The sequence below is a fragment of the Nostoc sp. genome, assembly GCF_036917395.1.
In the GTDB taxonomy this organism is placed as follows: Bacteria; Cyanobacteriota; Cyanobacteriia; order Cyanobacteriales; family Nostocaceae; genus Nostoc.
This window is the reverse complement of the sequence record NZ_JBALDI010000048.1, coordinates 1-109,107: the sequence shown is the minus strand read 5'-3', so window position 1 is coordinate 109,107 and position 109,107 is coordinate 1. Positions and strand designations below refer to the sequence as shown.

Genomic DNA, 109,107 nt, shown 5'->3' with positions numbered 1-109,107 from the left:
AGACTATATCGACAGCATGGAAGGTGCTACTATTTCTGGACGGCGGGCAGCAAAAGTGATTTTGGAGACTTTGAAGAGATAACGTAGACACGCAGAGTCTCTCTACCGAGAAGCGCCAGGGATGGACGCCTACCGTCCCAACCAAAAAACACCGGTAGATAATTTCTTCCTTGCAGGGAGTTATACTCAGCAAGACTATATCGACAGCATGGAAGGTGCTACTATTTCTGGACGGCGGGCAGCAAAAGTGATTTTGGAGACTTTGAAGAGATAACGTAGACACGCAGTGGCTTGCCGCAGGCTACCGCAAAGGGGAGGCAGCGCGGTCTTGGGGGTCTCCCCCATGAGGGACTGCCGTCGCAAAGGACGCAAAGGAAGAAGAGAGTAATGTCAGATTGGTTAGAGCATACTGTACAGGTAGAAGTAGAGGCTCCCATAGATTTAGTCTGGAGCCTCTGGTCTGATTTGGAGCAAATGCCCCGGTGGATGAAGTGGATTGATTCGGTGAAAATTCCGCCAGATAATCCAGATATATCTCTTTGGAAATTAAAGACAGGCAGTCTAGAATTTAATTGGCAATCCCGAATTCTCAAAGTTATTCCTAACCAAATTATCCAATGGGAATCGGTTGATGGTTTGCCGAATCAGGGAGCGATTCGCTTTTACGATCGCCAGAATAGTAGCATTGTCAAAATGACCATTTCCTACGCCATCCCCGGTCTTATTGGCAAAATTATGGATAACTTGTTTTTGGGGCGGATAGTTGAATCAACAATTCAAGCTGATTTGGAAAGGTTTAAAGAATACGCGCTGAATGTTAAAGCTAATTGATAAAGATAGCAAAACAGGCAGTAGGAAATAAAGTGTAAAAGTTTCTTGCTGCCTGAAGGGAAAATATTAATTTTTTAATCGCGTGTCTTTATTACGAACAGGACTTAAGCAAACAATAGTCAAAACCCTAATTTTTAGGTAGGGGCAATTCATGAATTGCCCCTAAGTGCGTGTAGTTTTGTCTAAGTTCTAACGAAGTAGAAGTTAGAGAGTGCTTTATCTCTTCTATAGCTTGATTCAATCCTTTTATGTGAATCCAAACAAATTATTTAAAGACAAAATAACCGTGATAACACGTAAGAATACTATTTAAACCAAAATAACCCGCGATCGCGCAAATTGTTAAGCATTAGTTACAACCTAGTAAATTGCATTAACCCACTCTACTTACTGTTGGTTCTGGAAGTGGATCGCCTACAGCTTCATAAGCAATAATTAGAGACTCTAAAACTTCAATTCCATTTGCTACAGCTAACTCGTAAGTATCCCCATGAGTCCGCCAGCGTTGTCCTGGAAAATCAGGGAATCCTACTAAAAAGCAATCATCTTCTTCAGACCACGGAATAACCATTTCGTACTTAAGCTTACTCATCTTGTTTCTTCTCCTCTACTTCCTCGTCTGATATTCTGAACTTAGAGGGTTAAAAAACTACCAAGTTGGGTCGCTAAATAAATTAATCGTCAATTCCTCGCGTGGCGGTACTGCGGTGATACAAGCGCGGATGATCTCTCCATCCTCTAATTCGACGGTACAAGCGTGACAAGACCCCATGAGACAACCGGTGGGAATAAATACCCCAGCCCGGTCTGCTACATCCAAGAGGGCTTCTCCCACTTCGGCATCTACTGTGACATCATCTGGTAAAAAGCGGACACGAACAATCATCAATGTTACGCATTTAATTTAGTATTGACTTGTAAAGATTGTTCTTTGTCATTGGTCATTAATCTTTATGTAAAGACAAATGACAAATAACGAGCTTAACGAAAAAATGTGCGATTTTTATGCACTTTAGCTTAAGACAAAAATGGAGTTAAGTCTAAATGGCTTTCAACTTCAGTGGCTAAAGAATCCAAAATCTGCTCTCGTTGTTCCCGATAGTTAGCAACACCAGTGGGCAAAGATTTTAAACCCCGCTGTTGACGCAGCCGATTTAACCAAGCCCGTCGCCAAGGGCCATTGTCAAAAAGCCCGTGGAGGTAACTTCCCCACACTGATTGACAACTATCCACTAACCCTAAATTAATATCGTCAAATAGAGCATGGTAGGATTGAGGGTCTATTCCTTGCTGTTCGATGCGCGATCGCCCTTGGTGGATTTCAAAGCCATTGACTGGTAAGCCTTGTTGTGGATAATTCGAGCTAACTTGGCGCTGGCGGGCGATTTTTTGTCCTGTAATTACTGTTCTGATTGGTAAAAGATTTAACCCCTGATACCTGCCAGCTTGCCCCTCTATCCCTTCTGGATCAGCGATGATTTGACCAAGCATTTGATAGCCGCCGCAGATCCCTAAAACCGTTCCCCCAGAGGCGGCATAGTGTTGGATAGCCTCTGCCATACCGCTTTTTTGCAGCAGTAGCAAATCAGCAATTGTGGTCTTTGTACCTGGAAGAATTACGGCATCAGGATGTCCTAAATCTTGCTTAGGACTGAGGTATTTTACTGAAACTGTGCTTTCTGATTCCAGAGGGTCAAAGTCGGTGAAGTTGGCAATTCTTGGTAAGCGGATGACGGCAATGTTGAGGTCAGCTTGGGCTTTATGCGATTCACGTTCTAGCAAATCAAGAGAGTCTTCTGCTGGAAACACTTCTTGTAAGTAGGGTATAACACCGATAACAGGGATACCTGTACGTTCTTCTAACCATTTTATCCCCGGATCTAAAAGCGATCGCTGTCCTCGAAACTTGTTAATTACTACACCCTTAATTAAGGCGCGTTCATCCGGTTCCAATAACTCTAGGGTTCCTACTACATGGGCAAAAGCACCACCCCGATCAATATCAACTACTAACATGGTTGGCGCATTCAAATATTTTGCTACCCGCATATTAGTTAAGTCTCGGTGCTTAAGGTTAATCTCTGCTGGGCTACCGGCACCTTCACAAACCACCAAGTCAAATTCTGTTCCTAAATGCTGTAGCGATTCTTCAATTGTCCGCCACCCCAGGTCAAAATATTGCTCGTAGTAATCTGAGGCATTCACTTTACCCACAGACCTACCTTTGATAATTACTTGGGAAGTCATATCCCCTTGAGGTTTGAGTAAAATTGGGTTCATTTCTACCCAAGGCACAACTCCCGCCGCCCAAGCTTGTACTGCTTGGGCATAGCCAATTTCTCCACCACTAGCAGTGACATAAGCATTTAAAGCCATATTTTGACCTTTAAAAGGAGTCACCCGCCAGCCACGCCGCGACAAAATGCGACAAATAGCTGTAGTTAAAAGTGATTTCCCTGCATGGGATGTTGTCCCCACCACCATAATTGATTTCATAATTGCTATCACTTAGTTTTTAAAAATACAGGGCTAAATTTTAGGAGGGAAGAAGATACGGGGAAACGCGGACACGGAGAGAGAATTTGATAATTTCTTGGCGTCAGAGCGTCTCTTCCTCTCCCTGTCTCGCTTTTTTACTCCCTACCAGCCCGATCACAAATTTCAATTAGATGATTATGGTAAAGACTTCATGAATCGGTGTGATGTTTCCGTATATATTGTTCCCTTTGATTCCCTAATCCTAACTCTTTGGTTTTTTATTCTAAAAGGGTATCCGTAACCAACGAATTACAGCATCGGATAAACGATCGCTCCATGAAGGAGTCCGCCAATTTTTTCCCTGGTATTGTTCTACTAACTGACGTCCCAAGGGAGTCAGGCGAAAACTATCTGTAATCCCCTGACCATCGACTTCTCGCCGCAATACACCCACTTGGATCAGCCAGCCCAAGGCGTTGTCACATGCTAATTCTGACAAAGGGCGCTTAGTATAACCCTGCTTGAGTCCATTTTCCAGAGTGATCGCACTTACTGACACACTCTGGTGTACCATCACTTCAAATAAAGATAGATTAAAGGGTGAACACACTAGCGAGCGCTCGGCTCTTTCTACTGTGCTTCGAGGATAGACAAAAATATTTGGGTTTTGGGAATCAACAGCAGGCATTGTGTATGAGGAGAAATTTTTCTTCTAATAAAGATTAATTTCAGACTATATTTTTTCTTGTATCAGCTACCTGATTTAACCAAAATTAGTTACCTCAAGTATAGTTATGCTATTTTTCAGTAATTATATTTAATCATTATAAATTAATGTAAAATTTCAAGTGCATCAACAATCTGAAACAGGAAAAGTTAATTATGCCTCTAGCAGTTGGTACGGATGCACCTGCATTTACCGCCAAAGATACAACCGGCAACACAGTTTCGTTAGCTGATTTTGCCGGCAAGACGGTCGTTTTGTATTTTTACCCCAAAGATGACACGCCCGGCTGCACCAAACAAGCCTGTAGTTTTCGGGATGCCCAAGCTCAATATCAAGGTAAAGATGTTGTAATCTTGGGAGTCAGTGCTGATGATGAAGTTTCCCATCAGGCATTCACCCAAAAATATAATTTGAATTTTCCCCTACTGGCTGACACCGACAAATCCCTCATCAAAGCTTTTGATGTGGATGGTGGCGGTTATGCCAAGCGCGTCACTTACGTAATTGACCCTAGCGGCAAAATTACCCATGTTGACGCTAATGTAAATACCACCAACCATGCTAGCGATATTTTAGCTGCACTTGGGCTGTAGTTTTTTAGCTGATAACTAAGGATTTTTTAAATAGTTTCAGCCCCAAGCCTTAAAAGCTTGGGGTTCTTTGTTTGAATTCAGTTACCTGATGGTGGTGTAATTGATTGTGGTGTAATCACTGGTTGTGTAACCGCTGGCAAACCAGGGGTTGCTTGTTGTTGTTGACCTCGAATTAGTCTTTGTTGCCTTGCTTTAAAGGCTGCTGCTGCTGAGTTTAGTTGTTCGTTCTGTTGGTTAGAATCCCAATTGAGAGTCCCGAAATTTGCCCGATGAATCAGGTCAAACATGTTGAAATTGTCTGAGTTTGAACGGGAGAACGGATCGGTATTTTGGTCTGTTGTAGTAGTACTGGGAAAAGCATCCGTTGGGCTGCTGATTTGAGCCGAACTTGGTTGAGCCATCAGCAAGGAAGCAAAGCTAATTCCTGCCACAGTAGCCACAAAGAGTCTAGGAATTTGTAAAAATGGTTTTTTCATGGGGTTTTGACCCTAAAATTTCTCTATTTTATCTTAAGCAAGAGTCCGCCGCAGTTGGGGTTGAATACTCACTAAGGCGACTAGGGCAAAGCCAAACAATACTAGCAACGCTCCCCCAAAGGTAACATCGCCCCAAGGAGCCTGCATCACTATACTACCTAGTCCCCAACTACTGTGGAGATATAGATAGCGAATTGGTTCGATCGCATAACTGAGAGGATTCAGAGTAGCCACAACCTGCAACCACTGAGGCATGAAGGATAGAGGAGCCAAAGCAGTACTAGCAAACAATAATGGTAGGTTAGTGACAAAAATCACTGCAATAAGTTCAATGTGTCCCGGTAAGGCGAAAGCCAAGCCGAGGGAAATGGCTGTCACGCCCAAAGCTAAGAGCAAGACAATTAGAGCGATCGCACTTAAACCAGTTACATCTGGTAGTCCAGCGCCCAAAAACGCTGCTGCCGCTACAATCACCGCTGCTTGCAGCAAACTTTGGCTGATGATAAAGATTGCCGAAGCAAAAACAATGGAAAACCGCGATGCTAATGGTGCTACCAGTAAACGATTCAAAAAGCCGAACTCGCGGTCAAACATCACGGGTAAACCAGCATTCAGCGCCCCAGCAAAGGCTGTAAACACAATTATACCGGCAGCCAAAAATTGACCATAATTTGTTGTATTGCCATATATACCCTTGGGAGCATTTTGGAACAAAGCACCAAATAGCACTAACCACATTACTGGCTGAATAATTCCGGCAACCAATGTGGAGGGACGGCGTTGCAACTGAATAAACAAGCGACGAGTTAAAGCCAACGTCTCTTGTACCAATTCACCGAAAAAGTTAGGTGCAGCATTAACGTCAACTTGCGGCGATGCTAGCGGCTGCCAATTTATATCAGATTTAGGAGTAACACTCATAGCAATTTTGGATTTTGGATTTTGGATTTTGGATTTTAGGGGATGGGGAGTTTTGAGCGCCCAGTGCTGAGTGGGGAATCTCACTTTTTTACTCGGAACTCGGAACTGTTTTGTCCAATGCCCAATGCCCCACGCCCCATTCACCATGCCCCTATCTCATATTCTGCTTTTTCTCAGCCTTGGGATCGCGGGTGGCAACTGCTGCGAGTTCTGCATCCATCAGTGTACGTCCTGTAGCGGCGAGGTAAACGTCATCGAGGCTGGGGCGAGATTGGGCAATGCCAAAAATTGGCAAGCCAGCGGTATTCAGCGCTTGCTGTATGTTAATCAGAACATCATTCTGTGGTGTCACCACCAAGTTAAGAGAATTACCTTGAGCGCTGTTGATGATGACTTCTTGCACAAATGGCAAAGGTTGTAGGAGGTTTTTAGCAATTTCTGCTTCCTGAATGGGGGAAAACTCGCGGATTCGCAAGGTGATGCGATCGCCCCCTACTTGATCTTTTAATTGTGAAGGTGTACCAGCGGCGATCACAACGCCCCGATCTATAATTGCCACGCGATCGGCTAGGGCATCAATTTCTTCTAGATAATGGCTGGTAATTACTACCGTTGTCCCAGAGGCGCGTAATTTCCGCAGGAAATCCCATACCACAAAACGAGTCTCTATGTCAAGTCCTACAGTTGGCTCATCCAACACCAAAACATCGGGTGCATGGAGCAACCCAGCAGCCAAGTCTAGGCGCTTGCGTAAACCGCCAGAGTAGGTTCCTGTTTTTTTATTAGCGTATTCTTGCAAACCGAGTAAATCTAATACCGTCTCAATGCGCTGTTTGGCGATCGCGCTTGGAAGGTGATAAAGTGCTGCTTGCAATTGCAGGAGTTCTTTTCCAGTCAGCACCTTATCTATAGCAACTTCCTGAGCAACATAGCCTAGTCGTTGTCTTGCCACTCTCGGATTATTTAACACAGAGATGCCAGATACTTCGATTTTGCCAGCATCCGGTGTGGTGAGTGTACACAAGGCACGCAAGGTAGTAGTTTTACCAGCACCGTTGGGGCCAAGTAAACCAAAGATTTCTCCTGATTCTACCTGAAAGGAAACATCCTGAACGGCGACCACTGTACCGTAACGTTTTTGCAGATTTTGAATTAAAACGGCGGGAGCCATGACAGCTTTTCCCCAACTATACAAATCTCAATAAAGTCTATCTTTATTGTAGAAGGTAGGGAGCAAGGAAAGAGCGCATGAGCGAAAATCTCTAAACAAGTTCGCGCCATGCTGCCAAAAGTTTATGATTATTCTGGGCAAGTTGCTTGATTGCGTTTGTGGCGAAATAAACCAAATACTACAGCAATTAATCCTAAACCTGGAACATTTGCAGGCTCTGGAACCTGAGTCCGGATGACAGGTGGAGTGTAGTACTTAGTTGGGACATCCGGCAGATCGCCATTAAACAGATAGTTGTGAGACTCCCCATTTCCTGTCAAAGAAGCTACCACCACATTGCCGTTAGCTTGACCATTATTGAAATTGAAATTAGCCAAAGGAGCAAGAATACTACCTAGTATGCTAATCCCACTGGCAGTTATGTTTGTCGCTTCATAGAAGTTGTAGATCACCTTTTGTTTATCTGTACCAAGGATATTGAACCCAAAGTTTTGCAGCGATACATCCTTACCGCTGATATTGACTACAACAGTCGAATTTGCATCCCCACTGATTTCAAAAGAGTTTGCCTTGGAGACAGATGATCCTGCAAGATTAAAAACATTGAAGGCAGTACCACTACCTTTAAGATTAATACCACCCCAAGATTGAACTGTTGTTTTACCAGTAGGAGTTAAGGTTGCCAAATATTGAGATAGACCTCGCAATTGTTTCCCTGCTTCATTGAAGTCGATGGGTTTACCCTTCTTGAGAGTTCCCTGTGGAAATCCCACATTGCTGGACACATTGGCGGTACCTCCGTAGACAGCATTACCGTGGTAGACTTGACTGCTGCTCAGAGTTAAGTTTTGTCCAGCTACTACTACGTTGCTGCTATTGCCAGAAAGTTTGCTTCCGAGTCCGCCGACGAAATTCACGTTACCGCCAGCAGCAAGTTTTCCTTCAATATCTGTAGATTTTTGAGTGATATCTCCTAAGACAAATACATTGTAATCAGAGGCAGCACCTAACTCAACTGCATTCGCTTTTGCTGAGAAACCTAGCGCTAGTGTGACTAGAATTGGAGCTGCTACTACTCCCCAAACATAATAAGTTTTTAATTTCATGTTCTGATTTATGAATTATCAACAACATCCTATGGGTATAAATTAAAGATGGCATTAGTCTGGTAGCTATTTTCATTGAATTTTTATACTTGTTTAATTTAGTGTATAGTTTTACCTTAATTAACCCTTTAACCGCACATTTACTGTTGACTATATCAATTAACTTTTTATCAACAAAAACTCAGTAATTATGACGTTAGGACGTTATTTCAAAACTTTTAAAGTTTTGAGGCTAGTATCAGCAGAACCACTGATAAATCCCCCCTTTGCCTGGATTTGTTGTAGGTAATCAAGGACAGGTTTAGTGATTATTTCTCCCGGCATTAACACAGGAATTCCTGGGGGATAGGGACAGACGATTTCTGCACAGATGCGATCGCTTGTCTGTATCAAAGGTAGTATTTCAGTGACAGCAAAAAAAGCTTCACGGGGAGAGAAATGTAATGCCGGACTTAGTGTACTAACAAAATCTTGCCAAAGATGGCTTTTAATATTCAAGTTGGTTCGGCGATATTCTTTGGCAAAAGTGGTAAAATCTTGCACTAATTGCTCAATATCGGCTGGGGTGTTGCCCAAACTAATGATAAAAGTAAGGTGTTGCAGTGAGGCGAATTCAGCAGTGACAGCAAATTTTTCATCGAGAATTTCATCTGCTTCAAATCCGGTTAAGCCTAAACCAGAAACAGTGACAGTTAGTCGCGTTTTATCTAAAGCCACAAAGCCGGGAGATCCCCCCAGCCCTACGGACAGTCGCCTCAATGGCGGGAATCTCTGCACGGTACTGTCCTCCACTTTATAAGCAGGGCTAGGAATCTCTAAGATATATAATCCAGGAATTTGACTGATTTTTGTTCTAGCTTCATCAGCAAGTTGTAAAGTGCGAGACATCAGCATTTTTCCATAGAGTGCCATTTGCTGACGTGCTGCATCTAAAGAAGCTAAAAGTAAATAACTAGGACTGGTAGACTGGACGAGTTGCAAAGCTTTACTAATGCGATCGCAATCTATCCTATTACCTTGAACGTGCAGCATTGATGCTTGTGTGATCGCACCGAGTACTTTGTGGATGGATTGTACAGTTAAATCTGCACCTGCGGCTAAGGCTGGAGTGGGTAATTCTGGATGAAAGGCAAAGTGGGCGCCATGTGCCTCATCTACAAGTAGAGGGATATTGTATTGATGAGTAATATTGGCGATCGCATTCAAATCTCCGCAAACACCGTAATATGTTGGGTAAACCGTCAACACTGCTTTGGCGTCTGGATGTTGTTGGAGTGCAAATTGTACAGCATTAGGCGTGATGCTGTGGGCAATATCTAAAACTGGATCATATTCAGGATTGAGAAAAATTGGTATGGCACCGGAGAGAATTAAACCAGCGATCGCAGAAGAATGTACATTGCGAGGCAGAATGATTTTATCGCCAGTGCTACAGGTAGCGAGAATTGCCGCTTCAATCCCACAAGTAGAACCATTAACAAGAAACCATGTTTGCGAAGCGCCAAATGCCTCAGCTGCTAGTTGTTGTGCTTCTTGAATAACGCCTTGGGGTGCAAAGAGATTATCTAAATCTGCTAATTCGGTTAAATCAGCACGAAAGACAGCTTTGCCAAATAAATCAACCAGGGGTTGAGAAATTCCCTCACCTTGTTTATGTCCTGGCGTGTAAAAAGGCGCATGAGGTCTTGCTGCATTGGCTTTTAAGGCGTCTAATAAGGGCGTTTGGTTTTGATTAAGCATTTTTGAAAAAACGAACCGTCAATGATACAATTTGAAGTTTTTTAGGGCATATTCATAGACGATAAAATTACCCAAAACTAGATGTGGTTTAGCTTAGGAATAAAAGATTAAATAACATACAATTTATGTCCCTGACTTACCTCACCCTCAATCCCTCTCCTTATAAAGGAGAGGGAAGCAAGATAGAGGATGAAGTTTTGCATTTTATTTAATCCATGTTCCTTAATGCACATTGCAAGGCAGAATGATTTTATCGCCCATGCCACAGGTAGCGAGAATTAAATTTGGCAATACCTCACAATGCCAATGCGGCGGCTGCAATGTTAATGCGTCTCCTCACAATGTTAATGCGTCCCCTCACAATGTTAATGCGTCCCCTTACAATGTTAATGCGTCTCCTCACAATGCCAATGCGGCGGCTGCAATGTTAATGCGTCCCCTCACAATGTCAATGCGGCGGCTGCAATGTTAATGCGTCCCCTGACAATGCCAATGCGTTCCTCTGCATTAAAAACGCTACGTTTTTACGCAAAATACTTACTCCCCTTAAAAAGCGGGGAACTTGAAAGCCCCCTTTTTAAGGGGGTTGGGGGATCTCTTCTGCGTAAGTCTTAAGAATGCTATGCTTGCGTTAAAATCTGTAAGTCCTGCGTGGCTAACTAGATGAGGCCCTATTATCAAATCCCGATTTTTGAGTGTGGTGAACCGGTAATGGCGATTCCTTTAGAATTGTTTGCGGTGGAATCTCCCCATCCTTATGAAAAGTTAGGTGCGCCTTATGGTGAACATTCCCCTTATTATCTCCGTCAAAGCGTTATTGAAAATTTGCTTCAAGCGCAAAATTACCTTGATGTTCTGCATCCTAATTGGCGTATCCAAATCTTTGATGCCTATCGCCCGATCGCAGTCCAGCAGTTTATGGTAGATTACAGCTTCGCGCAAGCAGTTAGGGAGAGGGGACTGACTGAGGTGGAGTTATCGCCAAACCAACGCCAAGAGATTTGGGAAGCGGTTTATGAAATTTGGGCTGTACCGAGTTTGGATGAAAAAACCCCCCCTCCTCACAGTACTGGTGCGGTGGTGGATGTGACGCTAGTTGATGATGCAGGGCAAATAGTGAATATGGGTTCACCGATTGATGAAATGTCCGAGCGATCGCATCCAGATTATTATGCCAATAGTGACCACTCAGAAGCACAACAGTATCATGCTCACCGTCGGTTGTTGCAAGATGTAATGTTAAAAGCTGGCTTTCAACGCAATCCTAAAGAGTGGTGGCATTTTTCTGTTGGCGATCAAATGTGGGCTTGGCTGAATAATCAATCCAATCCGGTTAATCCTGTTACTGCACGTTATGGGCGGCTTGCATAGATGTGTGAATTGCTTCACGCATTCAAAATGAAACGAATGCAATCACAGCAGGCTAGTACCGCAAGGCAAAGTCAAAAGTCAAAAGTCAAAAGTACTATGGAATAAGCTCTTTAGGGCTTTTCAATGGTCTGCTTATTTACACCGTGCTGTACTAGTACAGCGGACGTGTAAATCCACCTACCATCTCAATTAACAAGACTTGGGGCTTAACTTGAGGCAAAATCCCCTTGTTAAAGTTAGGCAAACTTCCCCCACTACTATGCATCTTGAGGATTTTGCTCCTTTAACTCGTCGGTGGTGTAAGTACCAATGGGAGTCCATACTAGATAAGGAAGGAGTAATAACGCCGCTAGTCCAGAAATTGGCAAAACGCAGATTGCAAGGATAACGGCTGAAACTAAACCTATTAACCCAAGAATTTCCCCAATTTTGAGACTGCGAAACCTCAGCATTACAGGTATGTAGGCGACGGTGATAATTTCCACTAGGACGTACAAAGCCATTAGTAGCCAAATAATTAGGCTTCCTGGGCTTTTTTCCCAGACAATATAAGCTGAAGCTGCACCACAAACAAAAATCACAGTCCAGATAAACGGAATCAGCGGCTCAAAAACTAGCCAGCGAGGGCGACGTAACTGTGCAAACCATTTGACATCACGTGGCGTGATTAAGAAACTACCAAGGCCGATGAAGAAAGTTACAGCCCCAATTATTATCCAAGATGGAATCATAATGCACTCAAGTTTTGTGTATTTTGTCAAGTCATACACTGCAAGTTTGACAATTTAGGGCGTAGCTTGAATCATTCGCTGGTACGATTCTTAGGCATCTTGAGGATTGAGACTAACCATTTGCCAAGTGGTATAAGTACCAATGGGACTCCAGAGCAAATAAGGAACTAGTAACAGTGCTGCCCAACTAGAAATACTTAAGGCTGCAAGTATCAATAAAACACAAATGAGAAAACCTGTGCCGCCAAGAACTGTACCCACTTTCAGACTGCGAAGCTTAAACATTACAGGTGTATAGGCAATGGTCACAATTTCTAAAAGCAAGTATAAACCCATGATTAACCAGGTTGGGGTGCTTCTTGGGTCTTTTTCCCAGATAATATAAGCTGACCAAGCACCGCAAATAAATATTACAGTCCAAATAATTGGAATTGCACCCTCAAAAGTTAGCCATCTCGGTCGTTGTAAGCGCTTGAACCATTGGCGATCGCTAGGCGTAATCACGTTAGCTGCTAAGGCAACCAAGAAAGCCACACCCCCAATCACCATCCAAGATTTAATCATGACCGTTAGTCCTTATACAAGCGCTATCTATCGCTTAATATCACTCTTTATAGTGTGATTTTGTCAATTTAATTGCTAATTACTCATCATCCCTGAGTTTGATACCTTCAAATCGTTTGGCAGGATTTTAATTTATGGGTATTGCGAGTTGGGCATTGGGCATTGGTTATTAATTATTCTCGTCTGCCTCTGTGCCCATTTATTCCCCGGATGTTGAGGTGATTATGTCTAGCGGTGGGGATATGGGGCTAGCCCTTTCAAGGTGACTCGAAAAATCTCGTTTTTTCTCTCTGCGCTACGGGCAGTTTGCTCAAGTCGGGAAACCCGCCCACGCAACTGCCCTCCTCTGTGCCTCTGTGGTTTAAAAGTAATTTATCTAACTACAGAGCCGGAGAGAACACAGAGGTAAGAAGTTAAAAAGAGGTTTTTTGACTAACATTTTTACCCACCTTGAAAGGGCTAGGATATGGGGCGAACTGTGGAAATATTCTTGTAAATAGGAAAGATAAGGCAATTAGATTCAATGGTAGTTTATATGCAAACTGAATCAGAAGCGCGATCGCTAAGTAAATTTTAACGAGTGTTTAAACTCCGTGAATGAGTCTTTAATACTCGTGAATGAGTCTTTGAACTCCGTTAACGAGTCTTTGATACTCGTGAATGAGTCTTTGAACTCCGTTAACGAGTGTTTGAACTCCGTTAACGAGTCTTTGATACTCGTGAACGAGTCTTTGAACTTCGTTAACGAGTCTTTGATACTCGTGAATGAGTCTTTGAACTCCGTTAACGAGTCTTTGATACTCGTGAACGAGTGTTTTAACTCCGTTAATGAGTCTTTGATACTCGTGAACAATGATTCAGAATCTAAACAAGAGAGGCGAAACGACGGCATTTAAACTTTTACAGGCGGTTCCCAAGTATATAAAAGATTTCTTGATAAAACTAGGTTATACGATCGCTACCGCAATGGAGGCGATCACACCACGATTTCTGAACCCTACGGGATCTTGCTACAGCATGACATTTTACCAGTTCAGCTTTTATGAGCCGACAGTGACGGTGTAAGATAACACAAAGGGCTTGAAACTAGCTCCAGATTTTGGAGTACCGCTTAACTCCAATTCATAAGCTCCTACTTTGGGAAATACGATCTCGGCTCCGGGAATGTTTTTATATTGCTTGGTTGATACATTATGTAAACTGGGCTTTAGCAATGGGGTATCAGTTTCGCTGTGAGGTTGAGGGTAGACAGCCAACTGACAGTTACATTGTGTCAGGGGGATTACTCGCCCGCCTTTACGGGTGAGGACAATCCAAGCTTGAGCGGTTTTGCCAGCTTGAGGATTGTCATTGGGTTCAATATGCAGCATCCCGCCTACGTCTTGTGACACCTTTTCGGTGTGGGCATTAACTGGTGTAGCAATCAGAACCGAAATTAATAATAGCCATCCCAAATTCTTTTCTAGGGTAAAGTGGAACATAGAGTTTCAAAGAGTAAGCGAAGTAGACCAGGTTGACTGGGGAAAGGCAATTAAAGGAAAATTCAAAGATTTTTGATGTTATTTTTCCACCAGTATTTAGGAACGATAATTTTAAAAGAATAGTTGTGTCAAAAGACAACCTGTCAAACTTTGCCCGAAAATTCTTTACCAACTACTAAGGCTTAATCCCAACTAAAAACTTGTTGACTTCTGAACTTACTACCTAAATATCTAACTTAAAGGCTCATTAACTTATTACTTATGATAGTTACTAAAACTCATCTGCATGTGTAAAGGTAAATATATTTACTAACTGAGGTTTAAAGCATGGATTCGACAGGTAAAGTTCTAATTGTGAACTCGTCCTGGTATCTTCCAATGCCATTGAAAGAGTATACAATGAGCCGAGTGACTGCCTACTTTTATAACGATGGGTGGATTCCAATTAAATATTGTTTTTTGGAGAAGGCAATTGTGCTTCACCAGAAGGCAAAACTAGAAGGCAAGGAAATTTTATTATTTCCTGCTGATGTAAACCCGAATGAATTCTCAAACTCTTTTAACTAAAATGGATTGAGGTAGACTATTTTTCCAAAATATTGGCAACAAATGAATCGGCTAGAGAGGCGTACATATATATGTACGCCTCTACTTGTAAATGGGATTAAAAATTCGTGCGAACTTGAAAGCCAAAGGTGCGGCAGATGGGCGAGTTGATCAAATTTCTATAGCGCAGGTGTGAAAGCGCCTTGCAGCCGCAAGTGATATGGAACCAAGAATATTAAGAGTTTCTAAGAGTGCTTATCTAACAACTTCTCATACAAACTGTCAGAGACCCAGAAGGATGTAGATTGAAGGCTTTGAACAACAATAGGTAGATCAATGAGTTTCATAGTCGCAGCTTGATCCAGAATTCCGAGGATGCCTGTGATGATAAACCCTCTTTCTTTAGCGGTGCGACGCGCCTTCATTTCGTCTAGCAGGAGTAAATCTGCATTCAGTTCTTGGGCTAAAAGAATGGCTTCACGTTCTCCGGGATCGAGTAGCTCGACAATTTCATCTGAAGGTTGACTGACAACTTGAATTTTGAGCCAAGTGGGTGGAGTCGCAATCCAGGCTTGGACAGATGGTGGAGCGGATGCATTGGATAGTTCGCTATGGACTGCCAGGGGAATGATGATTTGCCCGAACAATTCGGCTAAAAGATTAATGTGCCCAATCAGGATCAAGTAGTTGATTGGAGAAGTATTGGAAACAATAATCATTGTGTGCCTAAAACGCTGCGGATGTTTTGAACATCTTGTTTCAGGTCGTCTTCAGTGTAAGGCAAGTAGGCTTTTTCACGCTTGAGAAATTCGTAGGTTTCCCAACGGGAACAAAAGTTGAGCATTCGGCGAACTTCAGCTGCTCCAATGTGACCTTGGCGATAGCTGTCAGCCGCAATAAGTTCCAAAATTCGACGAGAAATGTTGGCGGGTTCGAGTTGCAGTTGATTAACAATGTTGTCAGGGAGTTCTATTAAAATATGCATTGGTTATTCTTTTAAAGATGTTGAACATTTGCCATTGCAAAAGCACCTTGAAATATTTACACGAAGGGCAAGGAGGAAAGAGGAAGGGCGAAAGGTAAAAGTTCTAGTAATTAAACCAACCCAGAACGGAGTGCCACAACTGCTGCTTGCACGCGATCGTCTACTGCTAATTTATTCATTATCCCTCGGACATGAGTTTTGATGGTGTTAGGACTGAGATACAGTTTTGCGGCAATTTCTGGGTTACTCAAGCCGTCTACCATGAGTTTCAACACTTCTAACTCGCGCCCAGATAAGTTGGCGTTGTTGCTGGTGGGTGAGGGCGGTTTGAGATTATCAATTACTCGCCGCGCAATTTGAGGATCGAGATAGGCTGCACCATCAACTGCGGCTGCGATCGCACTTAACAATCGTTCCACACTTGCACCTTTGATGCAATATGCATCTGCACCGCTAGACAGTGCAGCAATAATTTCTGTCTCCGTTTGATGAGATGTCAGCATCACCACATGAGTTGCTGGCAGCGCCGCCTTAATTTGCTGTGTCGCTGCAATGCCGTCCAATCGCGGCAACCCAATATCCATAACCACCAAATCAGGTTTCAGTTGCAGTGCTGCTTGGACTCCCAAATAACCATCTTCTGCTTGTCCAACAATCTCCAACTGAGGATGAGCCATTAACGATTGCTCTAATCCTAGTTGCATCATCGGATCATCTTCGACAATTAACACGCGCAACGGCGGAGCATTGATTGGTAAATTTAAGGGATAGCGAGTATCTAAAGACATTTTTATTAGTTAGGAGTTAGGAGTCTTTTATCTGACTTTTCACGTCATCTGGAAACCTCACTTCCATTCCTCTCCCCTTCTAGGGGAGAGGCTTTGAATTCTTCCCCCTTCCCTACAAGGGAAGGGGGTAGGGGGTTAGGTTTCGCGTTGGTTTTTTCAGATAAGGTGAAAAGTCACTGTCTTTATATCAGTTGTTTCGTCTTTTTTACCTGCCAATGACCAATGACCAATGACTAATGACTAATGACCAATGACTAACTTTTCTATTCTTCCACGCGATAGCCTAACTCTGCTAAAGTGATCCGCGACTGTCGCCATTTCGGCTGGACTTTGACAAACAATTCTAAGTAAACTTTACCAGCGATTAACTTTTGGATTTGTTCACGAGCTTCACTACCAATCGCTTTGAGCATCGCTCCGCCTTTGCCAATGAGTATGCCTTTTTGGGAATCGCGCTCAACGTTGATGGTAGCAAGTACACGGGTGATGCTGGGAGTTTCTTCTACTAAGTCAATCGCGATCGCTACTGAATGGGGTACTTCTTCACGAGTCGATAATAAAATTTGTTCTCGGATCAATTCGCCCATAATAAAGCGCTCTGGCTGGTCAGTTACCAAGTCTGGAGGATAGTATAATGGCCCAATTTCTAAATGTTCAATTAATAATTCTTGAAGTTGCGGTAATCCTGCATTAGTCTTGGCAGAAAATTTCACGATTCTCCATTCATGGGACTTGGCCATCTGGGCGTAACTATCATCCAGAAACTGAGAATCCGCGGGTTGTTGGTCGATTTTGTTCGCACCCACAATTATCGGTGTTTTGCTGCGACTGAGCAAATCGGCAATATAGCGATCGCCTGCACCACATGCCACCGCTCCATCTACCACAAATAGCACTACATCTACCGATTCAATCGCAATTTTGGCATTTTGTACCAAAACTTCCCCCAATTGATGATGGGGCTTATGAATTCCTGGCGTATCTACAAATATTAACTGCGCCTCTGGTGTAGTTAATATACCGCGCAAACGGTTACGTGTTGTTTGTGCTACAGGGGAAGTTATGGCAATCTTTTGTCCTACCAATTGATTCATTAAAGTAGATTTACCGACATTAGGACGACCAACAATGCCGATAAAACCTGATTTAAATTCAGGAGGAGCCTGTGGGATTGTTACTTCTCCTGAAAAAGAGAAGTTGTAATTATCAATACTAGTCACCTTTGGCTCCACCCTCATATTTTACAGCTGGGATAACTTGATTTTTTCTTAGACACAAAACAAGCATAAAATCACCCTGGCATTTTTAGGGATTGTTTTTGCCGAGGTTTAATCTACTACTGGCTCTACACTTAATATTTTACAGCTGAGATAACTTTGTTTTGTTTTTAGATACAAAACAAACATAAAATTACTTTGGCATTTACAGAGAAGATTTTTGAAACGGTTTAATCTGCTGCTAACTTTGGCTTAAATTTCATCGACTACTCAATATATTTGGATCAAAATGTCAATAAAAGATATCGGAGAACGCAAACGCATAGGAATTCTTACCAGTGGAGGTGATTGTTCTGGCTTAAATGCTGTGATTAGGGCTGTAGTAAATTGTGCTGTGAATACCTACGGCTGGGAGGTTTTGGGAATTCGGCAAGCGACTCTAGGATTAATGGCGCGTCCGCCACAATTCACCAAGTTGGAAATTGATCAAGTTGACTCGCTATTAACTGCGGGTGGCACAATGTTGGGGACAACCAATAAAGGCGACCCTTTTGCTTTTCCAATGGCGGATGGAAGTTTATGCGATCGCTCCGAAGAAATTATTGCAGGTTATCATGAACTAGGTTTAGACGCTTTGATTGGGATTGGCGGCGATGGTAGTTTGGCAATTCTGCGTCGCCTCGCCCAACAAGGCGGCATTAATCTAGTTGGTATTCCTAAAACAATTGATAATGATATTGGCGTTACTGAACATGCCATCGGTTTTGATACAGCAGTCAATATTGCCACGGAAGCACTAGATCGGTTACATTTTACTGCTGCAAGTCATAGCCGAGTGATGATTTTGGAAGTAATGGGGCGTGATGCCGGACACATAGCAATAGCTGCGGGAATTGCGGGGGGAGCAAATGTAATTTTAATTCCAGAAATCCCTTACACAGTTGAGCATATTTGCCACAAAATCAAAGAACGCCAAGAGAAAGGCAAAAACTATTGTTTGATTATTGTTTCCGAAGCGGTTCGTACCCACGATGGGGAAAATGTGACGATAACAAATCGCTTAGGTCAATCTCGATACGGTGGAATTGGCGAGTATTTAGCAGATAAAATTATTGAACACATTGGTGTAGAAACGCGAGTTACAGTTTTAGGACACATTCAACGGGGTGGAACTGCTTCACCACTAGATAGATTAGTTGCAACTGCTTTTGGCGTTGCGGCGGTTAATCTAATTGCCGAAGATAAATACGATCGCATGGTGACTTGGCAAAATCGCCAAGTATTAAGTGTACCAATTACAGAAGCGATCGCTCAATATAGCGCCGTCGATCCGAATGGTACTTTAGTTAAAACCGCTCGTGGTATGGGTATTTATTTAGGTGACTGAAGTGAGTGAGGAGTTAAAAAACTCATAACTCCTGTACAGACGCGATTAATCGCGTCTCTACTCCCAACTCCTGTACAGACGCGATTAATCGCGTCTCTACCTCTTAACTAACAATTCCTAATACAAATTCGCCTTCATTCACAGCTTGATTGGTTGCGACATCATAAACCAATCCATCTTGTTGAGCGCAGACATCAATTACACTGGGTAACTTACCATCTTTATTAAAACTGAGAATTTGATACAGTTTTTCTCCAGCTTTTACTGAACTACCTAATTTTATTCTGGATTGAATCATGCCACCTGCGATCGCATAATATTTTTTCCTGTTGCTACTAGATACAAAAGTCATTTCATGGGTTTTTGTATCATCCAATAAATCAGGAATTTGCAGTACACCTTTTTGTGCTAAATAGTTTTTTACACCCCGTACACCTTTGGCGACTGAATCAGGGTTCATTTGCATTCCTGTTCCTAATTCCAGTGTCCAAGCTTCCACATCAAACTTGATTTCTCTACCCAACTGTTTAAAAGAAGCTTCCAGTGCTAACCAAGGTTTGATAAAAGCTTCATCAAAAGCATCACCATCGTATTTATCAAGTAAAATTCCGAAATCAAGCAGGAAGTATTTTGCACTGTCTTCTCGATTTCGGAAGTAATAAATGTAGTCTAACGCTTGATTTGTAGAACTATGTAAGTCAATTAAGTAGTCTGCATCTAAACTCAAATCTTGTAGTTTATAGCCAAAAAGCTCAGTGTATGGTAATGCACTAGGAGAATTAATTTTTTCTAATTTTTTCGCAAATTTTTGCTTAATTATAGTTAGATAATTCTGTCGAATGACCTCTAGATCGATATGAAGTTGAGATTTAGTAAAAGCTACTAAATTATCAGCTTCTTTCTCGTAGTCCCAAAATATGCGATTCCAGTCTTTGGCTTCGTAAATGCAATATCGTCCAGGGGAAAAATGATGAGCGCGTTCATTCGTCCCCATTGGATTACAAACGGGAACTAGCCAAATTTCTCCAGTTAAATCTGTATCATTTATTGTTGATAAAAACTCAATTAGCTGGTGAATAACGGCATTACCAGCAATTTCTGCACCGTGCAGGTTAGATTGAATGTAAACCTTCTTACCAGGTTGAGCGCCGATGAATTTGTATAGTTGTAAGGATAGGCGATCGCCCGAAGCCATTTGACGTAAAGCAATACTTTCAATAACTGGCAGCATAAGAGAATTCAGTGATAATTTGAGTAAATTATGGCTGTATCTGTACCGAATTAAAAGCCACGTAAACCCAAATCATACCAAGTATCTTTGTAGGGTGTGTTATGCCGTTCGCTTTTAGCGTTCCCGCACCCCTGTTCTTACAGCTATTTTCAGGCAATTGAACCACAGATTTTTGTAGGGGCACGGCATTGCCGTGCCCCTACCCCGTGGTTTATTTACTTGAAAAATGCTGTAAGCAAGCTACACGTAATCTCTCCCTCAAGAGAAGGCTAGGCTAATGCACCAAATTATCTATGCGGACAGTCTTTGATAGTAATGGTGGGTTACGACGAAGGTGTAATCCACCCTATATTTACAAATATCCCCACTGTACTAAACAAATATTGGAAATTAGCTATGCTCAATTTCTATTGTTAGTCAAACAAGAGAAATTGAGACATAAAGAGCGACAAGCTGAGGCAGAACCTCAGAAAGTTCGGATCAACTCAATTAAACACTCATGGGTTAAAACAGGAGATAGAGGAATTAACAAACTCATGCCCCGTTTGCCAAAGTGCTGTAGCAAAAAGAGCTATCTGCAAAGATAAATTTCTCAAAACCAGTCGTAGAGAAACTAATGGTGTTTCCATTGTTATTGAAACTAATGTTGGCACTTTCAAGGGTATTACCAGAAATAACACCAGATACAATCACTTGGGAGCGTTTGAAAGCGCCCAAATCCAAGGTATCAAAACCTTTACCACCATCAACACTCGCTTCCCCAAATCCTTTGAAATAGTCATTCCCAGTGCCCAGATCAATCTTGATCCCGCCACCGATAGAGACTTTTTGTTGAACTCCATCTAGGATACTGGTGGCGATAAGAGAGTCATTCCCATCGCCAGTCTTGATGATTCCTTGTCCATAAATGCCATAGGCAGTAGCACCAATTGTTGAAGATGCCTGTCCGGTAAGTTTGTCAGAACCCTCGCCCGTATCAATGACTCCATCGTTGAAGATGCCATAGCTGGTGGCGTTTTTTTCAGAACTGTTCCCATAACCAATAATCGTGTCGTTGCCCCACCCTGTAGTAATGGTGGCGTCTTTAGTGTTTTGGATGCCGATTCCAGCAGTAGTACCGCGATAGCCGATGCCGCCAGTACCAGTGCCAGTGATCGTGTCTTCTCCGTCTCCGGTATCCAGTTTCTTACTGTTAGTGATACCAGTTCCAGTACCGCCACCGCCGTTGCTGTAAAACCCACTGGCGCCGTTGCCGCCAGTACCTGTGCCAGTGATCGTGTCTTTTCCTGAGCCTGTATTAATACTGCCACTGTTAGCGATGCCGATTCCAGTAGCGCCGCTGCCGCCGCTGTCGCCGACGACGCCGCTGCCGCCAGTACCTGTGCCAGTGATCGTGTCATCTCCGTCTCCAGTATCCAGTTGCTTACTGTTAGTGATACCAGTTCCAGTACCGCCACCGCCCCCGTCTCTGCCGCCGTCGCTGCCCCTGCCTATGCCAGTGATCGTGTCGTTTCCATCTCCTGTATTAATACTGCTACTGTTAGCGATGCCTGTCCCAGTACCGCCGCTGCCACCCACGAAACCCCCACCACCTGTGCCGCCAGTAGCGGTGCCGGCGATCGCGTCGTTTCCATCTCCTGCATTAATACTGCCACTGTTAGTGATGCCGATTGCATTACCAGCATTGCCGGCGTAGAAACCCGAACCACCACTGCCGCCAGTAGCGGTGCCGGTGATCGTGTCGTTTCCCGAACCTGCATTAATACCGCCACTGTTAGCGATGCCTGTCCCAAAAGCACCATTGCCGCTGTCATTGGGACCGCCACTGCCACTGCCGCCGTTGCCTGTGCCAGCGATCGCGTCGTTTCCATCTCCTGCATCAATACTGCCACTGTTAGCGATGCCTGTCCCAGAAGCACCGTCGCTGCCTTCAAAGCCGTTATTGCCAGTAGCGATGCCAGTGATCGTGTCTATTCCTGAAAGTGTACGAATGGAGCCTCCAGTTAAAATATCAATACCAATTGCCGGTGATGCATTTAACTGTTCTCCGATTAAAGTATCCGCACCCCCGGTGCCGATGAAATTGGGTGGAACGTTTAGTCTAGGCATGAGCAAAATCCTCTTAATTAGGTTAGTACGGTAGCGAAAGCTGATTCAAATGACCAGTTTCTCAAACAAATTTCCAGAATCCTTTCTCCAAGAGCTATTCAATCATTGAATAGCTTTTGGAGAAGTCAGTTAAAGTAATGTTGTTCCAACAAAATAATCAGAATTTCAGGGCATTAAACCCATCCAACAATAGATGCGTAGGTCTAGCCCGCACTTCTCTACGTTCGCGCAGCGTGTCGCAGACAGACGCTGCGCGTAGCTTTCTTCCACGTTCGCGCTAGCGTCTCCGAAGGAGAAGTGGTACGACATACGGCGTTGCTGAATCATCTGATGATTTCGCCCAATTTGGAACGAATTATCAATGCTTTCAAGCACCGATTCATCCTGCATTTATGCAACGCCCGACATACTTCGACTACGCCCTTCTCTACGAGAGGCTTCGCCAACGGCTACACTCAGGACAAGCTCAGTACAAGAAGCTCAGTGACCACCGCAGACATCGCAGAAATATGAATTTTTCTGCGTTCAACTAGTACAGGTCGGCGTCAGTTTGCTTACCTTTAGCAAGAGGATTTTGCCCCAAGGCTTGTTATATTGAGGTAGTATCTGGATTTACGCCGTGCTGTACTTGTAGATCATCTAACAGGCTGATAGACATTTCCATAATCTGGAAATGACCTATGCACCTTACAAGGAAAGAAAATTTGATTACTTTCTCTAAGTATAATTACCACTAGTTCAGTACTTAATACAATCTATCTTTAGATATATAAAATATATATCTAAAGACTCAGCCGGAAATTTACAACTCAGTCTATAGAAGGCTTTTGACGGCGGACTATAATATGTCTTCAATTAACCTAGCAATAAGGGTTTGACATAGTTGATGAGAGTTTAGTGCGGGATGGGCTAGTACCGCAAGGCGGAAGTCACGCATTCACGCATTCAAAATGCTTTAATTTTAGGCTTTCTGGCTGTTTTAAAAGGTAGGTTTATTTTTGCCGATCTGTACTAAGTTGATTCAGATCCCTGATTTGTTCAAGAAGTTGAGGATCTCGCAGCCCTTCAAATAAGTTTTGTTTAAGCATTGGTAGTGATCGCACCGAGCGCAGTACCCTAAAGAGCGATCGCATAAGCTTTTGTCAAAAAGTTGTAATGTTAAGGCTTAATGTCGTAACGTTAAGCCTTAATTTTATGATCCTGGTGATTAATCTCGTAACCTTAAGGCTTAATGTCGTAACGTTAAGCCTTAATCTCGTAACCTTAAGGCTTAATCTTGTAATGTTGGTGACGACAAGACATTCACTTATAACTGCGATCGTTGATTCAAAGGTAATTTTTTAGGAGATATCGATTCTGGTAAATAGCATGAATCCCCAATTAACCTCTGTCGAAATTCAATAAATTCAGCAACTTCTTCAAGGCGATACTGCAACGCAACCAGTGCTGACTACTCTGCAACAATACAACGGTGATTTGGAAGCGAGTTTTGATGCACTTTGGCAAGAGAAGTTCGGCAAAACAGATTATGGCAAGAGTAAATCGCTATTACAGCTAACTTATCGATGAAATCCGCACTGAAATTTGCGGTGATGATGGTTGAAAGGGCAAAATCACGGAATATACCAAAAACCCTGGTAGTGCTTCTTTGTTTAATAGTGTTATTGGTTCACTGGTGATTGTTGCTGCTGCACATGGAATACCGATTGATGGTGCGTAGGCGTAGCCCGTCGTAGACATCGCCACAATTGTCATATTATATATTTTAAAAATTAGGATAAATGTTCTTTGCAAATATACTGAGCCAGATAGCGAGAAAGAGCAACGTAAAAATAATAATTCCTAACTCCTGTACAGACGCGATTAATCGCGTCTCTCCTAACCTCCTGTACAGACGCGATTAATCGCATCTTTCCTAACTCCTGTACAGACACGATTAATCGCGTCTCTCCCAACTCCCCTCATGTCCCCGGTAAATTTCGCAACCGCTTATCCAAATGAGTCCGGTCTGCCAAAGCCTTCAATAGCGGCCCATGTGAAGTAAATTCTACAATACTGACCGAGGCAACAGGGCATCCCAAACGAAAGCGGAAGCGTCCGACATTAATCCCCAATAAACTACACAGAATAATTCTGATAGTTGCCTTGTGGGAAACCACTAACACATTCCCACTGCTGTAAAGACTCTTGATTTCTTCAATTACCTGTATGGCGCGAGAAGCAATTGTAACTGCCATTTCTCCACCATTTGGCGCATACCAAGCTGGATCGGCTGACCAGCGAATATAATCATCGTGATATTCACGGCTAATTACTTCTGGCGTTTTTCCTTCCCACAAGCCATAATTAATTTCCTTCAAACCATCTCTAAGTTGTGGTTCCATCCCTATTGCTTCAGATAAGGGTTTTGCTGTCAATACAGTTCGCTGCATTGGACTACAAAATATTGCTGTCCAATCCATAGAACTATATGCCTCTGCAAAAGCCTTTGCCATCTCCAAGCCTTCTGGAGTAAGTTGTGAGTCTATGGAACCGCAAAAGGAATTATTGCGACTGCATTCTGTCTGTCCATGACGGAGGAAATAAATAGTTAGGCTCACGGTATATTCTCATGGATTGTGAATTTAAGAGCGCTAACAATCAGATGTAGCTGAAGATAGTTAATGCCTGTGGTATATTACTACATTTTTTTGAGATTTGGAGTGATTTTGAGATTGAGCAAAGTTGCCGCAGCTACGTTTGTTTTGTTTCCTTTTCGCCCTGGACGTTTTCTAACCATAATTTCAAATCCCGATTCATCAAGCTCTCATCAAGTTTTCATTGCAAATACAGCAATTAGCTATATTTAACTTGATTAGTCTGAGTGTAATATTCAGTAGTCAAAATCAATTTCTTATCAGACGCATAAATCAAAACCTTTAAGTCCTGATTGGGGAAGTTCTCATGAAAACCTTGAGCTAGCGATTTTGCTAATGGTCGCACTTCGTTAGGACGAACTTTAGGGGAAACAACACCTAGTTTATTGTTATCACGAACATAAGCGTCCTGAACTAATCCTTGAGATGTTTGCACAACCCAGTTACCAAAGGTTTGTCCTCCTGGGGTATTGCCTCGCTCTAACTCTGCATAAGTTACATCTCGGCCAATTGCTGAGGGGGTAGTTAGGCAGTCAATTTGTGACACCGTACCACCACCATAGGCGGTAGTTATCATCAATACTCCAATTAAGACGAAAGTCGCCAATATTTGGCGACTTTACTGAAGAAGAATCATTTTTTTACCTTATTAAAAAAACTTTAAACAATAGATAGAATAAGTTGTATATTTAAACTAATTGCTTGCTCTTATTATCTAGTTAGAATTTATAGAGGTTATTCCCCTATATTGATAAATTCATTTTTTAATGTAGAGACGTAATAAATTACGTCTCTACAAAAGTTATACCAATCAAGCGAACCCTTTATCTTTCAACGCTTGCTAAAAGTAGAAGAAAGATGTATGGCATTGAATTTTGAAAACTCCATCCTCTTTTGCAAAAAGGGAATCCATCCCATTGATATCCCTAGAGTTTCTGCAAAAAGATTCTGAATTATTAGTCAATATTTTTCTTGACGCCATCTTTTACGTCTTCAATCCCGTGACGGACTTCGCTTTCAGCTTGTTTTGCTTTACCTTTTGCTTGATCTTCTGGATCTCCAGTGACATTTCCTAATGCTTCTTGGGCTTTACCTTCAACATTTTTAGCAGCTGCTTTTGCGCGATCTTCGATGCTCATTTTTTACTCCTGATTTAATTAAAAAATTATTTCAAAGCTATAAACTGACTTTGAAATCTTTTTGTTATTACTTTTACATTATAGATTAAATTTTTTGCTAAAGCCTTCCACCTCAAGGTATATTTGAGAAATCATAATTCAGAAAGTTAGTTGTAGTAAGCGTTATGGCTGTTTATTGAATACAAAATAAAGCAATAACAGTTTAGTTACCTATGCTAAAAGACATAGAGAAAGTGCAAATATTGTCATCTCTGCTTTTGACTGTTTAACTAAAAAAACCCAGTTCAGTACAGAAGCTGGGTTAATAAAGTTATGGAGATATTTTTTTGTCTAATCTAGAAAACCCATCAGGCTTTCAGGATTGTCAATCTCATTTGATGCTATCGGACGGTTCCCGAATGTTGAATAGCTTTCATCAATTACCAATAAACTTGAGCCAATTGGACGAATCCCAGAGAGATTAATACTTTCAACCACTTGGAGTGTATTAGCACCAATTGGACGAATACCCATTGCATTATAGGTTTCAACGACTTCCAAGTGACTGGTGCTAACAGGACGTACCCCAGCAATTGAGAGGTGTTCAGCAACCTCTAAGTCGCTAGCGCCTATGGGACGAATTCCAGAAATGGCGAGTGTTCCAGAAGCTCCTGCCGGCAGTTCATTGACTTCCTCGACTTTATCTGCATTCAAGCTCTTGTCTTGTTGATTTTCAATTTCCTCTATAATTTCCTCTGGAGACTTGGCAGACTTTTGCCGAGAACTGGTTGCTTTGCCAGTGTTGCTAATAGCCATAAACGAACACCTCTAGTTTGTTAATTGAATTTTACAATAATTAAGGAAAGATGAAATTTTTTCCCATATACCTTAGAGTTTAACCTTAAAAAACCTCATATAAATATAAGTTTTTTTCAAACTGATACATAAGTAAATTTAAAGTATTAATTTTTGTAAAATAATATTACTATTTATTTGGTTTAATAAGCCAGCTACAATGGATACAGGGCGAAATCCTCACCATCAGATCGGGTATTTTCAGCAAAACTGTATGACAGAATTTTGTCTTCAAGCTCCCTTTAGTCCCACAGGCGATCAACCACAAGCGATCGCCCAACTGACCGCTAGTATCCAATCTGGTAATCATTACCAAACTTTACTAGGAGCCACTGGAACTGGCAAGACATTTTCGGTAGCAGCAGTGATTGAGAAAATTGGCAAGCCTACCTTAGTTCTGGCGCATAATAAAACTCTTGCTGCACAACTTTGTAACGAGTTGCGAGATTTCTTTCCCAACAATGCAGTCGAGTATTTCGTCAGCTACTACGATTACTATCAGCCAGAAGCGTATATTCCTGTTACCGATACTTATATTGAAAAAACAGCGGCGATTAATGATGAAATTGATATGTTACGGCATTCAGCGACGCGATCGCTTTTTGAACGTCGTGATGTCATCGTCGTTGCTTCCATCAGTTGCATCTATGGTTTGGGAATGCCAGCAGAATATCTGAAAGCTGCCATCCCCCTTCAGATAGGTATGGAAGTCAATCAACGCCAAATTTTACGGGATTTGGCAAATGTTCAATATAGCCGCAACGACATAGAAATGGGGCGAGGAAAATTTCGCGTCCGAGGTGATGTCTTAGAAATTGGCCCAGCATACGAAGACCGAATTATTCGTGTCGAATTTTTTGGTGATGAAATTGACGCGATTCGCTATATTGATCCGGTAACAGGTGAAATTATCAAGAGTTTAGAAGCGGTGAATGTCTACCCCGCACGTCACTTTGTCACCCCAGAAGAACGGTTAGAAGTAGCTTGTAATGACATCGCAGCCGAGTTAAAACAACAAAAATTAGACTTAGAACAAGCTGGGAAATTATTAGAAGCGCAACGCATAGATCAACGTACACGCTATGACCTAGAAATGCTGCGTGAAGTAGGTTACTGCAACGGCGTCGAAAACTATTCCCGTCACTTAGCAGGAAGACAAGCTGGAGAAGCACCAGAATGTTTAATTGATTATTTTCCCAAAGATTGGCTACTAGTTATCGATGAATCTCACGTTACTGTGCCACAAATTCGCGGCATGTATAACGGTGACCAAGCTAGAAAAAAAGTTTTAATTGAACATGGATTTCGTCTTCCTAGTGCTGCTGATAACCGTCCTTTAAAAGCCGAAGAATTTTGGCAAAAGGTGAATCAGTGTATTTTTGTTTCAGCAACTCCCGGAAATTGGGAATTAGAAGTTTCTGAAGATCATGTAGTTGAGCAAGTAATTCGACCAACTGGGGTAGTTGATCCAGAAATTTCTGTGCGTCCCACAGAAGGACAAATTGATGATTTGTTGGGAGAAATTAAAGATAGAGCCGATCGCCATGAACGAGTGTTAATTACCACATTAACCAAACGGATGGCGGAAGATTTAACCGAGTATTTGCAAGACCACAGTATTCGGGTACGGTATTTACATTCTGAGATTACTTCTATTGAGCGCATTGAAATTTTGCAGAACTTGCGCGAGGGGAAATTTGATGTATTAGTTGGCGTAAACTTGCTGCGGGAAGGCTTGGATTTACCCGAAGTTTCCTTAGTAGCAATTATGGATGCAGATAAAGAAGGTTTTTTACGAACCGAGCGTTCCTTAATTCAAACTATTGGTAGAGCCGCGCGTCACGTCCAGGGACAAGCGATTTTATATGCCGATAACCTGACAGGTAGCATGATTAAAGCTATTGATGAAACAGACAGGCGGCGTGGTATTCAAACAGCACATAATCGACTGCATGGGATTACACCACAACCAATTGTGAAAAAATCAAGTAATGCGATTTTGGCTTTTTTAGATGTATCTCGGCGGTTAAATGCAACTGACTTGAAAGTTGTAGATGAACATATAGATGAACTGCCATTAGAACAGATTCCAGGGTTGATTACTCTGTTAGAAACACAGATGAAAGAAGCGGCGAAAAAACTGGAATTTGAAGAAGCGGCAAAATTGCGCGATCGCATTAAACACCTGCGGGATAAAATGCTGGGACGTTAGTGCTAAGTTAGGATAGCAATAAAGAGAATGCCTTTTTTCGCTATCCTAGAAAAGTTAATCATTAAGAGATCGCGCCAATGGTTGCTTTACCCACTCACATTTTGATGAGTGCAGAGGAATATCTGGTTTGGGAACCCACGCAAGAGGAACGCTACGAGTATTGGGATGGCGAAGTTGTGGCGATGAGCGGTGGTAAACGCAACCATAATCGGGTTTCTCTTAATTTCTCGAAGCTCTTAGATGATGCCCTAGCCGATCGCACCTGTGAAGTATACATTGTAGATGTGAAGGTGCAGGTTGAACCAGGGCAAAAGTATTTTTATCCAGATGTGGTGGTGACTTGCGACGAGCGAGATATCGATCCACAATTGGTACAATTTCCCTGTTTAATTATCGAAGTGCTATCACCTTCAACCGAAGCAGCCGATAGGGGGAAAAAGTTTGCCAAATATCGCCAATCTCCAACCTTGCAAGAATATGTCTTAGTACAATTAGCTCAACCCGGTGTGGAAGTGTTTCGGCGCAACGAACAGGGAAAATGGGTACTGTCTGAGTATAATTCGGGCGAGATATTGCGACTAGAATCGGTGAATGTGGAAATAGCGATGTCTACGACGGGCTACGCCTACGCTGATTTGTACAGACAAGTGCAGTTTGAAACCGAAGCCACGGAAAATTGAATAGATGAACGATGAGGATGCGTAGACTCGCAGCGGCTTGTCGTTAGCGATCACCCACTCATGATAGATAGTCAATACCAGTCAGCGATCGCATTCAGCATTTGCGGGATAAAATTCTGGGACGCTAAACCTAATTAGCGCACTACTAACTTATTTTGTGAAGCAGCTTCTTGAATGACATAGTTGTTGCTTGTAAAGACCTGAATACCGGGAACAACACTATAATCAATGTCATCTGTGATAATTTTAATTTGTCCTGCTCCTGCTCTACTAATCGCTTCTAGGAGCAGTAGGTCATAGCCATCAACAGCTTGAGTTTTGAATCGGTTGATGGCTGCATCAGTTGTTGCATCATCTACTGTTAGATCAATAGGAATAGCGATCGCCTTAACCCGACGCCAAGTGAACTGAACTTCAGCAACAATATTTGCCCGTTCTCTTGGGCAATTATGCCGATATTCTTTGATTGGTAGCCAGTTATAAGATTGGATATAAATCTCATATTCGGTTTTCTCAATGATATGAGCAAGCTCTGCTAAAGTAAGCCCAGAGTAGGTTAGAGTAGCTCCGTTTGAAAGTGCTTGGTTAAGATAGTTGGGATAATTGTTGAGTTGGTAAGATTTAGCGCTAAACCCAGCATTTACATAAGCGTACCAAAACCAGACGTTTGTATCTACGAAGAAAATATCACCTTGTTGTGAAGTATCAGTTCTGATGTTGATGACATCAGCTTGGATGTTGAGGTTAATCGCCATACCTCAAGGAGTTACAGCTATATTTGTGATCACTGTATCCACAGCAGTACGATATTTTTCATCAGAGTAATATCGTTTGGCATTAGCCATTACATGTTCTAGAACATCATACCCATCAGCGTTGAGAGAAGTGAATTCAACTAGTTGGTTCAGTTTGTCTGCTGGAATGTCCTTCAACAATTGACCAAAGGCGAAATTCACGAATGGAGACGCAAAAACTTTCACGCGTGTAAAATCCAACTCTACAGATTCGCCAGCTAGCAAAAGTGGATGAATCTGGTCATATAGTTTCTGTCCGCCATCAGCAGTGATGGCGTATTCTCCAACAATATCGTAAATTTTGTATACCATTTCTCCATCTCCCGCTCTCTAGAATATTTGCTTCCTGAGTTGAGGAACTTCAGAAGCTAGACAGTAGTAGGACTCATCACATCGAAAGGCAATATTAACTAGCGTCCCCGAAAAACTAGTACATTTGTTTTCATATATAATTTCATTATCCCCTATAGTGACGTACCCGTCATTACTGAAAATCATCAAATTTCCATGATTTTTTTTGACAAATTCTTGTAGTAAATGTAAACCTTCACCCTGTCGAACACCATTCTGCTTTGTGCTATTTCCCGGCTGGAATGCCCACTCTAGAGCCTCAGTAGCAGTCATGGCTGAGTTTTCAGGTAAAGTGCGAACTCTATTAGGGATACCAATACCAAAGTCAATAACCGTTAACTGGAGAGTACCTGCTTCGGGATAGTTTTGACCGCAGCTAAACACGCCTATAGCAGACTGGCTATGCTCAAAGGCATTAAGATAGATTTCTACAACTTTTCCTGTAATTGCTTCCTGTAATCCAGGACTGATATTGACCCAACCTTTGCCTAGCCACTTGTATCGCAGGTAGTCAGCTATAGCTATAGGGTCATGCTGGCGATCGCTCCTAAAGGGGATAGAGTTACCATCCCAAGGTTCCCAATTATAGCCAAAATCGCATAAAAAACCACTCTGAGCCAAGTTAGTACGAATTTTTTTATCGGTAAGTGTATTCCAGTCGAAAGTCACATCACCACCATGAGCTTCAAGCAGGCGAACCATTCCCCCTAGAAACGCAACACCGATGTGTCCCAGAAATTTGCAATAGTTAAAATTAACTGTAACTTTTAAGTCGTCTTTAAAAAGTTGCGTAATGTCATACCAGTCTCTAAAAAGTCTATCAACATAACGAGGATGGTCGTAGATTGTGCGTACATATAGAATTGGGGGCTGAGTTTTAGCAAGTAACAGCAAGGCAACTCCAAATGCTTTCTATAATTGTGAGTAATTTGTATCAATAATACCCTCAATTCAAAAAGGCATCCTCTAGGACATTAATACTCAACTATATCCAGCTTCGCAATTTTTTGTGTACCTGCGCCAGGTTCCACATATAGTCATCAATTTTGTAATTATCAGCAGCTTTAACTATATATTCCTGAGCTAAATCAAGATTATTTTGAGCTTCATAATATAATCCCAAGTAAAGATGACTGTAAAAATTTCCCTTTATCCCTTTTAACTGACCAATAGTTAAAACATCATCTGGTGTACAATCTCCCGCATACAAATCATATACCCGTTGCATAACACGTCGAGGGTCATTTTTTACAGTTAGTAAAGAATTACGTGCTTCTTCAACACCTAACGAACGAGCTATGCAGAGATATCGCCATACTGTTTCTTCTACATCTTGAGCATTCACTATCAAATCTATTTCAAATTGTTGAGCGCCCTCAGCAAATCTTTCTGCATAATAGTACGATAATCCACGTTGCCAGAGGTAAGGTTTAACACGGGCATCCAATTGCTCTGCCATGTCAAAATCTTGAATAGATTCATCAATTTTGGCAAGCTGAAAGTTAACCATGCCTCGGCGAATGTAAGCATTATGATTTTTCGGCTGATTGTGGATGGTTTCGTTCCAGCGCTGGAGTTGATTTTCCAGAGAATTTGAGAAAAACATGAGTTGCCAAACCTATATGGAAGATTAACTAGCATATTTTCAGCTTTCAGGAGAGTACGTCAATCCCTTTTTCAATCTTCCAAATATTAGGTGTTGCTGATTTTCGGAAGCGTTAACTTTAAAAAACTGTTTCATGTCATACGCTTTCTTCTCTACGGGGAAATTTATTACATGACTACTGCTTCACAGATTTTCTGGATCAATTCCGCTAGCTTGCAATTTTGCCAACAAATCTTGATAGCGCTGTCATTATTGTTCTAACTCAAGAAGTGCAGTTTCCTTTGTGAAAGTGAGATCCATCCATGAGGTAGAAGAAACTACTTACAGAATTCAGTATTGTAGAGTTTGTGTCTTAAAATCAGGAAAAAACGCCCGTGGTTCCAATCAGAGATAATAATCCCACAAAAATCACACCTTATGTAACTTATGGACTGATTGCTGCCAATGTCCTCGCTTTTCTCTATGAAGCAAATCTTCCCCCGCAAGCATTAAATGGGTTTTTACACCTTGCGGCTGTAGTTCCACGAGAACTCAGTTTAAGCTTTGCTGGTACTTCTCTACATCAACCAGTGCCAGAGTGGGCAACTTTGATTACCTCACAATTTTTGCACGGTGGTTTCTTGCACTTAGGTGGCAATATGCTGTTTCTCTGGATTTTTGGGAATAATGTTGAAGATAAGTTAGGTCATGCCAAATATTTGCTGTTTTATTTATCTTGCGGTGTTTTGGCATCCTTAACCCAGTGGTTCTTCGCTCAAGATTCTAGCATTCCTTCTTTGGGTGCTAGTGGTGCGATCGCAGGCATTCTGGGAGCGTACATTCTCCGCTTTCCCAACGCCGAAGTTCTCGGCATAGTGCCTTTAGGGTTTTTCTTCCCAACTTTCCGTGTCCCGGCATATTTCTTTTTAGGATTCTGGTTTCTCGAACAAGCCTTCTATGGATTTGCTAGCCTCGAAACACCTACCAACATCGGTATGGAAAGCGGCGGTATTGCCTACTGGGCCCATGCAGGCGGGTTTATCTTTGGGGCAATTCTCGGCCCACTCTTGGGTTTATTTAACGATAAATCCCAGGAAGAATCTTGGTATAACTAATTATTCATAGTATCGTAGTAACCCTCAATTATCCTGATTGATTTAGTAGGTGAAATTGCTTAACCTTCGCAACTGCTAGCCTTACAAGCTATATTGCAGTTAGTTAATGATTTAGGAAAAACACCTGTGTTTCCCCTCTACGACGAAAATCCGACGCGAATCACCCCGTATTTCACCTACGGGTTAATTGGCATGAATATTTTAGTTTTTATTCACGAGGCGAGCCTATCACATGCACAATTGAATCAGTTTTTAAGTCAGTATGCAGTAATACCTCAAGAGTTAACCACCAATTTGAATGGAGAGTGGATAACGTTATTTACGTCGCAATTCTTACATGGCGGTTGGTGGCACTTGATCTCTAATATGTTGTTTCTCTGGATTTTTGGTAACAATATTGAAGATCGATTAGGTCATGCCAAATATCTGATTTTTTATTTGGCATGTGGTGCTTTAGCTGCCTTGTGCCAATGGTTCATTGGCATAAATTCTGAGATTCCTTCCTTGGGGGCAAGTGGTGCAATTTCTGGGGTTTTGGGTGCGTACATTATCCGCTTCCCCCAGGCTAAAGTCATGACCTTAATATTTTTGGGGATTTTCATCACCACAATCAGAGTTCCAGCAATAGTAATAATTGGACTGTTTATTGTCCAAAATGTGATATCCGGTCTTGCTACCCTGCAAACAGCCGCTAACATGACTGTGCAAACTGGTGGAGTTGCCTACTGGGCCCACATTGGTGGTTTTGTTTTTGGGATAATTCTTGCTCCTTTATTTGGGTTGTTTAGGCGCGACTAAGCAATTCAAAATTAAAATTTTCACTGTGCAACGCCGGAAAAACAATTACCAATTCGCCATCTACCTTTGCAATATTTGGGAAATTATTAGTTTTTCCTAGCACCCGCTGAAACTTCTTCTGATTCTTGTACCTCAGATGCAAATCTTGATGATTGTACGACTTCAGGTACAGAAACGATGATATCAGCACCATTGATAATTGCTCCCAATAACCCCAGTTCCGATTCAACCAATTGATCAATAGCTTCACCTAGCATGTTCTCTTGTGTATAGTGTGGTCGCGCCACAAGTACAATACCATCGCTGTAAGGTTGAATTAACAAAGGGTCATTGGATATGCTGAGAGAACTTGTATCTAAAATAACTAAGTCAAAGCGTTCGCGGACATCTTCCATCAGCCGCCGCATTTCGCTGGATTCAAGAATAGCAGCGGATTGCCGCACAGGGCCAGGGCTGGGAAGAATGTATAAATTTTGAACATCAGGAACTAAACGAATACATTCACTTAAGTTAGCGTAATAACGCAGGGGTTCAATACTAGCGTCGGGGTCAGGAATTACTTTTAGGGATGTACAACGGGAAGGCGATCGCAAATCTGTTTCGATAATCAAGGTTCTTTTGCCAGCACGGGCAGAAGCGATACCCAAGTTATAAGCACTTGCCGTTTTACCCTCTAGGCTACTGGTGCTAGTAATCAACACCACCTTTAAGGCTTTACCACCAATCCGGCGCAGATTACTGCGGAATTTCTCATAAAATTCTAAATAAGGAGAATCCGCAGAAAGTAATACAGGCACTGCTTCTTTTTCCAAATCATCAACTGGCATTAAAGGCAATTCTCCCAACAGTGCCACTTCCCGTTGCTTGAGGCTCTGGCGGATATCCTCCCTGGTTTTGAAAGTTCCTTCCAGCGCTCCCAGTAAAAATATTACCCCGCCACCAACCAACACACCTAAGAAACCACCCACAGCAAGGGTAATAGGTACACTCTTGGGTGGTTTGACATCGACAACGACTGTGGGGCGTCTGGCAATGCTAAGGCTGCTGGTAGTTTCTGCTTCTGCGGTTTTAGCATCAGTTAGCTTCGCCTGCATTTGGTCATAGATGGCTTTTTTGAGTCCAACCTCTTGTTCTAAACGCGATCGCTCTAATTGCTTATTGGGTATGAGAGAATACTCTCGCCGTAGTAGTGCTTCTTGTTGAATTTCTTGGGCTAGTTGTTGTTGAAGCGTCTCCCCCTGCGTTTGCAACGCCACCATCTGGTTTGCCAATTGCTGCCGGGCTGGATCTAAGCTACTTTGGGTGCGAATACCTGCAACGCTACCCTGAAGTGGAGCCGCCGTACCATCACCACCTAACACCTCAGCGGCACGTTGTTGCAGCAATTCCTCAGCAGCTTGTTTCTGACGCTGCAATTGAATCATCGTTGGGTGTTCCGGTCGCAAATCTTTTCTGAGTAGAGCGATTTGCGATTCACTTTGATAAATTTGCGATCGTAAATTACCAATAATTGGATCGGCACTCAAAGCAGAAGAAATATAAGCTTGTCCAACTGTTAAGCCTAACTTATTTTGTATACTGCGAACTTGACCATCTACCCCAGAAATAGTTAATTGAATTTGCCGTTGGAGATTTTGGCTAGCAGTAATGGCGCTTAACAAGCTGCCATTCTCTGCTGCCAATATTGCCGTTCGCTCTATGCGATCATACTGTTCCAACTTCTTTTCTGCAATTTGCAATTCCCGTTTAGTTTGTGGTGTGCGATCGTTAATCTTTTGAATAATTGCTTGTAATCGCCCAGTATTGATATCACTGCTCAACTTGATCATTGCTTGCATCAATTCCGCCAAGACTTGTATAGCTCGTTTGGCGTCAGTATCTACATATTTCAATTGCAAGATACTAGATTCCAATTCTCCAGTCTTGGGGTTTTTTTTAGGTATAGAAAGAACGACACTAGTACCGAGCTTATTCGGTTTGACATCGACTTTCTCTGCCACTGCTGCAATTATCTGGTTTGATAGTAAAACTTCCTCATTTAGTTCTTTTCCTTGCTGTTGGATTTGAGTACCAGTTGCCGAGAAAGAAACTGGTGGACCACTATAGGTAAGTGCAGCAGATGCTATGTAACTAGTAGGTGGCTCTGGCTGCATAGCCACCACAGTTGACCCTGCTACAATTAGAGCAAAACTAGCTAGTCCAATCCACTTGTACTTATCAAAAGCAATAAGATAGCGCTTAACAATTGGTGGGGTCATGGTCGCTTCGCTCCAATTTAAAATTCAAAATGACGTTCGCAGACTCGCTCTAAGCGTTGGCGCAGCCTCTTCTTCGAGTTGCCATGCCGCAGGCTTTACGCTGCGTTAACAAAATTCAAAATTAGGAAGCACCAAACTAAAGATAGTAGCTTTGATATAAAAACGCTATCAACTTCCTACTGTGTATATCGGTTGATATCTTTAATATTTTTCCATTAAGGAATTTAAAGAGAAGTTGGAGATATGGCTTCCTCCACTCCCAACTATTTATAGATTGTATCCTTCTTTTAGAGTCACTAATTTTATCGATTGCCACCGAAGTCGTCAAAAAACCGGAGAAAGGATTGAACATTGAAGAAAGGTTGGGTAATGGTAGTCAGGAAATTAGTAATTTTACCGATGAGGTTCCGACCAACAACAATAACATCATTATCTTGAAGCGCCACATTTTGAGACGCATCACCTCCTAGAGCTTTTTTAGCATCAAGTTTCTGGGTAACAGCTTTACCTCGTTCCGGATCAAAGCGAACCAGAGCGATATTTCGGAGGTTAGCAGTGTCGAGATTTACTCCTCCCAAAGCATCTACAAATGTACTGCCGTTAGGCAGTGCTTGAATAGAAAGACCTCCTGCTGCGTAGTTTAAAACCCGGACTTTAATCTGTGGTGTGGCCAAGGATGAACGTGCTACCAAATTGCGGTCATAACCGTCATCATTACCAACTTCACGACGGGGGATAAGTATCGCATCTCCGTCTTGTAAGCGTAAATCAGGAATTGAACCACCATTTTGCAGTGCTGCATATAAGTCAATAGTTTGTGAAATCACAGAACCATCGATTAACTTGCGGCGGACTTGTATTTGTCGCAGGTCTGCATTTAACGTTGAACCACCAGATATTAACAAGGCATCAGCAACGCGGGGTGTTGATGAATTAATCGGATAAATTCCTGGTCGAAATATTTCCCCGCTAATGGTAACTTGAACTGGTCGCGTTCCTGCCAAGGATACAACTACGATTGGATCTGGTACAATGCGACTTAAACCTAAGCGAATTTTTTCTTGAGCTTCTTCCAAGGTTAAACCTTGTAATGATACCGTTCCCACTTGCGGCACTACGATGTTACCTTCTGGACTAATTACAGCTTGAAAACTTAAGTCTTGACGCTGCGTTGCTAAGGCTAAAACTATTACTGGATCAACCACATAACGATTTAAACCCAAGCGAATTTTTTCTTGAGCTTCTTCCAAAGTTAAACCTTGTAAGGAAACTTTTCCCAGTAGCGGCACCACAATGTTACCTTCTGGATTAATTAAAGCTTGAAAGCTCAAATCTGGAAAGCGCTGAACCGAAACGCTAATTCCATCTCCTATTCCTAAGCGATATGGACCAGGAGGACGCTGAAGCACAACACTAATTGTATCTCCTGGTCCCAAGAGGTAGCGGCTGAGTTGGGGCGAAATTTCGTCATTTGCACCTGGAGGTACAACCTCAGTACCCGGCACAGGCGGGGGGGGTTGTCCTGGTGATTGTCCTTGAGATGGAAAAGGCTGGGCAATAACAAGTTGGATAGGTGTTGTTAAAAAAACTCCTACTTGAAGACTGACAAAACACAGGGCGCTGAATGCACGCATATAAGAACTAGGATCTATGAACATTAGTGCAGGAAATACTGAATATAGGAATTAGTCGCGCCGAGTGGTTATTTTACTCTATTAATGTTCTAAATGTCTTTCGTGTCTGCAAGAATTTACCAATCAATAAGAGGAAAATTTTGCATATTTTAATTTTTACTTCATATTTTAGCCGAGTTTCAGCCTGAAGGCAATTATAGAGATACTCATGACAATACCTTCGCCAAAAAAAGAGTATGAAGAGATAGGGCTGATGTAGTAGAGTTGTTGTCTTCCAAAACGACAACTCAAAAACCACAAACAGTCGATGTTTGACATCGTAATTTACATTTAATCTCCAAGTTGCGTTGTGATTCAGCATCATATCTGCTTTATCAAAACCCGGAACCGCAGCGTCGTCACCGCAAATATGGTGTAACATACTTTACAAAAAACCTGCCATCAATACAGCTTGCACTGTTTCTCCAATAGACTGGGCTAAAGACCAAGATGTTTCTACCTGCCCTAAAGGTTCCATTGGAATTATAATACTCACGCCCACCCAAGGAGTACGTTGCTTATGCCACTGTGCCAATTGATCTGCTAAGAACCAGTGTAAAGGTGATGGATTTCCGCCGTCTGGCATAGCGTACCATTGCAAGACAGCGAAGGTTTGCTGTGGTGTGGAGGCGCGAAAGAACCTAGCTTCTACTTGAGTTTCCACATTAGAAGCCAACTTTGTAGGCGGTTTGACAGTAAATTTCGCAGAACGAGATTGAGCTACATCCCACTTTCCCCAGCGTGACCTTCCCCAGCCGTTAACGTCTGTCCACTCTACCTCTGGTTGATCTGTAGGTCCATTTTGCGGCAGCAAAAGTAGGATTGCCTGAGATTGGGAACCTTCTTTTTTAATTACCTGCAAAGACCATTTATGTTCGCCAATTTGCTGTTGTGCTTGTTCAATAGTTTGCCAACCAGGAAGGGCTAACCCAGTCTTGCGGATCTGTTTTAACTCGTTGAGGGTACTAACAGGTGGCGGTTGTTTCCATTGCCAGTGTCCTGTCAGGTATCCGGGAACCCCTCCCATTGCCAACAGCAGTAGCAATAACAAAAGTGCTGCTACCTGACTCAATTGGTTTTCTTTGAAAAACTTGGAGAAGGAAATCATCAGTAAAATTTATAATACTTAGGCAAAATTTTACTTTATAAAATCACATCTGAGTTCAGTAATATTTATAAGTAGAGAAGAAGCAGGGGAGCAGAGGAAGAACTATTGATTATTAACCGATGCCCCATGCCCAATGCCCCATGCTTCTAACTTTCTCCTTCTTGCTGAGTTTCTAGAGATGTTGAAAAATAGCTATTAATCCAATTTAGTAAGGGCACTAATGACACCAGCATACAAGCAGAGTAGAGGTCACCACCCCAACCCTCATGTAGCCATTTAAAAGCCGCTTCTTGACCTGTGCCGTGAAAGAAAGTCAGTAAAGTATTACGAATGATATTGGCAGTAGTACTAACGATCGCAGCAATAGATAAAAACGATATACTTGTGCGGCGTGAAGACAAAGCGTCTGTCCAATAAAGCAGCATCAAGCCTACGTAGAGAGTAGTAAACAACATTTTCAGCCCTGCACAATACGGGGCAACCTCCACAATCCGTCCTCCCACGTAGAGATTTATCTCATCTACGGTTACTTGCATACCAAATTGATTCAGTATGAAGCCTGCTGTGCCAGCGATGAAGCTTTGGAGAGGCATGGTATAGGGAGCAATGAGATAGGGTACTGCTGTTGGAGTTGCCAAAAATACTAGTAGCAGGGGGAATCCTTGCGATCGCAAACCTGGTATTCCCTTAAACCACAAGCATAATCCTGCCAGTATAACGGGCAAGGAAAGGTTAACCCACTCTGTAACACCGCTCAGATAAAACACTGCTCCTAATAACAATAAAACAGCGCCCAAAGGATGGATGGTATCTGGTAAACGTGTCCACTTTTTCCGGTTCATCCAGCCCAGATAAGCAGCAAATGGTAAACCAATAATCCCGTGACTGAAATATTCGTGTTCTGTACTGATATTTTTGTGCAGCCAACCATCCAACCAGTGGAGCAATATAGGAGCATAAAGCAGCAGCAAAACGCCTAAAATAGCTAGATTTAACAAGCCTGACGCGTTTCTGTTTTTAACCTGTTGCTGGAGTGCCATGATTTTCAGTAATTCAAAAACTGTCAGTAATCAGTGGTCAGATTTTTTGCCATTGAATTAACTTTAGGCTACCACGCTGCCAAGGTCAGCAGGGGATGGATTATTTGCCTTAGAACTCGTTGAGACTGCATTGGCGATCGCTGCAACAACTTCTTTGACTTGGCTACTGCTCAAACCAGGATACATCGGTAATGATAATATTTGCTTTGACAGTTTTTCTGCTTGAGGAAAATCTCCAGGCTGATAGCCTAAGTTGGTGAATGCTGGCTGGAGATGACAGGGAATTGGGTAGTGAATGCCAGTTTGAATTCCTACTGCTGTTAGTTTTTCCTGGAGTAGCTGGCGTTCTATTGGGCAAGAATCATCAATTTTAATCACATAAAGATGATAAACGTGTCCTGTAGCACTTTGATTTTCCATAGGGATAATGCCAGCAGTTGCTAAGGATGCTAGTTCCTGATCATACTGCTGGGCAACAGTCAGGCGATCGCGATTCCACTGTGGCAAATATGGTAGTTTCTCGTGCAATACCGCTGCTTGTAAAGTATCCAGACGGCTATTTGTACCTGCTTCAGTATGAAAATACTTTTGCGATGCCCCATAATTTCGCAAGCGCCTCATCTTTTCGGCTACATCTGAATTTCGTGTCAGCAGCATTCCCCCATCCCCAAATGCTCCTAAATTTTTGCTGGGATAGAAACTAAAAGCTGCTGCTATTCCTACTGAACCAGCCTGATATCCGTCTCTTTCGGCGAGGTGTGCTTGTGCTGCATCTTCAAAAATTAGTAATTTATAGGTATCGGCAAAGTTTAATAGTTCGCGTGGTGATACCATCTGACCATAGAGATGCACAGGGATAATTGCTTTGGTACGAGGCGTAATTGCCTTTGCTGCTTTTCTTAAGTCAATTAAAGCTGTTTTGCGATCGCAATCTACCAGAATTGGCTTCGCACCAGCCCGTTGTACCCCAATCAAGGTTGCTATAAAAGTGTTTGCTGGTAAAATCACTTCATCGCCAGCACCAATATTACAGGCTTGCAATCCGAGAGCGATCGCATCTGTTCCTGATGCAACACCAACTCCATATTCAACCCCAGACACTGCCGCAAATGCTGCTTCAAAATCTGACAGGGCTTGCCCTAAAATAAAATCTCCCTGTTCCAATACAGATTGGATTGCATATTGCAATTGCGTTTGAATTGGTTCGTGTTGTAACTTCAGATTTACAAAAGGAACTCTAATAGTCATTTTCTTCATTACCAGTTGCCCTTAAAAAAATGTTCCTCACATGGAAAAAATAGAAAACCCTGCACAGTTTCCAGGATGAAATTGTAATAGGTTTAATCTATTGGATAGAGACTTATATTAACTATTTAGGATTGTCAGCCATCAGTGCTAGCTGTTATCAGTAAAAATGGCTATAAAAATTACATAAATACATTTTGTATAAGTAAATTTACTTTTAATATGCCAGGCAGAATTTTTCCTTCTGTACATAAAAAATGACAACACCTTTGTATTATATCCCTAGCATTAGGTTACCCTGGCTGAATCCAAATCTAACGCAGTCTGATTGCAAAATCTCAAGCAATAAAGACTACACCAGTGCTAAATAAAGAACATTCAGCATCAGTAGGTAGGAAGTTGTAGATACCACGTCACCGACTTAATGGAAGGGATAAAAAATTTTTGCCCCAAATTTGTTTGTCAGAGGCAAAATTAGGGAATGCTTAAAAATAGCAATTGATAACCCAGAAATAGGGCTTATATCAATTACAGTATCGAGAAATTATTAAGGTAGCAGTGGCAATGATAGAGCCTGAAAACAAATTATTTGCCCTAAAGGATGGTTGGGATTCTCATGAATCAAGAGAACAACAACGCCTCAAAGCTTTGTCAGATTTAGGTTTGCGACAACCAGAAACGATTCCGGTTTTTGAAGAAGCCACACAAACTGCTGCCCACTTTTTGGAAGCACCAATTTCCATATTGGGATTTGTAGATCAAGAACGTCACTGGTTCAAGTCGGCGGTGGGCTTATCTAGGCTGGGACTAATGAACCATTTGGCACAAAGCCGCCAACTGTCACGTCAGGAATCCTTTTGCACTCAGGTAGTAGAGAGTTTGCAAATATTTGTAACCAATGATACACACAACCTTATAGATCCAGCACTTGCTAGCAGTAAGTTGGTGCAGGATTATGGTATTCGTGCTTACTTAGGAGTGCCACTGATTGATGCTGAGGGACATTGTTTGGGTGCATTAGAGGTGATGGATTTAGTGCCGCGCAATTTTACAAACCGAGACATTGAGTTTTTACAAATCATAGCTCGTTGGAGCATGAGTGAATTTGAACGTAACCGACTCCTGCAAGGGAAACTCGAATCAAGCACTCCCAAGAGCGCTCCGATATTTTCACTCAATGACGAACGTAACGCTGAGATTAAAATCACCCCACGCACTAAAGATAGCGACTCTATTTCTACCAAGCAGCTGAAACTGGAACTTTTGGCTCAACTAACTCACGAGTTACGCACACCCTTAACATCTGTACTTGGTATGGCTAGTGTTTTAGGACGTGAGATTTATGGGCCTTTAATGCCTAAACAGAGAGAATATTTAGAAATTATCCAACACAGTGGTCGCTACTTACTTTCCCTAGTAAACGAAATTACCGAACTAGGAGCTATGGATGAAAACTCAACTGTGCTGAATCTGGCTCCTGTGGATATCGAAATGCTGTGTCAACAAGCTATCAATACCCTAGAAGAAGCGGCTAATCGCCGTGAGCAAGATATTCGCCTCTCTATAGAACCGGGACGCAATCGCATTTTGCCTTTAGATAAAGACAAGGTGCGGCAAATCCTCTACCACCTGGTTTTCAGTGTGATTCAACTTTCGGCTACAGGTAGCATTGTTCGCATTCATGTCTCTTACAAGGAAGATACGCTCAACATTACTATTTGGGTTTCCCATCCCTGGCTAGGGGACGGGATCACTGAGGTTGATCCCTACTTCCGTCTCAATTCTTTGTCGTTGCTGGAGTTGACAGGTGAAGTAGCAACTTACAATACTCGAAGAGAAAGCCAGGAGCAACCAGATATTTCATCAGTAGCAGTGGACAATTCAAAAAATTTGAGTGATTCCCACGCAAATTTATTTGCTGCTAGTTCGGGTATAAATTTAGCTAAATCACATGGAAGTCTTTCTCGTGAAAGCTTGGGTCTATTGCTAAGTTGTCAATTGGCAGAATTGCATAGTGGACATATTTTAATTCAAGGTTCACCAGAATCAGGATATCGTTATGTGCTTTGTTTGCCATTGCAACTGGCGACTTCCTCACAAGCAATTAGCGATGTCTGATTACAGCCAGTAGGGAATATCTTACAGGTGATAGGGGATAGGAAAAGATAAATTCATACTTTAGTTGTGTACTATGTACGTGAAGGGTTAATCAACAGTAGTTAAAAAGCTAACAATTACTGACATTTATTCACTTTCGCATTAGAGAAAAGCAGGGAGCTTAAAATTATAGGTGGTAGCTGATACCCATGAGTAAGAGCATCATCACTAAATTGCAATCTAGATTATTACCTTTTTATAGCCATACGCATTATGATCAATTCCAAGTTCTGCGTCGGCAGGCTAATTGATCGCAATGTTTTTTATGAATTTAGTCTGGCAACGATTTACTTTATCATCTTTACCGCTCAAAGAATATCTTGCTAGCAGTTACGTACACCGTTCTCTGGTGGGACTGTTAAGTTCTTGGCGGCAAACCAGCGTCTTGATTCAGTGGGGAGATGCGATCGCAGCGGCTTTACTGAGTTTAGTATATGCGCTTGCACCTTTTGCTTCGAGTACATTGGTAGGCTTGTTGCTGGTAGCTTGTGTGGTATTTTGGCTGTTGTTGACTTTATCTGATGAAGCAACACCAACAAATGTCTCGTCAGTTACTCCCATTCACCTGCTGGTATTGTTCTACTGGGGAATTGCCGCAGTCGCAACAGCATTATCACCAGTGAAAAAGGCGGCACTTAACGACTTAGCAACGTTGACCTTGTATTTGCTACTATTTGCCCTTTGTGCCAGGGTACTGAGGTCACCTCGCCTCCGGTCTTGGATTATCATCCTTTACCTACACGTATCGTTAATTGTCAGTGTATATGGATTGCGGCAATGGTTTTTTGGAGCCACAGCACTGGCAACTTGGGTTGATCCAGAATCTCCTCTGTCTAAGACTACCAGAGTCTACAGTTATTTAGGCAATCCCAACTTATTGGCTGGATACCTCCTACCAGCAGTAATTTTTAGCTTAGTAGCAATTTTTGCATGGCAAAGCTGGCTCAAAAAAGCATTGGCATTAACAATGTTAATTGTCAATACTGCCTGCCTGATCCTCACTTTTAGTCGTGGCGGTTGGATTGGACTAGTGGTGGCAGTTTTGGCTGTGATGGCATTGCTAGTTTATTGGAAAAGCGTAGAAATGCCTCGTTTTTGGCGTACTTGGTCACTACCGATTGTCTTAGGAAGTTTAATCGGCGTATTAATACTAGCAGTGATATTTGTAGAGCCAGTCCGCCTGCGAGTATTCAGTATTTTTGCCGACCGTCAAGATAGCAGTAATAATTTTCGCCGAAATGTGTGGGATGCTGTCTTTGAGATGATTCGCGATCGCCCGATTTTCGGCATTGGCCCTGGTCACAACTCTTTTAATCAAGTTTATCCCCTCTACCAACGCCCTCGTTACACTGCTTTAAGTGCCTATTCGATTTTGTTTGAAGTGACTGTAGAAACTGGCTTTGTTGGTTTAGCTTGCTTTCTCTGGCTAATAATTGTCACATTTAATACGGCATTACTACAAGTGCGACGATTGCGACGATTGAGAAGTGGAGAGGGATTTTGGTTAATTGGGGCGATCGCTATTTTGTTGGGTATGCTAGCTCACGGCACCGTAGATACTGTTTGGTATCGTCCTGAAGTCAATACTCTCTGGTGGCTCATCGTTGCCTTAATTGCCAGCTATTGGACACCTTTAGCTCAAAACAAGATAAGTTCAACTAACTCAGAACCAGCAATAAACTAACATCAATAAGTTGTCAGTTGTTGTCTTACTGAACAACTGACAACTTTTAAATTTTGAATTGTCTAATTGTCTAATCTCTGTAGGTAGTGGCACTTGGGGCATTAGGGTCGCGATAAGCAGTCGGTTGAGGATCGCGCTTTTTGCCAGCCAACCCAGCTAGACCAAATAAACCAATCAATCCTAGCCAACCCCAATTAGAATCGTTGCGCTCATTAGTGGTCGTTGTTGGAGCAGTAGTGGCCCCGGAGTCATTAGTTGTCTGAGCTTGTGCAGATAGAGTTAAGGGTAAAATTCCCATACTCAAGCTGAGAACGCCAGCTCCAACAAATGTAATGAAATTACTTTTCATAAATCTGAAAATTCCTGATGCCATCCGAAGTTACTCACCACTGTATCGAGTCTCAACCTTAACAAAATCAATCTGCGGCTATAAACTAGGCATTTTCAGAACTCACGCTGTAGACATACAACATAATTTTCACAGCAATCAGTTTCTCACTCTTACTGTGGTAATTAAGCAAACCGATCCTCAATAGCTTTTCATAGCCCGTTGAATGTCACGCTGGTCTTGGCGTCGTTTCAGGTCTTCTCGCTTATCGTGGAGCTTTTTACCTTTGCCAAGGGCTATACTCACTTTTACCCAGCCTCGTTTGAGATACATTTTCAAAGGGATTAAAGTTAAACCCTGCTGTTCGACTTTGCCAATTAGCTTGCGGAGTTCTTGGCGATGCAGCAGCAGCTTGCGTGTACGGCGTGGTTCATGATTAAAATATTGTCCACTAGCGTTGTAAGGTGAGATATGCACATTGATCAACCATGCTTCGCCATTGCGAAGTAAAGCATAGCCATCTTGGAGATTGACTTTACCCGCACGAATCGACTTCACCTCTGTTCCTGTCAACTCAATTCCAACTTCGTAAGTTTCCAGAATTTCATACAAATAACGGGCTTGGCGGTTGTCGCAAATAACTTTGTAACCTTCGTTGTTGTCGCTCATTGATAATTTTGTGTGCTTTAAATGTACGTGAACTACCTACACTTCTTTTAACGATTCACTAGAATATTCAATATAAGCCAAGTCCTCCTTGATAACAGGAAGCTGTTTTTTCTGAGAGGAGAAATTGGGATTATTCCTCAGTTCTGGTAAGAGCAAACAAGGCGACAAGCATTGACACTCTTGCAGTTATTTCCCCACCAATCAAATTTTTCACCTAGTTTCTTGTTGTACCAGTATCGTCAAACTTACAACTAACTATTCAGTTCTAGTTTTTGATTGGTATTCTAGTAAGCGCCATACTGGTAATTCAGTAACATCCTAGCTTTTGTTTTTAGGCAGTGTTGGCATTTTAGACAGAGGGTAATTATAGCAGAGTTACCAAAAATATTATAAAAAAATATTTGGATTGGCTTGTAAAATATAGGGTATATCTTATAACTGCTATAAATGCTGAAACTGTATATAACTAATTTAACTTTTCTAACTTCGTAATTAAAAGTTTTCTGGCAACTTTAAGTTACCTGGAGCCAATAATCATTAGTGATTAGCTAAAAACTAATCACAAAGGATAAAGGATAAAAGATATTTATACTTACTTCGCTTTGATAAAATTATTAATTATGTCAATATTAATTTACACTATAGTGAGTATTTGCTCTGCCTTATTGATGAATTGTTACAAATTACAAACCTTTCTGTGCCTACCCAGCACAGTAAGTCAAAGGTGAGTTATAATTTGTAACCTTATTCCTAAAGATTTAAGATTTCCTTTATAAATCAACTCTAAAGGCATTCATTAGCTGGTAATACTGTCATAGTATGAAACATAAGAACACTATTCTTGCCTGTGTTCACTGATGGAGTACGTAGAAGAAAATAAATTTATAAGTAAAAAAATGCTAGGGGTGTATTGTCCATGCCCTTGACGATCCTTGTAGTGGATGATGATTTGGGCACTCGTCTGTATATTAGCGACTATCTTGAACTGTCTGGCTACTCGGTGATTACAGCTAATAACGGTCAAGAGGCTTTGGCTATGGTGGATGAGTATCATCCGGATTTGATTGTCACGGATATCGCCATGCCACAGATGAATGGCTACGAACTAGTGCGCCGGGTGCGTCAACAACCAGTATTTCGGTTATTGCCTGTAATTTTATTAACAGCCCGAACTAAGACCCAGGAAAGAATTATGGGCTACCAGTCAGGCTGCGATTTATACTTACCCAAACCTTTTGAACTGGAAGAGTTAGCAGCAGCAATCCGTAATCTTTTAGAGCGATCGCAAATCATTCAATCAGAGTACCGCTTTTCTCATAAAGATAGTTTGGGCCTTTCCACCTCGACCAAAGCGGTGGACGCCCATAATTCTTTGTCCACTCAAATTCAGAAATCCCACTTGCACTCATCTCTAACTCATAGAGAACAGCAAGTCCTAGAGTTATTGACTCATGGTCTTTCTAATGCCGAGATGGGTCATCAGCTATATCTGAGTCCTCGAACAGTGGAAAAGTATGTCAGCAGTTTATTGAGAAAAACTTCAACTAGCAACCGAGCAGAATTAGTACGTTTTGCGATTAAGCATGGTCTGGTGGAATAAAAAAGTGAGGAGTTAGAAGTGAGGAGTGAGGAATTAAAACTCCTAACTCCTAACTCCTAATTCCTAACTCATAACTCATAACTCGTAACTTTTGTAAGCAGACCTTCACAAGCATCGATCAGTAAATCAATAACTTGATTAAATCCCTGTTGACCACCGTAATAGGGATCTGGAACTTCCTTTAGAGTGTGTCGAGAGCAAAACTCGCACATCAAACGCACTTTATACTGATATTGTTTAGTTTGATCAAGAGTGAGAATGTTCTCATAATTTTCTTGATCCATCGCCAAAATCAAATCAAAGTCTTGAAAGTCTGACTCTTGAAACTGGCGGGATCGACCACGCAGTTTAATTCCCAACTTTGTAGCAGCCGCAGCACTCATGCGTCTGTCAGGTGGGCTACCAATGTGATAACTAGACGTACCAGCAGAGTCACAAAGGATGCGGACACCTTTGGGATCGGCACAGCCATCGCTCAAGCCAGCCTGCTCAATTAGATGATTCATAATGTTTTCTGCCGATGGCGATCGGCAGATGTTACCTAAGCAGACAAATAGCAACTTGTAAGCCATAGATATTTTTTGCCCTTTGTCAAAAGTCAAAAGTCATTAGACCAATGACCAATGACTTTTGACTAAAATCCAGGAAGTTCCAGTCCACTGGTCAATTCTTCCATACGTTCCCGCATTGTTGCAGTGGACTTGGTGTAGGCTTCTTTCATTGCCACTGTCACCAGATCAGAAAGTACTTCTGCACCTTCGGTTAAAGCATCTGGAGAAATTTCCACCCGCTTGGGTTCTTGATTACCACTGACAATCACCTTCACCAGACCACCGCCAGATTCTCCTTGAATCTCCATTTGCTCCAATTCTTCTTGAAGTCGCTTTGCGCCTTCTTGAACTTGCTGTGCTTTCTTAAAAGCTTCGGCCAGTTCCTTCATTTTTCCTAAGCCAAAGCCGAATCCCTGTCCTTTTCCTGTCATAATTAGTTGTACGCTTATACGTTGAATAACAAATCAAATTCAATTATAGATGCGGTAAGTAATTTACCTCTTTTTTTACCAATAATTAATGCATCCTAGCATTGGGCATTGGGCATTGGTTACACCTCATCTCCCTCATCTTTCCAGTTTCAAATCCCCAACGCTCCATTTCCGAGATTGAAAGTTTCAACAAGCAGCTTGAAACTCTCCGAGCATTTTGACTTCTGGCTCTAACCGAATAGACCAACGTTCTTGTACCTGATGTTGGATGTGACTAATGAGACAGAAAATGTCACTAGCTTTTGCCCCACCACGGTTAACGATAAAATTAGCATGGAGTAGTGCTACTTGTGCTCCACCAATTTGGTAGCCTTTGAGACCAGTTTGTTCAATTAACCAGCCTGCTGTGTAAGGTTTGGGATTGCGGAATACACTGCCACAACTGGGGAAGTTGTATGGTTGGGTGCTCAACCGATGCTTTTTGTGTTGTTTGGTGATTGCCACAACTTTTGCTGGCTCGGCACCTGGCGCGAGTTGTAAGGTGGCTTGGGTAACTATGCGATCGCCACCTTGCAATAATGAAGTCCGGTAACTATAACTTAACTCTTCCGGGGTAATAGTTTCCAGCGTCCCATCGGGTGAAAGTACCTGGGCACTAACTAACATATCTGCGATACAGCTATTATGTGCCCCGGCATTCATCACCACGGCACCTCCTGCTGTTCCAGGGATACCAACAGCCCATTCCAATCCTTCCCACCCTAATTCTGCTGCCGCCAATGCCAAGCTGGGAATTGATTCTCCAGCAGCAACGGTTAATTGACCTGTCTGGGGGTCAAAGTTGCTGAAGCGGAGATGACGAGTAGCAATGACTAAACCTGATATACCGCGATCGCTCACTAGCAAGTTAGAACCTGCTCCCAGTGTTGTCACCTTTAAATCACGTTCTTTTGCGTATTTAAGACTTGCTTGCAGTGCTTCTAAGTTTCGGGGGGCAACGTACAAATCGGCAGCTCCCCCAACCCTATAGGAAGTAAACGCTGACAAGGAAGCCTGGGACTTAATCACACAATCAGTACTGGGTAAGTAAATTACTTCACTCTCCACCGAATTAGTTGTTTGGTGTTTCTTTGTATTCAAAGCAGAAACTGTGCAGACGTTTCCAGCTGCCTGGGAAATGGTCATCTTTACTTTGTTTTGGTAAAATTTTTACATTTATTTACCGCAAAGATACGGTAATAGAGTTAACCTATGAAACCGTTGCTAGAGGGGCGCTTTGCTCAGAAATAAAACTTCGCAAAGTTTCCACTTAAGATGTGGCTTTAGCAGGCTCGCAAAGTGTTGTAATTACTTCAGGAATCACCTGGTTCAAGTTCCCAGCCCCCAAAAACAGCGCTAAGTCTCCTCGGCGTAGTGTTTGCAGCAAGTACTCACACACTGTGGGTAAAGTTGGTTGATAAACAACAGGAGAATGCTGTTTAGCAATTTCCGCCGCTAGATGTTCACCACTAATTTGCCCTAAATTTGGTTCGCCTGCACTGTAAATATCAGTCAGTACAACCAAATCAGCATGGGTAAAGGACTCGGCAAATTCTTTTAAAAAGGTCAGTGTCCGGCTATAGCGATGGGGTTGGAAGATGGCAACCACTCTTTGCCCTGGTCTTGCCTGTAAGCGTGCTGCGGCCAGAGTAGCACGAATCTCGCTGGGGTGATGAGCATAGTCATCAATGAAGGTAATACCATCAACTTCACCTCGGAACTCAAAGCGTCGTCTTGCTCCTTCAAAGGTGGCGATGCCTTTGGCAATTGCTCCAAATTCTAAGCCCAACGCCCGACCAACAGCCACTGCTGCTAGAGCATTACTGAGATTGTGCCGACTGAGCAGCCGCAACTTCAATACGCCCAAAGCTTTGCCTCTTTCCCAAACTAAAGCCGTGGTGCCATCAGCACGATAATCAATATTAGTCACGGTGTAGTCAGCATCGGTATCTGAGTATAAGCTGTAGCTGATTGTGGGTTGCAAGCGATCGCGCACTGTAGTACAGTCAATGCTACCTATTAATGTTTTACAACCCTTAGCAAATGTCTGGAAGATGTCAATGACTTCTTCTAATGTATCGTAATGGTCAGGATGATCGAGTTCAATATTGGTGATGATGCCAATTTCTGGAGCGTGTTTTACCAAAGAACCATCAGATTCATCTGCTTCGGCCACCAAATATTGGCTTTGTCCCAATCGAGCATTACCGGACCATGCATTGACTTCGCCACCCACTAAAATTGTTGGATCTAGACCAGCTTCCAGAAGCATATAACCAATCATGCTACTAGTTGTAGTTTTGCCGTGTGTTCCTGCCACTGCAATACTGTAGTAATCGGAAATTAAGGCGGCTAGTACATCTGAACGATGTAAAATTGGACAACCTAATTCCAGCGCTGCTTTGTATTCTAAATTATTCGTGTTAATTGCTGTTGAACAAATGACTTGAGGTAGTTTTGACTTAGTAGCAGTAGGTAATTGTTCTTGTGAATTTAGTACTACTGCATTAGCCAATACTTGAGGGCGAAAGAATTCGAGATTGCTTGCCTCTTGTCTACCAAAAATATGAGCACCAATAGATTCCAATTTGTGCGTAATGTGGTTGGGACGAAGATCCGAACCTGATACTGGAAATTGACGCTTAGTGAGAACGTATGCCAGAGCAGACATACCTATGCCACCGATGCCAATGAAATGAAATGGTCTACCACTAAAATCTACAGAATTAGTCATTTATTGCTCCTCTTACACCACACCACACCATAATCACAAATGACACGCGTATCATAACAGTAATTTGATTTTTACCGTAACTGCTCCTATCTCATGTTCATGTTTAATGCCCAGATGATGTTTCTGCTCTGGTTTTGCTGGTTCAGAATGATTTTACCTTGGTTGGAGGTTTTTGCTATTTTTGAACTGTTCTTAAGATTATTCTCAAAATTTTGGCTACATCGGGAAAGAAATTCTTGTAATGTCAAATACATATTTTTGGCTACCTTACTGGAATTGGCTACATAATACATTGTTTAGTGAAACTTATTTAAAATTGCATCAAGTCTAGGCGTGAATTGAGTACAATAGTACATTGGTAATGAAACTATTTTTCAATTGCACAAAACCCAGGCATAACTGGATGCAGCAACTAGCAATTTTTGGTGGCACATTTGATCCAATTCATTGGGGACACCTGCTCGTAGCTGAGACAGCAATGCAAGAAGTATCCCTTGAAAAGGTAATTTGGGTGCCATCCCTAAATCCTCCTCACAAAGAAGCAGCTTTGTTTGAGCATCGTGTGGAAATGCTGCAATTAGCCATAAAAGATAACCCAGCGTTTACTGTCTCACTAGTGGAAACAAATCGCTCTGGGGCTTCCTATGCCATTAACACCCTGATCGACTTATCTGCTTCTTACCTAAATACTCACTGGTACTGGATTGTAGGCTTGGATACTTTCCAAACCTTACCCCGTTGGTACCGTGGACACGAACTAGCACAAATGTGTGATTGGTTAATCGCACCCCGACTGCTAGGTGGTGAGACTATAACTCAAAGCAAACTAATCTGCAAGCAAGTGGAGCAACAACTGAGGGAGCAGTCGTACACTATTCACTGGCAATTCTTGAATATACCTTTAGTAGGAGTTTCGTCAAGTCTAATTCGCAAATTTTGCGGTGATCGCCAGTCAATTCGTTATTTAGTCCCGGAATCAGTCAGATCATATATCAGTAACAACAATCTTTACTCGAATAAATCTGAATAAATTATGTGTTTTTTTATTGATCTAACAGTTTATGGTTATTATTGCTCCCCCCCTTTGCGATATGATTGGGGTCAACGATATCAACATATAAGCATAAATACAGAGGGTAAGACACTGTGATTAGAGTTGCAATCAACGGTTTCGGGCGGATTGGACGTAACTTTGCGCGCTGCTGGGTGGGTAGAGAGAATAGTAAAATCGACCTTGTGGCTATTAATGACACGTCAGACCCTAGAACCAATGCTCATCTGCTGAAGTATGACTCGATGCTAGGGAAGATTAAAGGTGCTGAGATTAGTGCCGATGATAACTCTATCATCGTTAACGGTAAGACCATTAAGTGCGTATCCGATCGCAACCCAGAAAAGTTGCCCTGGAGAGATTGGGGAATTGACCTAGTTATCGAAGCAACGGGGGTGTTTACTAGCAAAGAAGGAGCGCTGAAGCATGTGAATGCTGGAGCTAAGAAAGTTCTGATTACCGCTCCTGGTAAAAACGAGGATGGCACTTTTGTGATTGGTGTGAATCATCACGACTATGATCACAACATACACAACATTATCAGTAATGCTAGCTGTACTACCAACTGCTTGGCGCCAATCGCCAAGGTGTTGAACGATAAGTTCGGCATCATCAAAGGTACGATGACCACCACCCATAGCTATACAGGTGACCAGCGCTTGCTAGACGCTTCTCACCGGGACTTGCGACGGGCGAGGGCAGCAGCGATCAATATTGTACCCACCTCCACTGGTGCAGCAAAAGCAGTGGCGCTGGTTATCCCAGACCTCAAAGGCAAGCTAAATGGTGTTGCCTTGCGTGTACCTACCCCGAACGTCTCAATGGTAGATTTCGTAGTTCAGGTTGAGAAGCGTACTATTACTGAAGAAGTTAACCAAGCTTTCAAAGATGCTGCCGAAGGTTCATTCAAAGGTATTTTGGACTATAGCGATCTAGAACTGGTATCTTCCGATTATCAAGGTAGTGATGCTTCTTCGATTGTTGATGCCAGCTTGACTTTGGTTATGGGCAATGACTTAGTAAAAGTTATGGCGTGGTATGACAACGAGTGGGGTTACAGCCAACGAGTCTTGGATTTGGCAGAATTGGTAGCCCAGAAGTGGGTTTAATTAAAGAGTTAGGAGTGAGGAGTGAAGAGTTAAAACTTATAACTCATAACTTTTGAAGTGTTGAAATCCCTGGCTAAGACTTAGAACTTGGTCAGGGGATTTTTTTTGTTCGTCGTGAAATAGTACTGTTGATCCAGGTGTAATCTTGCCCACGATCGCAGCCCTCTCACCAAGATGTTGCACCAAGGCTAATGCTGGCTTTTGTGGCAAACACAGCACTAATTCAAAGTCTTCGCCACCGTATAAAGTATATTTTAGCGCTTGCTCTGGTGTCAGCCAATGGTCAAAAGCTGCTGGGAAGGAAATTTGTCTGCGTTCTAGCACAGCGCCAACGCCACTGGCACGGCAAATTTGGATAATCGCATCCGCCAAACCATCGCTGCTATCCATACCAGCAATGGGCATAGGGCATGGGGATGCTAAGATTTTCCAGAGGATTGGTAAGACATCTAACCGTGGCTGTGGGCGTTGGTGTGCGCGGATTAGAGCCGTCTTTTCTTCGTTGTTTAGGTTTTGTCCCAATTCGGGATGTAAGAGTAATTCTAAGCCAGCTCTTGAGGCTCCATGAACACCTGTAACGACGATCGCATCCCCGACAACAGCAGCAGAACGGCGGATAATTTGACTTGGGTTAACTTGACCAAAAGCGGTAATTGCCAGAGTAATTACAGGCGATCGCACAATATCACCCCCAACAATTGAGGTATTGTATTTTTGCAGGCATTCTGTCATTCCCTGGTATAGTCGCTCAACCCAACTCACCCTAACTTCACCGGGGAGTCCCAACCCGACGGTGATTCCTAATGGCGAAGCACCCATTGCTGCTAAATCTGATAAATTGGCAGCAGCAGCTCGCCAACCAGCATCTTCTGGGGAAGTGGTGACATTGCTGAAATGTACGCCATCAACCAGCACATCTGTAGTCACCACCAAAGATTGCTCTGGTGCAGTCACAAGCACTGCTGCATCATCTCCAATAATTTCTGGAGGACAGAAGCGCTGCAATCTTTCTAAAAGACCTTGTTCTCCAATATCTTGTACTTTTAGGGAAGATAACTCACTGTTCACAATCGGTTTTCCGTGTCGCAAAATTATTAAGAAAACTGATGATTTGCTTTACTGTTTAATATAAAAGTATCGTCTAGGAGTCAGTTGGGATGGTAACAACACCAGTAACCAGCATCACATTTGAGGAATACTTAACCTATGATCATGGCAACGATTTTCATTATGAACTGGTGGATGGCAAGCTGGAGCTAATGAACCCACCAACTATTCAACATTTCCTGATTGTCGATTTTTTGGATACTGCCCTGAAAGTAGAAATCAAACGTTGTAACTCTACTTGGCTGTGTTTTCGGGAAAGCGGGGTGAGAACGGGTAGAAATAAATCTAGGTTAACTGATTTGTGTGTAGTGACACTGGAGCAAGCTAGAGAATTGTTGAATGCCTCAGCAGTATTTGAGTCACCTCCGTTACTAATTGTCGAGGTGGTCAGTCCAGAATCGCTGAAACGGGATTATCGTCATAAACGTTCCGAATATGCAGCTTTAGAGGTTCCTGAATATTGGATTGTAGACCCTTTAAAAGCAAAAATTTAAGTGTTACTACTGGAATATGGATTTTATAAAGAAACAATTTTTACTGCCATTGAGCAAATTGGATCACGGACTTTTCCAGAATTAGCGATACCTACGGCACACTTCGTGAACGCAGTTGATCAGGTGTTTACCGCTGGGAATCTGAGTCAGGGGAGTTAGGAGTAGAGACGCGATTAATCGCGTCTGTACAGGAGTTAGTAATTATTCTCCCCCTGCTCTCCTCCTATGCTACTTGCGGCTCAACCAGATTTTCTATTCCCTGAACCACAGTTGCCGATTCAATTTTGTCACCCGCTTTCAGTTTATCCAAAATTTCTCTGCCTTCAGTGAGATAGCCAAAAACGGCATAACGACCATCCAATAGGTTGCGTCCAGCGGGGGTAAGTTCTGGTTCAAACAAAAAGAAGAAAAATTGTGATGAACCACCATTTACTTCACTTTCGGGACGAGCCATCACCACTGCACCAAAAGCAGAGAAAGGCAGAACTGGCATATCGATATAACGACCAGCTTCTTCTAATGTAATGCCATAGGTAGGTGCTTTATCACCCTGAACTAAGACTTCTAAGGGAATGGCGCGATATTTGCCCGTCTTTGGATCAATGAAACCCACGTCTTTGCCGGCTGGATCTCCAGTTTGCAGAAAGTAAGATTCTTCAGAACGGGTAAACTCTAAACCATTATAAAAACCCCTCTGCACCAAATCTACAAAATTACCAGCAGTGACAGGGGCGCTATAACCGTCCACTACGAGGGTCAAATCGCCTTTATTGGTTTTGAATTCTACAGTGGCACGACCTTTAAGTTGTGGTAGGTTACTGTACTGGGCAGGTACTTCAAAGGGGAATTCTTTCACCATTGACTCTTGTAACTGAGTTATGAGATTCAGAAGTTTGCCTCTGTCTTGCAGAATTTGTTCTTTATCTTTGCTGTCTGCCAATTGTTGCAATTTACCCACCCCAGATTTTAACTCGGTAATCCAAGCTTCAGCTTGGGGTTGGCGTTCTTCGGGAACGCTTGTTAAGATTTGAGAGGGTTTATCGAGAATACGGGATGCTTGGCTGATGTCTTTGGAAATAGCACCCCACCGCCGATTTGCCCGCAGTTGGGCAGAGATGTCCTCTAAACTGGCTTGTAGTTGCCGTACAGGTTTGTTATCTATCGGGAGTGCATACCGCAACAGAGCCTTGCCATCGGTAATTGCGTTGCCGGCTGGCAGCGCGGCGCTACTGGAGGGAGTCCACCCAGCTGTAGTTATGCCTAAAAATATTGTCACCAGCAATATTGCCATTAGGCTGTTCTTCAGCCAGGATTTTAATAGGTTAGACATGGGATAACTCAAATGCAGCATTAAATTGTTGACTGGACGTAACCCATCAATCATCTTCCCACAGTAGGAGTGCTGTTAGCGATAGTAGGGCGTCTAGCCTGTGCTGGGTGCTGAGTCAAAATTAAATGCAAAGAGCCAGATTAGCAGATAGGAAGCTAAGAAAGAGTGGGGAGTAGGGAGTAGCGGGACAAGGGGGATAAAAAGAATAACCCACGCCCAATGTCCAATGACTAAATAATAACTAATTACCCCGCTTGAAGGGTACAATAAATGCCGATTGTCTTCCAAAATTTGAAAGTTTCATGATCTCCAGTAACGATTTTCGACCTGGTGTTTCAATTGTATTAGACGGGTCTGTATGGCGAGTGCTCGAATTCCTCCACGTTAAGCCAGGCAAAGGTTCTGCCTTTGTACGTACCAAACTGAGAAATGTTCAGAGTGGGAACGTGATGGAAAAAACGTTCCGAGCAGGCGAAACGTTGCCGCAAGCTACTCTGGAAAAAAGCACAATGCAGCATACCTATAAAGAGGGCGATGAGTTTGTCTTTATGGATATGGAAACATACGAAGAAGGCAGATTGAGCGTAACGCAGATTGGCGATCGCATAAAATACCTCAAAGAAGGTATGGAAGTCAGCGTCATCCGTTGGGGCGAGCAAGTGCTTGAAGTGGAACTGCCCAATTCTGTGGTTCTAGAAATAGTGCAAACAGACCCAGGCGTTAAAGGTGACACGGCTACAGGTGGTACAAAACCAGCAATTGTGGAAACTGGGGCAACTGTGATGGTTCCCTTGTTTATCACCCAAGGAGAACGCATCAAGATTGATACGCGTGAGGATAAATACTTAGGCAGGGAATAACTTTCATCTCCACAGAGATGCTTGCTGCTGATTTAAATCCCTACATAGGGATTAAATCCCTGCCACACTTAAGATGCTCATTTATGGATAGGTCGAGGTAATAAAAACTGTGCCATTGGACTTTAATGAAATCCGCCAACTACTGGCAACTATCGCACAAACAGATATTGTAGAAGTTACGCTCAAAAGCGATGACTTTGAACTAACAGTCCGTAAGGCTGTGAGTGTCAGCAATCAGGTGTTGTCGGCAGGTCAAGCGACCTTAGGCGGTGTGGTAGGTTCGGGATTGACATCGGGTTCATCTGGGGCAAATCAGGTCACCACGAGTCAGGTAACAGAGGTGGCCACAGGTCGCGTATTTGAGAATACTGGAACTGGGACACAATTACAGTTGTCAGTAAATCCTCCCTCAATCATTGATCAGAGATTAGTAGAAGTGCCTTCCCCAATGGTGGGAACGTTTTATCGCGCTCCTGCACCAGGGGAAGCGGCATTTGTGGAAGTGGGCGATCGCATCCGCAAGGGTCAAACAGTCTGTATCATTGAGGCGATGAAGCTGATGAATGAAATCGAAGCCGAAGTCTCTGGACAGGTGATGGAAATTCTCCTCCAAAATGGTGACGCTGTAGAATATGGTCAACCTTTGATGCGAATTAACCCTGATTAAGTATTAATCTATATATGAAATGAGTCATCTCAAATGAGTCATCGTTAAAACTTTCAGTCCTTGCGGGTTAATCCTGATGAAACAAACGTTGCCTTTACCGCCAGAAGTGGTGCAACAAGTAGCTGAATACTTCAGCCTATTAAGTGAGCCGATGCGCCTGCGGCTGCTCCACTTATTACGGGATGAAGAAAAATGCGTGCAAGAATTGGTAGAGGCAACACAAACTTCTCAGGCAAATGTGTCAAAACACCTGAAGGTAATGTGGCAAGCAGGTATCCTTAGCCGCCGCAGTGAAGGAACTTGCGCCTATTACCGGGTGGAAGATCAAATGATTTTCGATTTGTGTAATCGGGTTTGCGATCGGCTCGCCACAAGGTTAGAACAGCAAGCCCGTAATTTTCGTGTGTTAAATGGTAATCGGTAAGCTTAATAAGAGTTATGAGTTATGAGTTAAAACTCCTAACTCCTGCACAAACGCGATTAATCGCGTCTCTACTCCTAACTTTTTCAAAGCGGATAATTTTTCTGAAAGCTTTCACGAGTTAGTGGCTGTTCTAACTCTAGACCCTCACCACCTAAAACATCCAACGGTTTGCCGTTCACGTCAATGTACACCTTGGCTTTGGGATTTAAAGTTGTCGCAGTATAAACAACTTGTCCCACGCGACCGATCATTGAGGTGCTACCACCACCGCTAGTAAAATCTTCAGATAAATTAACGTGAACCTCGTTATTTTCTGACTTCAACCCCAAAAGTTTGGTTGTTTTGGGGATAGTTGTTGAATCTGTCCCTCCTGTTGGTGGGCCTGCTAACAAACTTTGAAAAGCTGCTTCTAAAGGCTGGTTGGGTAGTACAGAAGCCACTTTAACAGGCTGGGGAACCAAAGCAATATTTTTGTCCTTTGGTCTTAGCCAATAAACGTTAGGCGTTTGCTCATTAACTGGCTGCCTAGTTGATGGCTGTACTGGTTGAGCGATCTGTTGAGAGGGGTTTGATGGTGTGGAAGTATTACTGGAGTGGGAAGTAAACCAAGCTACACTGCCACCCACCGCTACAACCACTGCTGACACGGCTGCAATTGCGCCTGAAGAAATACGATTAGATCCTTGTTGGTCTTTCATGTTCAAAACCTTCCTGACTGAGGGCTGATATGGGAGTTATGTGAGGAGCAGCCTGGTTAAAGACGATACTTATAAGTGGAGATCCCACAACTTGGAGCTTGATGCATCAAAATACAATTATTTTTAATTCTGCAAGTCCCTTACTCAATTCTAGAATTTTTACTTCTAATCCGTCACCTCCAAATTATGTAAATCTCATTCTTTCTGGAGATGATTGATAATTTTATTTACAAAGCAAAGGAACACTGAGGAAAACACAGAGGAACGTAAATTGAAGTATTTATTCCTCTGCGTAAACCTTTGCACCCTTAGCCTGCGCGAAGGCGAAGCGCCTATGCGTTTAATTTTTACCCTCTATCGCTGCGGTAATCCACTTATGAAGTGTAGTTGTAACTTCATCAATGACAATTTCTTGAGATTTACGGGTGGCTCTTTCTACAACTTCAACTTTGCCATTAGCGATCGCTCGCCCGGTTACAATCCGATAAGGGATGCCAATCAAATCAGCATCTTTAAATTTCACTCCCGCTCGTTCATCGCGGTCATCTAGTAGGGTTTCAATTCCCGCTTGATTGAGTTCTGTGTAAAGTTTTTGAGCGATTTCAACTTGTTGAGCATCCTTAATGTTAGGAATTGTGACGATTGCATGATAGGGTGCGATCGCTACTGGCCAAATAATTCCATCTTTATCGTAAGATTGCTCTACGGCGGCTTGCGCTAGTCGTGACACACCTACGCCAAAACAACCCATAACTAGCGGCTTTTCTTCACCCTGTTCATTGGTATAAGTTGCTCCCATCACTTCGGAATATTTAGTACCTAATTGGAAGATGTGACCTGCTTCAATTCCACGGGCGCTTTGTAAGGTTTGTTCTGGGTTATGGATGGCGCGATCGCCTGGTCTTGCCTTCCGCACATCTACTGCTTTTTCTGGTAACTTAAATTGCTCACCCCAATTAGCACCAACTACGTGATAGCCAGCAACATTTGCACCTGTAACAAAGTTTTTTAAATCAACGACTGTTTGATCCACCAAACGCAAAAACTTGGGATGAATCTGTTTATTGGCGGTAATATACTCATCTGCAATGTCTGGCGCAATGTAACCTAAAGGTAAAGATTTAGCTGTCCATGTTTGCTGGGCTTCTACATTTGGTACATTCAAACTAATAATAGTTTTAGCACCATACTCAGGAGCTAATTTGGTCAATTCATTTTGCAACTTGACCTCATTAACTTCTTGATCGCCTCGGATGTTCACCAGAACTAACACCGTTATCCCATTATCATAAAGTGTCTGATAAAGGACGTTTTTCACTAATTGAGTGGAAGAACAGTTAAGGAGTTGACAAACCTTTTCAATCGTTTCTGTTCCAGGTGTATCGCGTTTCTCATAGGTTGTAAACCGTGAGGTTTCGGCGTCAATTGGTAAAGAAACAGCCTTTTCTACGTTAGCGGCGTATTTGCCATCCTCAGTGTAGAGAACTTCGTCTTCACCAGCTTCCGCCAAAATCATAAATTCTGTGGAACCAGAACCACCAATTGCCCCAGAATCAGCTTCCACTGCCCGAAAAGCTAAACCAGAACGCCGCAGGATATTGCTGTAGGCTTTATACATACAAGAGTAAGTTTCTTTAAGACTGGCTTCATCGGCATGGAAAGAATAGCCGTCCTTCATAATAAATTCCCGTCCACGCATCAAACCAAAGCGGGGACGAATTTCATCGCGGAACTTGGTTTGAATTTGGTAGAGGTGCAGTGGTAGTTGGCGATAAGAGCGAATCATATCACGAGCGATCGCTGTGATTACTTCCTCATGAGTTGGGCCTAATCCTAATTGTTGTTCACGGCGATCGATTAGGGAAAACATGATCCCCTCAGCTTTGGTGTAAGTGTCCCAGCGTTCCGATTCTTTCCATAAATCAGCGGGTTGTAATTGCGGTAAAAGACATTCTTGTGCGCCTGTAGCGTTCATTTCTTCCCGCACAATCTGGGAAACTTTTTGCAGTACCCGCCACATCAGTGGGAGATAAGCATAGATACCGCTTCCGATGCGACGAATGTAACCTGCACGGAGTAATAATTTATGGCTAGGAATCTCAGCATCAGCTGGATCATCCCGGAGTGTAACGAATAACATTTGTGACAGTCGCATCGTTTATAGCCTTTCTTTGCTCACTAATTTCTATGTCAACTAAAGTATGAAGTATTAAGGATGAAGTACAAAGTATACAGTGTTATTTCTTTTTCATTTTTATTTATAGCTTTCCGCCTTTTTTGATCACAACTTCAGGAGAGAACTACCTTGGCAGATGTAATTTATCAAGCACAAGCACCCTTAGAATTTATTCCGCCGGCGTTTAACCCCTTATTACTACGAGTTGTCCATCTGTTGCTACCCAGTTGGATAAACTGGCAAACAGCTATTACCCAAATTGAAGCAGACAATGTAGAGGCTCTGGTAGATGTCTATCGCCAGTTTCAGGAGGGTAAGATCCGTTTTATGCTGGCATTTCGCCATCCTAAAACAGATGATCCACTTTGTTTGGGCTACTTGCTGTCTCAACTGGTGCCAAAGGTAGCACGATCGCAAGGCACAGCGCTAGAATTTCCGATTCACGCTCATTTTATCTACGATCGCGGCATTCCTCTATGGGCAGGTGCCCACGTTGGCTGGATCATGTCTCATTTAGGTGGTACTCCGATTCAGCGGGGTAAGGCTGACTGGACGGGGTTACGTTCGGCGCGTGACTTGTTTGCCAATGGGAAATTCCCGATGGCTGCTGCGCCAGAAGGTGCTACCAATGGTTTATCAGAGAATATTAGCCCCCTGGAACCCGGTATCGCCCAATTAGGCTTTTGGTGTGCTGAAGATTTGCACAAAGCTGGACGCGACCAACAGGTTTTAATTGTACCAGTTGGGATTAAATATAGTTACGTTGATGCTCCTTGGGATGCGATCGCAAATCTTTTAAGTGAATTGGAAGCGGCTAGTGGTTTACCTGTGAATCTATCAGAACATGCTTCTGTAGAGTCGCTTTATCCCCGGTTATTGACTTTGGCAGAACATTTACTTTTGCTGATGGAACAATTTTACACACGGTTTTATCATCTCAAGCTGCCGGATGCCAAAACAGTAGTAGGAGAAATTGAAGATAGAAATGAAGTGCTAGCAGTTCGTTTACAAGCTTTGTTAAATGCAGCGTTACTAATATCAGAACAGTATTTTGATTTGCAGTCAAAAGGTACTTTGAGTGACCGCTGTCGGCGGGTAGAACAAGCAGGTTGGAATTATATATTTAGAGAAGATTTTAAGGATGTAAAAGGAGTATCCGCTGTAGAGAAAGCTTTAGGCGATCGCGTTGCGGAAGAAGCGAATGCGCGGATGTGGCATATGCGTTTAGTAGAAAGTTTTGTGGCAGTTTCTGGTAATTATATTCGTGAAAATCCAACGGTAGAAAGGTTTGCTGAGACAACTTTAATTTTATGGCAGATGATTGCCAAAATCAAAGGCGATAAAGCTGTACAGCGTCCGCAATTGGGTAAGCAAAAAGTCAAAATTACTGTGGGTGAACCGATATCTGTTTCTGAGCGCTACCCAGCGTATAAAGAAAATCGTTTGGGTGCTAGGCAAGCCGTTGCTGAAGTGACGAATGATTTACAACACGCGTTGGAAGGATTGATTTGATTAAGAGGGTTGCATCTTTAGCTAGGAAGCAGAATAAAGGTGTCAGTCGTCAGGAGGCTTATTGATTTCGACTCCTTGGCTCCTGACTCCCTTAACTAGCAAGAGTGCAATGTAAATGCCCAAGTGTTCTTCCGTTGCGGATACTACTTTCTAAAGTAGATCAATGCAGACAACAAATTTCTAGCGATCGCGGGTTTAGATACCCTGTACGGAGATGCTGGCACGATATGGTTTATTAAGCTTACACAAACCCCAAAATTTTTCAAAACTATCTAAGTAAAAGGGTGCTAAAAACCTTAGGCTACTAGGTCTACTTGGCTTTACTCCTATTTCACATTGAAGACAATTAGGTAAAATCAAAGTAATTTCAACTAAATATGTAATTGGTTATTTGAGTTTTATAAAATTACCGTTAAGTTATCCAAAGTATATTTTCAGAAGAATTACGCTTTTTTGTTTTTATAATTCCACTTACAAATAGAGAAGTCCAGGAAATTGTGATTCCCTAAATCAATCAGGTTATAAATAATGAAAACTCACAGCTTACTCAATTTACTGAAGATTGGCATTACCACTTTTGGAATCTTCTTTGTGGCTGGTCAAGGAGCATATGCCTCCGACTTAAAGGGAACAGCATTTAGCATATCTTTGGAGTGTCTCAACGACACTACTGGTCTTTTTATGGGTCAAAACCCTACTGATGCTAACGGCTGGCAATATGCATTTGATTCAAACACAGATGGAATGAACGGGAACTACTGGGTTGGTGCCGCACCAGGGACAGTAAATCCCTACGATATCTCTGGTATGGCTATCAAAGAAACTGCTACCAGCGTCATTGTGGCAATCAATGGCAATATGAAGTTGACAGGAGAGGCTGAAGCGGGTGCTAGCGGTGGTCAGATTGGATATGGTGATTTGTTCTTCAACATGGCGGGTAAGACCTTTGATAATGCAATGAGCAGCGGGGATTTGTTTGGTATTCATTTCTCCTCAGTGAATGCTTCAGGGGTACAACAACTAGGTGTTTATAGTGGTGTTCAGGCAAAGACAGTTACTAATATCAAAGAGGGCTACACTGTTGCTACATATGGTGGTTTGGCAGGAGGAGGGAATTCTTACGAAAGTCAGGTAAAAACAGGTGGTGGTGTTGCCAGTTATGGTGATTTGACCAGTAGTTACTTTACTAATAACGGCAATGACAATACATTTAATCTCAATGTCATTGACTCTGGAAAATATCTTAATGGAATCTCGTTTCTAGCACAGGGTGATGTAACGCAGCAGTTGCTAACCACTGGCTATAATGCCAACAAATTCAACGGCACACAAACCATTGCATTTGAATTCAAGAAATCTGGTATTGTCCAATCGACTCCTGAGCCTGCTAGTCTCACTGGTTTAGGAATCGTCGGTCTGGCTTTAGCTGGCAGCAAACGGCGCAAGAGGTCTATTGTAGCAATTGGGTAGGGACTATTCGCAATAGGGCTTGATTTCTCTTCAGTGATTATGGACACGAGAAAAGACTACATTTTTATCCAAAAAAATGATAGCTGGAGTAATGGAATTTTGGATAAAGCTTAAGCGAAAAGTATCCTAAGCTCCATAGATTTCCCCACTAAACATTAAATAAGTAAATTTCAATGCTCTTACTAGAAAGTAAGGGCATTTTTTCTCTAAGATAGTTATCAATTACAAAAACTACTCAGGTAATTCTCCGAACAATCTCGGTAACGCTCATAACATTTGTCAAACGCAAGCAGACAAGACGCTAGTTATTCTGCAAGCTCTAGATACAGCTGTGTCAGACTATAGACAATATGCGAAAAAGAATGTAGAGACATAGTAAAAGGTTGTAAAACTTAATTGACTACCATTGGCTCCTATCAGGTAAAAGTCCAAATCCAATCTACGGCTGAGGAAATAGCTTGTCTTTCCCCAGCTAGAGAAAATGATATGCCAAACGATTGGTCTTGTAACTGGTTAAATTTCTGGAAAAATACCAGTTTTGATTGTCAAAACATAGTTAAACTCGTTTATGGTACCAAAGTTTGGGGATTAGTGCAATATGGTCTTTATCCCCATCCTGGATATCCCAGTTTTCTAGAAATAGAACATATAGAAGCTCATCCTACAAGTCGAGGAGATGTAGCTGAACGGTTAATTGAACCAATCGGCAAATGGTTAATCTGGTATGCAACCAAGGTGAGTCTAGAATTTTGTCAAACACAAGCAGACGAGCCGCTAGTTATTCTAGAAGCTGTAGATACATCTGTGTCATACTATAGAGATAAAGTGCATATGGAGTATCTTGGGTTCGCACGTAGCACTCCTAAAGAAGATTTATATGGCTTCAGATTTTCACGAACAGCAGCAGCAGAATTCTGTCACCTACACGAAAGTCAATGGGGAGAAGCAAAGCTATATGAGCAGTGATGAAATAAGAGTAGGATCAAGTGAGATGATGACTCACGCCCAAAGGCAAGCTTTTCTAAAAACATCTCCTTTGGGAGAACTATTTGGAGTTGCACATTTACTCCCAGAAGTAGCAGAAGCGACAGAAGAAACCGTGACAGAGTTGCCACGTTTGAAACGAGTGCGCGGAATATTTAAGCGTGGGAAATCAGGAAACGAACAGTATTCTTCTGATGCTGAAGTTGCTAAACCTGGAAATTAGAGATTAGAGCAACACAAAATGATTAGACGGGTTTTAGTAGATATTGACATTCTTTTAGATATTCTCCTAGACCGAGAACCATTTGTGGAAGATTCTGTAAAACTCTGGGAGTTAATTGAGTCTGAACAAATAGAAGGTTATGTCACTCCAACAACGATCAACAAAATTTTTGATATCGGCAGAGAAAGTGTGGAAGTTGAGATTGCTTGGCAGGCAGTATCTGATATTAGAGCAATAATGAAAATCTGCCCTATTGATGACACAATTTTAGAAAAAGCTAGCAAGTACAAGTTAAGTGATTTTGAATTTTCAATACAGTTAGCTTGTGCAAATATTCTGAAAATTGATTATATTTTAACTAGAAAAGTAGCTAATTTTAAATTATTTTTCCATCCAGATTTTAAATACATTTCTGAATACATATTTTCTTTATTATCAGTAAAACGTTTTTTAGAATATTTGTTGTCGGAGAAGCAATTTCAGTACTGGGTTCGATATTTTCATGAAGAAGAAAAATGTTTAAAAATTGTTCAACGTATTACAAATAATGCATCAAACATAGTAGCTAATTCTGTTAGAGCCTTATGTGTAGAAGAACCTCAATTGATTTCTCAAAATGCTAGTGCATATATTGATAGCCAAATAGTAGTTTTTCAACGAGATATGGAAAATATCCTACGCTACATCATGTATGCGATGCTAGCTCGTGACACCAGCGTTTTAGAGAAGCTTAAACTTATGCCTAACAGTTTATGTGAAAGTTTACAATCTCAGGGCATACCTTATAAATCTGTAATATTTGCTATTCATAATATGAAGGAAGATGTGATCAAAATTGTTAAAGAATCAACTGGCAATACTCCTATTGATTACATTAATTTAATTGATGAATTAACCAGCTATTTTGATCAAGTCATAGCCTTACTTGTTGCCTAGATATTTTTGGCATCCATACTAGTTCACCAAGCTGGCTATTGGCCTATAATATAATGCAATATTTTTATAGCATATAGATATTTAGCGATCGCTCTTACACCTCAACCTAGAAACACCTTAGATAAATCTACAACTAAATCAGGGAAACAGCGCAGATTAACTGATTCATTTGGCAGATAAATAAACTTGCGACGATAACCAAATTTACCTTGCAAAGCTTGATAAGGTTCGCTATAGCATTCTAGATAATAATCTACTAAATTGAATATCCAATAATTACAAATACCTGCTTCGGCATAAATAGGCAGCTTTTCGTCTTGGTCATATTTGAAGGATGAATCACCAATCTCAATCAAGAGTAAAATATCATATGGGCTAGGATGATTCGCTAGATAGTCATCATCTCTATTTTTTGCAATTACTCTATCTGGTTCAGGCTCACTGTTGTTAGACAAAGTAATTGGTTGTTGTTTTCGCAGGGTTGCACGATCGCCTACTAGTTTATAGAACTCTCGCTCTAGGCGTGTTTCACAAACAGAATGCGGTGTACCTTTTGCTGCCATCTGGATTATTTCACCCTTAATTAGCTCAACTTGCTCATCCTCCTCAAAGAAGCCGAGTTCAGCTAGACGGTGATATTCAGCTATAGTAAAGCGTTTAGCAGTGGCAAGGCTCATAACAACTACGAGAATGCAGAGTTATTTTTATCTTAATTGACAAGGGTGCTACACAGACGATACCAACAACAAATAGGGGTAAAGATTTTACCCCTACAAAGTTGTGTATTATTTTAAGAATAGCTAGAGAAGGTTATTACTCTGTTAAGTGACTTTCTAGCAAAGATGCGATCGCTTCAGGTTGAATATTCTTGTATTTCTTTTTACCAAGTTCTAAAACACAGTTGGGGGCGCTGCTACAGCATTTTTGGCAACCAGTATGTTCAATGGTAACTTTGTCTAGCAAACCGTGATCGCTCAAAGTTTTTTCTAATTCTGATAAAAACCCTTTACCACCACGTTTGATGCAACCTGACTTTTGACATACCATAATCCTCGCTTTGGTTTCAGGCGGTAAATCTTGATTTGGACATGCATCAATTGGTGTCACCCGATAGGCTTTGATTTTTATTTTACTTGTGCGTGAGTCTAGCTTACTATGACCACAAACGCGAACTTGCTGGCCAGGAACTAAAGATGAACTTAGAGAACGGCGCAACTCTTTAGGCAGTTTAATTTCCACATTTCCAGATGGAACTGCCAATTGCAAGTATTTATATTTTCCTGGATCACCACCAACAAAACCTAGTAACTGTCCCTCAAGATTCAATTCTGATAACGTCAGATACTTGTTACCCATGATTGATAAAAATTTAGGAGTATAGACGCGATTAATCGCGTCTGTGCAGGAGTTTGCAGTAGAGACGCGATTAATCGCGTCTGTACAAAAGTTAGGAGTTAATAATCATAAATTATCATTTATAACTCATCACTCCTAATTTTTTTACGAGAGGCGTTTAGCTTCTACAGTTTGGGGTAAATTTGCTGCGTCTGGCAAATCACGAAATTCCAATTCCCAACCATTTGCTAGGGTGAGAATCTTGCCATCATTTCCATCGGTTTGTTTGACTACTTCTTCCTCAAGGTCTTTTTTAGCAACGTATACTACTAAGGTACCGGCGTCATTCATGCGTAGCATTACTTTCATGAGATTCCTCAACAGATTCTAGTTCTTTTTTCATACAGCCGACGACGAACCCTGTTTCTAAGAAATGCACAGCATAGATATATGAACTCTGCAAATATGTGCCTATACTTGCTATGTAACCGATATCTCCTTTGTTCACTAAAACTTGCCCGACTTCTTTACCAGGAAAAGTACCATCGTTCTTGAGCAGTTTGCGAACTCTGACTTTTTCACCAATTTCAAAAGCCGGTGGCAAGTTTAGTTCTAATTCATCGCGTTGCATGAGAATACCTCTGTTCTCTGACCAAATTTAATAGTTCTTCTGTAGTCAGGCTGCGTTTTTTCTGTACCGATTGATGGCGCACTGCGTCTAAAACAGACTGGGTTTCTTGAGAGTTCAAGAAAATTCCATGCTGCTCTAGCAAGTTTGAAACCAAATGCCGTCCAGAATGTTTTCCTAATACTAAACGCCGTTCCCAACCCACCTCTTCGGGAGCAAATGGTTCGTAGGTGATAGGGTTTTGTAGTACTCCATGAGCATGAATGCCAGATTCGTGAGCAAAGGTATTTTCGCCAACGATCGCTTTCCAGGGTGGTACATCTGCACCTGATGCAGCTGCAACTAGTTGAGACAGTTCCAGCAAACTGGGAGTGTTGATGCCCAAATCAACGCCGTAGATGCGTTTGATCGCCATGACAACTTCTTCTAAAGCTGCATTTCCCGCCCTTTCGCCCAAACCGTTGACTGTGGTATTCACTGATAAAGCTCCGGCTTTGATACCCGCAAGTGCGTTGGCAGTTGCCAGACCAAAATCATTGTGGGTATGGATTTCTAGAGGAATCATCAAAGCTGAAACCAGCCGTTTAACCTTTGTGTAGGTCGTGAAAGGGTCGAGAACTCCTACGGTATCGCAGAAGCGGAACCGAGATGCACCCCATTCTTGAGCATAAAGTGCTACATCTAAGAGAAAGTTTTCATCAGCCCTAGAAGAATCTTCTCCGCCGACTGCTACCCAAAGACCTTGATCGACGGCGAAGCTGATACAGTCTTTGAGTTTTTGCAAACTTACCCGCCATTGACCGTGAAATTTGGCGGCGATTTGGATACCAGAGACGGGAATGGCGATATGCACCCGGTTCAGACCGCAGGCGATAGAAGCCTTAATATCTGAGATGACAGCGCGGTTCCAGCCCAGGAGTTTTGCTTGTAAACCTAACTTAGAAATTGCTGCGATCGCTCGTATTTCTTCGTCACCCATTGCTGGTATACCAACTTCTAATTCGGGAATACCAATGGCATCGAGAAATTTAGCGATCGCTACTTTTTCTTTTAGGTTAAAAGCAACACCTGCTGCTTGTTCGCCATCACGCAATGTAGTGTCATTAATTATGATTTGATTCATTGCAAATATCCCTCTCTTGGAAGTATTCTTAATATCTTTTCTCTCTACAATCCCCAGCGATGGTAAATGCTAAAAATATCACAATTCATAATGTAGGATACATGATCCTTAATTATTGACCGATTATCAGCATTACATCTGTATGACAGGGAACTAAAACCATGTATATTTTACTAATCGTTTTTACCGATGTCAGTTGAAGTTTGTTCGAGTAGCAATGAACTAATATAGCTATTAGCAAATCCGGAACAAAGTAAGACACAGAATCCAGCAATTAAGGATGTAATCATCTTAGTAACCTCAGATTTTCTAGAGTATTGGGGTGTAATTTAGGCAGGTAATGGTACTCAAAGGTAATGAGTACAAATTAGCTAACTGTGTTCTGCTAGCCAGTCAAAAATCTTTTCTAGCTGCTCCAAGTCAACTAAACCATACTGCCAGAGGAGCATCGCTAACGGGCCATTTTCTGACTCCCGGTGTCGCAAAGCTACATCAATATCCGCATTTGAAAGTTCAAGTTCCTTGTGCAAAAAATTGAGGAGTTTTATATCTCTGTTCCGAGTAGGCATAATTGATTGAACTTTCAATTTATTAATTTGGGAAAGAATTAAAAATCAGAAATTTTCAGTCTTGTTTGGTAATTTCGCCCTTGTAATTGTCGCTAGATGTCAGGGAAATTTTAGATTTAGTAGACTAAACAAAATCTCAAACTCGGTTAATCCCTCTCAGTCTGCAACAAAATCTGCTAGCGGACAGTAGCTTCAACTTCTAAATATCGAATAGGTTTGTGCATCTATGAACAAAAAGTATGAAGTGCAGTGCTTGCGTCATGAATTCAAGATTAATAGTGTCTGAATTAGGTTTAACAAAAACACTTCATTTTTCATCACTGTAATGCCAGCAACGCTCTAGCCACTCCAATAATTCCTGACGAGAAGCAAGAAATTGCATAACTGTACTGCGAATTAGAATTACTTCTAGCAAATTGTTCACTTGCACTCGTAAAGAACCATCGGGGGGACAAGAACTATTAATTTTTAACTCTTGCAAACGGTGATAGATTCGCCAGCGATCGCTCAAAGGAATTTGCAAAACTTGCTCGCCTAAAGGCTCAGAACTAAGTGGTGAGGCATTTAATTCTCTCATATTGGCAAAATGGGGAAGATGACGGGGATGAAGGAGAATAATTACTTACTACTAACTCCTGTCTGCTGTTTCCTGATTTCTAAAGTTTGCAGTTGTTTTTCGAGTTGTTCAATACGTGAGAGCAAAGAATAAATCACGGTTGCTTCCACATCGGGTAGCTTTCCATGTTCTAAAGGAGAAAGGCTGGCGTTTTCATTTCGGGAAATAATTCGGCCCGGAACTCCCACGACTGTGCAATCGCTGGGGATATTCCGTAAGACAATCGAACCTGCACCAATACGGACGCGATCGCCAATTTCAAGATTACCTAAAACTTTCGCACCCGCCCCGATCACTGCATTTTTACCCACTGTGGGATGACGCTTACCGCTTTGTTTACCAGTCCCGCCAAGGGTGACGTCCTGGTAAATCAGTGTATAGTCGCCGACGATCGCAGTTTCGCCAATCACAACACCCATTCCGTGGTCGATAAACACACCCTGACCAATCTCTGCACCTGGGTGAATTTCAATTCCTGTCAAAAATCGTCCTAAATGAGAAATAAACCGGGGAATAAAACCCACTCCTCGACCATGTAACCAGTGAGCAAGACGATGCAAACAGAGGGCGTGCAATCCGGGATAGCAAAACACCACCTCTAGCCAATTACATGCTGCTGGATCGCGCTCAAAGATAATGCGAAAATCACTCAATAATGGCTCAAAAAAAACGCCAGAGAAGAGATTTTTCAGCAGGGATGTATGTGCAGAATCCTGCGTTTTGATAGTTTGGGGATTCTTGATATTGTCTAAAGACTGTTGCATCGGTACTGTCTATCTGGTTGAAAGAGCCATGTGCTATTTTTATGCTTATATCAGGCGACTTCCAACTCGATAGCAAACCCAATGCTGATTGGATTTATTGGATTGATTAAGGTTGTACTCAAACGCCGAAACTCCGACTTAAGATAAACTTAAAATATGTCTTGGGGTAGGGGCGCTAGTATTTAACGATGGAGGTACTAGTATTTTTAGGGCAGGGTTTAAGAATTTCTGTACTCGCTACAAGAAACTTTACCTGTAAGAGTTTGCTAAGATTTAGTCACGAGATTTTGCAATATATTAAGTTGTACTCAGATGCACTCATATTTGAGTTTGATGAGATTAAAAATCAATTTTTTGTATATCCTATTACTATTAGTATCTTATTATTTGGTTAGGCGAACAGCAGGTTTCTTTATTTTTTTTTAGGATTTGCTGTCTGTATGTATGTATACGTTTCAAAATATAGTTATAGCTCATAGTGAATATCTTATTATATAGATGTGTTGAAGGAAAGCATTTCAAGAAGTGCAAATTTACCTGCTTGCCGAGTTGCTTCCAACTATCAGCAATGCTGTCTCAAAGGTTTTTGAATTAGTTTGGCAACGTATTGAGTCATAGAATAAAACTTTGAGTAAAACAACAGGGTTTTTCTTTGTGCAGCAAATTATATAATGCAGAAATATACTTACCAAATTGGCGAAGTGTGCCAAATTCTTGCTGAGGGCAATCCGAAACTAAGGGGTAAAAACTAACTTTTACTACTTTTATTATTTTTTCAATTGTTCTAAATAAACAGCAATCTTTATCATAATGCTGTTAGATTCTTGTTAAGAATAGTTACAGTTTATTAACACAAGGAAATATTTTTATGGCAGTTGCGCTTAATAATAATGCACCACATCAGGTTGTTATCGTTGGTGGTGGTTTTGGTGGATTGTATGCAGCAAAGGGTCTAAATGCAGCGAATGTAAATGTTACTCTCATTGATAAACGTAACTTCCACCTATTTCAGCCGCTTTTATATCAAGTTGCCACCGGTACGCTATCACCTTCTGATATTTCTGCACCATTGCGATCTGTATTTAAGAAAAGCAAGAATACAAAGGTGTTGTTGGGAGAAGTAAATAATATTGATCCAAAAGCGCAACAAGTTTTTTTGGGTGATGAAGTAGTACCTTATGATACATTAATTGTCGCCACAGGTGCTAACCATTCCTATTTTGGTAAGGAGAACTGGGAAAAATTTGCTCCTGGTTTGAAAAGTGTGGAAGATGGGATAGAAATGCGTCGCCGGATATTTGGCGCATTTGAAGCAGCAGAAAAAGAAACTAATCCAGAAATTCGCCGTGCTTTCTTGACTTTTGTAATTGTGGGGGGTGGCCCGACTGGTGTAGAATTAGCAGGTGCGATCGCCGAGTTGGCACACAAAACTCTCAAAGAAGATTTCCGCAGCATCAACACTTCAGAAACAAAAATTTTACTGTTACAAGGAGGCCCTCGCATCCTCCCACACATTGCGCCAGAGTTATCGAAATCAGGAGCAGTAGCTTTGCAAAAGTTGGGTGTCGAACTCCACACTCACACCAGGGTAACAAATATTGAAGATGATATCGTTACTTTCAAGCAAGGCAATGAATTTACAGAAATTACCTCAAAAACTATATTGTGGGCAGCAGGTGTCCAAGGTTCCCCAATGGGGAAAGTCTTAGCAGAAAGTACAGGTGTAGAGTGCGATTACTCTGGGCGTGTAATTGTAGAACCTGACTTGTCTATCGAGGGTTATGACAACATTTTCGTAATTGGAGATTTAGCTAACTTCTCCCACCAAGATAGTAAAGTCTTACCTGGTGTTGCACCTGTAGCTAAACAACAAGGAGAGTATGTAGGTAAACTAATTCGACGACGGCTTCAAGGTAAGACTTTGCCACAATTTCATTACAACGATGTGGGTAGTTTGGCGATGATTGGGCAAAATTTAGCTGTTGTAGATTTAGGCTTAATCAAACTCACAGGTTTCATTGCTTGGGCATTTTGGCTACTAGTTCACATCTACTTCTTAATCGAGTTTGACACTAAATTCCTAGTAGTATTTCAGTGGGCGTGGAATTACATCACTCGTAATCGTCGCTCTAGATTGATTACAGGTCGAGAACCTATTGTAGAAGCAAAAACTGTTAACAATAGCGTGCAACACCCTTCTGTGACACCTCTGTAACTTCAGGTATCCACAGCATTAGTCAAGCGATGGTACAAGGGGCTATTAGAGTAATGAGTGCCGTGTGGTAGCAAATCTTGGGCGAAGATTAGCTGTTCTAGGAAAAGAATATGGGGATGAGATACCGCCCTCAGCAATTTTGGCAATTTGGCATTTCATGACTTTGAGTTGCAGTTTAAATGGAGATATCAACACAACGGGACAGTGAAGAAGTTGTACGAGGGATAGGGCAAAACTTCCCGCTTCTGGTGTCCCAGCTATGCCAGTTGTCAAATAAGTGCTGTAGAATAGCTCTACATAATTGATACAGCGCTCAACAGAGTTCAGTTCCCGCTCTGCAACTGGCTAGAAATCAACAAAACCGAATATAGCCGAGATAGCAAAACGCTTGCTGGTGCGTGAATGACCTTCGCCAAGGCTGAACATTTCGATTTTCGAGACTCATTTAGGACTTACGCAAAAAACCTGTCAACCCCTCATTACTCCGTGTCCTCTGTGTACTCTGTGGTTCGTTTTTCCGTTATCTGTGCGTAAGTCCTGTCATTAATGGAGTTCAAAGACTCGTTAACGGAGTTCAAAGGTGGATTCATCCAGTTCAAAGACTCGTTAACGGAGATAAAAGGTGGATTCATCCAGTTCAAACACTCGTTAACAAAGATAAAAGGTGGATTCATCCAGTTCAAACACTCGTTAACGGAGATAAAAGGTGGATTCATCCAGTTCAAATACTCGACGACGGAGATAAAAGGTGGATAAACAGAATAGGGGCGTACAAATGTACGCCCCTACAGTTTGCCTACGAGTGTTAATTTATCAAGAGACAGAAATTTTTACAGATTTCCCTTTACCAATAGCTTTAAAGCGTTCACCCAACTGTTCAGCGACACTTTTTAAGCCTGGAGTCTTTTTTGATGCTGTCTTGACGTAATCATAAACAGTCAAACTGCTAGTCATAGCTTCACTACCGACTGCCATTAGGGTATCATCTACCTGTTCAGTGAGTTGCTGGATTGAGATTAAAAGTTCAGTCAGCACAGCAGCTAATTGATAATCCCGAACAAGTTCCTCAACGTCAAAAGTGGCTGGAAGGATTTCGGGGTTAGACTGAGCAGCGGTGACACTATTATTCACAAAGGCTAGGCTTTTGTCGCCCATTTTTACCAATTTCCGCCGTTCTTCCGTGCTGAGAGTAATCAGGAAGGGGAGCTTTTGTTGGACTTTCTGTAGCGCGGCTTTAACTTCTTGGATATCTTGTGGCGAAAGCGAGGCTGTAATATTTTGATAGGCCATCGTATATCTACCTTGGTAGTTCTAATAGTGAAGTAGCAAGTTTTGCTAAATATAGAATTCCCATTGGTGGATGCGATCGCACATTTTCGTATAATTTTACTGTAAGCACCTACCAGTAAATAAATTTTTATAGGCTATTAAGTAATTAATACTGGGAATTTTTGGTGATTTGTAATGCTATTTAACCACCATTAGCCAGATATTGGAAATAATTCATCGTGTATTACGATGTTGGAAATCATTCATCGCGTATTACAGAATGAAGTTCGTAAGATGGGGTCTAGAAAAGCCAATCAAACGATAAATGCTGATTTTTTGTTGATTTTGAACTTTTTTATGATCAAGAGTAATTTCGATACGTTTTCCCTGATATGATTATTTTGTGCCAAAACATCAGGCAGTTAACAGCCTAGTATAACTTACGACCCTCACTTGCCCACTACTCGTGGAACAAGTAAGATATCAAAGTATTTGGCATGACTTAAATTGCTAACAATCAAAGGAGAATTAAATGATCGAAAGTACATTGTTTACCCCATTAAGCACCAATGGAGAAGCCAATTTGTCTGGTAGTGGTAAAAAATCAGGTGGTGATAAGACTGGTGATTATTATTGGTGAAGTTGGTGGTAATACCGATAATTCAAATACTGCAATTGGTAGTGGTAATGCAAACTACTATGACTACAGCAATAAACCCAAGAAACATCACTAAGTTAGGGGAATATGCAGACATATGAAGTTTAGTAGATGGAAATTATTAAATGTAAAGACACGACAGCGAATCGTGTCTCTACAGGGGTCAAGTGTGGCATTTTAAGTAATTTATCCTGTTTTTTGGACAAGTTAAGTTACTTTAGCGCCAGTCTTAACTACTAATGGACTTAATTACATCAGCCATTAGTTGTTTCTTACTCCCACTTATCCTACAAACGTTTATTAATAACCACTTACTTTTCTTCAAGAAACTTAAAAAAGTCTATTGACCGTTGCCCACTAGCAACCGTTAATAGATTTTCTTATAGAATTACCATTGGTGGATGCGATGTCTACGATGGTTAGTGAGCGGCTGGTGAGCGCACTTGTACTAAGTTGAGCCTGAGCTTGTCCAGACATTTTGATTACTTACTCCGCGCTGATGTACTGACGAGCTTTTGCTTTTGCTAGTAGCATCATATGATCTAGCGTGAGGAAATAATCTAACTCTCGCTGATCATTTCCTGTAAAACCTTCAGTTTTTGCGCGGTAAACGAGATCCTCTAAACGGTCTTTGGCTGCATCCGAGAATTTGAAATCGATAACACTTTGGGGAGTGGTTCCAGCAGCAATAAACTCTATAATTTCATCGTAGACTTTGGCTGTATTTACAGATGTAGTCATAAGATTACCTATTTTTATTTAATTTTACTGATTTACAACGCCACTTTTAATGACTTTACTAGTGTTTTTGGCTCTGGTAGAGTTTCACCCTCAGCCAAAGATGATTCAATCAGTATTTCTAAAACTTCCTGAGCATTTTTCAAAGCGTCTTCGTAAGTCTTTCCGTGAGTGCAAGGCTGCATTATATGCGTAAACTCAGGTAAGAAAACCACATAACATTGGTCTTCTTCTGACCATTGAATCACAATTGTATATTTATTCATAAGCTTCTCGTCAATGAGCAATAGTAGTTACCATAACTTGATTTGTTCCATCATCAACTTGATAGATTACTCGATAGTCACCAATGCGATCGCGATAGTAACCTGCCTAATCACCTTTGAGAAAACCAAGCCTTTAGCGTTGCGTTTGTCAAGAAGAAATTTAGCTTTTTTACCAGGAAGTAATGCTGTGAAAACGCTCTGCACAACGGTTTAATGGCTAGGTTGTGGTAATATAAACACCGTTCGATTTGAGGACTTTTTGGTTTGTGAAAGCGATCGCTCTGCCTTTGTTTGTAACCCTCAGTTCACCCATTTTTTGATGAATTAAGAAAAAATCCGATTACAAAAGTATGTCTAACGAAGTATTGTAAAAAATGTTCTCTTATGGGTTAAGCTAGCTCTAACTCTTGACCAGCAAATAGTCAGGTGTAATATAAATCACTACCACAGTAGAAGGAAGTTCAAAGTTGTTTGATCTAAATCCAACACATATACTCGGACGCATACTATCCGGATCGTTAGTTAGTTTGATCGCCTCACTTACTAGTCTGATATCCTTAGAGGTTCTTCCCACCCCAGCATTCGGTGCCCCGCCAGCTGCATCTGTTCAAACCAAGCTGAAAGTGCCTAGTGCAATGAGTTCTGCGCCCTTCAATGTTAACCGTTACTTGAAATTGCCACCCAACTTCTCCATCTCTGTTTATGCTCGCATTAACAAGGCTCGCTTTATAGCAGTTGCTCCCAATGGGGATCTTCTAGTGTCACAGCCCAGTACCGGTAAAGTGTTAATTGTCCGGTCAAATGGCAGCAACAACCCAATTATTTCTGACTTCGTAACGGGTCTACGCCAGCCACACGACATTGTGTTTCATAAGATTGACAACACCACATACATTTATATCTCTGAGACTCATCAAATTAACCGCTTCATCTACAACTCTGGAGACCGAATTGCAAAAAATCGGCAAATCGTTATAACTGGTTTACCAGATAACAGCACATTGGAACTCAAAGGCGCTTATGGTCACGAATTGAAAAATATCGCACTTGATGGCAATCACAAACTGTATGTGTCGATCGCCTCTACGTGCAATGCCTGCACGGCAGATACTGTCAGCAACCCAAAGCGCGGCGCGATTTACCAGTACAACGCTGATGGAAGCAATCAGCGGCTTTTTGCCCAAGGTTTACGCAATGCCGAAGGATTAGCATTCTTACCTAACACAAATGACCTTTGGGTAGCCGTAAATAATCGAGACAACATCGCCTATCCCTACAACGATGGTAGTGGCAAATATGGTAAGGTTATCCAGTCTTATGTGGACAACCACCCGCCGGAGGAGTTGACGAAAGTCCGAGATGGCGGTAACTACGGTTGGCCATTTTGCAACCCCAATCCTGACACGGCAAATGGCTTCAACAATATGCCCTTTGATCGCGACTATCAGTTCAATCCTGATGGACATATTTATTGCAATGCATTGGATAGGATTAGCAAGGGTATCCCAGCTCATTCGGCTCCCTTGGGACTAACCTTCTTACAAAATACCAAATTTCCCAGCTTGTACTCAAATGGGGTAGTGGTGGGGCTGCATGGTTCATGGAATCGGGACAAGAAAACGGGCTACAAAATAGCTTACTTTCCCTGGAATAGTACGACAAAGACTCTAGGAGACGAGATAGATTTAGTCAGCGATTGGCTAGTTCCAGCAACGCAAGAAGTCTGGGGGCGACCGGTGGATATGGCAGTCGATCAGCAAGGTAATTTGTTAATTTCGGATGACTACAGCGGTACTATCTACAAGCTCTCCTACACACCGTGAGTACAGGTTAAGTAACACCAAATTTTATTTGCAAATTTGGGATGCTCCTCTGCCCCAGCTAAACCAACCACTCACCTTACTGTCCTCCAATCAACTGGAAACCGCGATGTCTACGACGGGCTGCGCCAACGCAGTTTTCCCAACTGCACGCTCACTTTCGCTATAACTATGAGCAGTGGCTAGTTCTTCTAAAGGATATGTGCAATCAATCACCACACGAATTTTACCCGCTTCCATCAATTCTTTAAGATAAACCAAATCTTGAGTGCTGGGTTTCTCAAAGAAAAATTTAGCTTTTTGACCAGGAAGGAACGCTGTTAAGACGCTCTCTAAGAAGACTTCAGGGCTAGGTACTGTGGTGATATAAATTCCGTTGGGTTGGAGGACTTTTTTGGCTTGTGAGAGCGATATATTCGTAGCGAACGTCTTGCTGAGGTTCCCATTCGAGATATTCCTCAACGGTCATTTTTGACGGCTGTTGGAGGATGGCTATCATAACTAAGATTTTTTACGCTTGGTTTGATTGTAGCTAAGTAGTATCAGCAACAAAGAGCGATGCCCTACGATCGGCAACTCTACTAGAGGCTACGCCAACGCCTTTGCCTTTGCGCTAAAGCCATTTAAAGTCCCAGATTTGTCACAGTATCTGGAAAACCCCACTTCTATTTCTTTCTCCTAAAAGGAGGAGCTACTGCGCCCTTGCGCTCTGCCGACTTGTTCGCGCAGCGTCTCCCTTAGGAGAAGCATGTGGCGTCAGAGACTTTAAATTTTCGCCCTTAGAGCATGGGGAAGGGGGTTAGGTTTTTCGCCAAGGTTTGTAGTGAGCAATCAAGAAAATTCATAGCGATCGCTCAATCATGTTAGATTATAGTTTGTTGTTTCTTTCAAACACAAAATCTGAGAGTTCCCTACCCATCTCCTAATTGTGGGAATAAAAAAAAGAACTGAAAAGTTAAACCTTTTGAAAAATATGTGCAGCAATACATCTATTTCCACAAGCCTGTATAGCTTGCCAGATAAGGATTTATAACCACAATTGAATATCATTACCAAAGCAAAAATTAAAAAAATATAAAGTGCATTTTTACCTTCAAAAAAATGATATGTTAGATACAGAATTGAATTTCGCTTTTTTTCTGGAGTAGAACGATATAGATTACTCCAGTTTTTCACCCTCAAACCCTTGGCATTTATTGCTTTTGACGGAATTTGAGGGCAATCTGAGTACACATTAAAATAACCAAAACCTAGTTGCAAGTAGATTAAATTCCTTGCTGGAATTGGATTTTGGCTGAGTACAAATAAATCCTGAACCCCTGTCCATAAACACTAGAACCCCAACCAAAAAATACTAGAACCCCCACCCGAAAAAAAGTTTTTTAATTCTTGTAATGCTTGAAGAATTAGGGTTTTTATTATTTGAGTACAAGCGTAATAAATCCAATAAATTCTATCCCAGATAGACGCACCGTCTGGCTAGGAGACGGCTGATATAACTCTTATATCGCCAATCACTTAACGCTCCAACACAAAACGAAGCGAAGAGTGAGTGGAGGGATGACATAGCACCATGCCTGAAGTGAAGAGAAGTCGCGCCTCAGGGCACCAATTCTACCCAAGAACCGAACGTTGACACACACCAGCCGAACATCTAAAGATTCATCGCCTGCCTTACTTGATAACAAGTCGCCCAAACCCAAGGATTTGCAGGCAGTGTGGAAGACGCGACTTCAATTCCTGGGCATGAAAGAGTAGCAACAGCATCTCCCACAGTGGCAGCCAAGTCCACCGACCTTTTGCAAAACTCAATGACATCATCGTCTAAACGACTCCTCAACTCTACCGCCACGGAATCGCCAACCCAAGCAAAATCAGGTGGTTGCGGCTGCGACAGCACCAGCAGCGCCACCGTGGAAAGGGATGAAACGCTCGAAGAACGCATTGCTAAACATCCCTGCTACAGCGAAGACGCTCATCACCACTACGCGCGGATGCACGTTGCAGTTGCTCCAGCCTGCAACATTCAATGTAATTATTGCAACCGCAAATATGACTGCGCTAACGAAAGCCGTCCTGGAGTAGTTAGCGAATTGCTAACACCAGAACAAGCAGCACACAAAGCTTTGGTCATTGGCGGCAAGATACCCCAAATGACAGTTGTGGGAATTGCCGGCCCTGGCGACCCACTGGCGAACCCAGATAAGACTTTCCGCACATTTGAGTTGATTGCAGAGCAAGCACCAGATATCAAACTGTGTTTATCAACCAATGGTTTAATGCTGCCTGACTACGTCGATCGCATTAAAGAATTAAATATAGATCACGTTACGATCACCATTAACATGGTAGATCCAGAGATCGGTGCTCAGATTTATCCTTGGGTTCACTATAAGCGCAAGCGTTACAGAGGTCTTGAAGGCGCGACAATTCTCCACGAAAGACAGATGGAAGGATTGCAAGCCCTCAAAGATGCTGACATCTTGTGCAAAGTCAACTCCGTGATGATTCCCGGAATTAATGACCAGCACTTAGTCGAAGTGAATCGAGTCATTCGTGAAAAAGGTGCATTCTTGCACAACATCATGCCATTGATTTCTGCACCAGAACATGGCACACACTTCGGTTTAACCGGTCAACGTGGCCCCACACCCAAAGAACTCAAAGAAGTTCAAGACAATTGCTCTGGTAACATGAAAATGATGCGTCACTGTCGCCAGTGCCGTGCCGATGCAGTCGGATTATTGGGAGAAGACCGCAGCCAAGAATTTTCCAAAGAGAAATTCTTGGAAATGGCTCCAGAATATGACATGGAGAAACGCCAAGAAGTTCACGACGGTATTGAGAAGTTTAAAGAAGAACTGAAAGTAGCCAAAGACAAGGCGCTAGTCGGCAAGAAATTTGCCAACAATCCCAAAGTCCTTGTTGCAGTAGCAACCAAAGGCGGCGGATTGGTTAACCAGCACTTTGGTCATGCCAAAGAATTCCAAATTTACGAAGTGGATGGAAAGGAAGTTCTCTTTGTCGGTCATCGCAAAATTGACCAATACTGCCAAAGTGGATACGGCGAGGAAGCTTCTTTTGAGCATATTATGAAAGCGATCGCAGATTGCAAAGCAGTTTTAGCCTCCAAGATTGGTAACAGTCCTCAAGAAAAATTGCAAAAAGCTGGAATACAGAGTGTTGAAGCTTACGACGTGATTGAGAAGGTTGCTTTGGAGTTTTACGAGCAATATGTTAAGGAATTAGGGAATAAGGAATAGGGCATGGGGCATGGGGCATGGGGAATAGAACAAGAATTATCCCCAATGCCGCCAATCGCCTCCCGCCTACGACACTGCCTCCCCAATGCCCAATACCCCTTGCCCAAAAAAGGAGAATAATAATGGCTTACAAAATTATTACTAGCCAGTGTATTTCCTGCAATCTCTGTCTATCGGGATGTCCCACAAATGCAGTTAAAGTGGTTGACGGACAGCACTGGATTGACCCTGAACTTTGTACAAATTGTATTGGTAGCATTCATACCGTACCTCAGTGTAAAGCTGGTTGTCCTACATGCGACGGTTGCGTTAAGCAGCCTAGCGATTATTGGGAAGGCTGGTTTGCCGATTACAACCGTGTAGTTGCTAAATTAACAAATAAACAAGATTACTGGGAACGTTGGTTTAACTGCTATTCCCAGAAATACTCCGAACAGTTGCAAAAGCGTCAACCCCAATCAGTGGGAGCAGAAGTTTAACAAATAATTTGTAGTGAGGCTCGTTCCGACGCTTCGCTATCACTAACGCTAACGCTTCGCTAACACTGCACTAACGTAATTCGTAATTTTTAATTGAAGACAACAATGCAAAATAACTGCATCTATCTCGATAATAATGCCACCACTAAGGTAGACTCAGAAGTTATAGAGGTAATGCTACCTTACCTGACAGATTATTACGGCAATCCCTCCAGTATGCATACCTTTGGTGGGCAAGTTGGTAAAGCAGTGAGAACAGCAAGAGAACAACTTGCAGCCATTCTGGGAGCTGATGAGTCAGAAATTGTCTATACAAGTTCTGGAACTGAGGGAGATAACGCGGCGATTCGAGCCGCACTGTTAACGCAACCAGAAAAGCGACATATTATCACCACCCAAGTTGAACATCCAGCAGTACTTAATGTCTGCAAACAATTAGAAACCCAAGGTTACAGTGTTACCTATCTATCAGTAAATCATCAAGGGCAGTTGGATCTAGATGAACTAGAAGCCTCCTTGACGGGTAACACCGCCCTGGTGACAATTATGTATGCTAATAATGAAACCGGCACGGTTTTCCCGATTGAGCAAATTGGGTTGCGCGTAAAAGAATATGGTGCTATCTTCCATGTAGATGCGGTGCAAGCAGTGGGAAAAATCCCCTTAAATATGAAGACTAGCACCGTGGATATGTTAACCCTGTCTGGTCACAAGTTGCACGGCCCTAAAGGAATTGGTGCTTTATATATCCGGCGCGGAGTTCGGTTCCGTCCCTTCATTCTTGGGGGACACCAAGAACGCGGACGGAGAGCGGGAACAGAGAATGTTCCAGCAATTATCGCCTTGGGCAAAGCTGCCCAACTAGAACTGTTACACTTAGAAGAAGCGACTACAAAACAAAGAAGGCTGCGCGATCGCCTCGAACAAACTTTACTCGCTAAAATTCCCGATTGTGTAGTCAATGGTGACGTTACGCAGAGATTGCCAAACACCACAAATATCGGCTTTAAGTACATCGAAGGTGAAGCAATTCTACTGTTATTGAACAAATACGGTATCTGTGCATCATCCGGTTCTGCTTGCACCTCCGGTTCTCTGGAACCCTCCCACGTCCTGCGGGCAATGGGCTTACCCTACACAACTTTGCACGGTTCCATCCGCTTCAGTCTTTGTCGCTACACCACAGAAGCTGAAATCGATCAAGTGACAGAGGTAATGCCCACTATTGTAGAACGTTTACGCGCCCTCTCACCCTTCAAAAATGATAATGCAGGTTGGCTGCAAGGACAAGAACAAGCACTGGCGCATCGCTAGGGACTAGGGACTGGAGATTAGGGACTAGGGATTAGGGAAGAATTTTCTCAATACCCAGTACCCAATCCCCAGTACCCAATCCCCCAATCTAAAATCCAAAATCTAAAATCTAAAATTCATTATGTGGGACTACACCGATAAAGTATTAGAACTGTTTTACGATCCCAAAAATCAGGGAGAAATTGAAGAAACGAGCGAAGCTGGAGTTAAGGTTGCAACAGGAGAAATCGGTAGCATTGCTTGCGGCGATGCTCTGAGATTGCACCTGAAAGTAGAAGTAGAATCTGATAAGATTCTAGATGCTCGCTTTCAAACCTTTGGCTGTACTAGTGCGATCGCATCTTCTAGTGCATTAACCGAAATGGTCAAAGGTTTAACCTTAGATGAAGCCCTAAAAGTGTCCAACAAAGACATTGCAGATTACCTGGGTGGTTTACCAGAAGCAAAGATGCATTGCTCTGTCATGGGACAAGAAGCGCTAGAAGCCGCTATCTACAATTATCGTGGCATACCTCTAGCTACCCATGATGATGACGATGAAGGTGCGTTAGTTTGCAGTTGCTTTGGCATCAGCGAGGCCAAAATTCGCCGCGTCGTTCTAGAAAATAATCTCACTGGTGCCGAAGAGGTAACAAATTATGTAAAAGCTGGTGGTGGATGCGGTTCCTGTTTGGCGAACATTGATGATATAATTAAATCAGTTCAACAGGAATACGCCTCACCTGCTCTCAACAATTATGGCGTACAAGTTGCCACAGAAATTGTTACGTCTAAAGAGCGATCGCTAACTAACGTGCAAAAGATTGCTCTAATTCAAAAGGTTCTCGATGAAGAAGTTAGACCCGTACTCATCGCTGACGGGGGAGATGTAGAACTTTATGATGTCGAAGGCGATCGCGTTAAAGTTGTACTGCAAGGTGCTTGCGGTTCCTGTTCAAGTAGTACAGCAACCCTGAAAATTGCGATCGAAGCCAGATTACAAGAGCGTGTCAGCAAGAGCCTTGTAGTCGAAGCAGTTTAGGAATTGCTGTAGGACTTAACGTACTCTACAAATACGCCCTAATATGCATTCAGCCAGAAACAGAAAGTAGGATTTGAACCGAATCATTGTCTCCACTCAATGCTTCATACCAATTCGCCAAAAGAAAGTAACACATTCAAATCTAACTTTCTTAATTACGAATGACGTAGACACCTGAAGGATTGCTTCCCCCAAGGGATTACGAATTACGAATTGGTATCAGTCCTACCACTATTACTGCTAACAGCATATAGGCAAAGAGATTAAGTGCCTAAAAAGCAAATTTCATCATCTAACTCGCTTCAAAGGAACAGGATATGAGTACATTGTACGACAAACTTGGCGGACAACCAGCTATTGAACAAATAGTAGATGAACTCCACAAACGCATTGCAACAGACAGCCTCCTCAATCCCATTTTTGCTGGTACAGATATGGTCAAGCAACGTAATCATCTAGTTGCTTTCTTGTCTCAGATTTTTGAGGGGCCAAAGCAATACGCAGGTCGTCCAATGGACAAAACACACGCCGGAATGAATTTACAGCAACAACACTTCGATGAGATCGCCAAGCTTTTAAGTGAATCAATGGCTGTGCGTGGAGAGTCGCCAGAAGATACCCAAGCTGCACTAGAGCGCGTCTCAAATTTCAAGGGCGCTATTTTGAACAAGTAATAGGACTGATGCATTGATTGTTGACAAATAACAAAGTCAAGTCCTATTTGGTCTTTCCAGTTGAAACACATTATGACGTATTTGTAAATTGCGTAAGCTCTTAGTCATTAGTTATTTGACTAATGACTAAGGACAAAAAGAAAAGAAATTTAACCAGAAAATATATGTACTTGCTTTCAATAATTCTAGCTGTGGAGCGATCGCCCCCAGCAGGCATTTATGCCAACGCTACCAACGATGCTCTACACGCGCTCACTACTGTCGCTCAACTGGCGTGAACGCAACTGACAAACGCGCATACCCACCAACCAACCAATTGCAGGGAAATACAAACCATGACAGACGAAAAGATTAGACAGATAGCTTTCTACGGTAAGGGCGGTATCGGTAAATCTACCACTTCCCAAAACACCTTGGCAGCTATGGCAGAAATGGGTCAACGCATCCTCATCGTCGGTTGCGACCCTAAAGCTGACTCCACCCGTTTGATGCTGCACAGCAAAGCTCAAACCACCGTTCTTCACCTCGCCGCAGAACGTGGTGCAGTAGAAGATATAGAACTCGAAGAAGTGATGCTCAAGGGTTTCCGTGACGTTCTTTGCGTAGAGTCTGGTGGTCCAGAACCCGGTGTAGGTTGTGCAGGTCGTGGTATCATCACCGCCATCAACTTCTTAGAAGAAAACGGTGCTTACCAAAACCTAGACTTCGTATCTTACGACGTATTAGGTGACGTTGTGTGCGGTGGTTTCGCAATGCCTATCCGTGAAGGCAAGGCACAAGAAATCTACATCGTGACATCAGGTGAAATGATGGCGATGTATGCTGCTAACAACATCGCTCGTGGTGTTCTTAAGTATGCTCACACAGGTGGCGTGCGTTTGGGTGGTTTGATTTGTAACAGCCGTAACACTGACCGGGAAATCGACTTGATCGAAACCTTGGCAAAACGGTTGAACACCCAAATGATTCACTACGTACCCCGTGACAACATCGTTCAACACGCAGAATTGCGCCGGATGACTGTTAACGAGTACGCACCTGAAAGCAACCAAGCTAACGAATATCGGACATTGGCTACAAAGATCATTGACAACAAGAATCTAGCTATTCCTACACCCATCGAAATGGAAGAACTAGAAGAATTGTTGATTGAATTCGGTATCCTCGAAAGCGACGAAAATACCGCAATGCTAGTTGGTAAGAGTGCTGCTGAAGCTCCTGTAGTATAAATCGCTGCTAAGAAATAACGCTTTAGCACAAGGAAAAAGGAAGAATCTCATATTTGACCTTTGACCTTTCCCTCTAATCTCCCCCCTAATCTTACAGGGGACTCCTAGTCCCCCTATGCCCCGATCCTTATGAATAGGCTAAGTATGACACCTCCAGAAAATCAAAACATCATCCAAGAAAGAAAAGAACTAATTAAAGAAGTTCTCAGTGCTTATCCTGAAAAAGCCGCTAAAAAGCGGGAAAAACACTTAAACGTATACGAAGAAGGTAAGTCCGATTGCGGCGTTAAGTCTAACGTTAAATCCCTTCCTGGTGTCATGACCGCTCGTGGTTGTGCTTACGCCGGTTCTAAAGGTGTGGTTTGGGGTCCTATTAAGGACATGATCCACATCAGCCACGGGCCTGTTGGTTGCGGTTATTATTCTTGGTCTGGTCGTCGTAATTACTATATCGGTACTACAGGTATTGACTCCTTTGGTACCATGAACTTCACCTCCGACTTCCAAGAACGAGATATCGTCTTTGGTGGAGACAAGAAACTTGTCAAGCTGATCGAAGAACTTGATGTACTTTTCCCACTCAACCGTGGTGTTTCCATTCAATCTGAATGTCCCATCGGTCTAATTGGGGATGACATCGAAGCTGTTGCTCGGAAGACATCGAAAGAAATTGGCAAGCCAGTTGTACCTGTGCGTTGCGAAGGCTTCCGGGGTGTTTCCCAATCTTTGGGTCACCACATTGCTAACGACATGGTTCGTGACTGGGTGTTCACCAAATCCGACCAAGCCAAGAAAGACGGTACACTCAAGTTTGAAGGTACCCCTTATGACGTAGCCGTTATCGGTGACTACAACATCGGTGGAGATGCTTGGGCTAGCCGCATCCTGTTAGAAGAAATCGGCTTGCGCGTAGTCGCTCAGTGGTCAGGTGATGGCACCCTCAACGAAATGTTGATGACCCCCAATGTGAAGATGAACCTCATCCACTGCTACCGGTCGATGAACTACATCAGCCGTCACATGGAAGAAGCTTACGGTATACCCTGGTTGGAATACAACTTCTTCGGCCCCACCAAGATTGCTGAATCTTTACGGGAAATCGCTTCCAAGTTTGACGAGACAATCCAAGCAAATGCTGAGAAGGTCATCGCCAAGTATCAGCCCACAATGGATACGATTCTTGGAAAGTATCGCCCACGCTTGGAAGGTAAGACTGTCGCCATCATGGTTGGTGGTCTGCGTCCTCGCCACGTTGTCCCAGCTTTCCAAGACTTGGGCATGAAGATGATTGGTACAGGTTATGAGTTCGCTCATAACGATGACTACAAACGTACAACTGGCTACATCGAAAACGGCACCATCGTTTATGACGACGTTACCGCTTACGAATTCGAGGAATTTATCAAAGCCCTCAAGCCCGACCTTGTAGCCTCTGGTGTGAAAGAGAAGTACGTCTTCCAAAAGATGGGTCTACCTTTCCGTCAAATGCACTCTTGGGATTACTCCGAACCTAGCGATCGCTCTTACAATTGATATAATGCAAGGTTTTTTCGCGGCGGGAGAAAAACAAGTCTATTTCTAGCCTAAATGCAAGTTGTAGGGTTATGTAGGAACAATCTGTTTTTATGCTTCAGACAATATAACTCTTATGCAGTCTGGTTTTTAGATTTTGCTTGCATTTTGCTCAAAGGAAAACTGTAAAATAAAAGACTATTTTTAATGGCGATTTTTTAGATTAAATAGTGCGATCATTTTTACTCTAAAATAAGCTACTAGGTAGTATAGTAATTGTATAAGATGCGATTCCTTCAACTTTCGTCTGACGTTAAATTGAATCACGGCAAATAATATTTAGAACTGCACTAGAATTTGTTAATTGCCCGCTTTAATATATTGTCATGTTGCTTACTTCTCACCGAGAGAACAGAACTAGGCTCACATAGCCCAACGCTTGTTATTAATAAAGGTTACCTTATTATAAACAGATTCTAATGTTCGGTAAACTCCGTTATTCTCTGCAAATCTTTTCAATAAGCGATTGCAACCTAAATCCCAGCTTACTACCTCGATTTGCCAGCCATGTTTGTGTGCCCGTTCCAACTGTTTAATAAAGCCTTGATCGTTATTGTAACCACTACCATCACCTGTTAGAAGTACTATGACACCTGGTGGGTTTACATCAAGTACCTGATTAGCCATCTGAAGTTGGATGATTTCATCTACAGCAACTTCACCACCACTACTTTGCCCTCGCTCTTGCGTTTTAACATTAATTCCTAAATTTTCAAATCTTTGCCACAGCAGATCACTATGAGGTGGAATAGAACCGCCAACAAAGGCATAATCCACTTTCCGATTATCTACAACAAAATCGAACAGATTGGAAAAGTGAATACGGAAGCTATTTTCATCGCTAGGTTCCTTTTGTTGGCAAACATTTCGACCAACTAACCAAATATTTGAGTTGTCCCAAAAAATATGAATTGACATATATACTAGCTAGCAAGAAATAAAACGAATATAGGTAAACTGACAAGCTATTCTAACTACCTACTTTAGCCGAGTTTTTAGATTCATTCTTACCACTATAATTGGCTAATAAATTCAACTTAATTAAATCATTTTATTAGACTAAATTATAGCGATTCCCTTAACTCGACAATAAGCCACTATAAAACTGGCAAAGTCATAATTTTTGCATAGTATTAGTTGTAGGGTGCGCTGCGCCTTTGCGACAAAGCACCCTACAACTCGGTACAATCGTACTGCTTACTTTATGCTGCAATATCTCCAGCATCTTCAGCCTTCCTTGGTATAATCAAACCAGGCAGTTGTTGATTTTGAATAAGAGTAAGAATATCGCTCCATCCTTCCATTTTAAAAAGGTGAATTGATTTTACATATTTACAGAAAGTCGGAGCATTGCGTTGTAATTCCTGTTGCAGCATAACAATCGGAGCTAGACTATCTTCTTCATTCAATTTTTCTGTATGATATACAGAACCTTCGGGATGCTGCGTGAAGCCACATTTCTTAAGCGCTGTCTTAACCTCTTTACCATAAATATCATTGTTAATCTGGGAATCTGTGTAACCGTCAGTGGTTAATGCTTTACGATCAAGATCAAAGCTAATTGCGTATCTTGGCATTTTTTTATTATCTTTGTAAGTTTTATGATAAGTAATTTACGGTTTTATGCGCTTAAAACTCGCCAATAATAACGAATTTTACTTACCCGCAATACGGTAATTATACTGAATTTTGCCTGCCATCCTTCTGTGGATCACTGACCCTATGACAAAAGTAATATAGGACTCATATTTGATTTTTAAAATATACGTAGGATGCATTAGTAGTAGAATTTTTTTAATCAAATTCTTAAATCTATAGTTCATCTCTTCAATTAGACAAACTCAGCCTGCGATCGTCCCAACTCGACAACATTTAGAGATTGTGTGAAATGCATAATAAGTAGACTGTTGTAGCGATCGCCTCAACTCGACAACACGCCATTGTATATTCATACTAGGTGAAGTTAAGCGATCGCCTCTAACTCAGGAATGTGTTCAGTTTCGTAGTTTTCAATTAAAACACCGATAACTTCCATTAGAGACGCGAGTGGATGCGTCTCGTCTTCACCAACTTGATCAATGAGACAATCGAGGATTTCAACCAAGCGTTCATATTCCTCTTCTGTGTGAGGAACAGAAACGTTTTCGGCAATAGTTGACCAAGCAGTGATGGTTTGATCGAGGTTGAAGCTTTGCATTATTCTTTCCACTTTCCTTGATCGTATTCTAAATGCGTTAACACAGCCCGAATGTAGACTTGTTGGCGGTTGTAATGAGTAGATTCATCCACTTGTGAAAACAAAGTGTTACACAAATTAACTACTGAATTTCTGAACAATTGTCTGTACAATTGCCAAAATGGCTCCTACATTATCCAAGTAATATCTTTGCTTATCAAGCAAAGCCACTTTTTGCGAAAGTTGAAGAAACTGCCATACTTCTCCTGTTGTCACACATCCATACACAGGTATTTCTGTTTGTCCAGATGAACGATTGAATAAATCCGCCGCTACCATTTGCGCGATGCACTGTCCTAACCCAGCTTCAACATCATTTTTCTTCGCTTCCACAACAGTGAGTATTGGGCTACGCAACGGTGGTAAAGGTGGAGCTATTGCTAAAATAAAATCACATTCTCCAATCAAGCCCTGTGCAGGATCAACGTCAAGTCTTTGTCCAGAAAAAATAGCCAAACTATCTTGGCTGAGATCCCGACAGGTTAGTAAAATCGGTACAATAATAAATTCGCTCCGAGCCTTTTCACTAATCAAGGCTAATTGGGTGCGCTTTCCTAAAGTTTCATTTAACCACGAAGGAATAGAAAGAGGTACAAGCTTGGGAAACAGATCGGCTTCTTGGGTGGTGATTCCCAAAATAGCCGCAGCTTTTTCTAGAGTAAAGTCGCTGTACGCCATAGTTTCGCAATGCTTTGAGTATATGACGTTTTTAATAAAAGGGAATTGTTTCTATTTTACCCCTGTTGCAGAGTTGTCTAGGGATTCTGTGTGAAATGCTCCCGAAGTAGTCCGTCGTAGCGATGTCTACAACGGGTTATTCGGCTTGCCCTAACTCGACAACAGACCACTGTATATTTAAAGATGGTGTGTGATATCAAGTTCGGTTAAACACTTATAATATCTGTAGTATACTGTTGTCGCGATGTCTGTTCGGTGACGCGCTAACTCGTTAACACGCCACTGCATATTTAGAGATTGGATGTGAGATGCAACGCCGAAGTAACCTGTCGTAGACATCTCACCACTCACCGAAAACCTCGAAACTGCGATGTCTCAACCGACAAATTTCTGGGCGATCGCAACATTCATAAATAAGGTTTACACAAACTTTTGGGCTTCTGGCTATATTCAATTATTAGCGAGAAGCTGCAACACAACGTCTGATGTTGCTTAATACACTTGAGGGACAAAGAACTGCTCATTGCGGGGGGCGCGAACATAATTCTGTGCCACAGGTCTAGACGGAAGCTCTAAGGGAGGAGGTGTCATATCTTCGTAAGGAACTTTGCTCAACAAATGATGAATGCAGTTGAGCCGCGCCCGTTTTTTATCATCCGCTTCAATCGTAAACCAGGGGGCTTCTGGAATATTCGTGTACGCAAACATGGTATCTTTTGCTTTGGAGAATTCTACCCAGCGATTACGTGATTCCAAATCCATCGGGCTGAGTTTCCAACGCCTTGCTGGATCGTGACTGCGAGAGAGAAAGCGTTGCTCTTGTTCATCATCGCTGACGGAGAACCAATACTTGATTAAAACAATGCCTGAACGTACCAGCATTCGTTCAAATTCCGGGCAAGATTGCATGAATTCTTGATATTCTGCTTCAGTACAAAAATCCATCACCCGTTCAACTCCAGCTCGGTTGTACCAACTGCGATCGAACAGGACAATTTCGCCTGCTGTAGGAAGATGTTGCACGTAGCGCTGAAAATACCACTGAGTTTTCTCACGATCAGAGGGGGTTCCCAAGGCAATTACACGACAGCCACGAGGATTGAGTGGCTCGGAAATGCGTTTAATTACTCCTCCTTTGCCGGCAGCATCGCGCCCTTCAAATATTACGACAACCCGATAGCCAACGTGCTTAATCCAGTATTGCATTTTGACTAACTCAATCTGGAGTTGCTCTAGTTCAGTTTCAAAAGTCTTTTTGGGAATTTTTTTGGCAATAGCTTCAGTGCTAACTTCAAAAATTCCTTTTGATTTTTTAGATTTTTTCTTGTCTTTTGCCTTTGCTAGGTTTTCTATTAAATCTGTAGTGGGTTGAGCTAGACCATTATTTTGCTGGTTTTTAATTTCATCAATTGACATCGCAGTTACTCCATGCCATTGAATTGGCATAATCGCTTATCTGTCAAGTATATATTTTATTGAGTGTAAATATACATCTTCGCAAGTATTACTAGACTAAAAATGTAAAAACTTTATCCATTACCGTTATAGTCAATTTCAATTTTTAATTTAATAGCACAACGAGTATTCAGCTATTAATGTATTACCAGACCATTTATTATCGATGTTCGGTCAATGGGCTTTGTCTGACTTGTTAACCAATAACCATCTCCTGCGATCGCACCAATAGCAACATTCGGATAGATTGTAATTCCGCCTAACTTTGGCTCAGGAGTATTGCTGAGAACCGACTCATTAGGAATTTGAAAGGAAAATGGTATTAGCTGTCACGCTCACATGACCAAGATTTTGCCCGATTAGCTGAACCACAAAGTAACATAAAGCTTTCAGACTCTAGCTCTGGCTCTCCGTCAACTTCAAAAGGAACGCGGTGATCGATTTGCAATTCCCGCTTATCAACTTTCTCCAAGTAGATGAAGCACTTACAGCCATATCTCTTGATCAATTCATCTTTCAACTGTGTGGATAAGCCCGTTCTACCAGATAGCCTAGAAAATCTAGCCTTACTGATATCTCCAAATTTATAAGCAGCTATTCTCCTTCCATCAGTTCCTGTAACGCGGAATGTCTCCAGAGGAATTCCATGTTCCCGAACATCTCTAGCTGGTCTGGGAGGATGATTGTAACCGTACCTTTGTTTCAACTCTTCTGTTGTTACAAAACCATATTGCAAGATATGATCGATAACAGCGTTTGGCCTTTTAGCGGTTACTGACTGACAAAGTTGGATGAAATCATCGGGTAAGTGAGGGTGCTGTTGAGAACTGTCCATGCCGTTCTAGAAGAATAATCTGTTTATGTGCTTCGCTAATATAGCTCTCCAAATCTAAATTGCGATCGCCCGATAAATTTGACGATAAATACAAAGACTCTACTGTAATTTCTTGTCTACCTAATAATGTTGCTTGAGATGAGCGTCCAACTTCAATTTCAATTTTTTTAAGTCCTAATTCTTCAGGGAATTCCTTCCCAAAGGTTTTATTTCCTCGTTTGCCATCATAACTTATTGCAAACATTATTTCCTTTCGATTCAGTTCTTTGATAGCTACAACAAAATCATCGAAATTAATCCCAGAATAATATCTTGAATCTCTATTACCGCATACACCCTGATATGGGGGGTCTATATAGACAAAATCACTATTTCTAACTTCAGCTAGAACATCTTTGTAGTCCAAGTATGTAAATATACACTTTCCCTTAAGAAGCCTAGAAACTCCTTCTATGTTTTTCCTCATCTTCTCAGGTTGGGTTCCCTTTCTCCTTTTATCAGGGCTTTGATTAAAGAACCCTTCAGAGTTATACCGTACAGCACCTTTTACACATCGAGCCAACAAGTATAGAAAAAGCTTTGGATTGTTAGTTTTATTGAATCTTTCTCTGGCTTGATAAAAGTGTTCTACAGAATTATCATGCTGCTCATTCCATATATCAGTATAAGCATTTGCTATTTCATCTGGTTCCTCTACAATAAACTCCAATAGCTCAACCAGAGGTTTATTTAGATCATTAATCCAAAATTTTTGTGAAATTTCTTTATTAGAGACAGCGATACTAATTGCAGCAGTTCCTGAAAATGGCTCTACCAGCCTCTTTACTCTGTTGGGTAGAAATCTGAGAATGTCTGAAGCTAGATTTCTCTTACTACCTTGATATTGAATTGGATGTGGAAGATTAGTCATCTCAAATACAGAACAAATGATCTAGATAACTCTATCACAAGAATTAAGACGGCTAACGGCTCAACAGATTATGTGTGAGATACTAACTTCACAAAAGCAATTACATAAAATCTGTAGGGTGTGTTGTCGCGTAGCGCAACGCACCTCAATAACCGTCATTGCGAGTGAAACGAAGCAATCCCAAAAACCCTGTAATTGCGTCATTTAAAATGACATATTATCGGTAAGCAACCGGACATGATATAATATATCACTGCCGATTAATACTAATCAAGTCTGTCAAAATACTATCCAAGCTGCCGTTAACTTGAATGCGATCAATCTTCTCTGCAATCCGCTCTAACACTTCGAGTTCCTTCAAACGCAATGCGACGGGATTATCCTCCATCACTTTGGCAGTGTTTAGCATACTGCGGGTAGCAGCAGTTTCTTCTCTACGTCTGACTACGTTTGCTTGAGCGGCTTTTTCTGCCTCGACTACTTTGCTCAAGATAGTCTTAATCTCACCAGGTAAAATAATATCTTTCACACCTACAGAATCTACTTCAATTCCATAGTCTGCGGTTTTCTGGCGAATGTATTCAGATATACTTCTATCAATTGCACCTTTATCCTCTAATAAGGTATCTAAGTTGCGTTCGCCGACTGCACCACGCAAAGCAAATTGTAATTCTTTGTATAAGAACCCGGAAATATCTGACAGCCCGTTTTTTGCCCTTAATGGGTCTTGAATGCGGAAGCCAGCCGTCAAATTTAACCGCAGAGGTACTTTATCTTTTGAGAGGATGTCTTGACCGGATACTTCCATATTTTGCAGTCGCAGGTCAATCGTTTCGGTTTGAAAAGAGCGACCAAATAACCACCAAGCATGTACCCCTGGCGATCGCTGCCCTTGAAACTCTTGATTAATGTATACTAGCCCAACGTGCTGGGCAGGAACTTGGCAAATATGCAAACAGTTACGACTGAGCAATTTCACTTCTGTTGAACCCTCAACCAACTCAGCCACTAAGGCAGACTGTAACTGAGCATCAGCGCTGATGTCGATAATTTCTACTTTAACACCCTGCCAAAACAGCTTGCGACTTGTAGGCGACAAAATAGAAATCACTTTACCTCGATACCGCACAATTGCAACTTGCGAAGCCAGTAATTGCACTGCTTCACAGTAGGCAGCAATAAAGTCGGGATGTTTTTCAATGAGTACATCTTCGAGGGGAAAGTCTGGGTTAGGCACAATCCGGCTGAGAGTCTTGACTGTAACATCTCTATCTACCGACCAAAAAGCATACTCTCCTGGTTCTAGAGGTCGCACAAAATTATTTTGCAGATATAGTAAACCAATCTCAGACTCTGAGATTTGGAACTTCTTCAATCCATTCAACGTAACTGAGCGCAATTGCTGCACAAAGGAACCAGGCAATTCCCAGCTTTCTTCCAAGTTGAAGAGATGAGATTCTACCTCAATAAAACCACGCCAAAAAGCTATCAATTTATTTGGTGCAATGCTTACCCAATTCTGACCGTAGCGGACTAACGCAACTTGGTTGAATCCGGTTCTGATAATCAATAAATGTTGTTGCAGTTCAGTCTGATGATTTCGCAACAACAGTTCTAGGTTTTCAATCTGAGCTTGTGGCTGGTTGAGATCGTAGGTTTTGACTTGCCAATGCCAACCAAAATAAGTATGTGTACCGGGCTGCAAAATTTTCTTAAAGTCACTGCGGTGATATAAGATGCCGATTTCGTTAGGTTTGATATAAAATGTTTCCCACATAGTAATTTGCATAAATAATTTGGGCGATACCTTAGGTAAGCTAGGCGATCGCAACCAGCTAAAAAGATTTGATCAAGACATTTATAACCTCGTTTGAACTCAAATACCACCTGCGATGCAAATAGCTGTCTCACAGCTTAAGTATTGGAGTAGACAGAATTTCTCTTGAGATTCTTGGAGTTTAAAACCCTGTAGACACAGACTAAAGGATTGGTTTTATCTGTTTATAATACTATATACTACAAAATATTTTTTTACTCTGCAAGTGCAGGTATTTACAGTTTAAGTGCGGGCAAAAGCTTCTCCAAAGCTGGATTAAGATTGCTGTTAGTTTTACCAGACTGCTCAATGGCAATCTAGAAAAAGATAACTGCGCTCAAATATGCCGTTCGGTTGCCAATCCAGAATCCCTGAAGGAAAACTAGATGTAGGAAACGAAGGGACATACTCAAGTTAGGGAGAAATGCAGTTGCGCTTGCTCCTTGACTGTGACTACCGAACATCACCCTTACAAGTAATGACCGACAGCAGAACACTTGCACCGCAGAGTTGGGAAAATGACGGACTCGAACCGTTTTGGGATTTCTCCCGTACCATATTGGCTACCGTGACGGGGTAGTGTCTTTTGACCCGGACAGGGTTGGTGGAAAGTATAGGAATCGAACCTACAACACATCGATTATGAGTCGATTGCTCTACCAGTGAGCTAACTTCCTGGGGTTTGATACAGGACTCGAACCTGTGACGCATCGATTATGAGTCGATTGCTCTACCAACTGAGCTAATCAAACGATGGTACAGTTTCAAGCACTCGGCGGTATACGCTCATACTAGAGATTGGCGCACCAGTTAGGCATATAGAACCTAAACTATAGCTTTGTAACTTTGTTACTATCCCAGTTCAAATCTAGCACAGGAAAAACTTTGAGCAGCCTTAATATCGGGCTTTGGTGCAGAAATAATTCTTTCTCCACCTGTCTTTTTTGAAATTTTGAAGCGGAGGTGATGTGTAATTGGAGATGTATAACGGCTAGTTGTCAAAAAGCGCAGTTTTCCCAAGCTTATTCCCATTGCAAAGACTATTTCTTCGGCAGTATTATATTCAGCTAAACTATGCAATGATAACTTTGAGTAAAGTCTCATAAAAATGGAAACGAATAGTGGAATAACCAAGCATTTGATAGTATTTGTTAGTCCTTTTAACAAATCGCGCCCAGGATTTCCCATCAACAGCTTAAGCTTGTTGGAGAATCCTGGGCGATCGCACCTGCAACCAAAACATTTGTTAATGATACCAATTTCATAAGTAACTCTCAAATCTTGAGTAAAAAGCTTTTATTTGCCTCCCATTTGACACTCTCCCTACTTTTAGTAGGGAGATGATAAGAAGATTTCGCTTCTTATATCCCAATTGCTTGGGGGGTTTTAAGTGTTTTTATTTGTATACATAATGAGCCGCAACCCACTTGCGACCATGATTTGTTTTTTCCCAATGTCCAGGAACCAAAACTTTCTTTTTCACTGGTGGTGCATAACGCCTAACTTGTGATGGTTTTTTTGCTATTATTTGAGCAGGTCTATTAAGACTGTGGGGATTAACAATAACCTGTAATGCTGATGCTTGCGAAGGAATAGAAGTAACAGCAAATGGTAAAAGAAGGGCTGCACCAGCAAAAATTTGTTTGATATTCATCACTAAATCTCCTTTTGTAAACTGCATGATTAAAGTTCAGTAAACCTTAATCTGGTTAATGTCTCATGTTTATAAGCATAGGAGTTAAAACAGCTATATACTAGTGACTTTTGTCACTAGTGTAATCATGACTTAAGTAATCTCTAATGTCAGGTTTTAAGGTTTGAATCACGAATGAACCTTTTCCTGTCAATGCTATATACTGCTGAAGGGTAGATAAAAATGGCTATGATGCTTATATAATAAGCCTCATAGCTAAATGGCACTAATAAAAGCAAAAACGCTGACACTTATTTATACTGGTTCTTAACTAAATATTGTCTGACTTAAATCGCAACATATTGCGTATAAAAATCACCAGTCTTGGATAGATATGAATTATCCCTACTTCCTTGTAGTTCAGTCTGGGAAAGCCAAACCAGTCATTGGATCACGGATATACAACCCTAATGTGAGACTACGCATCACTTCATCCCAAATGGGTATTAGCGGCTCTGCTTGATCTACCCAATAATCGAATGTAATCAAGCACTGAACATTCGACCCCAAACCAATGCAAGTCCGGGAAAAAGCTTCCCGTGGTTCTTCCTGAGTGTCAATAAACTTCATCTCTGTCCAAACAATCCTAGCGGTTTGGCGCTTGATGGTAAAAATTTCTCCCTTGGCAATGACGTTGCGACTGTCGTCTTCCATGATTTTCTTCAATGTGGATTTTAGCGGAAACTGGCTCCAGTCGTTGGGTGGCAGACGATTAAAAGATACTTCCAGACAGCAATCATCGTTGGGCGGTTTTTGATCGAGGAACTTGAATGATTTTTCTTGTGGCTCAAAAACCCAATTCTGGGGAACATTGAAGCGAACAGCGCCTCGATCTGCGACAAAAATTTTGTAGCCTGATGGAGATTCCCAGCGATGGTCAGGTTTTAGTTCAAGCGTTTCTTTAATCCACTGGAGATTGCTTTTCTTACGCTTTGCCATAGTGTTTTTGCTTTCTCTGTTGAAGAGGGCGTAGGCGTTAGCCCGTCGTAGACATCGCTTAGATTTGGGTCGTAGGCGATGTCTACGACCGGCTGTTCGGCATCGCTCACTTTGTTAATATTATCAAATTGCTTGAGATTATGGTGCATTGCGCCTTTGCAATATATATACCTAATAAATAGGAAAATCTATGGCAAGACGATAGCTAAGAAATTGTCACAAAGCAGCATAAAAATCAGTAATTGCGGAAGGATTGAGAAAGCTTTTGATTTCAACGGCTATTTTTTCATCTGCTCTTTAGGCTGCTAATACCCGCTCTGCACCTAAATCAATTTGAAAGTTGACATTTCCAAATTTAAGCTTTAGTAGGTCGTCTGTAACCACCCAGTTTTCTTTTTCAAGAGCCTGCTTGACTGTTTCGTGGAAAATATCTTTCGCAGACATCGCCAGAATCTAAAAACCGCTTTCCCGTTTTTCTATGATACCGCGTTACCGATTGTGCGATCGCTTAGATTTGGGTCGTAGGCGATGTCTACGATGGGCTGTTCGGCATCGCCCACTTTGTTAATGGTCTTGCTAGTAGTAGGGTGCGTTGTCGCAAGACGCAACGCACCTTAGAAGAGGAATGCGATCGCACTGAGCCAACAATACGGTTGAGTGGCTGCAAGTAACAGTCTTGATGATTGATAAGATAATTTTTGCCTCATGCAAAGGCGCAAACAGGCAAAGAATCTACTTTTAGCCTTGTTCAAAAATATCAATTCATCCCGCAAATATGCAACTCCCAAGTAACCTGTGCATACACACCTAGATATCTCGACAGTCCGCTCCAAAAAAGCGTTATGCTGCTGCGTTATTCTCCGTCAGTTTTGACTCAGAACAACAACTTATCGTAAAAAGAGAAAGCTGCATTACGTGGTTTTAATTTTCGGAATTTAGGTTTATTCATCATCTGGCAAATAGCTCTGACAGCGTAACATAATTTGCTGATTCTCCAGCGATCGCAAATGAAATAAGTTTTTCTTTAAAGAAGCTGGTATCCAATCCTTTAAAATTAATAAGGGCTGGCGGTGGGGCGCACAATGATTTCGCTAACATCAACGTCGTTAGGTTGTTCGATCGCAAATGCGATCGCTCTAGCAATAGCCTCTGGTGGAATAGCAATCTGCCGGAAATCCTGCATTCCCCGACGCGCCTCGCTATCCGAAATACTATCGGCCAGTTCTGACTCCGTTACTCCAGGGGAAATCACCGTTACCCGGATGTCGCTGACTTCCTGGCGCAGTCCCTCCGAAATAGCACCCACTGCAAACTTCGTAGCACAGTAAACGGCTGCGGTGGGGCTTACTGCATGTCCACCGATTGATGATATGTTGATGAATTGACCAAATCCCTGTTCTTTCATAATTGGTAATCCAGCAGCAATACCATGTAGGACACCTCGAATGTTTACGTCGATCATCCGATTCCATTCGTCAACCTTGAGGGCTTCCAGTTTTGAAAGCGGCATGACGCCTGCATTGTTCACAATTACGTCGATGCGGCCGAACGTCTTTTGAGCGAATCCAACAAATTCCTCCATATCATTGCGTTGCGTGACATCCAATTGCTTATAATGCGCTGAACCACCCTCGTTGCCAATTGCCGTCACAAGAGTTTCGAGGCGATCGGTACGACGCGCACCTAACACGACATGTGCGCCTCTGCTAGCGAGTAAGCGGGCGCTAGCTTCACCGATGCCACTGCTTGCACCCGTAATTAAAACGACTTTCTTCTCAATTTCTGACATGTGTAATCTTTTTTATTGTTTAGGTTACGGAAATTGCCCATATATTACCCTAATTGAGACGGAAGCTTTTTAATGTAAAGAATATTAAGCTTAATTTGGCAAATCAGTTTAAGTGTTTCTTTAATCTACAAGAGATTATTTTTTAGGCTTTGGGATAGTGTTTTTGCTGCTATATAAATACTATACAAGTATAAACCTTTATTTCTTACTTCATAAGGAGCAATTATTGTCACATCATAGTTTGACCCCAACTCGGCAGCCAAAAGATTGAGCTAGAGCTATTCCCTAACCAAACGGCGATCGCAAAAAATTTGTAAGTTGCGTCTTACTAATAAACGAACCGAAGGCTTGCATTAGACGGATTTCACTTTATTTAACCTCACCTCCGGCTAGAGATAAATCTGCTGCAAGACATACAGTAATTAAATAAACAAAGTTGAGCAATTACCAAATTGTATTTTATTGCTAAAAAAGTCTAAAAGGCAGATCTATTTATCTATATAGATAGATGCTATATAGATAAATATCTACCTGAAGAAAGATATGCTTTTCAAAATCAAAATTTTATTAGACTATAAATTTGAAAAATAAATAGTGGATATACATTTCATTCAATGATATTCATCAGATAAATCTTATAAATCTTAGTCTTTTGTTAACGTTTACCAGTTATGATGCCAGAGTAGTGAATGATAATGATTCGGATTTAGATATCTAGGGATAATTGTGTCATCCAGGAAAAATGTCCTAGATTTATCCTCTAAGCTGCAAAATTGTTGCCGAAAGCAACTACTGAATAGGTAAATCTTTCTTGAAGGTAATAAGCATGAATTATACTATCGAGTCCGCACGCAATATTTTCTCTAACACTCAAGTGGCAGATGCTGTTCCAGCCACCACAGCAATGTTTGCTGAACTCAACATTGACGATCAACTGGCATTTCTCTGGTATGCCTACGCTGAATTAGGTCGTACAATTACTCCGGCTGCTCCCGGAAAAGCAAATCTCCAATTAATGGAAGGTATATTCAACCAAATTAAGCAGATGTCTCATGATGAACAAACACAATTAATGAGAGATTTAGCAAGTAATGCTGATACTCCTATCAGCCGTTCCTATGCATACTTTGGTGTCAACGCTAAATTGGGATTCTGGTGGCAGTTAGGAGAGTGGATGAAAGAGGGTATCGTCGCTCCCATGCCAGTTGGCTATCAAATGTCAACTCAAGTTAAAGCAGTGTTACAAGCAGTTCAGAGAATCGATCAAAGTCAGCAAATTACTGTACTACGCAATACTGTAGTAAATATGGGGTTCGATCCGTCTCTGGCTAAGGACAAACAGGCGCAAGTCATAAACTTTAAGTTCCCACGTGCATCCCTAAGTCCCCAATTTACTATTGAGGGAGTGACAGCACCGACAGTGCTGAAATACATTGAAGCCATGAATGCAGATAACTTTGAAGCTGCTGTTGCTTTATTTGCTAACAACGGAGCGCTGCAACCACCCTTCCAAAAACCAATTGTTGGTCGAGAAGCGATCACTTCCTACCTACGAGATGAGGGACAAGGGTTAGTGATGAAGCCAACCAAAGGCGTCTCGGAAACTATAGAAGATGGTTATACACAGCATAAAATTACTGGTACCGTTGAAACTCCTTGGTTTGGAGGTAATGTTGGCATGAACATTGCTTGGCGATTTTTACTCGATCCTCAAGGTCAAATTTACTTCGTGGCTATTGACTTACTTGCTTCTCCCAAAGAACTGCTTAACCTAACTCGCAAGTAAAACTTCTTTGCTCTGTTAATACAAAAGCAATTGCGCTTATCTAAGATGATGTTTTAAAAAGGTTTTTTGCTCTCATAGTTAGCAAAGCATTGCATCTTAGTACATAGCTAAAACCTTAATTTGGCGTTGTACTTAACCCAGTGCAGAACTGCAAAATTATAACTTTCGGGACTTTTAAAACATCCTCTAAGCCCCATGAGGATCATCAACTAAAATCTCAATCAATGCTCGGTTCACCTAGAACCGAGCTTTAGTCAAATGTAGGCAAACTAGTGTAAATTGGCTGTTCACTCAAATCAACGTCAACCACGTCCCCCAATTCAAAGGCTGGAGTAGAAACAGTGAAATTTTCTAATACATTTATTGTCTGAAATTTTCCTGAAGCCAAGTAGAGCGTTTCACCACAGCAAACAATCGCATAAATCCATGTCGTCTTCATGTGTTAGATAAAAATCTTCATTTGAACTATTTTTATATTTTTCAAGAAGCTCAAAGGTTTTTGGTGTAAACGGGCACTCTGGATGTAGTGTAACTTCTGTCATCTTTCTGGAGACTGTTAACTGAAATAACTATTGTGACAAATTGCTTACTGGGTTTGGGTTAAAGGTTTTTTTACCCTTTTCTCCAAAACCCGACAAGTATTGCAGCTATAGCTGCCTTTAACTTGACAAAAAAATTTAAACAAAGGTGAGTATGTGGGCATCTTGGGAACTATAGAAGCAAATCAAATTAGCACAACTTCCAGTTTCCAGCAATGAAGACTCACTATCCTAGCAAAGGTAAAGCGTTCCCATTACAGATTGTTCTTATTATTCCCTTCGTTATCCAAATTTTTGGAGCAGTCAGTTTAGTGGGTTATTTGTCCTTTAAAAATGGACAAAGAGCAGTTAACGATTTAGCAGAACAGTTGATAGATCGCACCACCGATGTAGTGAATGAACACCTGAAGTCTTATCTTTCCATTCCGCAAACCCTTAATCAAATCAACGCAGATGCCATCCGCAGGGGAATTTTAGATGTGCGCGATCGCAAAATCCTTGGCAAGTATTTCTGGGATCAGATGCAGGTTTATGACTTGACTTATATTGGTATTGGACTAACAACGGGTGAGGGGCTGGGAGCCGCTCGTTATGATGGCAAGACAATCACGATTGATGATTGGACTGCCAAGCTGACCAATAATACTTCCACTTATGCCACAGATAATCAAGGTAATCGAACTCAAGTCAATGCTCGATGGAATTGGAACAATTTCAGTGAATCTTGGTATACCCAACCCATCGCCGCTGGTAAACCTATTTGGGCAAAGATTTATACTGCAAATCTTCCAACGGGCCCCTACATCAGCGCTTCTGCCAGTCGTCCGATCTATGATTCGCAAAATCGCTTACTAGGAATGATTGCAACGGATATTCACCTGCTCAAACTCAGCGATTTTTTACGCAGTTTAAATATTAGTAAGTCTGGGCAGGTGTTCCTTTTGGAGCGGGATGGCACATTAATCGCCAGTTCTGGTACAGAGAAGCCTTTTGTCCTCGTTAATCAAGAGATCCGGCGATTGCGGGCGATCGATAGTTCTGACTCAATCATACAGAACATTGCCAAACACCTCCAAACCTCCGGGTTTGGGTCTATCACCCAAGACACAGATTTTCAACTTGAGGTGCAAGGAAAACGGCATTTTGTCGATGTCCTACCTTGGCGTGACAAATATGGCTTGAATTGGCTGATGGTAGTGACTGTGCCAGAAAACACATTTATGGAGCAAATTAACGCCAACACGCGCACCACACTCGCGCTTTGTTTTGGTGCATTGGTCGTTGCCTCGGTGATGGGCGTGTTTACCTCCCATTGGATTGTACGCCCGATTCTGCGCCTAAATAGGGCAAGTGAGGCAATGGCATCTGGCAATTTAGATCAAAGAGTAGAAACTAGCGTTGTTCAAGAACTTAATACCCTTTCCAACTCTTTCAACCACATGGCAGGACAACTGCACGAATCGTTTGCTGCCTTAGAGAAAAGTAAGGAAGAACTAGAAGATCGGGTAGAAGATCGCACTACTGAACTCAAAAATGCATTAGGGGAATTGCAGCGCACTCAAGCTCAAGTTATTCAAAGTGAAAAAATGTCTAGTCTGGGACAACTAGTTGCTGGAGTCGCACACGAAATTAATAATCCAGTCAACTTTATTCATGGCAATCTTGTCCATGTGCAGGAATATACCCAGGATTTATTAGCATTTGTGCAGTTGTATCAGCAGTATGATTCCAACCCTGCCCCTGAAATTCAAACTGCTGCTGAAGACATGGATTTGGAGTTTTTGCAGGAAGACTTACCAAAAATGTTGTCTTCCATGAAAGTGGGCACCGATCGCATTCGCCAAATTGTCCTGTCGCTGCGAAACTTCTCCCGCATCGACGAAGCAGAATTCAAAAGCGTCGATATTCATGAAGGCATCGACAGTACCTTGATGATTTTACAACATCGCCTCAAAGTTAAACCAGAACAACCGGAAATTGAGGTGATCAAAGATTACGGCACTATACCCCTAGTAGAATGCTATGCCGGACAACTCAACCAGGTGTTTATGAATATTTTAGTAAATGCGATTGATGCGTTAGAAGAAAATAATGCCTTGCGTACCTATCAGGAGATCCAAGACAATCCCAGTCGAATTAAGATTCGCACATCGGTGGTTAATTCAACGTGGTTAGAAGTGGCGATCGCTGATAACGGAGTCGGTATTTCCAAAGAATTTCAGCAACGAATATTCGATCCCTTTTTCACCACCAAACCGATTGGCAAAGGAACCGGAATGGGTATGTCAATCAGCTACCAAATTATCACAGAAAAACATGGCGGCAAACTGGAGTGCTTCTCAACTCCTGGAGAAGGAACCGAATTTATCATTCAGGTTCCTCTAGAGTTAAAAGTTGATGGAGTGGTTTAACTTGATACTGATTTTGAATTGTCAAGTTCTCTAAGTAGTAGTACATACAAAGTTTGAACGATAACAGATTATACCGTTAAACAGATAGTTAAAATCAATAGTCCTATTTGTTAACAAACCTATGCAGATAAATCAGGTGATTGAAACCTACGATCAGGGAGCAGTGGATTATGACGCAATTATGAGACGTTACTGGCACATTGAGCGCGAACCCCTAATTGCTTCTTTACAGCTCAAGCCAGGACAAACCGTACTAGATGCTGCGGTAGGAACAGGTCTTAATCTTTCAGCCTACCCTGAAGGGGTGCATGTCGTCGGTGTTGATCTTTCTCATAAGATGCTGGATGAAGCAGGTAAAAAACGTGTATCCGCAGACATCACCTTCAAGGTATCGAATCTTTGCAATCTTGATTTTCCTGATAATAGTTTTGATGCAGTAGCGTCGGGATTCACCCTCTGTGTCGTTGACGATCCAGTTCTTGCTCTTAAGGAAATGCTACGAGTTACTAAGCCTGGTGCATTTATTGCCATTCTCGATTACTGCAAATCGCAAGATCCAGAGATTCAGAAATGGCAAGAATTAATAGCTGATCCAGCTTCACAGCTAGGCTTCCCGACTGGCAAAATCAAATGGGATGCATTGATGGATTATGACGAATTGATTTACAACAGTAAGCTGACCATTGAAGTGCTTGTGGACGATCGCATCGAAAGCCCAAATCCGTTTTCATGTGGTTGTCAATTACTGCTTAAAAACTCAAAAGGTTAAAGCTAACAGTAGGGGCGCAAGGCCTTGTGCCCCTATCGATGGATGTTTTTTTACTGGAAGTCCCTTAAGTCCTCACTACGATCCGCTACACGAACAAAATCAGCACTGAAGTCCTGACTACGAACATATTTGAAGGAAGGTTGATTAGCCTGAAATCAGATCACAAGTTATTTTGAAACAGTTCTAGAACATGCTTCCAAGCGTCAGGAGCAGCTTCGGGATTGTAACTTGGGTTCTGCTCTAAGAATGGGTACTTATCTTTGAAGAATCCGGCGAAGAATCCGTGTCCTGCATCGTATCGGAATACACGATGATTTATGTTATGTTTCTTTAATTTCGCCTCAATTTGCTCGTTTTCCTCTTGGGAAACTAACGCATCTCTTGTACCAAAAAACGCATAGATAGTACCTTTAATCTCCGAGGTGCGATTAATGGTTGGAGTGTCTTCACCATAACTAGCAGTGGTAATCCCACCACCGTAGAAGGAAGCTGTTGCTTTGATATCGGGTAAAGTTGCAGCTATGTAAGCAACATGACCGCCAAAACAGAAACCAATAACCCCGATCGCATCATCTTTGACATTGGGTAAAGTTTTTAGGTAGGTAATGGCAGCTTGAATATCACTGAGTATTTCCTGATATTTTACTTGTTGATAGTATTGCAAGCCAAGGCGATAGCTTTCTGGGCTATAGCCAACATCTTCAGGGCTAAAGTCAGCCTCAAAACCGGGAGCAATACGTTGATACAGCGCGGGTGCTATTGCTACGTATCCTTGTTTAGCGATTAGTTCAGTAATATCTCGAATATTACTGTTGATTCCAAAAATTTCTGGAAAAACTATAACCGCGCCAAAGGTTCCCTTTTGTGCTGGTTGAGCTAAGTAAGCATCGATTTCTAAGCCATTGTTAGGTACTTTGACTTTTGTGGTGTTAATTTCGATGTTTGTCGTTTCTACCATCTTTATTTTGGCTGATTTTATACCAACTCATCTACTTTGACTGTTTTTCGACACAGATGGGCGATGTCTACAACGGGCAAAAATACCAGGAGTATTGCTCTACTCAATGAATGGAAATCGCTTACCCTTAAGCATAACTTTGCTACTGTGAACAGCTCAGATAAATTTCTAACTTTTGAATAGGTGGTATTTCAAACTTCTGGATGATGCTAAGGGTTTTTGATTTGTGCAATCTTACATAAAGTTAGCATAAAGACTCAATATTAAGAAGCACAAGAAAAAACAATGCCTGATGAATCATTTAGAACAAACGTTCCAGAAATTGACCCAACGGAAATTGAAGATTCTCGAACTGTAATCCCCGACGAACATCGTTCGTTTCTAGAAAAAGTCCAGGTGAAAGCCGGATTTGCAGACCCCTATGACGCAAGAGACTTTACCGAAGTTGTGTTTCGCGTGATGCGCGACGTAATGACGACAGAAGCTAGCGATCGCGTCGAGGCAGAACTACATACAGAGGCTATACCTACTGATGAGAAAGCACTCCAGTTTGAAGTGTCTGATCTCTGGAAAGATACCAATCCAATTGTGGGATTTTTGAGCCGGGTTCGTCCACCCTGGAAAGGCCCAGGTATCTTCAATATCGATTCTGATCGCTTCCTGTTCCGAGTTGCTAATGAAAGCGGAATGCCGCGATCAGTCGAGCGAGAACAAGCGGTTAAAGCGGTGTTTTCTGCCACCAAAGACGAACTTTCCGAAGAGCGGATTCAGGAAATTGCTAGCTGGCTACCTGACTATGTACGTCAGCTTTGGGAACAGGCTTAATTAGAAGGCTATAAAAAGTAAAGTCTGTTTGTGAGTAATCATCACAAACAGGCTTTTTTATTATAGGTTTACTGATTCACAACCATTAATGTGAGTTTATTTAGACAATCACTCCGCAAGCTTGATCATTTGGTTGACTACCGCGCGTGCTTTCCGTCGATAATCTGACTTGCGTGTTCCACCAGCCATCCCGTACTCATCACTATTTTTGCCATAGCGAGATGCAACACTCAGCAGCATATGCTCAGAATAAGTATTCAACGCACGTTCTGCTTCTTCTAATGCATTCTGCGTCTTATCCATTATTGTTCGTGTTTGATTATGGGCAGCTAGCTTCTCTCGTAACTCATGAATCATGGTATTATAAGTAGCTATTGACAATCCATTGCCAAAGTCTAAGTCAGCGTTAATCGTCTGCAATCCTTCAATGCGTCGTTCAGCTTTGGTCAGTGCGATCGAGTTTCGTCTCCGTTGCGCCATAAAGTTTTCCTTTTTGGATTAATTTAATATAGAGAACTCTGATAGTGTTTTACACTGAATTCTTTATATACCATAAAATACGCAATAAGCGGATGCATCAGCCTGAGTGAAGCTACAGAACTTTTAGAGCATGGTACACAAGATAAATGCAGGTATATTTGCTGAAATTTGTTGAGATTAATAGGTTTAGAAGTTCAAAACTCGATTTAGAAGTTCAAAACTCGATTTAGAAGTTCAAAACTCGATTTAGAAGTTCAAAACTCGATTTAGAAGTTCAAAA

At 42.0% G+C, this 109,107-nt stretch carries 105 protein-coding genes, 2 tRNA genes and 6 pseudogenes; 39 read left to right on the top strand and 74 right to left on the bottom strand.

The window, feature by feature from the left end; all coding sequences use genetic code 11:
- Window positions 1–91: 91 nt before the first annotated feature.
- Both V7K46_RS17430 and V7K46_RS17425 read left to right on the top strand, forming a co-directional pair.
- A pseudogene (locus V7K46_RS17430) lies at window positions 92–274 on the top strand (FAD-dependent oxidoreductase); the annotation flags it as partial.
- A 113-nt stretch (window positions 275–387) separates the two neighbouring features.
- Entirely contained in the window at window positions 388–831 is a 444-nt protein-coding gene (locus tag V7K46_RS17425; RefSeq protein ID WP_335115222.1) for an SRPBCC family protein, read from the top strand.
- Window positions 832–1,204: 373 nt separating this feature from the next.
- Here the strand turns inward: V7K46_RS17425 and V7K46_RS17420 are convergent, their stop codons facing one another.
- The 4 genes from V7K46_RS17420 to V7K46_RS17405 all read right to left on the bottom strand — a co-directional run bounded on the left by V7K46_RS17420 (window position 1,205) and on the right by V7K46_RS17405 (window position 3,997).
- Window positions 1,205–1,423 carry a type II toxin-antitoxin system HicB family antitoxin gene (locus tag V7K46_RS17420; RefSeq protein ID WP_335115220.1) on the bottom strand — a complete coding sequence of 73 codons (219 nt, stop codon included), beginning with the start codon at window positions 1,421–1,423 and terminating at the stop codon, window positions 1,205–1,207.
- Between the two features lie 57 nt (window positions 1,424–1,480).
- Entirely contained in the window at window positions 1,481–1,717 is a 237-nt protein-coding gene (locus V7K46_RS17415) for a 2Fe-2S iron-sulfur cluster-binding protein (RefSeq protein WP_069073076.1), read from the bottom strand.
- Between the two features lie 131 nt (window positions 1,718–1,848).
- On the bottom strand, window positions 1,849–3,327 hold the full coding sequence (gene cobQ / locus V7K46_RS17410; RefSeq protein ID WP_335115218.1) for a cobyric acid synthase CobQ: 1,479 nt from the start codon (window positions 3,325–3,327) through the stop codon (window positions 1,849–1,851).
- A 265-nt stretch (window positions 3,328–3,592) separates the two neighbouring features.
- Complete coding sequence (locus V7K46_RS17405) at window positions 3,593–3,997, bottom strand: Npun_F0494 family protein (protein WP_335115216.1); 405 nt, start codon at window positions 3,995–3,997, stop codon at window positions 3,593–3,595.
- 194 nt (window positions 3,998–4,191) lie between these two features.
- Here V7K46_RS17405 and V7K46_RS17400 point away from each other — a divergent pair, with 194 nt between their 5' ends.
- On the top strand, window positions 4,192–4,629 hold the full coding sequence (locus V7K46_RS17400; RefSeq protein WP_335115214.1) for a peroxiredoxin: 438 nt from the start codon (window positions 4,192–4,194) through the stop codon (window positions 4,627–4,629).
- A gap of 77 nt (window positions 4,630–4,706) precedes the next feature.
- On the opposite strand, the gene V7K46_RS17395 is transcribed toward V7K46_RS17400, so the two are convergent.
- The 5 genes from V7K46_RS17395 to V7K46_RS17375 form a co-directional block, all read right to left on the bottom strand.
- On the bottom strand, window positions 4,707–5,105 hold the full coding sequence (locus V7K46_RS17395; protein WP_335115212.1) for a hypothetical protein: 399 nt from the start codon (window positions 5,103–5,105) through the stop codon (window positions 4,707–4,709).
- A 33-nt stretch (window positions 5,106–5,138) separates the two neighbouring features.
- Complete coding sequence (locus V7K46_RS17390; RefSeq protein ID WP_335115234.1) at window positions 5,139–6,026, bottom strand: ABC transporter permease; 888 nt, start codon at window positions 6,024–6,026, stop codon at window positions 5,139–5,141.
- A gap of 151 nt (window positions 6,027–6,177) precedes the next feature.
- Complete coding sequence (locus V7K46_RS17385; RefSeq protein ID WP_335115211.1) at window positions 6,178–7,197, bottom strand: ABC transporter ATP-binding protein; 1,020 nt, start codon at window positions 7,195–7,197, stop codon at window positions 6,178–6,180.
- 128 nt (window positions 7,198–7,325) lie between these two features.
- Window positions 7,326–8,303: a choice-of-anchor A family protein gene (locus tag V7K46_RS17380; RefSeq protein WP_335115209.1), complete on the bottom strand. Its 978-nt coding sequence runs from the start codon at window positions 8,301–8,303 to the stop codon at window positions 7,326–7,328.
- Between the two features lie 204 nt (window positions 8,304–8,507).
- Window positions 8,508–10,043, bottom strand: coding sequence for an aminotransferase class I/II-fold pyridoxal phosphate-dependent enzyme (locus V7K46_RS17375; RefSeq protein WP_335115206.1), 1,536 nt, complete (start codon window positions 10,041–10,043; stop codon window positions 8,508–8,510).
- A 663-nt stretch (window positions 10,044–10,706) separates the two neighbouring features.
- Between V7K46_RS17375 and V7K46_RS17370 the strand changes: the two genes are divergently transcribed.
- Window positions 10,707–11,414, top strand: a complete 708-nt coding sequence (locus tag V7K46_RS17370; RefSeq protein ID WP_335115204.1) for a M15 family metallopeptidase — start codon at window positions 10,707–10,709, stop codon at window positions 11,412–11,414.
- 257 nt (window positions 11,415–11,671) lie between these two features.
- On the opposite strand, the gene V7K46_RS17365 is transcribed toward V7K46_RS17370, so the two are convergent.
- Window positions 11,672–12,145 carry a TspO/MBR family protein gene (locus tag V7K46_RS17365; protein WP_335115202.1) on the bottom strand — a complete coding sequence of 158 codons (474 nt, stop codon included), beginning with the start codon at window positions 12,143–12,145 and terminating at the stop codon, window positions 11,672–11,674.
- Between the two features lie 90 nt (window positions 12,146–12,235).
- Window positions 12,236–12,709: a TspO/MBR family protein gene (locus V7K46_RS17360; protein ID WP_335115200.1), complete on the bottom strand. Its 474-nt coding sequence runs from the start codon at window positions 12,707–12,709 to the stop codon at window positions 12,236–12,238.
- An 852-nt stretch (window positions 12,710–13,561) separates the two neighbouring features.
- On the opposite strand from V7K46_RS17360, the gene V7K46_RS17355 reads away from it, so the two are divergent.
- Window positions 13,562–13,774: a hypothetical protein gene (locus V7K46_RS17355; RefSeq protein WP_335115198.1), complete on the top strand. Its 213-nt coding sequence runs from the start codon at window positions 13,562–13,564 to the stop codon at window positions 13,772–13,774.
- Here the strand turns inward: V7K46_RS17355 and V7K46_RS17350 are convergent.
- From V7K46_RS17350 to era, 5 genes are all read right to left on the bottom strand, one after another.
- Window positions 13,750–14,190: a hypothetical protein gene (locus V7K46_RS17350; RefSeq protein WP_335115196.1), complete on the bottom strand. Its 441-nt coding sequence runs from the start codon at window positions 14,188–14,190 to the stop codon at window positions 13,750–13,752. The two genes, V7K46_RS17355 and V7K46_RS17350, sit on opposite strands and share 25 nt — an antisense overlap.
- Before the next feature lie 791 nt (window positions 14,191–14,981).
- On the bottom strand, window positions 14,982–15,455 hold the full coding sequence (locus V7K46_RS17345; protein WP_335115194.1) for a DUF3368 domain-containing protein: 474 nt from the start codon (window positions 15,453–15,455) through the stop codon (window positions 14,982–14,984).
- Window positions 15,452–15,721 carry a UPF0175 family protein gene (locus V7K46_RS17340; protein WP_335115192.1) on the bottom strand — a complete coding sequence of 90 codons (270 nt, stop codon included), beginning with the start codon at window positions 15,719–15,721 and terminating at the stop codon, window positions 15,452–15,454. Before V7K46_RS17340 ends, V7K46_RS17345 begins: the two co-directional genes overlap by 4 nt.
- 110 nt (window positions 15,722–15,831) lie before the next feature.
- Window positions 15,832–16,509: a response regulator transcription factor gene (locus V7K46_RS17335; protein WP_334798043.1), complete on the bottom strand. Its 678-nt coding sequence runs from the start codon at window positions 16,507–16,509 to the stop codon at window positions 15,832–15,834.
- A 263-nt stretch (window positions 16,510–16,772) separates the two neighbouring features.
- Window positions 16,773–17,747, bottom strand: coding sequence for a GTPase Era (era, locus tag V7K46_RS17330; RefSeq protein ID WP_335115190.1), 975 nt, complete (start codon window positions 17,745–17,747; stop codon window positions 16,773–16,775).
- A 283-nt stretch (window positions 17,748–18,030) separates the two neighbouring features.
- Between era and V7K46_RS17325 the strand changes: the two genes are divergently transcribed.
- Window positions 18,031–19,113 carry an ATP-dependent 6-phosphofructokinase gene (locus V7K46_RS17325; protein ID WP_335115232.1) on the top strand — a complete coding sequence of 361 codons (1,083 nt, stop codon included), beginning with the start codon at window positions 18,031–18,033 and terminating at the stop codon, window positions 19,111–19,113.
- Window positions 19,114–19,216: 103 nt separating this feature from the next.
- Here V7K46_RS17325 and V7K46_RS17320 read toward each other — a convergent pair whose 3' ends face one another.
- Together V7K46_RS17320 and V7K46_RS17315 are read right to left on the bottom strand one after the other, a co-directional pair.
- Window positions 19,217–20,344 carry a succinylglutamate desuccinylase/aspartoacylase family protein gene (locus V7K46_RS17320; RefSeq protein WP_335115188.1) on the bottom strand — a complete coding sequence of 376 codons (1,128 nt, stop codon included), beginning with the start codon at window positions 20,342–20,344 and terminating at the stop codon, window positions 19,217–19,219.
- Between the two features lie 534 nt (window positions 20,345–20,878).
- Complete coding sequence (locus V7K46_RS17315) at window positions 20,879–22,453, bottom strand: hypothetical protein (RefSeq protein ID WP_335115186.1); 1,575 nt, start codon at window positions 22,451–22,453, stop codon at window positions 20,879–20,881.
- A gap of 1,443 nt (window positions 22,454–23,896) precedes the next feature.
- Here V7K46_RS17315 and V7K46_RS17310 point away from each other — a divergent pair.
- On the top strand, window positions 23,897–24,022 hold the full coding sequence (locus tag V7K46_RS17310) for a hypothetical protein (protein ID WP_335115184.1): 126 nt from the start codon (window positions 23,897–23,899) through the stop codon (window positions 24,020–24,022).
- On the opposite strand, the gene V7K46_RS17305 is transcribed toward V7K46_RS17310, so the two are convergent.
- From V7K46_RS17305 to V7K46_RS17285, 5 genes are all read right to left on the bottom strand, one after another.
- Window positions 24,008–24,193, bottom strand: a complete 186-nt coding sequence (locus tag V7K46_RS17305) for a hypothetical protein (RefSeq protein WP_335115182.1) — start codon at window positions 24,191–24,193, stop codon at window positions 24,008–24,010. The genes V7K46_RS17310 and V7K46_RS17305 overlap by 15 nt on opposite strands.
- A 221-nt stretch (window positions 24,194–24,414) precedes the next feature.
- The gene (locus V7K46_RS17300; protein WP_335115180.1) at window positions 24,415–25,053 is read right to left on the bottom strand and encodes a histidine phosphatase family protein; all 639 of its coding nucleotides are present in this window, start codon (window positions 25,051–25,053) and stop codon (window positions 24,415–24,417) included.
- Window positions 25,054–25,288: 235 nt separating this feature from the next.
- Window positions 25,289–25,666 carry a hypothetical protein gene (locus V7K46_RS17295; protein ID WP_335115178.1) on the bottom strand — a complete coding sequence of 126 codons (378 nt, stop codon included), beginning with the start codon at window positions 25,664–25,666 and terminating at the stop codon, window positions 25,289–25,291.
- Between the two features lie 379 nt (window positions 25,667–26,045).
- The gene (locus V7K46_RS17290; RefSeq protein ID WP_335115176.1) at window positions 26,046–26,228 is read right to left on the bottom strand and encodes a CsbD family protein; all 183 of its coding nucleotides are present in this window, start codon (window positions 26,226–26,228) and stop codon (window positions 26,046–26,048) included.
- Window positions 26,229–26,558: 330 nt separating this feature from the next.
- On the bottom strand, window positions 26,559–27,023 hold the full coding sequence (locus V7K46_RS17285) for a hypothetical protein (RefSeq protein WP_335115174.1): 465 nt from the start codon (window positions 27,021–27,023) through the stop codon (window positions 26,559–26,561).
- 253 nt (window positions 27,024–27,276) lie between these two features.
- On the opposite strand from V7K46_RS17285, the gene uvrB reads away from it, so the two are divergent.
- Together uvrB and V7K46_RS17275 are read left to right on the top strand one after the other, a co-directional pair.
- Complete coding sequence (uvrB, locus tag V7K46_RS17280; RefSeq protein ID WP_335115172.1) at window positions 27,277–29,274, top strand: excinuclease ABC subunit UvrB; 1,998 nt, start codon at window positions 27,277–27,279, stop codon at window positions 29,272–29,274.
- 77 nt (window positions 29,275–29,351) lie between these two features.
- Window positions 29,352–29,954 carry a Uma2 family endonuclease gene (locus V7K46_RS17275; RefSeq protein WP_335115170.1) on the top strand — a complete coding sequence of 201 codons (603 nt, stop codon included), beginning with the start codon at window positions 29,352–29,354 and terminating at the stop codon, window positions 29,952–29,954.
- A gap of 134 nt (window positions 29,955–30,088) precedes the next feature.
- Here the strand turns inward: V7K46_RS17275 and V7K46_RS17270 are convergent, their stop codons facing one another.
- The 4 genes from V7K46_RS17270 to V7K46_RS17255 form a co-directional block, all read right to left on the bottom strand.
- Window positions 30,089–30,709 (bottom strand): hypothetical protein, encoded by a 621-nt coding sequence (locus V7K46_RS17270; protein ID WP_335115168.1) that lies wholly within the window; start codon window positions 30,707–30,709, stop codon window positions 30,089–30,091.
- Window positions 30,710–30,712: 3 nt separating this feature from the next.
- Window positions 30,713–31,060: an STAS-like domain-containing protein gene (locus tag V7K46_RS17265; protein ID WP_335115166.1), complete on the bottom strand. Its 348-nt coding sequence runs from the start codon at window positions 31,058–31,060 to the stop codon at window positions 30,713–30,715.
- An 18-nt stretch (window positions 31,061–31,078) separates the two neighbouring features.
- Complete coding sequence (locus V7K46_RS17260; RefSeq protein WP_335115164.1) at window positions 31,079–31,993, bottom strand: hypothetical protein; 915 nt, start codon at window positions 31,991–31,993, stop codon at window positions 31,079–31,081.
- Between the two features lie 91 nt (window positions 31,994–32,084).
- A complete protein-coding gene (locus V7K46_RS17255; protein ID WP_335115162.1) occupies window positions 32,085–32,705 on the bottom strand; it encodes a tetratricopeptide repeat protein in 621 nt (206 codons plus the stop codon).
- Window positions 32,706–33,079: 374 nt separating this feature from the next.
- On the opposite strand from V7K46_RS17255, the gene V7K46_RS17250 reads away from it, so the two are divergent.
- Both V7K46_RS17250 and V7K46_RS17245 read left to right on the top strand, forming a co-directional pair.
- Entirely contained in the window at window positions 33,080–33,799 is a 720-nt protein-coding gene (locus tag V7K46_RS17250; protein WP_335115160.1) for a rhomboid family intramembrane serine protease, read from the top strand.
- Between the two features lie 126 nt (window positions 33,800–33,925).
- Window positions 33,926–34,597 carry a rhomboid family intramembrane serine protease gene (locus tag V7K46_RS17245; RefSeq protein ID WP_335115230.1) on the top strand — a complete coding sequence of 224 codons (672 nt, stop codon included), beginning with the start codon at window positions 33,926–33,928 and terminating at the stop codon, window positions 34,595–34,597.
- An 86-nt stretch (window positions 34,598–34,683) separates the two neighbouring features.
- On the opposite strand, the gene V7K46_RS17240 is transcribed toward V7K46_RS17245, so the two are convergent.
- The 5 genes from V7K46_RS17240 to V7K46_RS17220 form a co-directional block, all read right to left on the bottom strand.
- On the bottom strand, window positions 34,684–36,855 hold the full coding sequence (locus tag V7K46_RS17240; protein ID WP_335115159.1) for a GumC family protein: 2,172 nt from the start codon (window positions 36,853–36,855) through the stop codon (window positions 34,684–34,686).
- A 302-nt stretch (window positions 36,856–37,157) separates the two neighbouring features.
- Window positions 37,158–38,513, bottom strand: coding sequence for a polysaccharide biosynthesis/export family protein (locus V7K46_RS17235; RefSeq protein WP_335115158.1), 1,356 nt, complete (start codon window positions 38,511–38,513; stop codon window positions 37,158–37,160).
- A gap of 400 nt (window positions 38,514–38,913) precedes the next feature.
- Entirely contained in the window at window positions 38,914–39,636 is a 723-nt protein-coding gene (locus V7K46_RS17230) for a cyanoexosortase B system-associated protein (protein ID WP_335115157.1), read from the bottom strand.
- Window positions 39,637–39,782: 146 nt separating this feature from the next.
- On the bottom strand, window positions 39,783–40,676 hold the full coding sequence (gene crtB, locus V7K46_RS17225) for a cyanoexosortase B (protein WP_335115155.1): 894 nt from the start codon (window positions 40,674–40,676) through the stop codon (window positions 39,783–39,785).
- Between the two features lie 63 nt (window positions 40,677–40,739).
- Window positions 40,740–41,924 (bottom strand): DegT/DnrJ/EryC1/StrS family aminotransferase, encoded by a 1,185-nt coding sequence (locus tag V7K46_RS17220; RefSeq protein ID WP_335115153.1) that lies wholly within the window; start codon window positions 41,922–41,924, stop codon window positions 40,740–40,742.
- A 561-nt stretch (window positions 41,925–42,485) separates the two neighbouring features.
- On the opposite strand from V7K46_RS17220, the gene V7K46_RS17215 reads away from it, so the two are divergent.
- Together V7K46_RS17215 and V7K46_RS17210 are read left to right on the top strand one after the other, a co-directional pair.
- Window positions 42,486–44,039, top strand: a complete 1,554-nt coding sequence (locus tag V7K46_RS17215) for a GAF domain-containing sensor histidine kinase (protein WP_335115151.1) — start codon at window positions 42,486–42,488, stop codon at window positions 44,037–44,039.
- Window positions 44,040–44,343: 304 nt separating this feature from the next.
- Window positions 44,344–45,762, top strand: coding sequence for an IctB family putative bicarbonate transporter (locus tag V7K46_RS17210; RefSeq protein WP_335115149.1), 1,419 nt, complete (start codon window positions 44,344–44,346; stop codon window positions 45,760–45,762).
- Window positions 45,763–45,832: 70 nt separating this feature from the next.
- Here V7K46_RS17210 and V7K46_RS17205 read toward each other — a convergent pair whose 3' ends face one another.
- Together V7K46_RS17205 and smpB are read right to left on the bottom strand one after the other, a co-directional pair.
- A complete protein-coding gene (locus V7K46_RS17205) occupies window positions 45,833–46,111 on the bottom strand; it encodes a WGxxGxxG family protein (protein ID WP_334797180.1) in 279 nt (92 codons plus the stop codon).
- A 180-nt stretch (window positions 46,112–46,291) separates the two neighbouring features.
- Complete coding sequence (smpB, locus tag V7K46_RS17200; RefSeq protein WP_335115146.1) at window positions 46,292–46,759, bottom strand: SsrA-binding protein SmpB; 468 nt, start codon at window positions 46,757–46,759, stop codon at window positions 46,292–46,294.
- Window positions 46,760–47,675: 916 nt separating this feature from the next.
- Here smpB and V7K46_RS17195 point away from each other — a divergent pair.
- The gene (locus V7K46_RS17195) at window positions 47,676–48,359 is read left to right on the top strand and encodes a response regulator transcription factor (protein ID WP_335115144.1); all 684 of its coding nucleotides are present in this window, start codon (window positions 47,676–47,678) and stop codon (window positions 48,357–48,359) included.
- 68 nt (window positions 48,360–48,427) lie between these two features.
- On the opposite strand, the gene V7K46_RS17190 is transcribed toward V7K46_RS17195, so the two are convergent.
- The 4 genes from V7K46_RS17190 to murC all read right to left on the bottom strand — a co-directional run bounded on the left by V7K46_RS17190 (window position 48,428) and on the right by murC (window position 52,114).
- The gene (locus tag V7K46_RS17190) at window positions 48,428–48,931 is read right to left on the bottom strand and encodes a low molecular weight protein-tyrosine-phosphatase (protein ID WP_335115142.1); all 504 of its coding nucleotides are present in this window, start codon (window positions 48,929–48,931) and stop codon (window positions 48,428–48,430) included.
- Window positions 48,932–48,993: 62 nt separating this feature from the next.
- On the bottom strand, window positions 48,994–49,341 hold the full coding sequence (locus V7K46_RS17185; protein WP_334690743.1) for a YbaB/EbfC family nucleoid-associated protein: 348 nt from the start codon (window positions 49,339–49,341) through the stop codon (window positions 48,994–48,996).
- Between the two features lie 186 nt (window positions 49,342–49,527).
- Window positions 49,528–50,526: a UDP-N-acetylmuramate dehydrogenase gene (murB, locus tag V7K46_RS17180; protein WP_335115140.1), complete on the bottom strand. Its 999-nt coding sequence runs from the start codon at window positions 50,524–50,526 to the stop codon at window positions 49,528–49,530.
- A gap of 124 nt (window positions 50,527–50,650) precedes the next feature.
- Window positions 50,651–52,114: a UDP-N-acetylmuramate--L-alanine ligase gene (gene murC / locus V7K46_RS17175; RefSeq protein ID WP_335115138.1), complete on the bottom strand. Its 1,464-nt coding sequence runs from the start codon at window positions 52,112–52,114 to the stop codon at window positions 50,651–50,653.
- Window positions 52,115–52,517: 403 nt separating this feature from the next.
- On the opposite strand from murC, the gene nadD reads away from it, so the two are divergent.
- Both nadD and V7K46_RS17165 read left to right on the top strand, forming a co-directional pair.
- Window positions 52,518–53,144 carry a nicotinate (nicotinamide) nucleotide adenylyltransferase gene (gene nadD, locus V7K46_RS17170; RefSeq protein ID WP_335115136.1) on the top strand — a complete coding sequence of 209 codons (627 nt, stop codon included), beginning with the start codon at window positions 52,518–52,520 and terminating at the stop codon, window positions 53,142–53,144.
- 116 nt (window positions 53,145–53,260) lie between these two features.
- Complete coding sequence (locus V7K46_RS17165; protein WP_335115134.1) at window positions 53,261–54,274, top strand: type I glyceraldehyde-3-phosphate dehydrogenase; 1,014 nt, start codon at window positions 53,261–53,263, stop codon at window positions 54,272–54,274.
- A 36-nt stretch (window positions 54,275–54,310) separates the two neighbouring features.
- Here V7K46_RS17165 and thiL read toward each other — a convergent pair whose 3' ends face one another.
- Window positions 54,311–55,342 (bottom strand): thiamine-phosphate kinase, encoded by a 1,032-nt coding sequence (thiL, locus tag V7K46_RS17160; RefSeq protein WP_335115132.1) that lies wholly within the window; start codon window positions 55,340–55,342, stop codon window positions 54,311–54,313.
- A gap of 89 nt (window positions 55,343–55,431) precedes the next feature.
- On the opposite strand from thiL, the pseudogene V7K46_RS17155 reads away from it, so the two are divergent.
- Window positions 55,432–56,034, top strand: a pseudogene (locus V7K46_RS17155) (Uma2 family endonuclease).
- Window positions 56,035–56,098: 64 nt separating this feature from the next.
- On the opposite strand, the gene V7K46_RS17150 reads toward V7K46_RS17155, so the two are convergent.
- Window positions 56,099–57,205 carry a peptidylprolyl isomerase gene (locus V7K46_RS17150; RefSeq protein WP_335115228.1) on the bottom strand — a complete coding sequence of 369 codons (1,107 nt, stop codon included), beginning with the start codon at window positions 57,203–57,205 and terminating at the stop codon, window positions 56,099–56,101.
- Between the two features lie 302 nt (window positions 57,206–57,507).
- Between V7K46_RS17150 and efp the strand changes: the two genes are divergently transcribed.
- The 3 genes from efp (at window position 57,508) to V7K46_RS17135 (ending at window position 59,156) form a co-directional block, all read left to right on the top strand.
- A complete protein-coding gene (efp, locus tag V7K46_RS17145) occupies window positions 57,508–58,065 on the top strand; it encodes an elongation factor P (RefSeq protein ID WP_273768312.1) in 558 nt (185 codons plus the stop codon).
- Window positions 58,066–58,174: 109 nt separating this feature from the next.
- Window positions 58,175–58,732, top strand: coding sequence for an acetyl-CoA carboxylase biotin carboxyl carrier protein (accB, locus tag V7K46_RS17140; RefSeq protein ID WP_335115130.1), 558 nt, complete (start codon window positions 58,175–58,177; stop codon window positions 58,730–58,732).
- 76 nt (window positions 58,733–58,808) lie between these two features.
- A complete protein-coding gene (locus V7K46_RS17135) occupies window positions 58,809–59,156 on the top strand; it encodes an ArsR/SmtB family transcription factor (RefSeq protein ID WP_273768314.1) in 348 nt (115 codons plus the stop codon).
- An 83-nt stretch (window positions 59,157–59,239) separates the two neighbouring features.
- Here V7K46_RS17135 and V7K46_RS17130 read toward each other — a convergent pair whose 3' ends face one another.
- Window positions 59,240–59,854, bottom strand: a complete 615-nt coding sequence (locus V7K46_RS17130) for a GerMN domain-containing protein (RefSeq protein WP_335115128.1) — start codon at window positions 59,852–59,854, stop codon at window positions 59,240–59,242.
- A gap of 340 nt (window positions 59,855–60,194) precedes the next feature.
- On the bottom strand, window positions 60,195–62,009 hold the full coding sequence (locus V7K46_RS17125; protein WP_335115126.1) for a proline--tRNA ligase: 1,815 nt from the start codon (window positions 62,007–62,009) through the stop codon (window positions 60,195–60,197).
- Between the two features lie 150 nt (window positions 62,010–62,159).
- Between V7K46_RS17125 and V7K46_RS17120 the strand changes: the two genes are divergently transcribed.
- From V7K46_RS17120 to V7K46_RS17100, 5 genes are all read left to right on the top strand, one after another.
- Window positions 62,160–63,542 carry a 1-acyl-sn-glycerol-3-phosphate acyltransferase gene (locus tag V7K46_RS17120; protein ID WP_335115124.1) on the top strand — a complete coding sequence of 461 codons (1,383 nt, stop codon included), beginning with the start codon at window positions 62,160–62,162 and terminating at the stop codon, window positions 63,540–63,542.
- 528 nt (window positions 63,543–64,070) lie between these two features.
- The gene (locus tag V7K46_RS17115; protein WP_335115122.1) at window positions 64,071–65,012 is read left to right on the top strand and encodes an XDD3 family exosortase-dependent surface protein; all 942 of its coding nucleotides are present in this window, start codon (window positions 64,071–64,073) and stop codon (window positions 65,010–65,012) included.
- Between the two features lie 396 nt (window positions 65,013–65,408).
- Window positions 65,409–65,978 (top strand): hypothetical protein, encoded by a 570-nt coding sequence (locus tag V7K46_RS17110; RefSeq protein WP_335115120.1) that lies wholly within the window; start codon window positions 65,409–65,411, stop codon window positions 65,976–65,978.
- Window positions 65,968–66,219 (top strand): hypothetical protein, encoded by a 252-nt coding sequence (locus V7K46_RS17105; protein ID WP_335115118.1) that lies wholly within the window; start codon window positions 65,968–65,970, stop codon window positions 66,217–66,219. Before V7K46_RS17110 ends, V7K46_RS17105 begins: the two co-directional genes overlap by 11 nt.
- Window positions 66,220–66,237: 18 nt before the next feature.
- Window positions 66,238–67,155 carry a PIN domain-containing protein gene (locus V7K46_RS17100; RefSeq protein ID WP_335115116.1) on the top strand — a complete coding sequence of 306 codons (918 nt, stop codon included), beginning with the start codon at window positions 66,238–66,240 and terminating at the stop codon, window positions 67,153–67,155.
- A gap of 101 nt (window positions 67,156–67,256) precedes the next feature.
- Here the strand turns inward: V7K46_RS17100 and V7K46_RS17095 are convergent, their stop codons facing one another.
- The 8 genes from V7K46_RS17095 to cysE form a co-directional block, all read right to left on the bottom strand.
- Entirely contained in the window at window positions 67,257–67,832 is a 576-nt protein-coding gene (locus V7K46_RS17095) for a Uma2 family endonuclease (protein WP_335115114.1), read from the bottom strand.
- A gap of 136 nt (window positions 67,833–67,968) precedes the next feature.
- Window positions 67,969–68,511, bottom strand: coding sequence for a (2Fe-2S) ferredoxin domain-containing protein (locus V7K46_RS17090; RefSeq protein WP_335115112.1), 543 nt, complete (start codon window positions 68,509–68,511; stop codon window positions 67,969–67,971).
- A gap of 144 nt (window positions 68,512–68,655) precedes the next feature.
- Window positions 68,656–68,859, bottom strand: a complete 204-nt coding sequence (nifT, locus tag V7K46_RS17085) for a putative nitrogen fixation protein NifT (RefSeq protein ID WP_273768323.1) — start codon at window positions 68,857–68,859, stop codon at window positions 68,656–68,658.
- Window positions 68,834–69,121, bottom strand: coding sequence for a nitrogen fixation protein NifZ (locus V7K46_RS17080; RefSeq protein ID WP_334811376.1), 288 nt, complete (start codon window positions 69,119–69,121; stop codon window positions 68,834–68,836). The genes nifT and V7K46_RS17080 overlap by 26 nt, the downstream gene beginning before the upstream one ends.
- On the bottom strand, window positions 69,108–70,241 hold the full coding sequence (gene nifV / locus V7K46_RS17075; protein WP_335115110.1) for a homocitrate synthase: 1,134 nt from the start codon (window positions 70,239–70,241) through the stop codon (window positions 69,108–69,110). The genes V7K46_RS17080 and nifV overlap by 14 nt, the downstream gene beginning before the upstream one ends.
- Window positions 70,242–70,612: 371 nt before the next feature.
- Window positions 70,613–70,810: a DUF2949 domain-containing protein gene (locus tag V7K46_RS17070; protein ID WP_335115108.1), complete on the bottom strand. Its 198-nt coding sequence runs from the start codon at window positions 70,808–70,810 to the stop codon at window positions 70,613–70,615.
- Window positions 70,811–71,117: 307 nt separating this feature from the next.
- Complete coding sequence (locus V7K46_RS17065; protein ID WP_335115107.1) at window positions 71,118–71,387, bottom strand: Asr1405/Asl0597 family protein; 270 nt, start codon at window positions 71,385–71,387, stop codon at window positions 71,118–71,120.
- Window positions 71,388–71,428: 41 nt separating this feature from the next.
- A complete protein-coding gene (cysE, locus tag V7K46_RS17060) occupies window positions 71,429–72,190 on the bottom strand; it encodes a serine O-acetyltransferase (RefSeq protein WP_335115105.1) in 762 nt (253 codons plus the stop codon).
- Window positions 72,191–73,058: 868 nt separating this feature from the next.
- Between cysE and V7K46_RS17055 the strand changes: the two genes are divergently transcribed.
- The gene (locus V7K46_RS17055) at window positions 73,059–74,405 is read left to right on the top strand and encodes an NAD(P)/FAD-dependent oxidoreductase (RefSeq protein ID WP_335115103.1); all 1,347 of its coding nucleotides are present in this window, start codon (window positions 73,059–73,061) and stop codon (window positions 74,403–74,405) included.
- Between the two features lie 813 nt (window positions 74,406–75,218).
- Here V7K46_RS17055 and V7K46_RS17050 read toward each other — a convergent pair.
- Window positions 75,219–75,695, bottom strand: coding sequence for a hypothetical protein (locus V7K46_RS17050; RefSeq protein WP_298921143.1), 477 nt, complete (start codon window positions 75,693–75,695; stop codon window positions 75,219–75,221).
- Between the two features lie 548 nt (window positions 75,696–76,243).
- Here V7K46_RS17050 and V7K46_RS17045 point away from each other — a divergent pair.
- Window positions 76,244–76,408: a hypothetical protein gene (locus tag V7K46_RS17045; RefSeq protein ID WP_335115101.1), complete on the top strand. Its 165-nt coding sequence runs from the start codon at window positions 76,244–76,246 to the stop codon at window positions 76,406–76,408.
- Between the two features lie 410 nt (window positions 76,409–76,818).
- Here V7K46_RS17045 and V7K46_RS17040 read toward each other — a convergent pair whose 3' ends face one another.
- From V7K46_RS17040 to V7K46_RS17030, 3 genes and pseudogenes are all read right to left on the bottom strand, one after another.
- Window positions 76,819–77,073 (bottom strand): hypothetical protein, encoded by a 255-nt coding sequence (locus V7K46_RS17040; RefSeq protein ID WP_335115099.1) that lies wholly within the window; start codon window positions 77,071–77,073, stop codon window positions 76,819–76,821.
- Window positions 77,074–77,105: 32 nt separating this feature from the next.
- Entirely contained in the window at window positions 77,106–77,336 is a 231-nt protein-coding gene (locus V7K46_RS17035; RefSeq protein WP_335115097.1) for a type II toxin-antitoxin system HicB family antitoxin, read from the bottom strand.
- A 10-nt stretch (window positions 77,337–77,346) separates the two neighbouring features.
- A pseudogene (locus tag V7K46_RS17030) lies at window positions 77,347–77,427 on the bottom strand (type II toxin-antitoxin system RelE family toxin); the annotation flags it as partial.
- Window positions 77,428–77,803: 376 nt separating this feature from the next.
- On the opposite strand from V7K46_RS17030, the gene V7K46_RS17025 reads away from it, so the two are divergent.
- Entirely contained in the window at window positions 77,804–79,159 is a 1,356-nt protein-coding gene (locus V7K46_RS17025; RefSeq protein WP_335115095.1) for a PQQ-dependent sugar dehydrogenase, read from the top strand.
- 90 nt (window positions 79,160–79,249) lie between these two features.
- On the opposite strand, the pseudogene V7K46_RS17020 reads toward V7K46_RS17025, so the two are convergent.
- A pseudogene (locus tag V7K46_RS17020) lies at window positions 79,250–79,567 on the bottom strand (zinc-binding dehydrogenase); the annotation flags it as partial.
- Window positions 79,566–79,655 (bottom strand): annotated as a pseudogene (locus V7K46_RS17015) (Uma2 family endonuclease); the annotation flags it as partial. The pseudogenes V7K46_RS17020 and V7K46_RS17015, both read right to left, overlap by 2 nt.
- Window positions 79,656–80,967: 1,312 nt before the next feature.
- Between V7K46_RS17015 and nifB the strand changes: the two are divergent.
- The 7 genes from nifB (at window position 80,968) to nifD (ending at window position 88,669) form a co-directional block, all read left to right on the top strand.
- The gene (gene nifB, locus V7K46_RS17010) at window positions 80,968–82,419 is read left to right on the top strand and encodes a nitrogenase cofactor biosynthesis protein NifB (protein WP_335115224.1); all 1,452 of its coding nucleotides are present in this window, start codon (window positions 80,968–80,970) and stop codon (window positions 82,417–82,419) included.
- 122 nt (window positions 82,420–82,541) lie between these two features.
- Window positions 82,542–82,898, top strand: coding sequence for a DUF362 domain-containing protein (locus V7K46_RS17005; protein WP_335115093.1), 357 nt, complete (start codon window positions 82,542–82,544; stop codon window positions 82,896–82,898).
- Between the two features lie 105 nt (window positions 82,899–83,003).
- Window positions 83,004–84,212 carry a cysteine desulfurase NifS gene (gene nifS, locus V7K46_RS17000; RefSeq protein ID WP_335115091.1) on the top strand — a complete coding sequence of 403 codons (1,209 nt, stop codon included), beginning with the start codon at window positions 83,004–83,006 and terminating at the stop codon, window positions 84,210–84,212.
- Between the two features lie 121 nt (window positions 84,213–84,333).
- Window positions 84,334–85,233: a Fe-S cluster assembly protein NifU gene (nifU, locus tag V7K46_RS16995; RefSeq protein WP_335115089.1), complete on the top strand. Its 900-nt coding sequence runs from the start codon at window positions 84,334–84,336 to the stop codon at window positions 85,231–85,233.
- A 317-nt stretch (window positions 85,234–85,550) separates the two neighbouring features.
- Window positions 85,551–85,907, top strand: coding sequence for a globin domain-containing protein (locus V7K46_RS16990; RefSeq protein WP_298921122.1), 357 nt, complete (start codon window positions 85,551–85,553; stop codon window positions 85,905–85,907).
- 335 nt (window positions 85,908–86,242) lie between these two features.
- A complete protein-coding gene (gene nifH / locus V7K46_RS16985; RefSeq protein WP_335115088.1) occupies window positions 86,243–87,136 on the top strand; it encodes a nitrogenase iron protein in 894 nt (297 codons plus the stop codon).
- 144 nt (window positions 87,137–87,280) lie between these two features.
- A complete protein-coding gene (gene nifD / locus V7K46_RS16980; protein WP_335115087.1) occupies window positions 87,281–88,669 on the top strand; it encodes a nitrogenase molybdenum-iron protein alpha chain in 1,389 nt (462 codons plus the stop codon).
- A gap of 402 nt (window positions 88,670–89,071) precedes the next feature.
- On the opposite strand, the gene V7K46_RS16975 is transcribed toward nifD, so the two are convergent.
- From V7K46_RS16975 to V7K46_RS16905, 15 genes and pseudogenes are all read right to left on the bottom strand, one after another.
- The gene (locus V7K46_RS16975) at window positions 89,072–89,626 is read right to left on the bottom strand and encodes an NYN domain-containing protein (RefSeq protein ID WP_335115086.1); all 555 of its coding nucleotides are present in this window, start codon (window positions 89,624–89,626) and stop codon (window positions 89,072–89,074) included.
- A gap of 284 nt (window positions 89,627–89,910) precedes the next feature.
- A complete protein-coding gene (locus V7K46_RS16970; protein ID WP_335115084.1) occupies window positions 89,911–90,285 on the bottom strand; it encodes a hypothetical protein in 375 nt (124 codons plus the stop codon).
- A 386-nt stretch (window positions 90,286–90,671) separates the two neighbouring features.
- Window positions 90,672–90,905 (bottom strand): hypothetical protein, encoded by a 234-nt coding sequence (locus V7K46_RS16965; RefSeq protein WP_335115082.1) that lies wholly within the window; start codon window positions 90,903–90,905, stop codon window positions 90,672–90,674.
- A gap of 117 nt (window positions 90,906–91,022) precedes the next feature.
- Complete coding sequence (locus V7K46_RS16960) at window positions 91,023–91,622, bottom strand: hypothetical protein (protein ID WP_335115080.1); 600 nt, start codon at window positions 91,620–91,622, stop codon at window positions 91,023–91,025.
- Between the two features lie 492 nt (window positions 91,623–92,114).
- Entirely contained in the window at window positions 92,115–93,068 is a 954-nt protein-coding gene (ppk2, locus tag V7K46_RS16955) for a polyphosphate kinase 2 (RefSeq protein ID WP_335115078.1), read from the bottom strand.
- Window positions 93,069–93,399: 331 nt separating this feature from the next.
- Window positions 93,400–93,912, bottom strand: a complete 513-nt coding sequence (locus tag V7K46_RS16950; RefSeq protein ID WP_335115076.1) for a hypothetical protein — start codon at window positions 93,910–93,912, stop codon at window positions 93,400–93,402.
- Entirely contained in the window at window positions 93,875–94,822 is a 948-nt protein-coding gene (locus V7K46_RS16945) for a DNA adenine methylase (RefSeq protein ID WP_335115074.1), read from the bottom strand. Before V7K46_RS16945 ends, V7K46_RS16950 begins: the two co-directional genes overlap by 38 nt.
- 250 nt (window positions 94,823–95,072) lie before the next feature.
- Window positions 95,073–96,599: a slipin family protein gene (locus tag V7K46_RS16940; RefSeq protein WP_335115072.1), complete on the bottom strand. Its 1,527-nt coding sequence runs from the start codon at window positions 96,597–96,599 to the stop codon at window positions 95,073–95,075.
- Window positions 96,600–97,240: 641 nt separating this feature from the next.
- Window positions 97,241–97,315, bottom strand: a tRNA-Met gene (locus V7K46_RS16935).
- Window positions 97,315–97,390: transfer RNA gene (locus tag V7K46_RS16930), tRNA-Met, on the bottom strand. Before V7K46_RS16930 ends, V7K46_RS16935 begins: the two co-directional genes overlap by 1 nt.
- A gap of 644 nt (window positions 97,391–98,034) precedes the next feature.
- Complete coding sequence (locus tag V7K46_RS16925) at window positions 98,035–98,292, bottom strand: hypothetical protein (protein ID WP_335115070.1); 258 nt, start codon at window positions 98,290–98,292, stop codon at window positions 98,035–98,037.
- A 399-nt stretch (window positions 98,293–98,691) separates the two neighbouring features.
- Complete coding sequence (locus tag V7K46_RS16920; protein WP_335115068.1) at window positions 98,692–99,270, bottom strand: hypothetical protein; 579 nt, start codon at window positions 99,268–99,270, stop codon at window positions 98,692–98,694.
- 219 nt (window positions 99,271–99,489) lie between these two features.
- Window positions 99,490–99,714, bottom strand: a pseudogene (locus V7K46_RS16915) (element excision factor XisH family protein); the annotation flags it as partial.
- A 32-nt stretch (window positions 99,715–99,746) separates the two neighbouring features.
- On the bottom strand, window positions 99,747–99,878 hold the full coding sequence (locus tag V7K46_RS16910) for a hypothetical protein (protein WP_335115066.1): 132 nt from the start codon (window positions 99,876–99,878) through the stop codon (window positions 99,747–99,749).
- A 446-nt stretch (window positions 99,879–100,324) separates the two neighbouring features.
- Window positions 100,325–101,059: an SDR family oxidoreductase gene (locus V7K46_RS16905; RefSeq protein ID WP_335115064.1), complete on the bottom strand. Its 735-nt coding sequence runs from the start codon at window positions 101,057–101,059 to the stop codon at window positions 100,325–100,327.
- Between the two features lie 826 nt (window positions 101,060–101,885).
- On the opposite strand from V7K46_RS16905, the gene V7K46_RS16900 reads away from it, so the two are divergent.
- Complete coding sequence (locus V7K46_RS16900) at window positions 101,886–102,845, top strand: orange carotenoid protein N-terminal domain-containing protein (protein ID WP_335115062.1); 960 nt, start codon at window positions 101,886–101,888, stop codon at window positions 102,843–102,845.
- 250 nt (window positions 102,846–103,095) lie between these two features.
- On the opposite strand, the gene V7K46_RS16895 is transcribed toward V7K46_RS16900, so the two are convergent.
- The gene (locus V7K46_RS16895; protein ID WP_335115061.1) at window positions 103,096–103,284 is read right to left on the bottom strand and encodes a DUF1392 family protein; all 189 of its coding nucleotides are present in this window, start codon (window positions 103,282–103,284) and stop codon (window positions 103,096–103,098) included.
- A 315-nt stretch (window positions 103,285–103,599) separates the two neighbouring features.
- Between V7K46_RS16895 and V7K46_RS16890 the strand changes: the two genes are divergently transcribed.
- Both V7K46_RS16890 and V7K46_RS16885 read left to right on the top strand, forming a co-directional pair.
- Window positions 103,600–105,795, top strand: a complete 2,196-nt coding sequence (locus V7K46_RS16890) for a HAMP domain-containing sensor histidine kinase (RefSeq protein ID WP_335115059.1) — start codon at window positions 103,600–103,602, stop codon at window positions 105,793–105,795.
- A 121-nt stretch (window positions 105,796–105,916) separates the two neighbouring features.
- On the top strand, window positions 105,917–106,564 hold the full coding sequence (locus tag V7K46_RS16885) for a class I SAM-dependent methyltransferase (protein ID WP_335115057.1): 648 nt from the start codon (window positions 105,917–105,919) through the stop codon (window positions 106,562–106,564).
- A 160-nt stretch (window positions 106,565–106,724) separates the two neighbouring features.
- Here V7K46_RS16885 and V7K46_RS16880 read toward each other — a convergent pair whose 3' ends face one another.
- The gene (locus tag V7K46_RS16880) at window positions 106,725–107,522 is read right to left on the bottom strand and encodes a dienelactone hydrolase family protein (protein ID WP_335115055.1); all 798 of its coding nucleotides are present in this window, start codon (window positions 107,520–107,522) and stop codon (window positions 106,725–106,727) included.
- 285 nt (window positions 107,523–107,807) lie between these two features.
- Here V7K46_RS16880 and V7K46_RS16875 point away from each other — a divergent pair, with 285 nt between their 5' ends.
- Complete coding sequence (locus tag V7K46_RS16875) at window positions 107,808–108,347, top strand: DUF2267 domain-containing protein (protein ID WP_335115053.1); 540 nt, start codon at window positions 107,808–107,810, stop codon at window positions 108,345–108,347.
- Window positions 108,348–108,455: 108 nt separating this feature from the next.
- On the opposite strand, the gene V7K46_RS16870 is transcribed toward V7K46_RS16875, so the two are convergent.
- On the bottom strand, window positions 108,456–108,827 hold the full coding sequence (locus tag V7K46_RS16870) for a hypothetical protein (protein ID WP_335115051.1): 372 nt from the start codon (window positions 108,825–108,827) through the stop codon (window positions 108,456–108,458).
- Window positions 108,828–109,107: the final 280 nt, after the last annotated feature.

What these genes read in the sequence shown, in the direction of transcription:
- V7K46_RS17135 (WP_273768314.1), top strand. Translation starts at nt 58,809, where the DNA reads ATGAAACAAACGTTGCCTTTACCGCCAGAAGTGGTGCAACAAGTAGCT.
- V7K46_RS17390 (WP_335115234.1), bottom strand. Translation starts at nt 6,026, where the DNA reads ATGAGTGTTACTCCTAAATCTGATATAAATTGGCAGCCGCTAGCATCG.
- nifS (WP_335115091.1), top strand. Translation starts at nt 83,004, where the DNA reads ATGCAAAATAACTGCATCTATCTCGATAATAATGCCACCACTAAGGTA.
- V7K46_RS17370 (WP_335115204.1), top strand. Translation starts at nt 10,707, where the DNA reads ATGAGGCCCTATTATCAAATCCCGATTTTTGAGTGTGGTGAACCGGTA.
- era (WP_335115190.1), bottom strand. Translation starts at nt 17,747, where the DNA reads ATGAGGGTGGAGCCAAAGGTGACTAGTATTGATAATTACAACTTCTCT.
- V7K46_RS17095 (WP_335115114.1), bottom strand. Translation starts at nt 67,832, where the DNA reads ATGAGCCTTGCCACTGCTAAACGCTTTACTATAGCTGAATATCACCGT.
- V7K46_RS17235 (WP_335115158.1), bottom strand. Translation starts at nt 38,513, where the DNA reads ATGTTCATAGATCCTAGTTCTTATATGCGTGCATTCAGCGCCCTGTGT.
- V7K46_RS17305 (WP_335115182.1), bottom strand. Translation starts at nt 24,193, where the DNA reads ATGTCTACGACGGGCTACGCCTACGCACCATCAATCGGTATTCCATGT.
- nifV (WP_335115110.1), bottom strand. Translation starts at nt 70,241, where the DNA reads ATGAATCAAATCATAATTAATGACACTACATTGCGTGATGGCGAACAA.
- V7K46_RS17230 (WP_335115157.1), bottom strand. Translation starts at nt 39,636, where the DNA reads ATGATTTCCTTCTCCAAGTTTTTCAAAGAAAACCAATTGAGTCAGGTA.
- V7K46_RS17005 (WP_335115093.1), top strand. Translation starts at nt 82,542, where the DNA reads ATGGCTTACAAAATTATTACTAGCCAGTGTATTTCCTGCAATCTCTGT.
- V7K46_RS17365 (WP_335115202.1), bottom strand. Translation starts at nt 12,145, where the DNA reads ATGATTCCATCTTGGATAATAATTGGGGCTGTAACTTTCTTCATCGGC.
- murB (WP_335115140.1), bottom strand. Translation starts at nt 50,526, where the DNA reads ATGACCATTTCCCAGGCAGCTGGAAACGTCTGCACAGTTTCTGCTTTG.
- V7K46_RS17210 (WP_335115149.1), top strand. Translation starts at nt 44,344, where the DNA reads ATGAATTTAGTCTGGCAACGATTTACTTTATCATCTTTACCGCTCAAA.
- V7K46_RS17270 (WP_335115168.1), bottom strand. Translation starts at nt 30,709, where the DNA reads ATGGCGATTAACCTCAACATCCAAGCTGATGTCATCAACATCAGAACT.
- V7K46_RS17420 (WP_335115220.1), bottom strand. Translation starts at nt 1,423, where the DNA reads ATGAGTAAGCTTAAGTACGAAATGGTTATTCCGTGGTCTGAAGAAGAT.
- V7K46_RS17405 (WP_335115216.1), bottom strand. Translation starts at nt 3,997, where the DNA reads ATGCCTGCTGTTGATTCCCAAAACCCAAATATTTTTGTCTATCCTCGA.
- V7K46_RS16880 (WP_335115055.1), bottom strand. Translation starts at nt 107,522, where the DNA reads ATGGTAGAAACGACAAACATCGAAATTAACACCACAAAAGTCAAAGTA.
- ppk2 (WP_335115078.1), bottom strand. Translation starts at nt 93,068, where the DNA reads ATGCCAATTCAATGGCATGGAGTAACTGCGATGTCAATTGATGAAATT.
- V7K46_RS17425 (WP_335115222.1), top strand. Translation starts at nt 388, where the DNA reads ATGTCAGATTGGTTAGAGCATACTGTACAGGTAGAAGTAGAGGCTCCC.
- V7K46_RS17035 (WP_335115097.1), bottom strand. Translation starts at nt 77,336, where the DNA reads ATGAATAAATATACAATTGTGATTCAATGGTCAGAAGAAGACCAATGT.
- V7K46_RS17125 (WP_335115126.1), bottom strand. Translation starts at nt 62,009, where the DNA reads ATGCGACTGTCACAAATGTTATTCGTTACACTCCGGGATGATCCAGCT.
- uvrB (WP_335115172.1), top strand. Translation starts at nt 27,277, where the DNA reads ATGACAGAATTTTGTCTTCAAGCTCCCTTTAGTCCCACAGGCGATCAA.
- V7K46_RS17380 (WP_335115209.1), bottom strand. Translation starts at nt 8,303, where the DNA reads ATGAAATTAAAAACTTATTATGTTTGGGGAGTAGTAGCAGCTCCAATT.
- V7K46_RS17255 (WP_335115162.1), bottom strand. Translation starts at nt 32,705, where the DNA reads ATGTTTTTCTCAAATTCTCTGGAAAATCAACTCCAGCGCTGGAACGAA.
- V7K46_RS16890 (WP_335115059.1), top strand. Translation starts at nt 103,600, where the DNA reads ATGAAGACTCACTATCCTAGCAAAGGTAAAGCGTTCCCATTACAGATT.
- V7K46_RS17090 (WP_335115112.1), bottom strand. Translation starts at nt 68,511, where the DNA reads ATGGGTAACAAGTATCTGACGTTATCAGAATTGAATCTTGAGGGACAG.
- V7K46_RS17275 (WP_335115170.1), top strand. Translation starts at nt 29,352, where the DNA reads ATGGTTGCTTTACCCACTCACATTTTGATGAGTGCAGAGGAATATCTG.
- nadD (WP_335115136.1), top strand. Translation starts at nt 52,518, where the DNA reads ATGCAGCAACTAGCAATTTTTGGTGGCACATTTGATCCAATTCATTGG.
- V7K46_RS16950 (WP_335115076.1), bottom strand. Translation starts at nt 93,912, where the DNA reads ATGGACAGTTCTCAACAGCACCCTCACTTACCCGATGATTTCATCCAA.
- murC (WP_335115138.1), bottom strand. Translation starts at nt 52,114, where the DNA reads ATGACTAATTCTGTAGATTTTAGTGGTAGACCATTTCATTTCATTGGC.
- V7K46_RS16970 (WP_335115084.1), bottom strand. Translation starts at nt 90,285, where the DNA reads ATGCCAAGATACGCAATTAGCTTTGATCTTGATCGTAAAGCATTAACC.
- efp (WP_273768312.1), top strand. Translation starts at nt 57,508, where the DNA reads ATGATCTCCAGTAACGATTTTCGACCTGGTGTTTCAATTGTATTAGAC.
- V7K46_RS16895 (WP_335115061.1), bottom strand. Translation starts at nt 103,284, where the DNA reads ATGAAGACGACATGGATTTATGCGATTGTTTGCTGTGGTGAAACGCTC.
- V7K46_RS16945 (WP_335115074.1), bottom strand. Translation starts at nt 94,822, where the DNA reads ATGACTAATCTTCCACATCCAATTCAATATCAAGGTAGTAAGAGAAAT.
- V7K46_RS17070 (WP_335115108.1), bottom strand. Translation starts at nt 70,810, where the DNA reads ATGCCTACTCGGAACAGAGATATAAAACTCCTCAATTTTTTGCACAAG.
- V7K46_RS17045 (WP_335115101.1), top strand. Translation starts at nt 76,244, where the DNA reads ATGGAGAAGCCAATTTGTCTGGTAGTGGTAAAAAATCAGGTGGTGATA.
- V7K46_RS17395 (WP_335115212.1), bottom strand. Translation starts at nt 5,105, where the DNA reads ATGAAAAAACCATTTTTACAAATTCCTAGACTCTTTGTGGCTACTGTG.
- nifD (WP_335115087.1), top strand. Translation starts at nt 87,281, where the DNA reads ATGACACCTCCAGAAAATCAAAACATCATCCAAGAAAGAAAAGAACTA.
- V7K46_RS17080 (WP_334811376.1), bottom strand. Translation starts at nt 69,121, where the DNA reads ATGCAACGCGATGAATTAGAACTAAACTTGCCACCGGCTTTTGAAATT.
- V7K46_RS17130 (WP_335115128.1), bottom strand. Translation starts at nt 59,854, where the DNA reads ATGAAAGACCAACAAGGATCTAATCGTATTTCTTCAGGCGCAATTGCA.
- V7K46_RS16875 (WP_335115053.1), top strand. Translation starts at nt 107,808, where the DNA reads ATGCCTGATGAATCATTTAGAACAAACGTTCCAGAAATTGACCCAACG.
- V7K46_RS17295 (WP_335115178.1), bottom strand. Translation starts at nt 25,666, where the DNA reads ATGATAACTACCGCCTATGGTGGTGGTACGGTGTCACAAATTGACTGC.
- V7K46_RS17345 (WP_335115194.1), bottom strand. Translation starts at nt 15,455, where the DNA reads ATGATTATTGTTTCCAATACTTCTCCAATCAACTACTTGATCCTGATT.
- V7K46_RS17220 (WP_335115153.1), bottom strand. Translation starts at nt 41,924, where the DNA reads ATGACTATTAGAGTTCCTTTTGTAAATCTGAAGTTACAACACGAACCA.
- V7K46_RS16885 (WP_335115057.1), top strand. Translation starts at nt 105,917, where the DNA reads ATGCAGATAAATCAGGTGATTGAAACCTACGATCAGGGAGCAGTGGAT.
- nifB (WP_335115224.1), top strand. Translation starts at nt 80,968, where the DNA reads ATGACATCATCGTCTAAACGACTCCTCAACTCTACCGCCACGGAATCG.
- V7K46_RS16965 (WP_335115082.1), bottom strand. Translation starts at nt 90,905, where the DNA reads ATGCAAAGCTTCAACCTCGATCAAACCATCACTGCTTGGTCAACTATT.
- V7K46_RS16905 (WP_335115064.1), bottom strand. Translation starts at nt 101,059, where the DNA reads ATGTCAGAAATTGAGAAGAAAGTCGTTTTAATTACGGGTGCAAGCAGT.
- cobQ (WP_335115218.1), bottom strand. Translation starts at nt 3,327, where the DNA reads ATGAAATCAATTATGGTGGTGGGGACAACATCCCATGCAGGGAAATCA.
- V7K46_RS17360 (WP_335115200.1), bottom strand. Translation starts at nt 12,709, where the DNA reads ATGATTAAATCTTGGATGGTGATTGGGGGTGTGGCTTTCTTGGTTGCC.
- nifT (WP_273768323.1), bottom strand. Translation starts at nt 68,859, where the DNA reads ATGAAAGTAATGCTACGCATGAATGACGCCGGTACCTTAGTAGTATAC.
- V7K46_RS17290 (WP_335115176.1), bottom strand. Translation starts at nt 26,228, where the DNA reads ATGAGCATCGAAGATCGCGCAAAAGCAGCTGCTAAAAATGTTGAAGGT.
- V7K46_RS17340 (WP_335115192.1), bottom strand. Translation starts at nt 15,721, where the DNA reads ATGCATATTTTAATAGAACTCCCTGACAACATTGTTAATCAACTGCAA.
- V7K46_RS17190 (WP_335115142.1), bottom strand. Translation starts at nt 48,931, where the DNA reads ATGGCTTACAAGTTGCTATTTGTCTGCTTAGGTAACATCTGCCGATCG.
- V7K46_RS17055 (WP_335115103.1), top strand. Translation starts at nt 73,059, where the DNA reads ATGGCAGTTGCGCTTAATAATAATGCACCACATCAGGTTGTTATCGTT.
- nifH (WP_335115088.1), top strand. Translation starts at nt 86,243, where the DNA reads ATGACAGACGAAAAGATTAGACAGATAGCTTTCTACGGTAAGGGCGGT.
- crtB (WP_335115155.1), bottom strand. Translation starts at nt 40,676, where the DNA reads ATGGCACTCCAGCAACAGGTTAAAAACAGAAACGCGTCAGGCTTGTTA.
- V7K46_RS17100 (WP_335115116.1), top strand. Translation starts at nt 66,238, where the DNA reads ATGATTAGACGGGTTTTAGTAGATATTGACATTCTTTTAGATATTCTC.
- V7K46_RS17240 (WP_335115159.1), bottom strand. Translation starts at nt 36,855, where the DNA reads ATGACCCCACCAATTGTTAAGCGCTATCTTATTGCTTTTGATAAGTAC.
- V7K46_RS17375 (WP_335115206.1), bottom strand. Translation starts at nt 10,043, where the DNA reads ATGCTTAATCAAAACCAAACGCCCTTATTAGACGCCTTAAAAGCCAAT.
- V7K46_RS17185 (WP_334690743.1), bottom strand. Translation starts at nt 49,341, where the DNA reads ATGACAGGAAAAGGACAGGGATTCGGCTTTGGCTTAGGAAAAATGAAG.
- V7K46_RS17115 (WP_335115122.1), top strand. Translation starts at nt 64,071, where the DNA reads ATGAAAACTCACAGCTTACTCAATTTACTGAAGATTGGCATTACCACT.
- V7K46_RS17195 (WP_335115144.1), top strand. Translation starts at nt 47,676, where the DNA reads ATGCCCTTGACGATCCTTGTAGTGGATGATGATTTGGGCACTCGTCTG.
- V7K46_RS17385 (WP_335115211.1), bottom strand. Translation starts at nt 7,197, where the DNA reads ATGGCTCCCGCCGTTTTAATTCAAAATCTGCAAAAACGTTACGGTACA.
- V7K46_RS16900 (WP_335115062.1), top strand. Translation starts at nt 101,886, where the DNA reads ATGAATTATACTATCGAGTCCGCACGCAATATTTTCTCTAACACTCAA.
- V7K46_RS16925 (WP_335115070.1), bottom strand. Translation starts at nt 98,292, where the DNA reads ATGAATATCAAACAAATTTTTGCTGGTGCAGCCCTTCTTTTACCATTT.
- V7K46_RS17320 (WP_335115188.1), bottom strand. Translation starts at nt 20,344, where the DNA reads ATGCTGCCAGTTATTGAAAGTATTGCTTTACGTCAAATGGCTTCGGGC.
- V7K46_RS17355 (WP_335115198.1), top strand. Translation starts at nt 13,562, where the DNA reads ATGATTCAGAATCTAAACAAGAGAGGCGAAACGACGGCATTTAAACTT.
- V7K46_RS17105 (WP_335115118.1), top strand. Translation starts at nt 65,968, where the DNA reads ATGAGCAGTGATGAAATAAGAGTAGGATCAAGTGAGATGATGACTCAC.
- V7K46_RS17265 (WP_335115166.1), bottom strand. Translation starts at nt 31,060, where the DNA reads ATGGTATACAAAATTTACGATATTGTTGGAGAATACGCCATCACTGCT.
- V7K46_RS17350 (WP_335115196.1), bottom strand. Translation starts at nt 14,190, where the DNA reads ATGTTCCACTTTACCCTAGAAAAGAATTTGGGATGGCTATTATTAATT.
- V7K46_RS17415 (WP_069073076.1), bottom strand. Translation starts at nt 1,717, where the DNA reads ATGATTGTTCGTGTCCGCTTTTTACCAGATGATGTCACAGTAGATGCC.
- nifU (WP_335115089.1), top strand. Translation starts at nt 84,334, where the DNA reads ATGTGGGACTACACCGATAAAGTATTAGAACTGTTTTACGATCCCAAA.
- V7K46_RS17400 (WP_335115214.1), top strand. Translation starts at nt 4,192, where the DNA reads ATGCCTCTAGCAGTTGGTACGGATGCACCTGCATTTACCGCCAAAGAT.
- smpB (WP_335115146.1), bottom strand. Translation starts at nt 46,759, where the DNA reads ATGAGCGACAACAACGAAGGTTACAAAGTTATTTGCGACAACCGCCAA.
- V7K46_RS16940 (WP_335115072.1), bottom strand. Translation starts at nt 96,599, where the DNA reads ATGTGGGAAACATTTTATATCAAACCTAACGAAATCGGCATCTTATAT.
- V7K46_RS16960 (WP_335115080.1), bottom strand. Translation starts at nt 91,622, where the DNA reads ATGGCGTACAGCGACTTTACTCTAGAAAAAGCTGCGGCTATTTTGGGA.
- V7K46_RS17335 (WP_334798043.1), bottom strand. Translation starts at nt 16,509, where the DNA reads ATGTCTTTAGATACTCGCTATCCCTTAAATTTACCAATCAATGCTCCG.
- cysE (WP_335115105.1), bottom strand. Translation starts at nt 72,190, where the DNA reads ATGCAACAGTCTTTAGACAATATCAAGAATCCCCAAACTATCAAAACG.
- V7K46_RS17215 (WP_335115151.1), top strand. Translation starts at nt 42,486, where the DNA reads ATGATAGAGCCTGAAAACAAATTATTTGCCCTAAAGGATGGTTGGGAT.
- V7K46_RS17065 (WP_335115107.1), bottom strand. Translation starts at nt 71,387, where the DNA reads ATGAGAGAATTAAATGCCTCACCACTTAGTTCTGAGCCTTTAGGCGAG.
- V7K46_RS16920 (WP_335115068.1), bottom strand. Translation starts at nt 99,270, where the DNA reads ATGGCAAAGCGTAAGAAAAGCAATCTCCAGTGGATTAAAGAAACGCTT.
- V7K46_RS17040 (WP_335115099.1), bottom strand. Translation starts at nt 77,073, where the DNA reads ATGACTACATCTGTAAATACAGCCAAAGTCTACGATGAAATTATAGAG.
- V7K46_RS17150 (WP_335115228.1), bottom strand. Translation starts at nt 57,205, where the DNA reads ATGTCTAACCTATTAAAATCCTGGCTGAAGAACAGCCTAATGGCAATA.
- V7K46_RS17285 (WP_335115174.1), bottom strand. Translation starts at nt 27,023, where the DNA reads ATGGCTATTAGCAACACTGGCAAAGCAACCAGTTCTCGGCAAAAGTCT.
- V7K46_RS17050 (WP_298921143.1), bottom strand. Translation starts at nt 75,695, where the DNA reads ATGGCCTATCAAAATATTACAGCCTCGCTTTCGCCACAAGATATCCAA.
- V7K46_RS16975 (WP_335115086.1), bottom strand. Translation starts at nt 89,626, where the DNA reads ATGTCAATTCATATTTTTTGGGACAACTCAAATATTTGGTTAGTTGGT.
- V7K46_RS16990 (WP_298921122.1), top strand. Translation starts at nt 85,551, where the DNA reads ATGAGTACATTGTACGACAAACTTGGCGGACAACCAGCTATTGAACAA.
- V7K46_RS17315 (WP_335115186.1), bottom strand. Translation starts at nt 22,453, where the DNA reads ATGCCTAGACTAAACGTTCCACCCAATTTCATCGGCACCGGGGGTGCG.
- V7K46_RS16870 (WP_335115051.1), bottom strand. Translation starts at nt 108,827, where the DNA reads ATGGCGCAACGGAGACGAAACTCGATCGCACTGACCAAAGCTGAACGA.
- V7K46_RS17205 (WP_334797180.1), bottom strand. Translation starts at nt 46,111, where the DNA reads ATGAAAAGTAATTTCATTACATTTGTTGGAGCTGGCGTTCTCAGCTTG.